At 37.9% G+C, this 115,343-nt stretch carries 103 protein-coding genes, 4 tRNA genes and 1 rRNA gene (1 of these 108 running past the window's edge); 70 read left to right on the forward strand and 38 right to left on the reverse strand.

The features are described 5' to 3' along the window. The 7 genes from AC1D0Y_RS17160 to dnaA form a co-directional block, all read right to left on the reverse strand. Positions 1–99, reverse strand: a 16S ribosomal RNA gene (locus AC1D0Y_RS17160); the annotation flags it as partial. Positions 100–360: 261 nt separating this feature from the next. Next, entirely contained in the window at positions 361–2,871 is a 2,511-nt protein-coding gene (gyrA, locus tag AC1D0Y_RS17165; protein ID WP_013054825.1) for a DNA gyrase subunit A, read from the reverse strand. Between the two features lie 126 nt (positions 2,872–2,997). Beyond that, on the reverse strand, positions 2,998–4,914 hold the full coding sequence (gyrB, locus tag AC1D0Y_RS17170; protein WP_028409771.1) for a DNA topoisomerase (ATP-hydrolyzing) subunit B: 1,917 nt from the start codon (positions 4,912–4,914) through the stop codon (positions 2,998–3,000). 240 nt (positions 4,915–5,154) lie between these two features. Next, positions 5,155–6,273 (reverse strand): DNA replication/repair protein RecF, encoded by a 1,119-nt coding sequence (gene recF, locus AC1D0Y_RS17175; RefSeq protein WP_028409770.1) that lies wholly within the window; start codon positions 6,271–6,273, stop codon positions 5,155–5,157. Positions 6,274–6,287: 14 nt separating this feature from the next. After that, a complete protein-coding gene (gene yaaA, locus AC1D0Y_RS17180; protein ID WP_013054822.1) occupies positions 6,288–6,503 on the reverse strand; it encodes a S4 domain-containing protein YaaA in 216 nt (71 codons plus the stop codon). 100 nt (positions 6,504–6,603) lie between these two features. After that, a complete protein-coding gene (gene dnaN / locus AC1D0Y_RS17185; RefSeq protein WP_028409769.1) occupies positions 6,604–7,740 on the reverse strand; it encodes a DNA polymerase III subunit beta in 1,137 nt (378 codons plus the stop codon). Positions 7,741–7,926: 186 nt separating this feature from the next. After that, positions 7,927–9,270: a chromosomal replication initiator protein DnaA gene (dnaA, locus tag AC1D0Y_RS17190; RefSeq protein WP_028409768.1), complete on the reverse strand. Its 1,344-nt coding sequence runs from the start codon at positions 9,268–9,270 to the stop codon at positions 7,927–7,929. Positions 9,271–10,024: 754 nt separating this feature from the next. On the opposite strand from dnaA, the gene rpmH reads away from it, so the two are divergent. From rpmH to AC1D0Y_RS17240, 10 genes are all read left to right on the forward strand, one after another. Next, positions 10,025–10,159, forward strand: coding sequence for a 50S ribosomal protein L34 (rpmH, locus tag AC1D0Y_RS17195; RefSeq protein ID WP_013059930.1), 135 nt, complete (start codon positions 10,025–10,027; stop codon positions 10,157–10,159). Positions 10,160–10,269: 110 nt separating this feature from the next. Beyond that, positions 10,270–10,623, forward strand: a complete 354-nt coding sequence (gene rnpA, locus AC1D0Y_RS17200; RefSeq protein ID WP_013059929.1) for a ribonuclease P protein component — start codon at positions 10,270–10,272, stop codon at positions 10,621–10,623. Positions 10,624–10,738: 115 nt separating this feature from the next. Beyond that, positions 10,739–11,503: a YidC family membrane integrase SpoIIIJ gene (gene spoIIIJ / locus AC1D0Y_RS17205; RefSeq protein WP_286127831.1), complete on the forward strand. Its 765-nt coding sequence runs from the start codon at positions 10,739–10,741 to the stop codon at positions 11,501–11,503. Continuing rightward, positions 11,500–12,129 (forward strand): RNA-binding cell elongation regulator Jag/EloR, encoded by a 630-nt coding sequence (gene jag, locus AC1D0Y_RS17210; RefSeq protein WP_050691086.1) that lies wholly within the window; start codon positions 11,500–11,502, stop codon positions 12,127–12,129. Before spoIIIJ ends, jag begins: the two co-directional genes overlap by 4 nt. A 305-nt stretch (positions 12,130–12,434) precedes the next feature. Next, positions 12,435–13,823: a tRNA uridine-5-carboxymethylaminomethyl(34) synthesis GTPase MnmE gene (mnmE, locus tag AC1D0Y_RS17215; protein WP_013085566.1), complete on the forward strand. Its 1,389-nt coding sequence runs from the start codon at positions 12,435–12,437 to the stop codon at positions 13,821–13,823. A gap of 22 nt (positions 13,824–13,845) precedes the next feature. Then, entirely contained in the window at positions 13,846–15,735 is a 1,890-nt protein-coding gene (gene mnmG, locus AC1D0Y_RS17220) for a tRNA uridine-5-carboxymethylaminomethyl(34) synthesis enzyme MnmG (protein ID WP_013059925.1), read from the forward strand. Positions 15,736–15,765: 30 nt separating this feature from the next. After that, positions 15,766–16,482 carry a 16S rRNA (guanine(527)-N(7))-methyltransferase RsmG gene (gene rsmG, locus AC1D0Y_RS17225; RefSeq protein WP_050691087.1) on the forward strand — a complete coding sequence of 239 codons (717 nt, stop codon included), beginning with the start codon at positions 15,766–15,768 and terminating at the stop codon, positions 16,480–16,482. A gap of 135 nt (positions 16,483–16,617) precedes the next feature. Continuing rightward, entirely contained in the window at positions 16,618–17,493 is an 876-nt protein-coding gene (gene noc / locus AC1D0Y_RS17230) for a nucleoid occlusion protein (RefSeq protein ID WP_013059923.1), read from the forward strand. Positions 17,494–17,610: 117 nt separating this feature from the next. Beyond that, positions 17,611–18,393 (forward strand): ParA family protein, encoded by a 783-nt coding sequence (locus AC1D0Y_RS17235; RefSeq protein ID WP_028409764.1) that lies wholly within the window; start codon positions 17,611–17,613, stop codon positions 18,391–18,393. After that, entirely contained in the window at positions 18,365–19,234 is an 870-nt protein-coding gene (locus tag AC1D0Y_RS17240; RefSeq protein WP_060747074.1) for a ParB/RepB/Spo0J family partition protein, read from the forward strand. The genes AC1D0Y_RS17235 and AC1D0Y_RS17240 overlap by 29 nt, the downstream gene beginning before the upstream one ends. A 32-nt stretch (positions 19,235–19,266) precedes the next feature. Here AC1D0Y_RS17240 and yyaC read toward each other — a convergent pair whose 3' ends face one another. Next, on the reverse strand, positions 19,267–19,887 hold the full coding sequence (yyaC, locus tag AC1D0Y_RS17245; protein WP_028409763.1) for a spore protease YyaC: 621 nt from the start codon (positions 19,885–19,887) through the stop codon (positions 19,267–19,269). An 86-nt stretch (positions 19,888–19,973) separates the two neighbouring features. On the opposite strand from yyaC, the gene AC1D0Y_RS17250 reads away from it, so the two are divergent. From AC1D0Y_RS17250 to rlmH, 24 genes are all read left to right on the forward strand, one after another. Next, positions 19,974–20,987, forward strand: coding sequence for a YkvI family membrane protein (locus AC1D0Y_RS17250; RefSeq protein WP_060747075.1), 1,014 nt, complete (start codon positions 19,974–19,976; stop codon positions 20,985–20,987). A 67-nt stretch (positions 20,988–21,054) separates the two neighbouring features. After that, the gene (locus tag AC1D0Y_RS17255; RefSeq protein ID WP_028409761.1) at positions 21,055–21,948 is read left to right on the forward strand and encodes a mechanosensitive ion channel family protein; all 894 of its coding nucleotides are present in this window, start codon (positions 21,055–21,057) and stop codon (positions 21,946–21,948) included. 14 nt (positions 21,949–21,962) lie between these two features. Beyond that, entirely contained in the window at positions 21,963–22,160 is a 198-nt protein-coding gene (locus tag AC1D0Y_RS17260) for a DUF951 domain-containing protein (RefSeq protein WP_013059917.1), read from the forward strand. A gap of 170 nt (positions 22,161–22,330) precedes the next feature. Beyond that, on the forward strand, positions 22,331–23,431 hold the full coding sequence (gene ychF, locus AC1D0Y_RS17265) for a redox-regulated ATPase YchF (RefSeq protein ID WP_028411917.1): 1,101 nt from the start codon (positions 22,331–22,333) through the stop codon (positions 23,429–23,431). A 189-nt stretch (positions 23,432–23,620) separates the two neighbouring features. After that, the gene (gene rpsF, locus AC1D0Y_RS17270) at positions 23,621–23,908 is read left to right on the forward strand and encodes a 30S ribosomal protein S6 (RefSeq protein ID WP_013059915.1); all 288 of its coding nucleotides are present in this window, start codon (positions 23,621–23,623) and stop codon (positions 23,906–23,908) included. Positions 23,909–23,956: 48 nt separating this feature from the next. Continuing rightward, entirely contained in the window at positions 23,957–24,457 is a 501-nt protein-coding gene (ssb, locus tag AC1D0Y_RS17275) for a single-stranded DNA-binding protein (protein ID WP_013059914.1), read from the forward strand. 66 nt (positions 24,458–24,523) lie between these two features. After that, positions 24,524–24,763, forward strand: a complete 240-nt coding sequence (gene rpsR / locus AC1D0Y_RS17280) for a 30S ribosomal protein S18 (protein ID WP_013059913.1) — start codon at positions 24,524–24,526, stop codon at positions 24,761–24,763. A 138-nt stretch (positions 24,764–24,901) separates the two neighbouring features. Continuing rightward, complete coding sequence (locus AC1D0Y_RS17285) at positions 24,902–25,846, forward strand: YybS family protein (RefSeq protein ID WP_028409760.1); 945 nt, start codon at positions 24,902–24,904, stop codon at positions 25,844–25,846. Between the two features lie 36 nt (positions 25,847–25,882). Further along, positions 25,883–27,856: a DHH family phosphoesterase gene (locus AC1D0Y_RS17290; protein ID WP_028409759.1), complete on the forward strand. Its 1,974-nt coding sequence runs from the start codon at positions 25,883–25,885 to the stop codon at positions 27,854–27,856. Beyond that, complete coding sequence (gene rplI, locus AC1D0Y_RS17295) at positions 27,853–28,302, forward strand: 50S ribosomal protein L9 (protein ID WP_013059910.1); 450 nt, start codon at positions 27,853–27,855, stop codon at positions 28,300–28,302. Before AC1D0Y_RS17290 ends, rplI begins: the two co-directional genes overlap by 4 nt. A 116-nt stretch (positions 28,303–28,418) precedes the next feature. Then, complete coding sequence (dnaB, locus tag AC1D0Y_RS17300; protein WP_045293917.1) at positions 28,419–29,783, forward strand: replicative DNA helicase; 1,365 nt, start codon at positions 28,419–28,421, stop codon at positions 29,781–29,783. A gap of 187 nt (positions 29,784–29,970) precedes the next feature. After that, positions 29,971–31,257 carry an adenylosuccinate synthase gene (locus AC1D0Y_RS17305; RefSeq protein WP_013085553.1) on the forward strand — a complete coding sequence of 429 codons (1,287 nt, stop codon included), beginning with the start codon at positions 29,971–29,973 and terminating at the stop codon, positions 31,255–31,257. Between the two features lie 168 nt (positions 31,258–31,425). Next, positions 31,426–31,498 (forward strand) — tRNA-Lys (locus AC1D0Y_RS17310). Positions 31,499–31,513: 15 nt separating this feature from the next. Then, positions 31,514–31,585: transfer RNA gene (locus AC1D0Y_RS17315), tRNA-Glu, on the forward strand. Between the two features lie 35 nt (positions 31,586–31,620). Then, positions 31,621–31,696: transfer RNA gene (locus tag AC1D0Y_RS17320), tRNA-Asp, on the forward strand. Positions 31,697–31,700: 4 nt separating this feature from the next. Further along, positions 31,701–31,773 (forward strand) — tRNA-Phe (locus tag AC1D0Y_RS17325). Between the two features lie 262 nt (positions 31,774–32,035). Next, a complete protein-coding gene (gene yycF, locus AC1D0Y_RS17330; RefSeq protein ID WP_013085552.1) occupies positions 32,036–32,743 on the forward strand; it encodes a response regulator YycF in 708 nt (235 codons plus the stop codon). Between the two features lie 6 nt (positions 32,744–32,749). Continuing rightward, the gene (gene walK / locus AC1D0Y_RS17335; protein ID WP_013059906.1) at positions 32,750–34,657 is read left to right on the forward strand and encodes a cell wall metabolism sensor histidine kinase WalK; all 1,908 of its coding nucleotides are present in this window, start codon (positions 32,750–32,752) and stop codon (positions 34,655–34,657) included. After that, positions 34,648–36,015, forward strand: a complete 1,368-nt coding sequence (locus tag AC1D0Y_RS17340) for a YycH family regulatory protein (RefSeq protein WP_028411920.1) — start codon at positions 34,648–34,650, stop codon at positions 36,013–36,015. The genes walK and AC1D0Y_RS17340 overlap by 10 nt, the downstream gene beginning before the upstream one ends. Next, entirely contained in the window at positions 36,002–36,781 is a 780-nt protein-coding gene (locus AC1D0Y_RS17345; protein ID WP_477707817.1) for a two-component system regulatory protein YycI, read from the forward strand. Before AC1D0Y_RS17340 ends, AC1D0Y_RS17345 begins: the two co-directional genes overlap by 14 nt. 18 nt (positions 36,782–36,799) lie before the next feature. Then, positions 36,800–37,594: an MBL fold metallo-hydrolase gene (locus AC1D0Y_RS17350; RefSeq protein WP_028409754.1), complete on the forward strand. Its 795-nt coding sequence runs from the start codon at positions 36,800–36,802 to the stop codon at positions 37,592–37,594. A gap of 57 nt (positions 37,595–37,651) precedes the next feature. Continuing rightward, positions 37,652–38,884, forward strand: coding sequence for a S1C family serine protease (locus tag AC1D0Y_RS17355; protein WP_035335787.1), 1,233 nt, complete (start codon positions 37,652–37,654; stop codon positions 38,882–38,884). Between the two features lie 72 nt (positions 38,885–38,956). Then, the gene (locus AC1D0Y_RS17360; RefSeq protein WP_063611556.1) at positions 38,957–39,115 is read left to right on the forward strand and encodes a CxxH/CxxC protein; all 159 of its coding nucleotides are present in this window, start codon (positions 38,957–38,959) and stop codon (positions 39,113–39,115) included. An 83-nt stretch (positions 39,116–39,198) separates the two neighbouring features. Beyond that, positions 39,199–39,678, forward strand: a complete 480-nt coding sequence (gene rlmH, locus AC1D0Y_RS17365; RefSeq protein WP_016765982.1) for a 23S rRNA (pseudouridine(1915)-N(3))-methyltransferase RlmH — start codon at positions 39,199–39,201, stop codon at positions 39,676–39,678. A gap of 169 nt (positions 39,679–39,847) precedes the next feature. Here the strand turns inward: rlmH and AC1D0Y_RS17370 are convergent, their stop codons facing one another. Together AC1D0Y_RS17370 and AC1D0Y_RS17375 are read right to left on the reverse strand one after the other, a co-directional pair. Then, on the reverse strand, positions 39,848–40,846 hold the full coding sequence (locus AC1D0Y_RS17370) for a tRNA dihydrouridine synthase (RefSeq protein WP_028409752.1): 999 nt from the start codon (positions 40,844–40,846) through the stop codon (positions 39,848–39,850). Between the two features lie 409 nt (positions 40,847–41,255). Further along, the gene (locus AC1D0Y_RS17375) at positions 41,256–43,154 is read right to left on the reverse strand and encodes a PhoX family protein (RefSeq protein WP_477707818.1); all 1,899 of its coding nucleotides are present in this window, start codon (positions 43,152–43,154) and stop codon (positions 41,256–41,258) included. 381 nt (positions 43,155–43,535) lie between these two features. On the opposite strand from AC1D0Y_RS17375, the gene AC1D0Y_RS17380 reads away from it, so the two are divergent. Beyond that, positions 43,536–44,378 carry a PepSY domain-containing protein gene (locus tag AC1D0Y_RS17380; RefSeq protein WP_060745908.1) on the forward strand — a complete coding sequence of 281 codons (843 nt, stop codon included), beginning with the start codon at positions 43,536–43,538 and terminating at the stop codon, positions 44,376–44,378. A 40-nt stretch (positions 44,379–44,418) separates the two neighbouring features. Here the strand turns inward: AC1D0Y_RS17380 and AC1D0Y_RS17385 are convergent, their stop codons facing one another. Together AC1D0Y_RS17385 and AC1D0Y_RS17390 are read right to left on the reverse strand one after the other, a co-directional pair. Further along, positions 44,419–45,867: a sensor histidine kinase gene (locus AC1D0Y_RS17385; protein ID WP_060745907.1), complete on the reverse strand. Its 1,449-nt coding sequence runs from the start codon at positions 45,865–45,867 to the stop codon at positions 44,419–44,421. After that, the gene (locus AC1D0Y_RS17390) at positions 45,864–46,547 is read right to left on the reverse strand and encodes a response regulator transcription factor (RefSeq protein WP_028409748.1); all 684 of its coding nucleotides are present in this window, start codon (positions 46,545–46,547) and stop codon (positions 45,864–45,866) included. Before AC1D0Y_RS17390 ends, AC1D0Y_RS17385 begins: the two co-directional genes overlap by 4 nt. Before the next feature lie 228 nt (positions 46,548–46,775). Here AC1D0Y_RS17390 and AC1D0Y_RS17395 point away from each other — a divergent pair, with 228 nt between their 5' ends. From AC1D0Y_RS17395 to AC1D0Y_RS17405, 3 genes are all read left to right on the forward strand, one after another. Then, a complete protein-coding gene (locus AC1D0Y_RS17395) occupies positions 46,776–47,813 on the forward strand; it encodes a PepSY domain-containing protein (protein ID WP_060745906.1) in 1,038 nt (345 codons plus the stop codon). A 192-nt stretch (positions 47,814–48,005) separates the two neighbouring features. Then, a complete protein-coding gene (locus AC1D0Y_RS17400; RefSeq protein ID WP_060745905.1) occupies positions 48,006–49,205 on the forward strand; it encodes a class I SAM-dependent rRNA methyltransferase in 1,200 nt (399 codons plus the stop codon). A gap of 275 nt (positions 49,206–49,480) precedes the next feature. Beyond that, positions 49,481–50,914 (forward strand): anion permease, encoded by a 1,434-nt coding sequence (locus AC1D0Y_RS17405; RefSeq protein WP_028411930.1) that lies wholly within the window; start codon positions 49,481–49,483, stop codon positions 50,912–50,914. Between the two features lie 28 nt (positions 50,915–50,942). Here AC1D0Y_RS17405 and AC1D0Y_RS17410 read toward each other — a convergent pair whose 3' ends face one another. After that, the gene (locus AC1D0Y_RS17410; protein ID WP_014457695.1) at positions 50,943–52,394 is read right to left on the reverse strand and encodes an alpha-amylase; all 1,452 of its coding nucleotides are present in this window, start codon (positions 52,392–52,394) and stop codon (positions 50,943–50,945) included. Between the two features lie 250 nt (positions 52,395–52,644). On the opposite strand from AC1D0Y_RS17410, the gene AC1D0Y_RS17415 reads away from it, so the two are divergent. Both AC1D0Y_RS17415 and AC1D0Y_RS17420 read left to right on the forward strand, forming a co-directional pair. After that, entirely contained in the window at positions 52,645–53,334 is a 690-nt protein-coding gene (locus tag AC1D0Y_RS17415; protein ID WP_028409744.1) for a response regulator transcription factor, read from the forward strand. Continuing rightward, positions 53,312–55,561, forward strand: coding sequence for a sensor histidine kinase (locus AC1D0Y_RS17420; protein WP_060745903.1), 2,250 nt, complete (start codon positions 53,312–53,314; stop codon positions 55,559–55,561). The genes AC1D0Y_RS17415 and AC1D0Y_RS17420 overlap by 23 nt, the downstream gene beginning before the upstream one ends. Before the next feature lie 327 nt (positions 55,562–55,888). On the opposite strand, the gene katA is transcribed toward AC1D0Y_RS17420, so the two are convergent. Both katA and cstA read right to left on the reverse strand, forming a co-directional pair. Beyond that, positions 55,889–57,349 carry a catalase KatA gene (gene katA, locus AC1D0Y_RS17425; RefSeq protein ID WP_013085535.1) on the reverse strand — a complete coding sequence of 487 codons (1,461 nt, stop codon included), beginning with the start codon at positions 57,347–57,349 and terminating at the stop codon, positions 55,889–55,891. Positions 57,350–57,622: 273 nt separating this feature from the next. Next, positions 57,623–59,431 carry a carbon starvation protein CstA gene (gene cstA / locus AC1D0Y_RS17430; RefSeq protein WP_221841156.1) on the reverse strand — a complete coding sequence of 603 codons (1,809 nt, stop codon included), beginning with the start codon at positions 59,429–59,431 and terminating at the stop codon, positions 57,623–57,625. Between the two features lie 244 nt (positions 59,432–59,675). Here cstA and proB point away from each other — a divergent pair, with 244 nt between their 5' ends. The 12 genes from proB to AC1D0Y_RS17490 all read left to right on the forward strand — a co-directional run bounded on the left by proB (position 59,676) and on the right by AC1D0Y_RS17490 (position 73,726). Further along, positions 59,676–60,509 carry a glutamate 5-kinase gene (gene proB / locus AC1D0Y_RS17435; RefSeq protein WP_014457700.1) on the forward strand — a complete coding sequence of 278 codons (834 nt, stop codon included), beginning with the start codon at positions 59,676–59,678 and terminating at the stop codon, positions 60,507–60,509. Then, complete coding sequence (locus AC1D0Y_RS17440) at positions 60,506–61,750, forward strand: glutamate-5-semialdehyde dehydrogenase (RefSeq protein ID WP_060745901.1); 1,245 nt, start codon at positions 60,506–60,508, stop codon at positions 61,748–61,750. The genes proB and AC1D0Y_RS17440 overlap by 4 nt, the downstream gene beginning before the upstream one ends. Positions 61,751–61,878: 128 nt before the next feature. Further along, positions 61,879–62,016, forward strand: coding sequence for a hypothetical protein (locus AC1D0Y_RS17445; RefSeq protein ID WP_201026586.1), 138 nt, complete (start codon positions 61,879–61,881; stop codon positions 62,014–62,016). Positions 62,017–62,273: 257 nt separating this feature from the next. Continuing rightward, positions 62,274–63,050, forward strand: a complete 777-nt coding sequence (locus AC1D0Y_RS17450) for an alpha/beta hydrolase (protein WP_477707819.1) — start codon at positions 62,274–62,276, stop codon at positions 63,048–63,050. A gap of 95 nt (positions 63,051–63,145) precedes the next feature. Beyond that, a complete protein-coding gene (locus AC1D0Y_RS17455; protein ID WP_477707820.1) occupies positions 63,146–64,156 on the forward strand; it encodes a LacI family DNA-binding transcriptional regulator in 1,011 nt (336 codons plus the stop codon). Positions 64,157–64,300: 144 nt separating this feature from the next. Further along, the gene (locus tag AC1D0Y_RS17460; protein ID WP_013085528.1) at positions 64,301–65,062 is read left to right on the forward strand and encodes a threonine/serine exporter family protein; all 762 of its coding nucleotides are present in this window, start codon (positions 64,301–64,303) and stop codon (positions 65,060–65,062) included. A 14-nt stretch (positions 65,063–65,076) separates the two neighbouring features. After that, on the forward strand, positions 65,077–65,532 hold the full coding sequence (locus tag AC1D0Y_RS17465) for a threonine/serine exporter family protein (protein WP_013059882.1): 456 nt from the start codon (positions 65,077–65,079) through the stop codon (positions 65,530–65,532). Between the two features lie 301 nt (positions 65,533–65,833). Then, complete coding sequence (locus AC1D0Y_RS17470; RefSeq protein ID WP_025752440.1) at positions 65,834–67,240, forward strand: cytochrome ubiquinol oxidase subunit I; 1,407 nt, start codon at positions 65,834–65,836, stop codon at positions 67,238–67,240. After that, complete coding sequence (cydB, locus tag AC1D0Y_RS17475; RefSeq protein ID WP_060745898.1) at positions 67,227–68,243, forward strand: cytochrome d ubiquinol oxidase subunit II; 1,017 nt, start codon at positions 67,227–67,229, stop codon at positions 68,241–68,243. Before AC1D0Y_RS17470 ends, cydB begins: the two co-directional genes overlap by 14 nt. Continuing rightward, on the forward strand, positions 68,243–69,955 hold the full coding sequence (gene cydD / locus AC1D0Y_RS17480) for a thiol reductant ABC exporter subunit CydD (RefSeq protein WP_221841152.1): 1,713 nt from the start codon (positions 68,243–68,245) through the stop codon (positions 69,953–69,955). The genes cydB and cydD overlap by 1 nt, the downstream gene beginning before the upstream one ends. After that, positions 69,952–71,700, forward strand: coding sequence for a thiol reductant ABC exporter subunit CydC (gene cydC / locus AC1D0Y_RS17485; RefSeq protein ID WP_060745896.1), 1,749 nt, complete (start codon positions 69,952–69,954; stop codon positions 71,698–71,700). The genes cydD and cydC overlap by 4 nt, the downstream gene beginning before the upstream one ends. A gap of 226 nt (positions 71,701–71,926) precedes the next feature. Continuing rightward, entirely contained in the window at positions 71,927–73,726 is a 1,800-nt protein-coding gene (locus tag AC1D0Y_RS17490; RefSeq protein WP_060745895.1) for a cation:proton antiporter, read from the forward strand. A gap of 29 nt (positions 73,727–73,755) precedes the next feature. Here AC1D0Y_RS17490 and AC1D0Y_RS17495 read toward each other — a convergent pair whose 3' ends face one another. The 9 genes from AC1D0Y_RS17495 to AC1D0Y_RS17535 all read right to left on the reverse strand — a co-directional run bounded on the left by AC1D0Y_RS17495 (position 73,756) and on the right by AC1D0Y_RS17535 (position 83,826). Beyond that, the gene (locus AC1D0Y_RS17495; RefSeq protein ID WP_060745894.1) at positions 73,756–75,132 is read right to left on the reverse strand and encodes an O-antigen ligase family protein; all 1,377 of its coding nucleotides are present in this window, start codon (positions 75,130–75,132) and stop codon (positions 73,756–73,758) included. 25 nt (positions 75,133–75,157) lie between these two features. Next, positions 75,158–76,660: a murein biosynthesis integral membrane protein MurJ gene (murJ, locus tag AC1D0Y_RS17500; RefSeq protein WP_060745893.1), complete on the reverse strand. Its 1,503-nt coding sequence runs from the start codon at positions 76,658–76,660 to the stop codon at positions 75,158–75,160. A 30-nt stretch (positions 76,661–76,690) separates the two neighbouring features. Continuing rightward, positions 76,691–77,023: an EamA family transporter gene (locus AC1D0Y_RS17505; protein WP_060745892.1), complete on the reverse strand. Its 333-nt coding sequence runs from the start codon at positions 77,021–77,023 to the stop codon at positions 76,691–76,693. Beyond that, complete coding sequence (locus AC1D0Y_RS17510; protein ID WP_252284511.1) at positions 77,016–77,351, reverse strand: DMT family transporter; 336 nt, start codon at positions 77,349–77,351, stop codon at positions 77,016–77,018. The genes AC1D0Y_RS17505 and AC1D0Y_RS17510 overlap by 8 nt, the downstream gene beginning before the upstream one ends. Beyond that, the gene (locus AC1D0Y_RS17515) at positions 77,351–79,069 is read right to left on the reverse strand and encodes a DUF6020 family protein (RefSeq protein ID WP_060745891.1); all 1,719 of its coding nucleotides are present in this window, start codon (positions 79,067–79,069) and stop codon (positions 77,351–77,353) included. The genes AC1D0Y_RS17510 and AC1D0Y_RS17515 overlap by 1 nt, the downstream gene beginning before the upstream one ends. A 2-nt stretch (positions 79,070–79,071) precedes the next feature. Next, positions 79,072–80,010, reverse strand: coding sequence for a glycosyltransferase family 2 protein (locus AC1D0Y_RS17520; RefSeq protein WP_013059871.1), 939 nt, complete (start codon positions 80,008–80,010; stop codon positions 79,072–79,074). Then, positions 80,007–81,107 (reverse strand): glycosyltransferase family 4 protein, encoded by a 1,101-nt coding sequence (locus tag AC1D0Y_RS17525; RefSeq protein ID WP_060745890.1) that lies wholly within the window; start codon positions 81,105–81,107, stop codon positions 80,007–80,009. The genes AC1D0Y_RS17520 and AC1D0Y_RS17525 overlap by 4 nt, the downstream gene beginning before the upstream one ends. A gap of 291 nt (positions 81,108–81,398) precedes the next feature. Then, entirely contained in the window at positions 81,399–82,184 is a 786-nt protein-coding gene (locus AC1D0Y_RS17530) for an endonuclease/exonuclease/phosphatase family protein (RefSeq protein WP_060745889.1), read from the reverse strand. Between the two features lie 4 nt (positions 82,185–82,188). Continuing rightward, entirely contained in the window at positions 82,189–83,826 is a 1,638-nt protein-coding gene (locus tag AC1D0Y_RS17535; RefSeq protein ID WP_060745888.1) for a PTS transporter subunit IIBC, read from the reverse strand. Positions 83,827–84,101: 275 nt separating this feature from the next. Here AC1D0Y_RS17535 and pgmB point away from each other — a divergent pair, with 275 nt between their 5' ends. Both pgmB and AC1D0Y_RS17545 read left to right on the forward strand, forming a co-directional pair. Beyond that, positions 84,102–84,809: a beta-phosphoglucomutase gene (gene pgmB / locus AC1D0Y_RS17540; RefSeq protein ID WP_060745887.1), complete on the forward strand. Its 708-nt coding sequence runs from the start codon at positions 84,102–84,104 to the stop codon at positions 84,807–84,809. Between the two features lie 88 nt (positions 84,810–84,897). Further along, positions 84,898–85,767, forward strand: a complete 870-nt coding sequence (locus AC1D0Y_RS17545) for a Cof-type HAD-IIB family hydrolase (protein WP_060745886.1) — start codon at positions 84,898–84,900, stop codon at positions 85,765–85,767. Positions 85,768–85,800: 33 nt separating this feature from the next. On the opposite strand, the gene pdxK is transcribed toward AC1D0Y_RS17545, so the two are convergent. Then, positions 85,801–86,625 carry a pyridoxine/pyridoxal/pyridoxamine kinase gene (gene pdxK / locus AC1D0Y_RS17550; protein ID WP_477707821.1) on the reverse strand — a complete coding sequence of 275 codons (825 nt, stop codon included), beginning with the start codon at positions 86,623–86,625 and terminating at the stop codon, positions 85,801–85,803. A 357-nt stretch (positions 86,626–86,982) separates the two neighbouring features. Between pdxK and AC1D0Y_RS17555 the strand changes: the two genes are divergently transcribed. Next, the gene (locus AC1D0Y_RS17555; protein ID WP_477707822.1) at positions 86,983–87,672 is read left to right on the forward strand and encodes a hypothetical protein; all 690 of its coding nucleotides are present in this window, start codon (positions 86,983–86,985) and stop codon (positions 87,670–87,672) included. 62 nt (positions 87,673–87,734) lie between these two features. On the opposite strand, the gene ald is transcribed toward AC1D0Y_RS17555, so the two are convergent. Both ald and AC1D0Y_RS17565 read right to left on the reverse strand, forming a co-directional pair. Continuing rightward, positions 87,735–88,868 carry an alanine dehydrogenase gene (gene ald, locus AC1D0Y_RS17560; RefSeq protein WP_013059863.1) on the reverse strand — a complete coding sequence of 378 codons (1,134 nt, stop codon included), beginning with the start codon at positions 88,866–88,868 and terminating at the stop codon, positions 87,735–87,737. Between the two features lie 252 nt (positions 88,869–89,120). Then, positions 89,121–90,356: a PucR family transcriptional regulator gene (locus tag AC1D0Y_RS17565; protein WP_477707823.1), complete on the reverse strand. Its 1,236-nt coding sequence runs from the start codon at positions 90,354–90,356 to the stop codon at positions 89,121–89,123. Between the two features lie 396 nt (positions 90,357–90,752). Here AC1D0Y_RS17565 and gndA point away from each other — a divergent pair, with 396 nt between their 5' ends. Beyond that, on the forward strand, positions 90,753–92,165 hold the full coding sequence (gene gndA, locus AC1D0Y_RS17570) for an NADP-dependent phosphogluconate dehydrogenase (RefSeq protein ID WP_060745885.1): 1,413 nt from the start codon (positions 90,753–90,755) through the stop codon (positions 92,163–92,165). Positions 92,166–92,207: 42 nt separating this feature from the next. Here the strand turns inward: gndA and zwf are convergent, their stop codons facing one another. Beyond that, positions 92,208–93,710, reverse strand: coding sequence for a glucose-6-phosphate dehydrogenase (gene zwf / locus AC1D0Y_RS17575; RefSeq protein ID WP_013059860.1), 1,503 nt, complete (start codon positions 93,708–93,710; stop codon positions 92,208–92,210). A gap of 305 nt (positions 93,711–94,015) precedes the next feature. Then, positions 94,016–94,462: a staygreen family protein gene (locus AC1D0Y_RS17580; protein ID WP_028409724.1), complete on the reverse strand. Its 447-nt coding sequence runs from the start codon at positions 94,460–94,462 to the stop codon at positions 94,016–94,018. Between the two features lie 177 nt (positions 94,463–94,639). Between AC1D0Y_RS17580 and AC1D0Y_RS17585 the strand changes: the two genes are divergently transcribed. The 3 genes from AC1D0Y_RS17585 to AC1D0Y_RS17595 all read left to right on the forward strand — a co-directional run bounded on the left by AC1D0Y_RS17585 (position 94,640) and on the right by AC1D0Y_RS17595 (position 96,122). Continuing rightward, on the forward strand, positions 94,640–95,314 hold the full coding sequence (locus AC1D0Y_RS17585) for a uracil-DNA glycosylase (RefSeq protein WP_028409723.1): 675 nt from the start codon (positions 94,640–94,642) through the stop codon (positions 95,312–95,314). A gap of 103 nt (positions 95,315–95,417) precedes the next feature. Beyond that, the gene (locus AC1D0Y_RS17590) at positions 95,418–95,735 is read left to right on the forward strand and encodes a YwdI family protein (RefSeq protein WP_028409722.1); all 318 of its coding nucleotides are present in this window, start codon (positions 95,418–95,420) and stop codon (positions 95,733–95,735) included. Between the two features lie 15 nt (positions 95,736–95,750). Next, entirely contained in the window at positions 95,751–96,122 is a 372-nt protein-coding gene (locus tag AC1D0Y_RS17595) for a DUF423 domain-containing protein (protein WP_013059856.1), read from the forward strand. Positions 96,123–96,146: 24 nt separating this feature from the next. Here the strand turns inward: AC1D0Y_RS17595 and gerQ are convergent, their stop codons facing one another. The 3 genes from gerQ to hemQ form a co-directional block, all read right to left on the reverse strand. Then, on the reverse strand, positions 96,147–96,626 hold the full coding sequence (gene gerQ, locus AC1D0Y_RS17600) for a spore coat protein GerQ (protein ID WP_013059855.1): 480 nt from the start codon (positions 96,624–96,626) through the stop codon (positions 96,147–96,149). Positions 96,627–96,652: 26 nt separating this feature from the next. Then, complete coding sequence (locus AC1D0Y_RS17605; RefSeq protein ID WP_016765947.1) at positions 96,653–97,075, reverse strand: cell wall hydrolase; 423 nt, start codon at positions 97,073–97,075, stop codon at positions 96,653–96,655. A 177-nt stretch (positions 97,076–97,252) separates the two neighbouring features. Further along, a complete protein-coding gene (gene hemQ / locus AC1D0Y_RS17610; protein ID WP_013059854.1) occupies positions 97,253–97,996 on the reverse strand; it encodes a hydrogen peroxide-dependent heme synthase in 744 nt (247 codons plus the stop codon). Between the two features lie 276 nt (positions 97,997–98,272). Here hemQ and pta point away from each other — a divergent pair, with 276 nt between their 5' ends. Further along, entirely contained in the window at positions 98,273–99,244 is a 972-nt protein-coding gene (pta, locus tag AC1D0Y_RS17615) for a phosphate acetyltransferase (RefSeq protein WP_013059853.1), read from the forward strand. Positions 99,245–99,276: 32 nt separating this feature from the next. Here the strand turns inward: pta and lipL are convergent, their stop codons facing one another. Together lipL and AC1D0Y_RS17625 are read right to left on the reverse strand one after the other, a co-directional pair. Continuing rightward, the gene (gene lipL / locus AC1D0Y_RS17620; RefSeq protein WP_028409720.1) at positions 99,277–100,128 is read right to left on the reverse strand and encodes an octanoyl-[GcvH]:protein N-octanoyltransferase; all 852 of its coding nucleotides are present in this window, start codon (positions 100,126–100,128) and stop codon (positions 99,277–99,279) included. Positions 100,129–100,255: 127 nt separating this feature from the next. Then, positions 100,256–100,930, reverse strand: coding sequence for an RsfA family transcriptional regulator (locus tag AC1D0Y_RS17625; protein WP_028409719.1), 675 nt, complete (start codon positions 100,928–100,930; stop codon positions 100,256–100,258). A gap of 201 nt (positions 100,931–101,131) precedes the next feature. On the opposite strand from AC1D0Y_RS17625, the gene AC1D0Y_RS17630 reads away from it, so the two are divergent. From AC1D0Y_RS17630 to AC1D0Y_RS17640, 3 genes are all read left to right on the forward strand, one after another. Beyond that, on the forward strand, positions 101,132–101,356 hold the full coding sequence (locus AC1D0Y_RS17630; RefSeq protein WP_013059850.1) for a YuzB family protein: 225 nt from the start codon (positions 101,132–101,134) through the stop codon (positions 101,354–101,356). Between the two features lie 193 nt (positions 101,357–101,549). Further along, positions 101,550–102,857: an HD domain-containing protein gene (locus tag AC1D0Y_RS17635; protein WP_195781542.1), complete on the forward strand. Its 1,308-nt coding sequence runs from the start codon at positions 101,550–101,552 to the stop codon at positions 102,855–102,857. A gap of 23 nt (positions 102,858–102,880) precedes the next feature. Then, positions 102,881–103,390, forward strand: coding sequence for a YwgA family protein (locus AC1D0Y_RS17640; RefSeq protein ID WP_013059848.1), 510 nt, complete (start codon positions 102,881–102,883; stop codon positions 103,388–103,390). A 46-nt stretch (positions 103,391–103,436) separates the two neighbouring features. Here AC1D0Y_RS17640 and AC1D0Y_RS17645 read toward each other — a convergent pair whose 3' ends face one another. Continuing rightward, positions 103,437–103,622 (reverse strand): 2-hydroxymuconate tautomerase, encoded by a 186-nt coding sequence (locus AC1D0Y_RS17645; RefSeq protein ID WP_477707824.1) that lies wholly within the window; start codon positions 103,620–103,622, stop codon positions 103,437–103,439. A 273-nt stretch (positions 103,623–103,895) separates the two neighbouring features. Between AC1D0Y_RS17645 and AC1D0Y_RS17650 the strand changes: the two genes are divergently transcribed. Then, entirely contained in the window at positions 103,896–104,540 is a 645-nt protein-coding gene (locus AC1D0Y_RS17650; protein WP_016765944.1) for a site-2 protease family protein, read from the forward strand. A 19-nt stretch (positions 104,541–104,559) separates the two neighbouring features. Continuing rightward, positions 104,560–105,072 (forward strand): YwhD family protein, encoded by a 513-nt coding sequence (locus tag AC1D0Y_RS17655; RefSeq protein ID WP_025752469.1) that lies wholly within the window; start codon positions 104,560–104,562, stop codon positions 105,070–105,072. A gap of 40 nt (positions 105,073–105,112) precedes the next feature. Here AC1D0Y_RS17655 and AC1D0Y_RS17660 read toward each other — a convergent pair whose 3' ends face one another. Next, positions 105,113–107,179 (reverse strand): transglycosylase domain-containing protein, encoded by a 2,067-nt coding sequence (locus tag AC1D0Y_RS17660; RefSeq protein WP_098332542.1) that lies wholly within the window; start codon positions 107,177–107,179, stop codon positions 105,113–105,115. A gap of 266 nt (positions 107,180–107,445) precedes the next feature. Between AC1D0Y_RS17660 and speE the strand changes: the two genes are divergently transcribed. From speE to argS, 4 genes are all read left to right on the forward strand, one after another. Next, entirely contained in the window at positions 107,446–108,273 is an 828-nt protein-coding gene (speE, locus tag AC1D0Y_RS17665; RefSeq protein ID WP_013059843.1) for a spermidine synthase, read from the forward strand. 75 nt (positions 108,274–108,348) lie between these two features. Next, entirely contained in the window at positions 108,349–109,227 is an 879-nt protein-coding gene (gene speB, locus AC1D0Y_RS17670) for an agmatinase (RefSeq protein ID WP_221841146.1), read from the forward strand. Between the two features lie 187 nt (positions 109,228–109,414). Further along, positions 109,415–109,855, forward strand: a complete 441-nt coding sequence (locus AC1D0Y_RS17675; protein ID WP_225049788.1) for a YwiB family protein — start codon at positions 109,415–109,417, stop codon at positions 109,853–109,855. Then, a complete protein-coding gene (gene argS, locus AC1D0Y_RS17680; protein ID WP_014457737.1) occupies positions 109,852–111,522 on the forward strand; it encodes an arginine--tRNA ligase in 1,671 nt (556 codons plus the stop codon). The genes AC1D0Y_RS17675 and argS overlap by 4 nt, the downstream gene beginning before the upstream one ends. Before the next feature lie 31 nt (positions 111,523–111,553). On the opposite strand, the gene uvsE is transcribed toward argS, so the two are convergent. After that, entirely contained in the window at positions 111,554–112,507 is a 954-nt protein-coding gene (uvsE, locus tag AC1D0Y_RS17685) for a UV DNA damage repair endonuclease UvsE (RefSeq protein WP_043977511.1), read from the reverse strand. Positions 112,508–112,531: 24 nt separating this feature from the next. After that, complete coding sequence (gene cls / locus AC1D0Y_RS17690) at positions 112,532–113,725, reverse strand: cardiolipin synthase (protein WP_051421112.1); 1,194 nt, start codon at positions 113,723–113,725, stop codon at positions 112,532–112,534. 198 nt (positions 113,726–113,923) lie between these two features. Here cls and AC1D0Y_RS17695 point away from each other — a divergent pair, with 198 nt between their 5' ends. Then, positions 113,924–115,343, forward strand: partial view of a (Fe-S)-binding protein gene (locus AC1D0Y_RS17695; protein ID WP_060745879.1) — the 5' portion only. 692 nt of this gene lie beyond the right edge of the window; only the first 1,420 of its 2,112 coding nucleotides appear in the window; the start codon lies at positions 113,924–113,926; its stop codon lies beyond the right edge, outside the window.

Below are 115,343 nucleotides of genomic sequence, written 5' to 3' on the forward strand. Positions count from 1 at the left end.
TAACGTCATAGAAGCAAGCTTCTAATCAGTTCGCTCGACTTGCATGTATTAGGCACGCCGCCAGCGTTCATCCTGAGCCAGGATCAAACTCTCCGAAGAAATGTTTGACTTGCTCATTTAAAAAATAAAAATTAACGTTGACGTTTACTGTTTCGTTCAGTTTTCAAAGAACTCTTGTCTTAAAGCGACTCCTATATAATAACACTTTATAAGAATCGTTGTCAACACTTTTATATAACTTTTTTAAAACTACTAAAAAACTCATATATGTTTTGCTGACTTTTTATATATTACCAAAATCAAAAGCCTATGGCAAGGTTTTTTACATAAAAAAAGCCCCTGCTTTTTCAGGGGCTTTTTTTATTCTTCTGTTTCTTCAGCTTCAATTATTATATCTGTCTCTTCATGTTCATCTAATTCGTCTAAAACTTCGTCTTCATCTTCTGAAGTTTGTACTTTTGCAACCGTTGAAACAAACTCTTCGTCTCCTAAACGGATGACTTTGACACCTTGTGTGTTACGGCCCATCTGTGAAATATCTGAAACAGAAACACGGATAAGAACGCCGCTTACTGTGATAAGCATAATATCTTCTTCTTGAGATACACATTTCAGTGCGACAACATCACCATTTTTATCAGTGATATTACATGTCCTTAAACCTTTACCGCCTCTTGTTTGTACACGATATTCTTCAATCGGCGTACGTTTTCCGTAACCATTTTTCGTAATGATCAAGACATCTGATTGTTCTTCGAGAATCTCCATACCGATTACTTCATCTTCTGAATCGAGAGTGATCCCTTTAACTCCAGTAGCTGTACGTCCCATTGAACGAACATCATTTTCATTAAAACGAATTAACATACCCTTTTTCGTTCCAATAACCATATCGCGCTTACCATCTGTCAATTTAACAGAAATCAATTCATCTTCTTCTCTTAAATTCAAGGCGATAAGTCCGCTATTTCGAATGTTTTCAAAAGAAGATAAAGGTGTACGCTTAGAAATTCCTTGTTTTGTAGTAAAGAATAGATACCAATCGTCTACAAATTCATCGACGCGAATGATGGCATTTACCCACTCACCTTTATCTACTTCTAACAAGTTAATAATAGGTATCCCTTTAGCCGTTCTTCCGTACTCTGGAATTTCGTATCCTTTTGTCCGATAGACTTTTCCCTTATTTGTAAAGAAGAGAATCGTATCATGAGTAGAAGTTGTTAGAAGATGTTCAACGAAATCATCTTCGTTTGTATTCATTCCTTGAATACCTCTTCCGCCTCTTCGCTGACTCTTATACGTAGAAACAGGCAAACGTTTAATATAGCCGTTGTGCGTTAAGCTAATAACAATATCTTGGCGAGGAATCAGATCCTCGTCTTCAATAATTTCCGCTCCTCCGCTTACGATTTCTGTTCGACGTCCGTCATTGAATCTTTCTTTTACTTCTATTAGTTCTTCTCTAATAATTTCTAATACTTTTTCTTCATCTGCTAAAATAGCTTTTAATTCAGCAATTAGCGCTAATAAAGATTGATATTCCGCTTCAATCTTCTCTCGCTCTAATCCTGTTAAACGCTGTAGGCGCATATCCAAAATAGCTTGCGCTTGTTTTTCAGATAACGAAAACTGAGTCATTAATCCTTCACGTGCAATATCTGTTGTTTGAGAACCTCTAATTAAAGCAATAACAGCATCTAAATTATCAAGAGCAATCTTTAAACCTTCTAAAATATGCGCACGTGCTTCTGCTTTTCGAAGCTCAAATTCAGTACGACGACGAATAACCACTACCTGATGGTCTAAGTAGTACTGTAGACATTGCTTCAAGTTCAATACTTTTGGCTGTCCATCTACTAATGCAAGGGTGTTAATACCAAAACTTGTTTGAAGAGATGTCTGCTTATATAAGTTGTTTAATAAAACATTTGCATTTGCATCACGTCTTACTTCAATAACAATACGCATACCCGAACGGTCAGACTCATCTCGTAAATCCGTAATCCCATCAATCTTCTTATCACGAGCTAGCTCGGCAATTTTTTCAATTAGCTTTGCTTTATTTACTTGGTATGGTAGTTCATGAACAATAATAGTTTGTTTGCCATTGCTCTGTTCTTCAATTTCTACTTTTGCGCGAACAATAATAGAACCTTTTCCAGTTTCATAAGCTTTACGAATTCCGCTGCGGCCAAGAATTTGTCCTGCAGTTGGGAAATCCGGTCCTGGAATAATCTCCATTAACTCTGCAATTGTGATATCAGGGTCTTGGCTTACTGCTAAAACGCCGTCAATGACTTCGCCTAACTGATGCGGTGGAATATTTGTCGCCATACCTACCGCAATTCCGGCTGAACCGTTTACAAGTAAATTGGGAAATCTAGCAGGTAATACAATTGGTTCACGTTCAGAACCGTCATAGTTATCTTGGTAATCAATTGTGTCTTTATTGATGTCACGTAACAGTTCCATCGAAACTTTTGACATTCTTGCTTCTGTATAACGCATAGCTGCTGCTGCATCTCCATCAACAGATCCAAAGTTTCCATGACCATCAATTAGCATATAGCGATAGCTAAAATCTTGTGCCATACGAACCATTGTTTCATATACAGCTGAGTCACCGTGTGGGTGATACTTACCAATTACTTCTCCTACGATACGAGCTGATTTTTTATATGGCTTATCCGATCCCATACCTAAATCATTCATTGCATATAAAATACGACGGTGCACAGGCTTAAGTCCGTCTCTTACATCTGGTAAAGCACGCGATACAATTACGCTCATTGCATAATCTAAAAAAGATGCGCGCATTTCTTGACTAATATTTACTTCTCTTATTTGAGAGTTTGGTTTATCTGACATCGATAAGAACCTCCTTCGCGAAGTTCAGTATAGTAATTCATATATATGTAAACGCAGGATAGAACCTATCTCTATCCTGACGTTTATATACCCTTTATAAAAAATATAAAGGGTATTACCGTTCATTTAAATATCGAGATTTTTTACGTACTGAGCATTTTCTTCAATGAAATTACGGCGTGGTTCTACTTTGTCGCCCATTAAAATTTCAAATGTCTCATCAGCTTCAATTGCATCTTGCAAGTTTACTTGAAGAAGGGTACGGAACTCTGGATCCATTGTTGTTTCCCATAATTGTTCAGGATTCATCTCTCCTAAACCTTTGTAACGCTGAAGGTTTGGTTTTGCGCCTTCAGGGAAAGAAGCTAATACCTCGTCTAATTGACGATCGTTGTACGCGTACTCCACTTTTTTACCTTGTGAAACTTTGTAAAGAGGCGGCTGGGCAATGTAGACATATCCATGCTCAATAATCTGTCTCATATAGCGATAGAAGAACGTTAGAAGAAGCGTACGAATATGCGCACCGTCTACGTCTGCATCTGTCATAATCACAATTTTATGGTAGCGTGCTTTCGAGATATCAAAATCGTCACCAATACCCGTTCCTAGAGCGGTAATGATTGTACGAATTTCATTATTAGATAAAATTTTATCTAAACGCGCTTTCTCTACGTTGATAATTTTACCACGTAAAGGCAAAATAGCTTGGAAATGACGGCTTCTTCCCTGCTTAGCTGAACCCCCGGCAGAGTCACCCTCTACTACATAGAGTTCGCTAATAGAAGGATCTTTTGATGAACAATCTGCTAATTTACCCGGTAAGTTTGAGATTTCAAGCGCGCTTTTACGTCTTGTAAGCTCACGAGCTTTTTTAGCTGCCATTCTTGCTCTTGCAGCCATTAAACCTTTTTCAATTACCTTTTTCGCCACAATAGGGTTCTCTAGCAAGTACGTTTCTAAGTGTTCTGCAAACACAGAGTCAGTAATTGTTCTTGCTTCACTATTTCCCAGCTTTGTTTTTGTTTGTCCTTCGAACTGCGGATCTGGGTGCTTAATAGAGATGATAGCTGTAATTCCTTCACGAACATCTTCACCCGTTAGATTGGCGTCACTGTCTTTAAATACGCTGTTTTTACGTGCATAGTCGTTAATTACACGCGTTAACGCTGTTTTAAATCCTGCTTCGTGTGTTCCACCTTCATATGTGTGAATATTGTTTGCAAAAGAATATAAATTACTTGTATAGCTATCGTTATATTGAATAGCAATCTCTACAGAAATGTTGTCTCGATTACCTTCAATATAGATCGGCTCTTCGTGAATCACTTCTTTTGCACGGTTTAAGTGCTCAACGTAAGACTTAATTCCGCCTTCATAGTGATATTCACGTCTTTTATCTTCTTCACGTTTGTCTTCAATCGTAATTTTAATGCCGCGATTTAAGAAAGCTAACTCACGCAGACGATTAGCTAACGTATCAAAATCGTATTCAAGCGTTTCTGTGAAAATTTCACCGTCTGGACGGAATTGAATAACAGTACCTGTTTTATCTGTTTCTCCAACTACTTTTAAGTCAGCAGCCGGTACACCTCGTTCATATTTTTGATAATGAACTTTACCGTCACGATGTACGTGTACTTCCAAAGAAGTAGAAAGTGCGTTAACAACTGAGGCACCTACACCGTGTAATCCACCAGATACTTTATAGCCGCCGCCGCCAAATTTACCTCCGGCATGAAGAACCGTTAAGATAACTTCAACGGCAGGTCTGCCCATTTTTTCTTGAATACCAACTGGAATTCCACGACCGTTATCTTTGACTGTAATACTATTATCCTTTTCGATAATAACATTAATTTCATCGCAATAGCCGGCCAGCGCTTCATCAATACTATTATCTACAATTTCCCATACAAGATGATGTAAACCCTTTGCGCTCGTCGATCCAATATACATCCCCGGACGTTTACGAACAGCTTCTAATCCTTCTAATACTTGTATCTGATCAGCTTCATATGCTTGTACTTCTTTTTGTTCCATCGTCAAATGTATCACCTACACTTTTTTTTAACAGCAAACTGCTGTATTTATCATTTTGTATTATGTTTTTCGAATATTATGTGGAAATAATACGGAGCCTTTAATGTATTTGCAATTTGTTTACTTATGCACAAAATTTTCATAATCGAGGGTACGAGTTGAACTATATAGACTTAAAACTATAATGATATCATATTTCAGTTAGATTGCCTTGCGAAAAGTTTTTAGACAGATCAATTGCTATTTGACCTTTTGAATTTGGCCAGCTTCTACGTGATATGTAGCGGCTTTTTCTAAGGTCTCGTGATGAATTCCTTCAATGCTCGTTGTCGTTACAAACGTCTGAACTTTTCCTTGAATGGTATTTAGCAAGTGTGATTGACGAAAATCATCTAATTCAGACAATACGTCGTCTAAAAGCAAGATTGGATATTCACCTACTTCTTGATGAATTAACTCAATTTCAGCAAGCTTTAACGATAAAGCAGTCGTCCGCTGTTGCCCTTGTGAACCAAATGTTTGAACGTCTTTTTCATTAACGTAGAAAAGAAGATCATCACGGTGTGGTCCTGCTAAGGTGACACCTCTATCAATTTCTCTACTTTTTATTTTATCAAACTTTTGATGATATGCTTCTAACATTTTCGACAAATCTGCATCTTCTGATACATCAATTGAATTCTTATACTCAATTTTTAATGTTTCTAAGCCTCGACTGATCCCTTTATGAATAGGCTCTGCCCACTGTTGGAGTAACTGTAAAAACTCAAAACGTTTTTTTAAGATTTTCGCCGCCATTTCACTTAACTGTAACGTAAGTACATCTAAAAGTGAAAGATCCGTTTGTTTTTTTGTCTGCAGCTGCTTCAAATATTGATTTCTTTGCTGCAAAATCTTTTGATACCTGCTTAAATCATGCATGTACACAGGCGAAACTTGACCAATTTCCATATCGATAAATTTGCGCCTTACTTGCGGACTCCCTTTAACTAGGTTCAAATCCTCCGGAGCAAACATGACAGTGTTAATTGATCCTATATATTGACTGAGTTTTTTCTGCTCAATGTGATTATATTTTGCTTTTTTCCCTTTTGTTGAGATGACTAAATCCAGCGTAACAGGCCCTCTATGCTTTTCTACAATGCCCGATAGCTTTGCATACTCACAGTCCCATTTAATTAATTCTTTATCGTTGGATGTACGATGAGATTTAGCCATAGATAATACGAAGATCGATTCCATCACGTTTGTTTTACCCTGTGCGTTTTCACCCAAAATGACGTTTACTTTATTTTCAAAAGGAATCGTTGTCTTCGTATAGTTTCGGTAATTTGTTAAAGTAATTTCTTTAATATACAAACGTTTCACCAACTTTAAGTAATAACAACAAATGATCCTGCAGCCGGTATATCCACTTCGTCATTTGCATATAATTTACGTCCGCGGCGCTCTTCTAGCTCCCCGTTCACATATACTTCGTGCTCACTTAAAAACCATTTTACCATTCCACCTGTTTGAATGACGTCTGCTAGTTTTAAAAACTGGCCAAGCGTAATGTATTCAGTTGAAATTTTAACTTCTGTTTTCATGCGACTCTCTCACTTTCTAATGATGTATCTCTATTTTACTAAATAATTCTCCTTGAGAAAAGAAAGCTACTAGTACGGCATGCTAGTAGCTTTCTGAGATTTAATATGTTCGCACTGGTAAAATCAGCTGCAGCATTGAATCATCCTCTAATGTTCGAATGACAAATGGACGCATCGCACCAGTGAAGTTAATTTTGATATCTGTTCCTTCGAGCGCTTTTAATGCGTCTAACATATATTTTGCGCTAAAAGAAATTTTTAATTCTTCTCCTGAGATAGACTGACTTTGTACCTCTTCAATTACTTTTCCGATTTCAGGAGAGTTAGAAGAAATTTCAACAATCCCTTCATCCAGCGTAGATAGTTTTACTACGTTGTTTCTTCCTTCACGAGCTAATAAAGAAGCGCGGTCAATCGATTGTAAGAATTCTTTTACGTTCAATATAACATCCGTTTTACTATCGGCTGGGATCAACCTTGAAGTATCAGGATAATTTCCGTCCAATAATCTTGAGAAGAACAGTAAGTGTTTTGTTTTGAATAATACTTGATTTTCCGTGATAACAATGTCTACTAATTCATGAGAATCATCAAGGATCTTACTGAATTCACTTAAACTTTTACCTGGAATAACCACATTATACGTTGCTTCATTTCCAGTTTCAATGGTCGCTTTTCGCAAAGCTAGACGGTGACTGTCAGTGGCAATACACGTTAATTCTTTGCCATCGACTTTCCAGTTTACACCTGTCAAGATAGGTCGTGTTTCTGAGGTGGACACTGCAAAGACAGTTTGTCGAATCATGTTTTTTAATAAGTCCGTCGGTAATCTAAACATGTTGTTTTCTTCGATCTGTGGCAAATGAGGATACTCTTCTGCATCTAAACCATTTAAGTTAAATTCAGCTTTTCCTGAACGAATGATTGTTAAAAAGTGACTTTGGACGTCTAATTCTACAATGTCTTTAGGAAGCTTTTTGACGATTTCACTAAAGAAACGAGCTGGGAGAACAACGCTTCCAGGTTTGTGGATATCAACAATCTCTTTTCCTTCTTCTTCGTTTGGAATAAACGATTCAATTGAAATATCCGAATCACTTCCGGTTAAGGTAACACCTTCTTCAGTCGCTACAATTTTAATCCCCGTTAAAATTGGAATTGTTGTTCTAGAAGATACAGCTTTCATAACATCTTGAACGCTTTGAACTAGATAGTCTTTCTGTATGATGAATTTCATAATAATTAATCCTCCTTAAAAGTAGGTTTAAAAGCTTATTATTTATTATATTTTAAGATAGTAGTAGTAATAGGGGCTGTGGAAATGTGGATAACCCCCAAAAACGTGAGAACACAGCCTATCCACATGTGGACAGACTGTGTACAATCCTAACTCACTTATACACAAAATACAAGTAAAAAAAGCCTATATTTTTAGTGATTCACTTATTTCTTTAATTTGTTTTTGTAGGTCAGTATCTGTTTGAACAAGTTTTGAGATTTTTTCATGAGCATGGATGACAGTAGTATGGTCTCGCCCGCCAAACTCTTCTCCAATTTTAGGCAGCGAAAAATCCGTTAATTCGCGAGAGAGGTACATGGCAATTTGTCTAGGAAACGCTACTGACTTTGTACGTTTCTTCGCTTTGAAATCATCTAATTTTATATTAAATTCTTGTCCAACAATCTGTTGGATGTCTTGAATCGTAATAACCCTAGGTTTTGAACTAGGAATGATATCTTTTAATGCTTCTGCTGCTAAATCAGCGTTTATATCTTTATTAATTAGTGAAGAATAAGCTACTACACGAATAAGTGCTCCTTCTAATTCTCTAATATTCGAATCAATCTGATTGGCGATATAAAGCATAACTTCATTTGGAATAACTAAGCCGTCCGCTTTGGCTTTTTTTCGTAAAATAGCAATTCGTGTTTCCAAATCTGGTGGCGTGATGTCTGTAATAAGGCCCCATTCAAAGCGAGAGCGAAGTCGGTCTTCAAGTGTAGGAATTTCTTTCGGCGGTCGGTCACTTGAGATGACAATCTGCTTGCTTTCTTCGTGAAGCGTATTAAACGTATGGAAAAATTCTTCTTGTGTTTGCTCTTTACCTGCTAAGAATTGAATATCATCAATTAGTAAAACATCTACATTACGGTATTTGTTACGGAATTCTACTGCTTTATTATCACGAATAGAGTTAATAAACTCATTTGTGAATTTTTCAGATGATAAGTACACGACTTTAGCGGCAGGATTATGATCTAACACATAGTGGCCTATGGCGTGCATTAAGTGTGTTTTGCCTAATCCTACTCCCCCGTAAATAAAAAGCGGATTATAGGCTTTAGCCGGCGCTTCTGCTACTGCTAAAGAAGCTGCATGCGCAAATCGATTTCCAGATCCGATAACAAATGTATCAAAGGTATACTTCGAATTTAGCATGCTTTGAGGAAATTCTGATCCTTCGTCTTTATTGACTTTCTTTTTAGGAGTTTGAATATCAAATTCTTCCTCGGCCTGGTTAGGAGGAATAATAAATTTCACATCTAACTCTTCCCCCGTAAGATCGTAAAGTGTTTCAGCAATTAAATTAGAATACCTAGATTCTAACCAGTCCCGTGCAAAATCATTAGGCGCAGTAATAATGAGCGTGTCTCCTTGTAAAGCATGAGCTTTTGTCGATTTGAGCCAGGTTTCAAAACTAGGTTTGCTTAATTTTTTTTCAATTTGATCTAAAGCTCTATTCCATAAATCATGAATGTTTTCCAACGAGCAATCCCTCCTTTTTCTAGCTTTTATGCGTTTTGTACAACTCTTGTACAACCTGTACAAAACCTTATGCATAAAAAATTTATATTTATACAATTGCTATTATGTGGGTAAATATATATTATAGAAGAAAGCCGACTATTCGACAGATTCCACATGGTGTGGATAACTTTATACAGTGATAGTGGAAATGATGTCCACAAGTTGTCCACAGTTTGTGGATAAGAACCAACTGTGGAAAAGTAATTAAGAGTGAAAACAAAAATATAATATCAAAGAATTCGGCATGATGCAATGAATTTTCGAAACTTATCCACAATCACTACACCTTGTGGAGAAAAGTTTTCCACAACACAAGATAGTGTGCATGAGTTGTCGATAAGGAATGGAAAAGTAGAAAAATGTCGAAAAAACTTATCCACAAAGGTTTAAGAGCAGAATTTGAATAAAAAAGAGGCTTTTTATAACATTTATTGTTGTAGTTTTGTTCAGTAACGATGCGATCGCAGCTGCTAGAGAAAGAAAAAGTGATGAAAAGGAAAAATTTTTTCTTTAATAAATCAATGAATTTTATTGATTAGGTATAGACAATTGGGTTATAAAGATATTAGAATGAAGAAGATTGAGTAAAACAGATAATGAAACCAAGAGATTGAAAATTTTATTTTTTAAATAACATTGACATCTTCTTAGTCTTTTCATTATAATTGCAAGGACTGTCTTTTTCAGTTATTCCTCGAGGAGGTGTTTATAGATGAAAAGAACTTACCAACCAAACAAACGTAAGCACAGTAAAGTACACGGTTTCCGCGCTCGTATGAGCTCAGCGAATGGACGTAAAGTTTTAGCTCGTCGTCGTCGTAAAGGAAGAAAAGTATTATCAGCATAATAGACCACTGACGCCAGTGGTCTTTTTTCGCTTTATAAGACTAAAATCACCTCTGTTCCTGTAGGGACTACATAAGAGCATGACCTGAAAAAGGGCAGGAGTTGTTAAAAATGAAAAAAAGATACCGTATAAAAAAGAATGATGAATTTCAAACAGTTTTTAAAAAGGGCAAGTCCGTAGCGAATCGCCAATTTGTCTTGTATGTTCTAGATAAACCGGATCAAGAACATTTCCGCGTAGGATTCTCTGTGGGCAAAAAGATTGGAAATGCCGTGACTCGTAATCGAGTTAAGCGCCTTGCTAAACAAATTATGTTTGAATTCACACCGTATTTAAAGCAAGACAAAGATTATATTGTAATTGCAAGGCAGCCTGCTGCAACAATGAGCTATGAAGAAATTAAAAGCAGCTTGCAGCATGTCTTTAAGCGTGGCAAATTACTTACACATAGACAAAACGATTAATAAACAATAGAAGAAAACCCTTTAATAGCTGTTGTTTTTCTACCGCATCCTTATATAATGGATTTTGACGCACTTTCAGAATTGAAAGGTGAACATGTAGAAGGAGGAAAAACAGGTGAAGAAGAAGTTGTTTTTAGGAATAACGCTTATCTTTCTATTAACTGTTTTAGCGGGTTGTACGGAAATTAACCAACCTATTACAGATGATAGTAAAGGTTTTTGGAATGAGTATGTTGTGTATCCGCTGTCATTAGTCATTAGGTATCTGGCGGAGGTATTTAAAAGCTATGGAGTTGCGATTATCGTTGTCACAATCCTGATTCGCTTACTTATTCTACCGCTTATGATTAAACAGATGAGAAACACGAAAGCAATGCAGACGCTTCAGCCCGAAATGCAGAAGTTAAAGGAGAAGTACAGTTCAAAAGATGCCCAGACGCAGCAGCAATTGCAGAAAGAAACGATGGCATTATTTCAAACTTACGGAGTAAATCCTTTAGCTGGGTGCTTTCCAATTCTAATTCAAATGCCCATTCTTATTGGGATTTTCCACGCGATTACACGAACGTCGGAAATCGCAAACAACAGCTTTTTATGGTTTGATTTAGGTGCGCGTGACCCGCTATTTATCTTACCAATTGTCGCAGGAATCACAACGTTTATTCAGCAAAAGATGATGATGGCCGGGAATGCAAGTCAAAATCCTCAAATGGCTATGATGCTTTGGGTTATGCCGATCATGATTGTAGTTTTTGCAATCAATTTTCCAGCCGCCTTATCTCTTTATTGGGTAGTGGGAAATCTATTTATGATTATTCAAACCTACTTCATTAAAGGGCCAGACTTAAAACAAGCGAATATTGAAGGGGTTAAAAAATGAACGAAATCACAATTACGGCCCAGACGATTGAAGCTGCTGTTCAAGAAGCATTAGATGCTTTAGAAGTAGAGCGAAATCAAACAAATGTAGAAATAATTGAACCAGGCAAAAAAGGATTTTTAGGAATCTTTAAGGGAAAACCTGCAGTTGTAAAAGTTACAAAAATAGTTGACCCTGTAGAGGAAGCGGTTCATTTTATTACAAATGTTAGCCGTGAAATGGGGATTTCGATTCATACGAACGTCAAAAAAACCTCGAGAAACTGCATAATTGAGATTAGTAGCGATTCTGCGGGAATGTTGATTGGAAAACATGGACAAACCCTTAATGCGCTCCAGCTTCTCACACAACTGGTAGCTAATCGATACAGTCAGCAATTTTTAAATGTTGTATTAAACCCAGAAGGCTACCGAGAAAAACGAAAAGAAATGGTCGAAAAACTGGCATTAAAAATAGCGAATCAGGCGATTAAAACGAATCGATCTGTTCAACTAGAACCTATGCCTTCGCATGAAAGAAAAATGATTCACCAAGTGTTAGCTAAAAATTCTTTAGTTGAGACACACTCTGTCGGAAAAGAACCGAAAAGAAGTATTTTGGTTCAGCCCGTCGGAAAAAAGCACTAGCAAAATGCGCTAGTGCTTTTTTATGTTTACTTTTATCAAGCTAGCGTTCAAAAAATCAAGTTACATACGTTGTTATTCACATGTGGATAAGTTAAAATAGTACATACTGCCTGTTTTCCTTACTGTGTATAACAGAAGAACGTTAGAGATGTTCCAAATCGGTGAATTGTGGTATTCTATTTATTTGGTTCATACAAATTACGGGCTTTAAAATAGATGTTTTTGTTCGTGGAAAATTGTTAACGATGATAGTATATAACATCGTTTAAAATAAAAGGTTTATAAAATGAAATGAGGTGAAGTTGGTGTTAGATTTTGATACAATTGCGGCCATTTCTACACCAATGGGAGAGGGAGCTATTGCCATCGTCCGCCTGAGTGGTGAAGAAGCCATTACGATTGCAGATCGTATCTTTAAAAGCGTTTCGAACAAACGATTAACAGACGTAGCTTCTCATACTATTCACTACGGTCATATCGTAGATCCCAAGACAGAGCAAGTCGTCGAAGAAGTGATGCTTTCCATTATGAAAGGTCCCAAGACATTTACTAGAGAAGACATTATTGAAATTAACTGTCACGGAGGAATCGTATCCGTTAATCGTGTGCTGCAGTTAGTTATTGCAAATGGTGCCCGTTTAGCTGAGCCGGGTGAGTTTACAAAACGAGCATTTTTAAATGGTCGAGTAGACTTATCACAAGCAGAAGCTGTCATGGATTTAATTCGTGCCAAAACAGATAAAGCGATGAATATGGCGATTGGCCAAATGGAAGGGCGTTTGTCCAAACTAGTACGTCATTTACGACAGGAAATTCTGGAAACACTTGCCCACGTAGAAGTAAACATTGACTACCCAGAATATGACGATGTAGAGGAAATGACTCACCAAGTATTGATTGAAAAAGCTTCAAATGTACGCCAAGAAATTGATAAGCTTCTTCAAACCTCTCATCAAGGGAAAATTTTAAGAGAAGGATTGGCTACGGTTATTATTGGACGTCCTAATGTAGGGAAATCTTCTCTTCTAAATAGTTTAGTGCAAGATGCAAAGGCCATTGTCACAGACATTCCCGGAACGACGCGAGATGTAATCGAAGAGTACGTCAATGTGCGAGGAGTTCCTCTGCGATTAGTTGATACAGCTGGAATTCGTGAAACAGAAGATATTGTAGAACGAATTGGTGTGGAACGCTCTCGTCAGTATTTGAAAGAAGCAGATTTAATTTTGCTTGTGTTGAATTTTAATGAAGAACTAACGGACGAAGATAAAAAGCTATTTGAAGCTGTAAAAGGCATGGACGTTATCGTGATTGTGAATAAAACAGATCTTGAGCAAAAAATTAATCTAGAGGAAGTGCAGCAATTTGCTGGTGATCATCCAATAGTGACGACTTCGCTTCTTCAAGAACAAGGAGTAGATCAGCTTGAAGAAGCAATCGCAGCTCTTTTCTTTGGAGGGACAATTGAATCTCAAGATTTAACATATTTATCTAATACGAGACATATTGCGCTTTTAACGCAAGCAAGAGGAGCTATCGATGAGGCCATCACAGGCATTGAAAGTGGTGTTCCAATCGATATCGTCCAAATTGATTTAACAAGAACGTGGGAACTATTAGGTGAAATTATTGGTGATGCTGTTCACGAAAGCTTAATTGATCAGTTGTTCTCTCAATTCTGTTTAGGAAAATAGATTATTAAAGGAGGCTACTATTATGCAATATGAAGGTGGACAATATGATGTTATTGTCATTGGAGCAGGTCATGCAGGTTGTGAAGCGGCACTTGCTTCTGCGCGTATGGGTGCTAAAACGTTAACCTTGACCATTAACTTAGACATGGTGGCGTTTATGCCCTGCAACCCTTCTGTAGGCGGTCCTGCAAAAGGTATTGTAGTACGTGAAATTGATGCTCTTGGCGGAGAAATGGGTAGAAATATCGATAAAACTCATATTCAAATGAGAATGTTAAACACAGGAAAAGGTCCAGCCGTTCGAGCACTTAGAGCTCAAGCAGATAAATTTGCTTATCAGCATGAAATGAAAAAAACATTAGAAAATGAAGAAAATCTAACGCTTATGCAAGGCATGGTAGAACAGTTAATCGTAGAAGACGGTGTATGTACGGGCGTTGTCACTCAAACGGGAGCTGTGTATAAAGCTAAAACAGTTGTTATTACGACAGGGACATTCTTACGCGGGGAAATTATTTTAGGTGAACTAAAATATTCAAGCGGTCCTAATAATCAACAACCAGCTATTAAGCTTTCTGAACACTTAGAGGAGTTAGGACTGGATATGGTCCGTTTTAAAACAGGAACTCCACCTCGTGTTAATAGCTCAACTATTGATTACAGCAAAACGGAGATTCAGCCTGGGGATGATGTGCCCCGTGCTTTCTCATACGAAACAACACAGTACATTACAGATCAACTGCCTTGCTGGTTAACATATACAAGTGAACAAACTCATCAAATTATTGATGACAACCTCCACTTATCTCCTATGTATTCTGGGATGATCAAAGGTACTGGACCACGCTACTGTCCATCTATTGAAGATAAGGTTGTGCGATTTAATGATAAACCGCGTCACCAAATTTTCTTAGAGCCAGAAGGACGAAATACGCAAGAAGTATATGTTCAAGGACTATCAACGAGTCTTCCTGAGCATGTACAGCGTCAAATGCTTGCGACAATTCCTGGTCTTGAAAAAGTCCAAATGATGCGTGCGGGCTATGCTATTGAATATGATGCAATTGTTCCGACTCAGTTATGGCCAACGCTTGAAACGAAAAAAATTAAAAATCTTTATACGGCTGGACAAATTAACGGAACATCTGGTTATGAAGAAGCTGCAGGCCAAGGTCTTCTTGCTGGAATTAACGCGGGAAGAAGAGCGCTGGAACAAGAAGAAGTCATCTTAGGACGTTCTGATGCTTATATCGGTGTATTGGTGGATGATTTAGTAACAAAAGGAACAAATGAACCGTATCGTCTACTAACGTCTCGTGCAGAATATCGTTTATTGCTTCGTCACGATAACGCTGATTTACGCCTTACTGAAATTGGTCGTGAACTAGGATTAATCAGCGATGAGCGCTATGCTAAATTTGAACAAAAGAAAGCGGAAATCGAGCAAGAGAAAAAACGTCTTTTCTCCTTTATTATTAAACCGAATGAAGCTGTTCAACAACTGATTAAAGAAGCTGGCGGAAGTGAATTAAAAGATGGCATTCGTGCGACAGATTTACTTCGCCGCCCTGAAATGACATATACTCATATTCATCAATTAGCACCAGCTGACGAGACGGTAGATCCTGAAGTAGCTGAACAAGTAGAAATTCAGGTGAAATACGAAGGATATATTCAGAAATCACTTCAGCAAGTTGAACGCTTGAAGAAGTTAGAAAACAAAAAGATTCCTGATTATATCGATTATGATGCAATTAACGGTTTAGCTACAGAAGCACGTCAAAAATTAAACCAAGTGCGTCCACTAACGGTAGCGCAAGCTTCACGTATTTCTGGAGTCAACCCAGCTGATATTTCAATCTTGCTTGTTTATATTGAACAAGGGCGCATCGCTAAAGTATCAAATGATTAAAACTCTTAGGCGCGAAGAAAGGGAAACTCAATGAATATTCAACAGTTTCAACAGCTATTAGAAGAAAAGGGAATTTCTCTTTCTTCTAAACAGCTGAATCAATTTGAAAAGTATTATCAAGTTTTAGTGGAATGGAACGAAAAAATGAATTTAACTGCTATCACTGATCACGGTGAAGTGTATGAAAAGCATTTTTACGATTCTATTTCAGCTGCTTTTTTTCAAGACTTTACAGAAATTGAATCCATGTGTGATGTAGGTGCAGGAGCAGGATTTCCAAGTATTCCGATCAAAATTTGCTTCCCGCATTTGCATGTAACAATCGTTGATTCGTTACAAAAGCGTATTACGTTTTTAACGCATCTTGTAAATGAGCTTGAACTAGACAATGTCACACTATGTCATGATCGAGCTGAAACATTTGGTAAAAAAGAAAGTATTCGCGAGTCATTCGATCTTGTAACGGCAAGAGCCGTGGCACGTATTTCGGTTCTTAATGAATTTTGCTTGCCGCTTGTTAAAGAACAAGGACGCTTTTTAGCAATGAAAGGTGCTTCTGCCCCTGAAGAATTAAAAAATGGAGAAAAATCATTCCAAGTATTAGGTGGAAAAGTGAAGTCGATTGAACATTTCCAATTGCCTTTGGAGCAAAGTGAACGTTACATTATTTTAATAGACAAAATAAAGAAAACGCCTAAAAAATATCCTAGAAAACCTGGTACCCCAGTTAAGCTTCCACTAGAGTAGGGATTAAATAGATAGAGAAGAAAATGTTTCATATGAAACATTTTCTTCTCTATATTTTCTGTTTAGAAAGCAGGATATGATTAAAAAACATCGAATTAGTTTAAGGCGGGATTTTCCTGAAGGTGGTGTGGGACTATGAAATCTGCTTTTTCACGTTTCTTTAATTTAAAAGAAAAAGATGAGGATATTCATGTAGAGATTGAAACTGTCCAAGATGAAAATGTCGAAAAAGTTTTAAGAGATGAAGTAAAACAAATTAGGGTTTCAAGTATTATTCCGAATCGTTATCAGCCGCGTACTGTGTTTAATGAAGCAAAAATTGAAGAGCTAGCTCTTACTATTCATACACACGGTATTATTCAACCTATTGTGGTTCGACCGACTGAGGGCGAAGAATACGAATTAATTGCTGGAGAACGCCGGTGGAGAGCTGTACAAAGCTTAGGATGGGATACGGTTCCTGCAATTGTGAAACATTTTAACGATACAGAAACGGCCTCTGTGGCTTTAATAGAAAACTTACAACGTGAAGAGCTAACGGCTGTCGAAGAAGCACTAGCCTACGCAAAGTTAATTGAGTTACATAATCTTACCCAAGAGGCATTAGCTCAACGTTTAGGAAAAGGCCAATCCACAATTGCAAACAAGCTTCGTTTGTTAAAGCTTCCTGTTGAAATACAAGAAGCAATCAAACAAAAATTGATTACAGAGCGACATGCAAGAGCGCTCATTCCCCTCAAAAATCAAGAAAAACAACTTCAAGTATTAGCTGAGATTATTGAAAAACAATTAAATGTAAAACAAACGGAAGATCGAGTAGTTAAATTGTTAGAAACGCAGGTTAAAAAGCCAAAAGCAAAAAGAAAAGCGTTTAGTAAAGATACGCGTATCGCAATGAATACAATTCGTCAATCCTTGACAATGGTTAGTGACAGCGGTATTTCATTAAACACGGAAGAAGAAGAGTTTGATGAATATTTTCAGTTTACTATTAAGATTCCGAAAAAATAAAGAAATAGCCCTCATCTTTTTTTGATGAGGCTTTTTTATCAAAGTTTTTCGTCAGAAAATTCAATGAACAATTAAACTGTCTGGACAAATGGGATGGAAATGAAAGTAGGTGACAACATGGGGAAAATTGTGGCAGTTGCGAATCAAAAAGGCGGAGTTGGAAAAACAACAACCGCTGTTAATTTAGGAGCTTGTTTAGCTGAACAAGGAAAAAAGGTTCTACTTGTAGACGGAGACCCCCAGGGTAACGCTACGAGTGGAGTTGGCATAGATAAAGCAGATGTAGATGAATGTATTTATAACGTAATCGTGGAAGATATGGAAGCTAAGAACGTTGTTCGTTCAACAGCCGTCGAAAATTTATCAATCATTCCTGCGACCATTCAATTAGCTGGTGCAGAAATTGAATTAGTGTCGACTATTTCACGTGAAGTTCGACTTAAGAGAGCTTTAGAAACGGTGAAAGATCACTTTGATTATGTTATTATTGATTGTCCCCCTTCTCTTGGTTTACTGACATTAAATGCGTTAACGGCGGCTGATTCTGTTTTAATACCTGTACAGTGTGAATATTATGCGCTTGAAGGATTAAGTCAATTGCTAAATACCGTTAGATTAGTCCAAAAACATTTGAATAATCAACTGCGTATCGAGGGTGTATTGCTGACTATGCTTGACGCACGCACAAATTTAGGACTGCAGGTAACAGCAGAAGTGAAGAAGTACTTTCAGGATCGCGTTTATCAAACGATTATTCCTCGAAATGTTCGTTTGAGCGAAGCACCTAGTCATGGTGAACCAATTATCTTATATGATGCAAGATCTAGAGGGGCCGCAGTTTATACGGAACTTGCAAAGGAAGTGATTTATAATGGCGAAAGGATTAGGGAAAGGAATTAATGCCTTATTTTCAGGCTTAGATGCACAGGCTGATGATTCAATTCAGGAAGTTGCTATTCACGAACTCAGACCCAACCCCTATCAACCACGTAAAACGTTTAATAAAGAAGCAATTAATGAGTTAAAGCAGTCCATTTTACATCATGGCATCTTACAGCCTATTGTAGCTCGCAAAAGCATTAAAGGCTATGAAATCTTAGCGGGTGAAAGACGATTTAGAGCTGCTAAAGAAGCCGACCTTGCTACTGTTCCTGTCATTATAAAAGACTTTTCAGAAAAGCAAATGATGGAACTAGCTTTGTTAGAGAATTTACAGCGTGAAGATTTGACGCCAATTGAAGAAGCAACTGCTTATCAATTGCTTATGGATAAGCTCGATATGACACAGGAGCAACTTGCTACACGACTGGGAAAAAGCCGACCTCATATTGCTAACTATGTTCGCCTCTTGCAACTGCCTGAGGAAATTCAAACCCTCATTTCTACTAATGAATTGTCTATGGGCCATGGGCGTACGCTAGTCGGTTTGAAAAATAAAACGCTTCTACCTAAAGTCGTTGAAAAAATACGCAAGGAACAATTAAATGTCAGACAGTTAGAGGCTTATATTGCCCACTTAAATAAAGCCGTTCCACGTGAAACATCAAAAACTAAAAAAGATAAAGATTTATTTATAAAACAAAGTGAAACACAGCTTCGTGAACGTTTTGGTACCTCCGTTCACATTACACAAAGTAAGAAAAAAGGAAAAATTGAAATCGAATTTTTCTCTAAAGAAGATTTAAACCGTCTTCTTGAATTATTTAACGATCTTTCTCAGACTAATAAATCTTCTGTATAAAAAAGGTTGTCCTAGTTTTAGGACAACCTTTTTTATTGTTTATATTGTCTTACCGTTTGGTAAACCGAAGAATTATTAAACTCTTTCTCTCGTTCATTGTGCGCAGTCTCAATACTTTTCGCAATTAAATCGGCAATGCACATAACGAGGTGAAGCCTCGTATTTTGCAAGACGAAAAATTCCATAAATCCGCTCACGTTGACAACCCCTGTTATATGAATATCTCCGACTGGCGGCAATTCTTTATTAACACCTGCTCCAGGCTTGACGGGCCCAACGCCAAGTGATGCAGAGCCTACACTTTTCATACGGCCTAAGCAAGCATCAATTCCAATAATAAAAGGATTTGGAAAAAGCTTTTGAATATGTTTTAACGTTTCTTTCAAATTAACCGCATGAACAGGCTCTTCTAACGTTCCAAAAATATGAAAAGATGAAACCTTTTTTTCATTCAGTTTTGTTCCGACTAATGGACCCAATGAGTCCCCAGTTGAACGGTCCGTTCCAATACATACAAAAACAATTGGTCTGTCTTTCTGTGCTGGAAGTAAAGATAGTAACTGTGTACTCAGCTTCTTTGTAGCAGATTCCTCATCATGAAATACGCGGGTTGAATGTTGTGTCTTCTCAAAGAAGGGAGATTTTAAATTCATAGGGTCCACTCCTTATACATAATAGTAACAGTATACGAAGATTTTGAAGATTCTATACATATATTTCGTGGATTGGGGGAAAATCGATGTGGAGAGCCGGGTGTAAATGGATATTCTTAATTATGGGAACGATGATAGGTGCTGGGTATGCTTCTGGAAGAGAACTATGGCAGTTCTTTGGTGAAGAAAGCGGACTTGCTATTTTTCTATTTTCTATTATTTTTGCGATTTCTTGCAATGTGATTATGCAAATCAGCTATCGCTATCGAACCAATCAATTTTACCCAGTACTAATTGAATTAATAGGAAAGAGATGGGCTGCAGCCTACGACGTTTTAATCGTTTTTTATTTGTTTACGACGACGGTGATTATGATCGCGGGCGGCGGGGCGACATTGGAAATGTGGCATGTTCCTTACTGGTGGGGAATTGGTGGTCTTAGTGTGTTTATCGTCTTTGTTTTTTCAAGAGGATTAAGTGGACTGCTTTCTATCAATTCTTTCGTTATGCCAATCTTAATGATTGGACTAGCTGGTGTACTTCTTACATTTGTTTTACGTCATCCTGGAGTAACTAATTGGCATCTTCAGCATAATTGGCCTGCTGCTTTTACCTTTACGGCTTTAAATATTCTTCCTCTTGTCGCGGTATTATCTACAATTGGAAAGGAAATTAAAAGCAAAAAAGAGATTTATATTGCAAGTGTTGGCAGTGGTTTTTTATTAGGAGGCCTCTCTTTTATTTATAATGAATCACTTATTCAAGTTTCAGGGCTTCTTTCCTCTTATGAAATTCCATTATTCGCTATTCTTAAAGATTTTCCTTATATGATGACGTTTTTAATGAGCATTGTTTTGCTTATCGCAATTTATACGACAGCCGTTTCGGGAATTTTAGGATTGACCGCTCGTTTTCATACTGAAAAGGTGCAATCTCTTTGGAAACTGGCAGCCTGCTGGCTACTTTTAATGATTCCCTTTACAAAGGTAGGGTTTTCTACTTTAATTGCCGTTTTGTATCCAATGTATGGAATCGTCAATTTATTTCTAGTAACAGCCGTTTTGTTGTATCCATTTCGAAATCGCTACAAAAGTTCGTAGAAACTTGCTACAATAGGTTAAAACTTTCTCGTATGCAGATTATGTTACGTTAGGAGCTACATGTAGTATGAATTCGTTGAAGTCAGTTTTTAAGAACGTGTTTGAGCCATTTTTTCAAGAAGAAACGTGGGCACATATTGGAGAGGGATTTATAAAAATTCTGTTGATTCTACTTATTTCCATGTTTTTAATTCGAATTGGAAAGAAAGCGTTAAATAAATTCGTAGAGGTTCGCACAAATAGCCCTCTGCGTATTTCTGAGCGACGAGAAGCTACGATGGTCCGTTTGCTTCAAAATATTTTTTCTTATGCCATTTATTTCGTTGCGGGAGTTATGATTTTAGAAACGTTATCGGTAGATGTCCGTGGATTGCTAGCGGGGGCTGGAATCGTAGGGCTCGCGGTAGGGTTTGGTGCTCAAAACTTAGTGAAAGACATCATCACGGGGTTTTTTATTATCTTTGAAGATCAGTTCTCCGTTGGGGATTATGTTCGAGTAGGAACATTTGAGGGAACTGTAGAGGAAATTGGTTTGAGAACTACAAAGATTAAGAGTTGGACAGGTGAAATTAATATTTTGCCCAATGGCAGTATTGTGGAGGTCACTAATTTTTCGTTACATAACAGCGTAGCTTTCGTTGATGTAAGCATTTCTTATGAAGAAAACATACAAAAAGCAGAACAAGTGATTTTAGACCTGTTAGAAGAATTGCCAAGTCGCTATGAAGATATGGTTAAAACGCCTGAATTGCTGGGGGTTCAAAATATCCATGCAACTGAAGTCACAATGAGGATTACAAGTGAAGTAAAACCAATGAGACATTTCCATATTTCTCGTATGATTCGTAAAGAAGTGCGTACAAGGCTAAATGAACATGGTATTGAAGTTCCATTTCCTCGTATGGTTATGTATAATCGTACAGAAGAAGCACAGCATTCGTCGACGTTGAAAGGGACATAAGGAGGAGAGAGCTGATGACGGAAAAAGAATTTGGTTTAAATGACGTTGTGGAAATGAAAAAACCTCATCCTTGCGGTACAAATGAATGGAAAATCATTCGAATGGGAATGGATATCCGTATCAAATGTGAAGGCTGCGGCCATAGCGTAATGATTCCAAGACGTGATTTTGCACGTAAAATGAAAAAAATTCTTGTAAAGCATGAGGAATAACCTCATGCATTTTCTATGTTTATGCCTTATACTGTAAGGTGGGACAAAATGAAGCACCTTAACCCCATGCGGCTAAAGGTTCTTTATCAAACTTGTATTTCAAAAGTTGACTCACTATAATTGTGACAGGTTAACTTGTTTCGGATATATAAAGAGGAGTGAATAAATATATGGCTTTAACAGCTGGAATTGTTGGTCTTCCTAACGTTGGAAAATCAACATTATTTAATGCAATTACACAAGCGGGCGCAGAATCTGCGAACTACCCTTTCTGTACGATTGATCCTAACGTAGGTATTGTAGAAGTACCTGATCACCGTCTTCAAAAACTTACAGAGCTTGTAAAACCTAAAAAAACAATTCCAACAGCATTTGAATTCACAGATATCGCTGGAATCGTAAAAGGTGCTAGTAAAGGTGAAGGATTGGGAAATAAATTCTTATCTCATATTCGAGAAGTAGATGCGATTTGTCACGTTGTGCGTTGTTTTGAAGATGAAAACATCACGCACGTTTCAGGAAAAGTAGATCCTATCTCAGATATTGAAACAATTAATTTAGAGTTAATTTTAGCAGATTTAGAAACGGTAGAGAAACGTATTGGCCGTGTTCAAAAAATGGCTAAACAAAAAGACAAAGAAGCAATGTATGAATACGAAATTCTAGAGAAACTAAAGAACGCATTTGAAAGTGATCAGCCAGCTCGTGCTGTATCGTTTACAGAAGAACAAATGAAATTAGTAAAACAATTTCACTTGCTAACGATTAAACCTATTCTTTATGTAGCAAACGTTGCTGAAGATGAAGTAGCCGATGCATCTGCTAACGAATATGTAGCAAAAGTGCGCGAGTATGCGGCAAGTGAAGGTGCAGAAGTAATTGTTGTTTGCGCACGCATTGAATCTGAAATTGCTGAACTTGAAGGAGAAGAAAAAGCAATGTTCCTTGAAGAACTAGGCATTGAACAGTCAGGTCTAGATCAGCTTGTACGTGCAGCGTACGATTTACTTGGATTAGCTACGTACTTTACAGCGGGTGAGCAAGAAGTACGCGCGTGGACGTTTACACAAGGTATGAAAGCTCCTGAGTGTGCAGGTATTATTCATACAGATTTTGAACGCGGATTTATTCGTGCAGAAACGGTGTCATACGAGGATTTATTGGCTGCCAAAACAATGGGAGCAGCTCGTGAAGCTGGAAAAGTACGTTTAGAAGGAAAAGAATACATCGTAAAAGACGGAGACGTTATGCATTTCCGCTTTAACGTATAAGTTTAAAAGCCGAAAGAAGATATCTTCTTTCGGCTTTTGTCGTTGGCGAAAATATTAGCATATATTTACGAAACAGCCCGCAATGCGTATTGCTTTGCCTATGGTAGTGTGCTATAATTTTAATTCGTGAGTAATATTTTATTGCTCCTTGCCCGTTTCGGGCCGTTAGACCAAAAGGAGGTGACAGTGATGAGAAAGTATGAAGTAATGTACATCATCCGTCCAAGCATTGATGACGAAGCAAAGAAAGCATTAGTTGAGCGCTTCAACGGCGTATTAACTGATAATGGTGCTGAAATCGCAAATGTTAAAGAATGGGGTAAACGTCGTTTAGCATACGAAATCAATGATTTCCGTGACGGTTACTACATGATTCTTGACGTGGCGGCTACTTCAGAAGCAGTTTCTGAATTTGATCGTCTTGCGAAAATCAACGAAGACATTATCCGTCATATCGTTGTTAAACAAGAAGCATAATTAAACGTTTAAATAAATTGGGTTTTATTTCCTTAAGGAGTGGTTCTGATGATGAATCGCGTAATTCTCGTAGGACGCTTAACCAAAGATCCTGAATTACGTTATACCCCGAGTGGAGCAGCGGTTGCAACATTCACTTTAGCGGTAAACCGCACATTTACAAATCAGCAAGGTGAACGTGAAGCTGACTTCATCAACTGTGTTGTATGGCGTCGTCAGGCTGAAAATGCAGCCAATTTCCTTAAAAAAGGAAGTTTAGCTGGTGTTGATGGTCGACTACAATCTCGCAGTTACGAAGGACAAGACGGTCGTCGCGTATACGTAACGGAAGTTGTAGCGGAAAGTGTGCAATTTTTAGAGCCGAAAAGTGGCGGTGGGGATACGCAACGCAGTAACTTTGCTAACACTGGAGGATCTGGACAAGGCTCTCCATTTGGAGATAATCAGAACCGTAACTCAGGTAATCAAGGTTATACTCGCGTTGATGATGATCCATTTGCAAATAATGGCGAGACAATTGACATTTCAGATGACGATTTACCGTTTTAATTCGCAGTAGATTATCCGGAGTATAAAATTTTATAGAAACTTTTAAGCGGAAGGAGGCGTATCAAAATGGCAGGTGGACGTAAAGGTGGACGCAACAGACGTCGTAAAGTTTGTTTCTTCACAGCAAACGGCATCACTCACATCGATTACAAAGATGTAGATATGCTTAAAAAATTCGTTTCAGAGCGTGGTAAAATTTTACCTCGTCGTGTAACTGGAACAAGCGCTAAATACCAACGTAAATTAACGATCGCTATCAAACGCGCTCGTCAAATGGCATTATTACCATATGTTTCTGGTGAATAATGAACGGTATAAAAAGAGGCAGTAAGGATTCCCTTACTGCCTCTTTTTACATTACATAAGTGCTCTTTTGTCAAATAGTTGCTTCTTATGAATTGAATCGATAAAATAAATAATAGTCTATATCAACGAGGTGAAGTTGTGAAAGGAATTCGATATATTACAGAAGGAGCAGCTCTTTTAGCGCTTTTTGTGGCGCTGTTGCTTTTTTCACTATACATACCTGTTGTGGGAACCATTTTTCAACTAGCGCTTGCTGTTCCATTTATTGTGTATACCGTTCGTCATGGGTGGAAAAAGGCAATATTATTTTTAGTAGTAGGGTTGTTATTGACTTTGTTATTTGGAAATGTGTTGACTCTTCCTTTTACATTTGTATTTGGTATTGGTGGATTAGCAATAGGAATGCTTTACCGACAAAAACAAAAAAGGTATACCATTTTACTAGGCGGAACGGTTGCATTTAGTTTAGGTTTACTTTTATTGTTTGTAGGAGCAAATGTCATTTTTAATGTTAATTTAATGGAGCAAATAAATAATGCTTTAGATCAATCAATTAATCAAAGTATTGAAATGATGAAAAGTTTAGGACAAGACGTTAAGGAATCTCAAATTGACCAAATGAGAGATGCATTTGATATGTTTAAAAATCTATTGCCTCTATTAATTGTTATAGGTGGAGTTATTCTGGCCTTTTTCTCTCAGCTTATTGCTACGCCTATTCTTAAAAGAACAGGTTATGAGGTGGAAGCATTCCCGCCTTTTCGTGAATTCAAACTTCCTAAAAGTATTCTATGGTATTATTTGATTGCATTAATCTTATCCTTCCCATCTTTTAATATTGAACAAGGTACATTTATGTACGTAGCCATTATCAATATCGTGATGGGACTGCAAATGCTAGTAGTGTTACAAGGGATTTCTTTTATTTTCTATTTTTCACATCAAAAAGGGTATGCGAAAGCAATTCCAATTGTTGTAACAATTTTAGCATTAATTATTCCAATTATCCTTCAAATTGTGCGCATCTTAGGTATAATTGATTTAGGATTTAATTTAAGAAAACAATTAGACACAAAAAAGTAGATATTGTGGAACTTAAAAAAGTAGGAGCTGAAATGGATGCCTGTCTTTACAAAAAAGAACGTTATTCGCTATCCATTTTACTCATTGTATAGTATAGCTCTGATTTTAGTAGGTATCGTGACCTATCATAATTGGATCATAGGAATGATAGGCTTTATATTACTATTAGCCTGTCTTTTTCTATACATGAGAATGGAGCGAATGCTGTCCGATGAGTTTGAAACCTATATTTCAATGCTGTCTCATCGGCTGAAAAAAGTAGGCGAAGAGGCATTAATGGAAATGCCGATTGGGATTATGCTGTTTAATGATGAATATCAAATTGAATGGACCAATCCTTTTCTAGCATCTTGTCTCGGTGAAGACACACTAGTGGGAAGATCATTATACGATGTAGCCGAAAGTATTATTCCACTGATCAAACAAGAAGTGGAAACAGAAGTTGTCACGTTGCATGATCGGAAATTTAAAGTGGTGATTAAACGAGACGAGCGCTTACTGTACTTCTTTGATATTACAGAGCAAATAGAAATCGAAAAATTGTATGAAGAAGAACGAACAAGTTTAGGTATTATCTTTTTAGATAATTATGATGAACTAACGCAAGGAATGGATGATCAAGTTAAAAGTAACTTGAATAGCCAAGTAACCTCTATGTTAAATAGTTGGGCTCAAGAATACGGTATTTTTATTAAACGTACGTCTTCCGAGAAATTTATTGCGATTATGAATGAACAAATCTTAATTCATTTAGAGCGAAGCAAATTTTCTATCTTAGACCAAGTTCGAGAAGAGACGTCTAAACAAAATATACCGCTTACATTGAGCATTGGTATCGGTGCTGGTGCTGCTGATTTACCTGAGCTGGGTGCCTTAGCTCAATCTAGCTTGGATTTGGCCTTAGGTCGAGGCGGAGATCAAGTAGCGATTAAACAGCCGAATGGAAAAGTGAAATTCTTTGGGGGCAAGACAAACCCAATGGAAAAACGGACGCGCGTGCGTGCAAGAGTTATTTCTCACGCGTTAAAAGAGCTCATTACAGAGAGTGGAAAAGTGATTATCATGGGTCATAAGTATCCGGATATGGATGCTGTAGGAGCTGCTATTGGGATATTAAAAGTAGCCCAAGTAAATCAGAAAGACGGTTTTATCGTATTAGATCCTGATCATATCGATACAGGTGTTCAGCGAATGCTAGAAGAGATTAAAAAGAAAGAAGGCCTGTGGGAGCGATTTATTACGCCTGAAGAAGCCTTAAATCTTGTAAGTGATGATACTCTTTTAGTAGTAGTAGATACGCACAAGCCATCGATGGTTATTGAAGAAAGATTATTACATCGTATTGAAAATGTCGTGGTCATTGATCACCATAGACGTGGAGAAGACTTTATTGAAGATCCTCTTCTTGTCTATATGGAGCCATATGCTTCCTCGACAGCAGAGCTCGTTACTGAGCTTCTTGAATACCAGCCAAAACGATTTAAAATTGATATGCTAGAAGCAACGGCACTTTTAGCTGGTATTATTGTCGATACAAAAAGCTTTACATTACGCACGGGATCTCGTACGTTTGATGCAGCGTCCTTTTTACGTTCTCAAGGCGCAGATACGGTTCTTGTTCAAAAGTTTTTAAAAGAAGATATCACGCAATATGTACAGCGAGCACGCTTTATTGAACATGCAGAGATTTATACAGCAGGTATTGCTATTTCACGAGCTGAACCAAACAAAATGTATGATCAAGTGTTAATTGCGCAAGCTGCAGATACGCTGCTTTCAATCAGCGGAGTGGTTGCTTCGTTTGTTATTTCTAAGCGGCGGGATAATCTAATTGGCATTAGTGCTAGATCGCTTGGAGATATCAATGTACAAGTTATTATGGAAAGTCTCCAAGGCGGAGGCCACTTAACGAATGCTGCTACTCAGCTCCAAGACATTAGTTTGGATGAAGCTGAAGAACGGCTTAAACAAGCAATTGATGAGTACTTAGATGGAGGTAAAAAATCATGAAAGTAATTTTCTTAAAAGATGTAAAAGGAAAAGGCAAAAAAGGTGAAGTGAAAAATGTTTCAGATGGCTACGCACATAACTTCTTATTAAAAAATGGTTATGCTGTTGAAGCTACAGGCGGTAATGTGAAGGTATTAGAAGCACAAAAAAATAGAGAGCAAAAAGATGCAGCTGCAGAACTTCAAGCAAACAAAGAGTTAAAAGCAACTCTTGAAGAACTAACAGTGGAATTAACAGCAAAATCTGGTGAAGGCGGCCGTTTATTCGGTTCTATCACAAGCAAACAAATTGCTGAAGAATTAAAGAAAAAGCACAAAATTAAAGTAGATAAGCGTAAAATTGAATTAAATGATGCAATTCGCGCATTAGGCTACACAAATGTACCGGTTAAATTACATCCGGAAGTAACGGCTACGGTAAAGGTACACGTGACTGAACAAAAATAAACGTACGATTGAAAAATAGGTAAATAATATAAAGGGTTGGCGCGGACTTGTATTTGTTCGCGCCAACATTTATGATGAAAGAAAATACTGAAAGAATATAAGAGGGGCATAGAAATATGAGTGATCTTTTTGCTGATCGTCTTCCGCCTCAGAATATTGAAGCAGAGCAAGCGCTATTAGGGGCCATTTTCTTAGAGCCTTCTTCTTTAACCTTAGCATCTGAACTGCTAATACCTGAAGATTTTTACCGGGCATCGCACCAGAAAATCTTTACATGTATGCTGAAACTTTCTGACCAAGGTGAACCGGTTGATTTGGTAACGGTAACGTCTGAATTAGCTGACCAAAAAATCCTAGAAGAAGTTGGCGGCGTATCGTATTTAAGTGATTTAGCTAACTCTGTTCCAACGGCCGCAAACGTAGAGTATTACGGTAAAATCGTAGAAGAAAAGTCGATTTTACGCCGTTTAATTCGTACTGCAACGCATATTGCTTCAGAAGGATATGCAAGGGAAGACGAAGTAGAAGTTTTATTAAATGAAGCGGAAAAAAACATTTTAGAAGTAGCACAGCGTAAAAACAGCGGTGTGTTTCAAAATATTAAAGATGTACTTGTACAAACGTACGATGATATCGAAGTTCTTCACAATCGAAAAGGTGACATTACAGGTATTCCAACCGGGTTTAGTGATTTAGATAGAATGACAGCGGGATTTCAGCGAAATGATTTAATTATTGTAGCGGCCCGACCATCAGTAGGTAAAACGGCTTTTGCCTTAAATATTGCGCAAAACGTTGCAACGAAAACGGATGAGAACGTAGCCATTTTCAGTTTAGAGATGGGTGCTCAGCAGCTTGTTATGAGGATGCTTTGTGCGGAAGGAAATATTGATGCACAAAGGCTGCGTACAGGTTCGCTTACAGCTGATGACTGGGGAAAGCTCACTATGGCAATGGGATCTTTGTCCAATGCAGGGATTTATATCGATGATACACCGGGTATTCGTGTAGGTGAAATTCGTTCTAAGTGCCGTCGCTTGAAACAAGAAGGCGGGCTTGGGATGATTTTAATTGACTACTTACAGCTCATTCAAGGAAATGGACGAAGCGGAGAAAACCGACAGCAGGAAGTATCTGAAATTTCTCGTGCGTTAAAAGGTTTAGCTCGTGAATTAGAAGTGCCTGTTATCGCCTTATCACAGCTTTCCCGTGGAGTAGAGCAGAGACAAGATAAGCGACCGATGATGTCTGATATCCGTGAATCCGGAAGTATTGAGCAGGATGCCGATATCGTAGCTTTCTTATATCGTGAAGACTATTATGAAAAAGATACAGAAAATCAAAATATTATCGAGATTATTATAGCCAAGCAGCGTAACGGTCCGGTTGGAACCGTACAGCTTGCCTTCGTAAAAGAGTACAATAAATTCGTTAATCTCGAGCGGCGCTTCGATGACGCAGGAGTGCCGCCTGGTGCATAAAACCTCTCATATTGAGAGGTTTTATTTTATTGTTATCGCATTCGTTCCGCAAAATACGATATATTTGTAATAACTTTTGTTAAATCGTTCGGATTTAATTGACTTTAGCACGATAAATTGATACACTTATCCATGGTTAAATTATGTCGTAGTGAGCTGTTGCTTACTAAGCGGAGGTGCTTAAGATATGTCTTCAGTCGTTGTAGTAGGAACACAATGGGGAGATGAAGGAAAAGGGAAGATTACAGACTTCCTATCAGAAAATGCAGAAGTGATTGCACGTTACCAAGGTGGGAACAATGCAGGTCACACAATTAAGTTTAATGGTGAAACTTATAAGTTACATTTAATTCCTTCAGGTATTTTTTATAATGACAAAACGTGTGTAATTGGAAACGGTATGGTTGTCGATCCAAAAGCGCTTGTTCAAGAATTAAAATACTTACATGATCGCGGTGTAACAACAGAAAACTTACGTATTAGTAACCGAGCTCATGTGATTCTTCCATATCATTTAAAATTAGATGAAGTTGAAGAAGAACGTAAAGGTGAAAATAAGATTGGTACAACGAAAAAAGGTATTGGACCAGCTTATATGGATAAAGCAGCACGTGTTGGTATTCGAATTGCCGATTTACTAGACCGTGAAGTATTTGAAGCAAAATTAACACAAAACTTAGCTGAAAAGAACCGCCTTCTTGAAAAAATGTATGAAGTAGAAGGCTTTACATTAGAAGAAATTTTAGATGAGTACTATGAGTATGGTCAACAAGTTGCAAAATACGTTGTTGATACATCAGTAGTATTAAATGATGCGTTAGACGAAGGACGTCGTGTACTATTTGAAGGCGCACAAGGTGTTATGTTAGATATCGACCAAGGAACATATCCATTTGTTACATCTTCAAACCCAGTAGCGGGTGGAGTAACAATTGGCTCTGGTGTAGGTCCATCTAAAATCAAACACGTTGTAGGTGTATCAAAAGCGTATACAACTCGTGTTGGTGACGGTCCTTTTCCAACTGAATTAACAAACGAAATCGGTGATCAAATCCGTGAAGTAGGACGTGAGTATGGTACAACAACTGGTCGTCCTCGCCGTGTAGGTTGGTTCGACAGTGTAGTTGTACGTCATGCTCGTCGCGTTAGCGGAATCACAGATTTATCTTTAAACTCAATTGATGTATTAACGGGAATTGAGACATTAAAGATTTGTGTAGCTTACCGTTATAAAGGGGAAGTTATGGAAGAATTCCCTGCTAGCTTAAAAACACTTGCAGAATGTGAACCTGTATACGAAGAGCTTCCAGGTTGGACAGAAGATATTACGGGTGTGAAAACATTAGATGAGTTACCTGATAACGCTCGCCACTACTTAGAGCGCGTGTCTCAATTAACAGGTATTCCTTTATCTATTTTCTCTGTAGGTCCAGATCGTACACAAACAAATGTATTACGTGGTGTATATAGCTAAATAAAAAAGGTTAGCTCCTTGTGAGCTAACCTTTTTTATTGATAATTGGTGCTTTGTTAACAAGATTTTTAAAAAAAGCTCAATAATAAAAAGAAAGTTTTAAAAAAACTATTGCATTTATATGAAATATCATGTTATTATAATAAGCGTCGCTAAGAGATATAACATGAGCCATTAGCTCAGTTGGTAGAGCATCTGACTTTTAATCAGAGGGTCGAAGGTTCGAGTCCTTCATGGCTCACTTTTGTTACAACGTGGCCCGTTGGTCAAGCGGTTAAGACACCGCCCTTTCACGGCGGTAACACGGGTTCGAATCCCGTACGGGTCATTTTTAATATTTTTAATACACAGCATATAGACTGAGGTCCCGTGGTGTAGCGGTTAACATGCCTGCCTGTCACGCAGGAGATCGCGGGTTCGATTCCCGTCGGGACCGCCATTTTGGCTCGGTAGCTCAGTTGGTAGAGCAAAGGACTGAAAATCCTTGTGTCGGCGGTTCGATTCCGTCCCGAGCCATCAAAAAGCATGACTTTATTTAAAGTCATGCTTTTTTCTTTTATTTACATTTAAAAGAAAGCGTTATTTGCTTTGTATCTCTTTTGTGGTAATATATTACTTTTGTATTTAGAGATGGTTGAAAATCATATATCTTCATGTATAGTAGAGGATGAACTTGTGACGTTTCAAGGGTTATCAAGTATAATAAAACTACGGTATTCAAACAGTATGAATACTATCTTTTATATTTTGCTTCAACTAATAAAGGAGAACGATGATCATGGATAAACGTATTTTAGTCGTAGATGACGAAAAGCCGATTGCAGATATTTTAAAGTTTAATTTGCAAAAAGAAGGTTACGAAGTATTTTGTGCTTATGATGGCGTAGAAGCACTTGAAAAAGTGGAAGAAGTACAGCCTGAAATGATTTTATTAGATATTATGCTTCCTCAGAAAGATGGAATGGAAGTTTGCCGAGAAGTGCGCAAAAAATATGATATGCCAATTATCATGTTAACAGCAAAAGACTCTGAAATTGACAAAGTTTTAGGTCTAGAATTAGGTGCAGATGATTATGTAACTAAGCCATTTAGTACGCGTGAATTATTAGCACGTGTAAAAGCTAATTTACGTAGACATCAACAGGTAGCTGTTCCAACGGAAGAAAGCGAAACGAATGAAATTACGATTGGAGCACTTGTTATTCACCCAGATGCTTATATCGTGTCTAAGCGCGGAGAAACGATCGAACTGACTCACCGTGAATTTGAGCTGCTGCATTATTTAGCGAAGCACATTGGACAAGTCATGACGCGTGAACACTTGCTTCAAACTGTATGGGGTTATGACTATTTTGGTGATGTGCGTACGGTAGATGTAACAGTTCGAAGATTACGTGAAAAAATTGAAGATAATCCAAGCCATCCAATGTGGATTGTAACAAGACGTGGAGTAGGCTATTATTTACGCAGCCCAGAGCAGGAGTAATTTTAGATGAAGAAAGTAAGGCTCCTGCAATCTATTCATTTAAAGTTTGTATTGATTTATGTGCTGCTTATTTTAATTGCGATGCAAATTATTGGGGTCTATTTTGCACGACAATTAGAAAAAGAATTAGTTAACAACTTTCGAACGTCTCTTCAAGAGCGGACAGACTTGCTGACGTATAACATTGGACAAGAAATGGTGAAAAATCGTGATGATGATTCACCCACTCTTGAGGAAGACTTAAAGACTATTTTACGAGATTTTGCTTCAAGACCCAATTTAGCTTCAAATGATATGAATGACATCTCTGAAGTAAGAGTCATTGACCAAAATAGAAGAATCATTGCTACATCGAACTCAAATCCTCAACAGATCATAGGTAAAAAGACTAATGATTTAGCGATTACAAATGCGTTGTTAGCAGGAACGAACTCTGATAATGTATTTGTTGATCAAAGCGGACAGCGAATTAGAGTTATGATACAGCCTATTCGTTTACAGGATAAAGTAGGTGCCAGTCAATCAAATTCAACTAATAAAAATGGAAAAGTTCAGTCTAGCGAAGAAATCTTAGGTGCTATTTACTTAACAGCTTCCATGGAGCCTGTTTACGATCAAATGAGTAATATCAATCAGATCTTTAAGGCAGGTACAGTGATTGCTCTTTTTATTACAGCTATTTTAGGCGTGTTTTTAGCTCAGACGATTACTCGTCCAATGTCTGAAATGAGAAAACAAGCACTTGAGATGGCCAAAGGGAATTTTACGAGAAAAGCTAAAGTATACGGGTATGATGAGATTGGTCAGCTAGCTCTCACATTCAACAACTTAACAAGAAAGCTTCAAGAAGCACAGGCAACTACAGAAGGGGAGCGCCGTAAGCTTAGCTCGGTATTAGCTCATATGACGGACGGCGTTATTGCGACGGATCGAAAAGGAAGAGTAATTTTAATTAATGATCCAGCTGCAGCTATGCTAAATGTTTCACGTGAAACGGTTTTGTCTGACCCAGTTGTTTCCCTATTAGATCTTGAAGAAACGCATACGTTTGAAAGCTTGCTCGCTAATCAAGAGTCATTAATTTTAGACTTTAGTACAAAATCGGATCCCTTTATTTTAAGAGCTACCATTTCCGCTATTCAAAAAGAGACCGGTTTTATTAACGGGATTATCATTGTCTTGCATGATATTACAGAGCAGGAGAAAATTGATCAAGATCGCCGAGAATTTGTAGCGAATGTTTCACATGAATTGCGTACGCCGTTAACAACGATGCGCAGTTATTTAGATGCGCTTGCAGAAGGAGCATGGCAAGATAAGGACTTAGCTCCAACATTTTTAAATGTAACGCAAACGGAAACAGAACGAATGATTCGTCTCGTTAACGACTTGCTTCAATTATCTAAGCTAGATAGTCAAGACTACCGATTTAGTCGTGACCCAATCAATTTTGTGAAGTTCTATCATTACATCATTGATCGCTTTGAAATGACAATTGAACAAGGTATTTCGTTCGTGCGCGACTTGCCAAATGAAGCAATCTATGTCGCTATCGATCAAGATAAAATTACACAAGTATTAGATAACATTATTTCCAATGCAATAAAATATTCACCTGAAGGCGGAACCATTACGTTTTCAATTGCTCAGCATACGCATGAAATTGTTGTGAGCATTAAAGACCAAGGTATGGGAATTCCAAAATCAAATTTAGCTAAAATTTTCGAACGCTTCTATCGTGTAGATAAAGCACGAACGCGTAAATTAGGCGGAACAGGATTAGGGCTTGCTATTGCCAAGGAAATTATTGAAGCACATGATGGACGCATTTGGGCAGATAGTCAGGAAGGAAAAGGAACAACGATTTACTTTACTCTTCCGATTGAAAGTGAGAATGATGACGAATGGGAATGAGATATGAACATATCAAAACGGCCATCTTAGTTGTTCTCGTCGCTTCCAGTTTAATTATGACGTATCATATATGGACGTATCAGCCTTCTTATAAGGTCATTTCAAAAAATCAACATTTGCAGGAAGTTGAAGTTAGTTCAAAAAGTAAAATAGAAGATCATATTCTTCCAACAGAAGTTCTCTATCATCGAAACGATAATCACTACATGTCTCACGATGAAGATGATGTAAACAAATGGGTAAATGAAATGAAAAAGTGGAAATTTTCGAATGTGACGGACGTTTCGGATGCTATTTCACCTGATGGATTTTTAAATTATGTCCATGGAAGTAATTCTATTGAAGTGCTGTATCCAGACGCGCTACCTTTGAAAACATTTCAACAGCTTTTTTCATTTTCTCAAACGTCTTTGCCTAATCAAACATTTGACCGTGTACTCATTAAAATTAAGCGTACACCTTCCTTTTTCGTGAGCGTGTATCTTGTGAATTATGAGCAAAAAAAGATTTATTCGGTTACAGTCAAGAATTTGGCCAAAGATGATATCAAAGAATTAGAAGATAAAATGAAGCGTACGTATGCCCCGAGCCTTGTATATAAAGAAAACAAAAATCGATATATCTTCCTTCCGGAAAATAATATTACGATGAATAGTGAAGTCTACTATACGAGCATGAGGCATTTAGATATTGAAAAATATAAAGAAGCGCTTTTTAACAACCCAGACTATGCACGGAAAGAAACGTCTACAAACCGAGATGTCTACACTGAAGGTACAAAAGTGATCAATGTCAATACGAAGACAGATGTGATGGAATATGTGAATCTTGTAAATTCCACGACCGAGGTAATGGAAGATTATAATTTAATAAATCGCAGCTTTAGCTTCGTTAATGACCACGGCGGCTGGACAGAATCTAATTACAGGTTCAACAGCTGGAATCGCATTACAAAAGAAATTAGCTATCGTTATTATAAAGATAACTATCCAGTGTACAGCAATCAGGGAATGACTGAAATATATCAGAGATGGGGAAATGCGGAGATTTTAAATTACCGTCGTCCTCTTTATCGTTTTGTAAGAGTACAGGACTCGAGTGTAGAAAAGCTGCAGTCATCTCAAAAGGTGATTCAATTAATTGAAAAACATCAAAACTTTGACCCGAATCTGTTAAAAGATATTTCAATAGGCTATCAGCTAGAAGAAGTGTCACAGCAGCCGAAAACCGGCGAAAAGACGGTTGAGTTTAATTCTAATTCTGTCAAACTCGTTCCTTCTTGGTTCTATTATTATAATAGCAAATGGTATCGAATTGCACCGCCGACCGAAGGAGGCGATAACGATGGATTGGAATAGAACAAAAACCATCTTTATTTTCACTTTCTTGATTCTTAATATTTACTTAGGCTATCAGATTTTTAAAACTCATCAAGAAGATCAGTACTCTCTATTTGTAGAGTCGAGCGTTGAAGAACAATTGACGAGTGAAGGCATTGAATATAAACATTTATCTACAGATGTGAAGGAAGCTTCGTCGTTAAATGCCAAAAGCAAACTGTTTAAAGATGAAGATTTAAAAAAGTTAAAAGAACAAAAAGCAACGCTGCTTGAGGAAAAAACAATTCGAAGCGTATTAGACAAACCTTTTTCAGTACCTGAAAAAAGTCCCGAAGCAAAGCTAAGTCAATTTCTAAAACGGTATGTGATCTCAGGTAAGGATTATGAGCTATGGAATGTTAACAAAGAGAAAAAAACAGTTACATTCTTTCAAAAATATAAGAAGCATAAAATCTTTGATAATGAAAATGGCATGATTGTTGCTCATTTAAATGATAAAGGTGAAATTATTTCTTATGAACAAACGACGCTAGGTTCTGTAAAAACGTTAGATGATGAGCAGGATGTTTTAACGCCTTTAAAAGCATTGGAAAATTTGTTTTTGAAGGGTGAATTGAAAAAGAAAGATTCTGTAACAAAAGTAGAGTTTGGGTACTATACGTTTGATCTGCCGCTACTAAATTCTCAAGTTTTAGCACCAACTTGGCATGTTATTGTAAATGGAGATACGAGTTATTTTGTAAATGCCTTTGAAGGGCAGATTATTAAAAAAGGAAATAAATAAGTATTTGGAGTGAGATAAATGAGCCTGCATTTCAGCGTGCTAGCGAGTGGGAGCACAGGAAATGCGATTTTAGTAAGTGATGGAGAACATTCCTTACTAGTTGATGCAGGGCTGAGCGGAAAACAAATGGAAGCTCTATTTCAACAAGTAAATCGCAATATCCCGGATTTATCAGGAATTTTAGTGACTCACGAACATAGTGACCATATTAAAGGACTAGGTGTTCTGGCACGTAAATATAAGCTCCCTATTTTCGCAAATGAAAAAACGTGGAACGCAATGGATGGCTTGATCGGCAACATTGATACGGAACAGAAGTTTCACTTTGAAATTGGCCAAACGAAATCGTTTGGTCAATTGGAAGTGGAGTCTTTTGGCGTTTCGCATGATGCTGCAGAGCCTATGTTTTATGTCTTTCATCAAGGGTCTAAAAAATTAACCCTTATTACGGATACCGGCTATGTAAGTGACCGCATGAAAGGTACGATTAAAAATAGCGATATGTACGTATTTGAAAGCAATCATGATGTCGAAATGCTGAGAATGGGGCGCTACCCTTGGAGCATTAAAAGACGAATTCTAAGCGACGTGGGACATGTATCAAATGAAGACGCGGCGCTTGCAATGGCAGATGTGATTGGAGATCAAACTAAACGCATTTACTTAGCGCATTTGAGTCAAGACAATAACATGAAGGAAATTGCCCGCATGTCTGTTGCGCAAGTGTTACAACAGAAAGACATCAGTGTAGAGGACAATATTCTTCTATGTGATACAGATCCAAAAAGACCAACTGATATTGTTTATGTATAGTCTCTAGAAAGGAAGCGAAAAATAACTTCATTTAGTACGTGAATGCAGACATTCACGATGATAAATGAAGGGTTCGGTGATAGTGTGGAACATTATGATGAAGGCCAAGAGCCAAATAGTCGGCCGCCTAAACGCCGCAGAGGATATTTCGCTTCTGCTCTGATTGGAGCTATTATAGGTGCACTTATTGTACTGCTTCTTATGCCAGCCTTGGTGAGGAACGGGATTTTGCCATACGGATGGATGGATGATGAAAATGGAGATGAACAAACAGGGTCTACCATTCAAAAATCAGTATCTCTTGACGTCACCACGGCCGTCACAAAAGCTGTTTCTGAAGCCAATGCAGCAGTTGTAGGAGTTGTAAACATCCAGAACTCTGAAAGCTTTTGGAATGATGAACGAACTGATGCCGGGACGGGCTCAGGTGTTATTTACAAAAAGCAAGGCAACAAAGCTTATATTGTGACAAACTATCATGTCATTAAAGGCGCTAACGAAATTGAAGTGAGCTTCAGTAACGGTACAAGGGTATCGGCTAAAATTCTTGGCAGTGATGATTTAATGGACTTGGCAGTTCTTGAAATTGACGCAGGCCACGTGACAAAAGTGGCTACCTTCGGAAATTCTGATAAGCTTAAAGCTGGTGAACCAGTGATTGCAATCGGAAACCCGCTAGGCCTTCAATTTTCTGGCTCCGTTACACAAGGAGTGGTCTCAGGGGTTAACCGTGTCATTCCTCAAGATTTGAATGGCGATGGAAATCCTGATTGGCAATCAGAAGTTATTCAAACAGATGCCGCCATTAACCCTGGTAATAGCGGGGGTGCTCTTGTTAATATTGATGGTGAATTAATCGGTATTAATTCCATGAAAATTGCTCAAGAAGCAGTAGAAGGCATTGGTCTTGCGATTCCAATCAACATGGCTAGGCCCATTATTAATGACTTAGAACGATATGGTGAAGTCAGACGTCCGTATCTTGGAGTTAGTACACTATCATTAAGTGAGGTATCAGGGTATCATTTAAAAGAAACCCTTAAGTTACCGCATGATGTAGTAAACGGAGTCGCTGTTCTAAAAGTTGAGCCAGGTTCGCCAGCCGCTAAAGCCGGATTAAAGGAATATGATGTGATTGTTGAGTTAGATCACAGCAAAGTAAGGGACATTGCGACACTTCGCAAACACCTCTACATTGAAAAAGAAATTGGCGATAAAATGAACGTAACGTTCTATCGCGATGGCAAAAAGAAATCCACAGAAGTAAAATTAACGCGTCAAATGAAGTAAAATAAAGTTATCCACAGGGGATAAACTCCTGTGGTTTTTTAATGAAAAGAATAGAGAAAGGAAGATAAATACATGAAGATATATTGCTGTTTAGAACATACAGAACTAGCGCTGGATGTAATGGTAGATGAGATTGAGCTAGCGCCGGTTTTTGAAAAAATAGAAAATTCCACTGACAAAAAAAGCTGTGAATATTGTGAAAATGAAGCTGTATATGTAGTAGGGAACTAATATTCTTATACAAAATGTGGATATAACATGTGGATATGTGGATAATATCTGTGGATAAGAGATAAAGGAGAGGAGAATAGCCTGTGAATATCTCTATTATAACCATTGGAAAGCTAAAAGAAAAATACTTAAAACAAGGTATTCAAGAATATTTAAAGCGTTTATCAAGCTATGCAAAAGTGGAAATTATTGAACTTGCAGATGAAAAAGCGCCAGAAAACTTAAGTGAATCTGAAATGGAACAGGTAAAACAAAAAGAAGGAGAGCGCATCTTAGCGAAAATCTCAGACGATACTTATGTGATCGCATTAGCTATTAACGGAAAACAAAAGTCTTCCGAGGAACTCGCAAAAGAAATTGATTCATTAGCTACCTACGGAAAAAGCAAAATAGCGTTTGTCATTGGCGGGTCGCTTGGTTTAAGCAGCGAAGTAATGAAACGCTCAAACGCAGCCCTTTCTTTTTCAAAGATGACGTTTCCTCATCAGCTTATGCGCCTAGTATTAGTAGAACAGATTTACCGAGCTTTTCGTATTATTCGAAATGAACCTTATCATAAATAGATCGTGTGGATATTTTTTCATTAAAAGCTGAGGCAGAAGGAAATGTAAAACCTTCTGCCTCAGCTTTTATCATATGTGGATAAATAGCATACGTCTATAAAAAAGAACAAGAGGTTCTTCTCTCCGATAAAATGTTAGAACAATTGAGTTTAAGCAAACGAGATCTTATTTAAGAAACAGAAAAACCTTCGTCTTCTTTCACTCCAGCTCTGTCTTTAAACTCATCAAGCAACGCACGCACTTCGTCAGTTGTTTCCGTGCTCATGAGTAGATTTCTTAATTCACTTGCACCGCGGAATCCGCGAACGTAAATTTTGAAAAAGCGTCGAAGCGGTTTGAAAGGGCGCGGCTCTAATTCTTCAGAATACTTATCATGAAGATCTAGCTGCAGGCGAAGAAGTTCTAATAGCTCTTCGCTTGTGTGCTCTTTCTTTTCTTTTTCAAACGCAAAGGGATTATGGAAAATTCCGCGTCCAATCATGATTCCATCAATGCCGTACTTCTCCGCAAGTTCAAGACCTTTCTGGCGGTCAGGAATATCACCGTTAATTGTTAGTAGCGTATGAGGCGCAATTTCGTCACGAAGCTTCTTGATCTCCGGAATTAACTCCCAGTGCGCGTCAACATCGCTCATTTCTTTTTTTGTACGAAGGTGAATAGAAAGGTTCACGATATCCTGCTCTAAAATGTGCTTCAGCCAGTCGTACCACTCATCAACTTGCGTATAGCCAAGACGAGTCTTTACGCTTACTGGAAGTCCTCCAGCTTTAGCTGCCTGGATAATCTCAGCCGCAGTATCTGGACGGCGAATCAGACCAGAACCTTTTCCGTTTCCTGCAACATTCTGTACAGGACAGCCCATATTAATATCAATGCCGCGAAAGCCCATTTCGGCCATGCCGATACTCATTTGACGGAAGTATTCAGGCTTGTCTCCCCAAATGTGCGCAACGATTGGCTGTTCATCATCTGTAAACGTCAAACGTCCTTTTACGCTATCTTTTCCTTTCGGATGGCAGTAGCTTTCCGTATTTGTAAACTCTGTAAAAAATACGTCAGGTCGTGCTGCTTCGGTCACGACATGGCGAAAAACGACATCCGTCACAGCTTCCATCGGTGCCAAAATAAAAAACGGACGCGGCAACTCATGCCAAAAATTATCTTTCATCTTATATCTAAACCCTTTCTTTTAGGGAAAACATATTCCCAAAATTAAAAAGTGTAATTTCTTTTATCAGGTTGAATGTCAGTATAAACTTCAACCAATATATACTTTAATGGTATGGAACGAAAAGTGCAAGGGAACGAGTGGTTTTGTTTTGCTGGAAATACCTATTGAAACAAATTTTATATCTAATATTAGTGGAGTGTAAGCAATTAAAAGGGAGCCTGAAGGCATGTAACGGATATCTGCGAATAAATATCCTAAAGCATTTGGTTTGTGTGTAGGCACTTTCTCCAAGGGTATTATAAAGTATTCACCATAATTATGATTACGATAAACGATTTTATAAATAACTTCGACTATATAAAAAACCACGTCTGTCATTGCACAACAGACGTGGCTTCATTACGTATTAATGCTTTTTGTAAGGTGCGCCGTCCTTAGAAGGCAGTCCAGAAATGTATCCTACACCACCTGTTTCTTGAATGCCAATGCTTTCTTTCATTGCATTAGCTAGCTCTTCTTTATCAACAGCGGTAATATTTTTGTCGCTGATGTCCTCGCCCGGGTGCTGATAGTTGCTTAATACGTAGCGAGAGTTTTTAATGTTTTCTACTGCACGAAGTCCTGTTGCTTCTGCTCCCACTGGAACTGAAAGGATGCGTGATAATTTTTTAGTTTTTACATTATAAGCCCATACGAAGTTGTTTGTATGCAGTGAGCTGTCTTCTCCGATAAACAGTGTATTTAAGTCATTTGAATACGTAAGGTTATCAGGGTTGGCAATTTTATTTGGGTCGGCTGTATTACCGTATGCATCTGCTTTTTCTAGGTCTTGTCCAATCAGTAGCCCTTCCATGCTTGCGGGAACGTAGCGACTGTTAATCTTGCCGTTTGCTTGGTCTTTTTGATGCGATCCTAAGTTCAGCTGGTAGGTCACACCAGACTCTAATTTTGGAAGCTGGATATCATCTTGTACAGCACCAGATTCTTTTAGCATGGCACTATTTTGGTAAGAAATAGCCATGTACGCTTTTTTGTCTTTTTTGTTAACCGTTAGTCCTTCCATCTTGTTGAATTCAGATGTTGCACCTAAAATTGCACCGTATCGGCGTGATTCTAAAAAGGCAGCTGCTTTTTCCATGCCAGGCTTTACTTTTAAATATTCAACTTTTTTACTTGCAGCGGTTTTCACAGCTGTAAATCCTTTTGTAGGCTGGTCAGCTGTTTCAAAAATATCACTAAATTTTGTTTCTTTGTCGATTATTGTTTTCACTTCATTGTCTGTTGCATGGCCAAGCTTAATCCACTGAAGGTCGCCTTTACCTCCATTTTCTGTGCTCGTTTGTTTAAACTTTGTCGCATAAAGAGTTCCTGCTGAGAAGTCTTTCTCCTTATCGGCTACATACATAAACATCATGGTATTAGACCCATCGTCTCCAAAAAGAGCGGTTTTGTTATCTGGAAGTACCTGCATCATTTCGTGTGAAAAACGGCCTGTGCTGTAATGTTTTACGACGGATGCATTGCCGCTTTCATCCACTGAAATTTCTGGAATCCAGCCGTAGTAGTAAGGATTTGCTTTTGACGTGTCGCCGAAATAAAGCTTAGCGAAGTTCGTGACGTCTTTATAAGAGCTGGATGAAGGATCTTCAAAAGCACGTGCATCAGGCTCGTATTCTTCTGACCCAAGGTGAGTACCCCAATCCGTTGTAGAGCCATTACACGGCGTCCACAAACCATCTACATTAGAAAAATCAATTTTTTTAGCATGGTTGACGGTTAGTTTTCCTGTTTTATCATCTCGGTCAACTTGTGTAAGCGTCATTGAAGCAGGAAGACCGGAAATCTCTTTTCCAGCATTATTAACAGATTCATATTCATAATGTGAAATAATATAAGACTTACCGTTGATGGTGATAAAGCTGTTTGAATCCGGTGCATCTGATACGTACGGTGATGGCTTATCAGGAACACTTCGGTCAATAATCGGATCCCCGTTTGCATCGATCGGTGTACCTGCGGCGATTAATTCTCCTTTATTATCGACAATTTTATCTTTTGAAAGAAAGAGCTGGTTATAGTTAAGCGGCGTTTCTTCAACGCTTCCATCTTTATACGTTACTTTTACAGATGCCTCTGTATACGTTTTAATCATATTTTCAATCGTAGTAGGTGCTTTCATTGGCTGAAACTCGACGTTTTTGATTTGTTTTGGATGTTGAACTGGATGATGCTCTGCTGCAAAAGCAGAAGCCGCGCTAGAAGCTAAGAGAGTGAGAGATAGTCCAAGAGATACTCGTTTTTTCATGGTTGATAACCTCCAAATCGTATTCATACACTTATTAAATCATTTGATTGTTGAGGAAATATAAAGAGAAGCGCTGGATTTGTTGAGCTGTTGTTAAGAACGTTGAACATTTATATGACAAGTTTAACTAGAAGTTATTCAGCTATCTTTCAGAATTTGTTCAGATAGCATTCAGCTGGGCTTCACAGTGAATTCATGTTCCGCTCTTACAATAAACACATAGCTAAAGGCGACAAAAAGCGCTTTGGCTCGTACAGCAAAAGTGAAAGGTATTTTAGCAGAAAAAAACGTTACTCCAATAGCGCTATTTTGATAAATGACCGCTGCTAAAACATTTGACTCGTGCTGTAAATACATTAGAAATTACGCGGAGGTATAATCATGATTGGAAAAGTATTAGCAGGAAAAGCAGTAGTGGCAAAAGCCGTGGGAGGTGCCACAATTGGAACAGCTATCGCTCTCGGTTCAATGACAAGTGCATTTGCTTCAGACGGTCAGCACATTACTTCAACAAAAGCGTCGGCTCATACTGAAGCGGCCACATATACACAAGCTCAAGCAAAAACAATTGCCTTAAAGAACTGCGGAGGAACGGTTCAATCGGTTTCTTTTGAAAATAACGCCTATACGTTTTTAATTCACGGAAAAGATAATCAAGACCATCATGTGAAAGTAAATGCACACAGCGGAAAAGTGGTAAAGGTTGAAAAACTATCTTTTTCTCAAAGTGAGGCACAAGCAGTAGCAGTGAAAAACTGTGGAGGAACGGTTAAGTCGGTAGGCTTCAACGATGGAGTGTATACGTTCTTAATTCATGGAAACGATAGCCGTGATCACCACGTAAAAGTCAATGCACAAAGTGGAAAAGTGATTCAAATTCAAAGCGCTGCATTTACAAAAGCACAGGTTCAATCAATTGCATTAAAAAATTGCAGTGGAACGATTCAATCGAGTTCATATGTAAATGATGTATACACATTTTTAATTCACGGAAAAGATAACAAAGATCACCATGTGAAAATAAACGCTGAAACAGGAAAAGTAATCAAAGTCGAAGCGGTAAAGTTTACGCAGGAACAAGCTAAACAAGCTGCTCTTCAACAGCACAAAGGAACGGTTCAATCTGTTTCATTAAGTGAACAAGCGTACACGTTTGTCATTAAAGGAACAGACAACGTACAACATATTGTAAAAATCAGTTCTCAAACAGGAAAAGTGTGCTGATTTGATACAAAAGACGATTGCTTCACGGCAATCGTCTTTTTTACGTCAAGGGCAATACGATTTCAAAAGCAGTTCCTGCATTCAATTTGCTTTCTACACGTATTTTCCCCCCGTGCAGCTCTATAATAGATGCGCTAATGGCCAAGCCTAAGCCTGCTCCTCCATATGCCCGAGAGCGTGAAGCATCAGCTTTGTAAAATCGCTCAAATAAATGAGGAAGGTGTTCTTGAGGAATACCATGACCGTTATCTTGTATTATTAACGAAAGTTCTTTCTCATTTATTTTTCCTATCACTTGAATAACTCCCGTAGTTGGATTTGTATGCTGTACGGCGTTGGAAAATAAGTTTAAAACAACTTGTTTAAATTGATCTTTGTTAATGTCTGATGGTAAACGGCTTGGAAAGTCGAATAAAACCTTTCTGTTCCCCGCCAATAGTATGAGTTGAGGTTTCATATCTAAAATCAACTCATCTACAAAACAGTATTCTTTTTGAAACGGTGGAAGTTGATCAAGCTGAGCAAGAAGCAGAAGATCCTGAATAAGTTTGTGCAGTCTTTTGGACTCTCCATACATGCTTTTTAATGCGTCGTTTAATTGTTCTGGATTACTGCTAGCCCCTCTTAATAAAACTTCTAAAAAGCCGTGAATAGATGTAAGCGGCGTTCGCAGTTCATGCGAAGCATCCGCAACAAAACGCCGCATTTGTTCTTTGGCTTCTGTTTCTGCTTTAAATGCTTTTTCAAGACGTTCAAGCATTTCATTAATAGAAAGAGAAAGGCGATCCATTTCGATTTGTCCTTGATTAACAGGCAAGCGGTCATGTAAGCTTCCGGCATTAATATGCTCTACTTTTTTAGTAGTAGTAAACAAGGGGACTAACGTCTGTTTTAAAACAGAAGAAAAAACAAAAAAAGCAATGGTCATTGCGGTAAGTGAAAGCATTAAAAAGATGAGCATTTGTCTGATTAAGAGGTCTCTTAATGATTCTGTGGGAGTATTAATTTGAATAACTCCCTGTATTTCTCCATCAAAGATAATGGGTTTTAAAACAATGACTTGCTCTTGATGACCATCCATTTTTTTTATGAGGCTCGTCGTATTGTCCGGCTGGTTGCTGTTTTTCATTACTTGTTTGTATGCAGATGCAGAAAGCTTAGGGAAGTAAGAATGATGTGGATCCTTAGCCAGCCGTAAAAAGGTGCTTTTTTGATTGATAAAGGTAATATTAACGCCCGGGAAATAAACCATTGGTCTTGATGATTGTTTTACGTTCTGGCTTGTTTCAATATCGTGCTTCCAGACATCATCGGGAATCAAGTGAATTTGGTCTTCGATGCTTCTAATTTTATTTGTATAAATAAATTGCTTCATAAATACGTATTGAAAAACGCCTATCAGCATCAGTAAACTCAAAATAACGAGTAAACTTCTAGATAAAAGCTGAAGGCGAAGAGAGTTCAAATGAAAGAAACGTTCGTGCTTCATGAAATATCAATCCGGTAACCTACACCGCGAAGCGTTCGAATAACGGTTCGGCTATGGTCCTGTAATTTTTCTCTCAGTGATCGAATGTATACTTCAACAATGTTTTCTTCTCCTCCAAAATCATATCCCCACACTCGATCTAAAATGGTGGATTTACTTAGTACGAGACCGTGATTAATAACTAAGAATTTTAAGAGTGCATATTCAGTAGGGGATAAATCAAGTATGTGATTAAGGTATTTAATTTCTTTGCGGCGGTCATCAATTTTAAATGGACCGATGGATACTTCGTCTAATAAGTTGGGAAATTGATTACGGATTCTAGCTTGAATGCGCGCAAGAAGTTCTTCAAAACTGAAAGGTTTGACCATATAATCATCTGCTCCAATAGTCAGTCCCTTTACTCGATCGTCCACTTGATCTTTTGCTGTTAGCATGATGACAGCTATATTCCCCATTTTCTTTAACAAGCGGCATACTTCAAACCCATCCATTCCCGGAAGCATAACATCTACAATAGCAATATGAGGCTTGAATTCTTTGGCTATATTAATTCCTTCCATTCCGTCTTGAGCAGCTTTGATATCAAATCCTTCATTCGTTAAACCTAAAGATAAAAACTGTAAAATAGTTGGTTCGTCATCTATAAGCAAGACTTTAATTCCTTTTAGTTGATCCATCATGGTGAAAACTCCTTTGCTCCTCTACTTTCTATTATGCTTTTTTATCTGAAACAGCCCTGAATAAAAGCTGAAAGCAAGCTGAAAAATAGTAGCTATTCTTATATCTTCAGCTAACTTTAAGCTTCTATTCGTCTTATTCTCAGAAATCTTTTGCATAATGAACGGCGTACTAGATAAAACGCCATAGACGGAAAGTCTAATGGTGAAGGAGGAGGAAATGTAAGGATGATTAAATGGGCAAAAGTATTGTCTACATCTGCTTTAGGAGCTGCAGTTGCATTTAGCTCTATTACAACGAGTCACGCTGCAGAGATGAAGACAGCGAAAGCAGAGACAACTGAACATGTGAGTATCTCGCAAGCTCAGGCAAATGGTATTGCTCTGCAAGATTGTAAAGGGACGGTCACATCTACGGAATTTAAGCAAGAATCAAGGGTGTATGTGATTACAATTGCAACGAATAACCTTGAGCAAAGAATCGTAGAAGTAAGCGCAAGGACTGGAAAAGTAGTGAAGAAACAAGAAGTGAAGTTATGGACACAAAATCAAGTGAAAGAATCCATTTCTAAGCAGTATACAGGAGCGATTCAATCTATTACATTTAACAAAGAAACGAATGAATATACGTTAACTGTAGTAGATGGCAAAGTAGAATATACGCTAACCGTGGATGGTCTAACGGGGAAAGTCATTCATGAGAATAAAAAAGAGCTGCAGCTAATATCAGAGCAAAAAATAAAAGAAACAATTGTTAAACAATATAGTGGTTACGTATATAGTCTAGAGTTTAAAGAATCTGCTAGTCAGTATGTCGCAGTGATTCTTAAAGATAGCACTCAATATACGGTAACGTTAGATGCTTTCACAGGAAAAGTAGTTAATACTTCTCAGCAAGCAGTGAAGCTATTAACGAGACAAGATGCAAAAGATCTTGCATTGGCTACATATGCAGGTAAGGTGAAAATGGTAGAATATGATCAAAACGCAGCGATTTTCACAGTAAAAATAATCAAAGATAATACGGAATACACCGTTACAATCGATGCGGTTTCGGGTGAAATCACACATGTAAAACATGATAAGCTTCAGCCGTTAACGGAGACCGCTGTAAAAGTTCTTGCTTTAAAACATCAAGAAGGAAAAGTAGAGCATATTGAGCTTATAACAGAAAACTCAATAACTGTATACGTGGTGACTTTAGTGAGCGGAAGCAAGCAGCAGACGCTTAAGTTCGATGCTTATACGGGACAAGAGTGCTCATAATTTTTTATCTTAAAACATCAAACATACATTTCATTTTTCATTCATATCAAGCAGAGGGTGCTTCAAGGCATCTTCTGCTTTTCTATTTATAACTAGAAACGGGGCTGTTTATCTATGTTAAGATAAATGTAGATTATTGTTGTAAAATGGATAGAACTAGAATGAAATAAATTAAATAGATAGGGTGTACACATGAGAAAAGAAGTACAAGTTATAGCCAAAGAAGCTTTTATTAAAAAAGTGAACAAGGGTTATCCACTCATTGAAAAAGATGCGCTTGTTGATGGTCATAAACTGCAAGAAGAAGGCGTTATTATTAACTTAGTCACTCCCAAGAATCAATTTTTAGCCAAAGGCTATTATGGAAAACAAAACAAAGGCTACGGATGGATTCTTTCGAAAAAGAAAAATGAGCAAATTGACGCGGCGTTTTTTGCTAGAAAAATTCAGCAAGCTATTTCATCACGTCATGATTTTTATGCGTCTGAAGACACAACTGCTTTTCGCGTATTTAATAGTGAAGGTGACGGAATCGGCGGCTTAATTATTGATTATTATGACGGATATTACGTCATGAGTTGGTATAGTGAAGGAATTTATCGATTTAAAGAATACGTCATTGAAGCCTTAAAGTCTGCGCCTAATTTTAAAGGGCTGTACCAGAAAAAACGTTTTAACGTAAAAGGTCAGTATATTGAAGAAGATGATTTTGTAGCAGGGGATAAAGGTGAGTTCCCTCTTATTGTAAAAGAAAATGGTATTCGTTTTGCCGTTTACTTAAATGACGGAGCGATGGTTGGGGTCTTTTTAGATCAGCGAGACGTCCGTAAAACGATTCGAGATAAATATGCAAAAGGAAAGACCGTGCTAAATATGTTTTCGTATACAGGCGCATTTTCAGTGGCGGCCGCTCTTGGAGGAGCTGCGAAAACAACAAGTGTTGATTTAGCCAATCGCAGCTTGGCAAAAACAATTGAGCAATTTAGTGTAAATGGAATTGATCACGAAGCACAGGACATTATTGTAGAAGATGTTTTCAAGTATTTTAAATATGCGGTCAAGAAGAACATGACGTTTGATCTTGTGGTGCTAGATCCGCCGAGCTTTGCTAAGTCGAAAAAGCATACGTTCAGTGCAGCAAAAGACTACAAAGATTTATTAAAAGAAGCCATTGCTCTTACAAAGCCAAATGGTGTCATCGTAGCATCTACGAATGCAAGTAACTTTGATATGAAAAAATTCCATTCGTTTATTGAAAAAGCTTTTAATGAAAAAGGGGAACGCTACAAAATGATGGAGCAGTTCTCTCTTCCAGCTGATTTTAAAACAATAAAAGAATTTAAGTCAGGTGATTATCTCAAAGTCGTGTTTATTCAAAAAATAAATCGCTAAATACAAGGCTGCATGATGAACTCATGCAGCTTATTTATTGTGATGAAATAACGCTTACAAGCTATTTTGAAGGGAATAAAATGAAGGGAAAAGATAAATATTGTCAGTATGTATGATAAAATAATAAAGGAATTATGCTCAACACTTCACAAATTTACAATATCATCCTTACGAAACGTATTTTTACAATTATTTTATTTTAAATGGGATAAGTATTGGGTGTGAAGTAGAAAGAGCATACTACTATTATTAAAAAACATGAAAGGAGAAAGATTATGGCTGAAACAACAAAAAAGCCTGCCGGCGAAGTGAAATTTATTCCTTTATTAATTTGTCTGGCAATCGGACTTGTTTTATGGTTTATTACACCTCCGTCCGGACTTGATGTGAAGGCTTGGCACTTATTCGCTATTTTTGTGGCTACTATCGTAGGGCTTATCATTAAACCATTGCCATTGGGCAGTGTAGCTATTTTATCTTTAACCATTATTGTATTAACTAATACATTAACACTTGAACAATCGCTCAGCGGTTTTCAAAATACGACGATTTGGTTAATCGTTATTGCATTCTTTATTTCTAGAGGTTTTATTAAGACTGGTCTAGGAACAAGGGTTGCCTATATCTTCGTTCGTTTGTTCGGTAAAAAGACGTTGGGATTATCGTATTCTCTTATCGTAAGTGACTTGCTTTTATCACCTGCAATGCCGTCTAATACAGCACGAGCTGGAGGAATTATTCTTCCAATCATTCGTTCTTTATCCGAAACATACGGATCGAGAACTGGAGACGGTACGGAGCGCAGAGTCGGCGCTTTCTTAACAAAAGTATCGTTTCAAGGAGATATGATCACATCCGCTATGTTCGTAACAGCAATGGCGGCCAATCCTCTTGCGGTTAAAATGACGGAACAAATTACAGGCAAGACTATTTCATGGGTTGGCTGGGCAGCGGCTGCAATCGTACCTGGAATTATTAGTTTAATTGTTATTCCGCTTGTTATTTATAAGCTGTATCCGCCAGAATTAAAAGAAACGCCGGAAGCATCTGAAATTGCAGCAAAAAAATTAAATGAAATGGGTCCGCTAAAGAAAGAAGAATGGTACATGATTGGCGTATTTTTACTTCTTCTTGTGCTATGGATTTTTGGAGCTAATTTAAATATTAATGCAACAACAACTGCTTTTATTGGTCTATGTGCGCTGCTTTTAACGCAAGTGTTAAGCTGGTCAGACATCAAAAAAGAACAGGGAGCATGGGATACATTAGTCTGGTTTGCTGTTTTGGTTATGATGGCAACTTTCTTAAATGATCTAGGCATGATTCCTTGGTTCAGTGATCTGATGAAAGGCACTGTTAGCCATATGTCTTGGATGACGGCCTTGATTGTACTAGCTATTGCGTATTTTTATTCTCACTACTTTTTTGCAAGTAACACGGCTCACGTCAGCGCTATGTACGCAGCATTTTTATCTGTCATCGTGGCCGCTGGTGCGCCTCCGTTACTGTCAGCATTAATTTTAGCGTTCTTTAGCAATTTATTTGGCTGTTTAACTCACTACGGCAGTGGACCGGCCCCGGTGTTCTTCGGTAGTGGATATGTAACGCAGCAAAAATGGTGGTCGCTCGGCTTTTTAATTTCAATTATTCATATTATCATTTGGATTGGAATTGGCGGCTTGTGGTGGAAACTGCTAGGTCTATGGTAAAAAAACAGTGGCGCAGGCCACTGTTTTTTTATGCTTCAGCCCAAACGGATACAGAGCCGCCATTTACAGGGAACTGTCCGTAGCCATCTTCTTCAATCACAACTTGGTCCTCTCGGTTGTTTGTGAAGTCAATCCACGTTTGTCCACTTCGGTGTTCGCCGACGAACATTCTCTTTTCGCCATCTTCGCCGTTTGACATCACCACAGCGCATCCAGACTTCTCAAATTCCTCTACACCATGCCTTACCCATCCAATGGTATTCGGGTGATCAAAATAATCGTCTTGCTGGCCGTACGCTTTGTCATAGCGTACATGCAAGAGAGCGGAAATATCTTTTTCTTTTCCTTCAATTGGGTGCTCTCCGCCTATCCCAAAATAGTCTCCGTAAAACACACAAGGATAACCGTCTTCACGAAGTAAAATTAGAGCGTAAGCACTCTGTTTGAACCAATCTTCTACCCAAGATTCTAAAGATTCATTTGGCTGAGAGTCATGGTTATCTACAAATGTGACAACATTCAAAGGGTGAGTCTTGACTAATGTATCATCAAAAATCGTGGTTAAATCAAAATCTCTTCCTTGCTGAGAGGCTTCATGCAGTTTATAGTGCAGCGATACGTCAAACAAATCGATTTGATAATCAATCACGTCTAGGAATTCCTGACAGGCTGTTAACTCTGGATTCCAAAACTCTCCCACAAAATAAAAGGGCTTTTCTTGAGAAGAGGACAATTCGTGGGCAAACTCTTTAATAAAATCGTGGTTAATATGTTTAATGGCGTCTAATCGATAACCGTCGCACTGCAGAGTGTCTGCTAACCATTTTCCCCATTTGATCATTTCTTCTCGAACTTCAGGATGATCGTAATCAATATTAGCAAACATTAAATAATCGTAGTTGCCAAACTCTTGATCCACATTTTCGTTCCAGCTTTTGTTTTCTCCAGCAATACGAAAAACGCCTTCTTTTCCATTTTTATCATCGTAATCAGTGCCGTTAAAATGATTAAAGTTCCATTTGAAAGAAGAATATTGATCGCCGCGCCCTTCAAATGTAAACTTTGTCCACCCTTCAATTTCAAAAGGTTCAGAAATTTCTTCTGTTCGGTTCATGGGGTCCACTTCAATGACGTGGAACGTTTCTTTTTCATCTGCTGCAGCTTTATGGTTCATTACAATATCCACATAGACATTAATTCCATGATTATGACAGGCATCAATCGCTTCATGCAGCTCTTGCTTGGTTCCATACTTTGTACGAACGGTTCCTTTTTGATCAAATTCGCCAAGATCGTATAAGTCGTAAACGCCGTAGCCATTATCCTCTGATGAAACACCTTTTGTAACCGGGGGAATCCACACGGAATCAATTCCTTGTTCTTTTAGTTGAGGAGCGAGCTCTTTAAGGCGTTGCCAATGCTCGCCATCAGCTGGCACATGCCATTCGAAAAATTGCATAATTGTATGATTCCGTTCCAAGTTAAATCATCCTCCTTTTAAATAAAAAGATATAATCGCTCACGGATAGTTCTTTAGAATCAAATGAGGAATTGATTATATTTTTTCTTTTAACGTTCCTGTTATCCCTATTCTTTAAACCTTTTTCAACATATGAAGCTTAAGAAAATCTTAAGATTTCCCCTTCCTTTTTCTTAAGAAATGCAGTTTACAATAAAATCCATAGACGAAATGACCCATGATATACTTTTGAAAGGAGTGTGAGAAATCAATGAACGAATATGTGGTTTTAGTCGTAGACGATGAGCAAGAAATCCGTAATGGCATTGCTATTTATTTGAAAAATGAAGGCATTAAAGTCTTTACGGCCAAAGATGGAATCGAAGCCATAGAGATACTAAATAAAGAAAAAGTTCACTTAATTATTCTTGATATTATGATGCCAAGGCAAGACGGCATTTCAACGACGTTTAAAATCCGAGAACAAAAAAATATCCCGATTATTATGCTGAGCGCTAAAAGCGAAGATGCAGATAAAGTGCTCGGTCTGCAGGTAGGAGCAGATGATTATGTAACAAAACCTTTTAATCCATTAGAACTGATAGCTAGAGTTAAATCACAGTTAAGAAGATATGTAACATTAGGTACATATGAGGAAACAAAGACGATCCATATTCGAGGTCTTGTACTTGATATTGAGGCTAAGTCCGTCACTCTTGACGGGGTGTTCATTAAGCTGACTCCCATTGAGTATAAAATTGTAGAGTTATTAATGAAAAATGCAGGGAGAGTTTTTTCCATACATGATATTTATGAACGCGTATGGAATGAACCAGGCTACAACGCAGAAAATACAGTAGCGGTGCACATTCGAAAAATAAGAGAAAAAATCGAGATTGAACCGAAAAATCCGAGATATGTAAAGGTTGTGTGGGGACTTGGATATAAAATGGAAAAGTAGCGTCATTTCAGCTATAGGTATTATCTTGTTTTTATTTGGTTTAGGAGCAACTATTTCTTCTATTGGCAGCATGCATAATCTAGTAAAAGCAAACTACTTACAAAAAAGTACCTATGTAAAATCAGAAGACTTTCGAAAAGAAATAGATCGTTTTACAAATGATCTTTACCTTTTAGAATTGACATCCAAAAACAAGAATACCGTTCATGCAAATACGATAACAGAAGAAGAAATTGAGTCGTATCGATATGCAGAAGGAAACTTAACGGAACAAATACAAAACGTACAAGATAAATATGAAGAAAAAATAGAAGACGCTAAGCAGGCAAAGAGCAAAAACGTTGAAGCTGTCTATGTAAAGCAGCAGGATCTAGAAGTTAAAAATATTCAAAAAAAGTTTCAAGATGATCAATTCGTTCGAGAAGAAATAATGAAAAACAAAAAACTCGAAATGAAGAAACTATATGATGAAGCTTTTAATCGACAAAAAATATTATCTCAATATAAAAAAGACATCATGTATTATTTAAAAGACAGGAACACAAACAAAATATATACGAACATCCAAAACGCAGGCAAAGAAGATGTTAATCAATTAGTAAAACAGAAACATATATTGTATAAACATACTTATTCAGCTCAATCACCGCTGGTGTTCCAAGCAGATGAATATAAAAATTCATCGTTAAGCAGTGAGGTAGACTCAGAGATCCCAACCCGGTATTTAAAGCAGAAGTTTACGGGTATAATTGCTGTTCCTGAAAAAGAAACCTTCATTAGTCCTTTATTTGATGAATATAACTATTATCATCATCAAAATGTAGCGTTTCTCGTGTATGCATTTTCAGGGATACTAGCTCTGTTAATAGGTTACTTTATTTATAAAAAAACAATAACCGGACATTTAAAAGAAATAACAAGACAAACTGCAGTACAGAGGGTTTATAAAAAAATACCTTTAGATATTTGTATAATTGTTTTTCTTTTATACTCATTTTTTACATTAAGTCTAGTTCTGAACGGCTATCCTGCTTCTTTATTAGAATCATATAAGCATGTTGCTACGTTCTTCTTTTATATGATAGCAATATCTATAGCTATTTCCCTATGGGCACTTCAAGTATTTCTACTGTTTCAGCGTATGCGCACAATAGATGATATAAAAGAAGAATATAAAAGAGCGTGTGTTTACCAAGTAATTTATTTTCTTCAATCTATTTTTATTATCAGACATATTGGCATGCATATAATGGTTGTAGTACTGCTTTTAGTGTTTGCCGTGTTTGCTGTTGCAACTCTATTGACTAGTGGATCTATGTTTGCAGAACAAGTATCCATACTGTACTTAGCTATAGGCAGTGTTGTAGGAGTGGTTACTTTGATACTGCTTATGCTACGAGTTAATTATTTAAATAAAATTATTATTTCAATTGATCAAATCGCCGCAGCTGAGTGGACAGAGCTGTTACCTATCAAAGGAAAATCAGCTTTGACTCAAGCAGCGATAAATATAAATCATATCCAGCAGCAGATTCAAACATCTCAGCATGTTCAAGTTAAAAGTGAACGCTTGAAAACAGAGTTAATTACCAACGTCAGTCACGATTTAAGAACACCATTGACTTCTATTATGACATATACAGCGTTGCTAAAGTCGCAAGATCTTACTGCGGACGAACAACATGCTTACGTTGAAATTATTGACCGTAAATCAAAACGTTTACAGACACTTATTGATGATTTATTTGAAGTGTCAAAAATGGCAAGTGGAAATGTAGAATTGCATAAAGACAAAATTGATATTAACCAGCTTCTTCATCAGGCTTTAGCTGAATATAATGAAGCAATGGAAGATTCAACTCTGCAATTTCGTATTCAATCTCTCGAAAAGCCGATATTTGCTACTGTAGATGGTCAAAAATTATGGAGAGTATTTGACAATTTGATAGAGAATATATTGAAATATTCACTTGAACAAACGCGTGTCTATATTTCTGTTCAAGAAATAAACGAACAAGTGAAACTAACATTTAAAAATGTAAGTAAATATGAATTAAATGAGCAGGCAGATGAGCTGTTTGAACGATTTAAAAGAGGGGATACCTCAAGACAAACCGATGGCTCCGGACTTGGGTTAGCTATTGCTAAGTCAATTATTGATTTGCACGGAGGAGAACTGAATATTGAAATTGACGGAGATTTATTTAAAGTAACGATTATTCTTTAATGTGAGTGAATATAAACAGCATATCTAGTAAAAAAAGAGAAGCAACCTCATTATGCTGGTTGCTTCTCTTTTTTTAGCGTTCGTAATTTTATTCCGCAACCGCAAAGCGTACTGTGCTTTAGTACTTTTATTTCTCTATCACACTGATTACATCTTATTTCTTGTCCAATCATTTCTTCATCCCTTCCTCTTTTTACAAGAATTTAAATAAGTATCCATAAAATATGGATACTTATTTAGTGATAAAATGTTAAACTAATTGAGAATAAATGAGAATCTGAAATGAGAAAAATACCTTTATTTTTTCATTTAGAAAGACTAATAAATTTATTTTACTTGCTGCGGAACAGATAATCCTAAACCATCTGCAACGCGTGTTCCATACTCTGGATCCGCTTTGTAGAAGTGCTGAATTTGACGCAGTTTAATCTCTTCTTTTTCTACAGGCTTCATAGCTTCAACGATGTTTGCAACGAGTCGCGTACGCTCGTCTTCGCTTAGAAGGCGGTACAAGTCACCTGCTTGCGTGTAATGGTCGTTATGATCATATGCAACACTATCGGCAACGCCTGAAACAGGGTATGCCGCTTGTTTGTTTTCCTGTGATTCTGTTGGGCCGCCAAAGCTGTTTGGCTCATAATAAACAGAACGGCCGCCGTTATCGTCAAAGCGCATTTGGCCGTCACGCTGATAGTTATTTACTTCGCTGCGCGGACGGTTAATCGGTAGCGCTTGATGGTTAGCACCCACGCGGTAGCGATGTGCATCGCTGTATGCGAATAGTCGACCTTGCAGCATTTTATCAGGTGATACGTCAATTCCCGGCACAAGCGTTCCAGGTGAGAATGTAGCTTGCTCCACTTCGGCAAAATAATTTTCTGGATTGCGGTCTAAGACCATGCGACCTACTTCAATTAACGGGTAGTCTTTTTGTGACCAAACCTTTGTTACGTCAAACGGATCAAAGCGATACGTATCAGCATCTTCTAATGGCATAATCTGAACGTACAGCTTCCATGAAGGAAAATCGCCTTTTTCAATGGCATTAAATAAATCTTCAGTATGATAATCTGGATTTTCACCAGCTAGCTTTGCAGCTACGTCTGGAGACAGATTTTTTACGCCTTGCTCTGTTTTGAAGTGATATTTTACCCAAACGCCATCTCCTTCGGCATTAACCCATTTAAATGTGTGGCTGCCAAATCCATGCATATGGCGTAAAGTTGCGGGGATACCGCGGTCAGACATTAAAATAGAAACTTGATGCAAAGATTCAGGAGATAAAGACCAGAAATCCCAAACGGCCGTCGGGTTTTTTAAATGTGTGCGTGGATCGCGTTTTTGTGTATGAATAAAGTCAGGAAATTTAATCGCATCTCGGATGAAAAATACAGGTGTATTATTTCCGACTAAGTCGTAGTTTCCTTCTTCTGTATAAAATTTAACAGCAAATCCGCGAGGATCGCGAACGGTATCTGCTGAGCCGTTTTCACCAGCTACTGTTGAAAAGCGAGCAAATAGAGGTGTTCGTTTTCCTACTTCAGAAAGGAAAGCTGCTTTTGTATAGGATGAAACATCATTTGTCACTTCAAAATAGCCGTGGGCACCGGCGCCTTTTGCGTGTACGACGCGTTCAGGAACTCGCTCTCGGTTAAAATGGGCTAATTTCTCTAAAAGGTGAACATCTTGAATTAAAGTAGGTCCGCGTGAACCAGCGGTCATTGAATTTTGATTATCTCCAACCGGAGCTCCCCAACTAGTCGTTAGGTTATTCTTGTTTGTTGTCATCTTAGAACCACCTCTTATTTGAATTTTATTATGTTAGAAATAATAATAACATTTTTAAATAAAAAATCAATACTAAATTATAATTATTATAATTTAAAGTGTTAATTTTGAGATGTAGTCAGTGGGGATACGCATGTGGAATGTACGAACTATTTTAAAAATTTTCTGTATAGTATATTTAGTTTAATAATAAAAATGCCTGGTGTGCAATTATTTTGACCGGCTATTACTACGTTAAAAACACGCTTGCTTCTATAAGCAAGCGTGTTCGTTTTATATATTTTGTGATAAGTTTGCTTTTGTTGCCAGTTCAGCCTGAGGCGTGCGCCAAAGCTGCGTCCATTTTTGAATCGCAGCAATCATAATAATGAGACCGAGTATAAGCATGATGATTGAAAGAGTCGCATTTAATATGCTGTAACCTGCCGCAGCTTCATTTAAATAGACATTCTTAACCATCCAATAACCTGCGTAGTTAACTGTTACGTAAAGGTAGGCTAGTGGAATAAGGCAAGTAAGCATATAGGAGCGTTTATCTGCAATTCTAAGAATAACGGTTGCTCCAATAATTAAACCAATAGAGGCCATTAACTGATTGGATACGCCGAACAGCGCCCAAACTGAGCCAATATCTCCTGAGAACAATAAGTACCCCCACATAAAACAGGCTAGGGCGCTTGCAAAAATGGAACCGGGAAGCCAGTCTACTCGCTTTAATGGCTTATAAAATTCACCGAAAAAGTCTTGAATTAAATAGCGAGAAACGCGTGTACCCGCGTCGATAGCAGTTAAAATAAACACTGCTTCAAACATAATGACGAATTGGAAAAAGTAAGAAGACAGGTGGCTGAACCAAGGAATTTCTGTGAAGATATATGTCATTCCTACAGCCAGTGTAACAGCGCCACCTGTACGGCCTTCTAAGTTTAGACCAATCTCTTGGCTAAGCTGAGGAAGAGCTGTCACGTTCATGCCGAGCGTTTTAAACACTTCAGGTGTAGAGTTGATTGCAAAATAGTCTCCAGGATGTAAAGCTGTTGCGGCAATTAATGCCATAATTCCTACCAAGCATTCGACTAACATCGCCCCGAAGCCTACAACTTTAATGTCACTCCAACGGTCGAGCATCTTAGGGGTTGTCCCTGAACCAACAAATGCATGGAAGCCGGAAATAGCACCGCAGGCGATCGTAATGGAAATGAACGGCCACACGGGTCCTGCTAAAATAGGGCCGCCTCCGTGAATAAATTCAGTAACTGCAGGAAATGGAATTGCTGGGTTTACGAAAAACACGCCTACGATCAGCGCGATAAAGACACCAATTTTCATAAAGCTGCTTAAATAATCTCGAGGTGCTAGAAGCAGCCAAACGGGCAAGGCCGCTGCGAAAAATGCATAAACGGGAAGAATAATTGAAAGTGTTTTAATATCTAGCGTTAAAAAATCTCCTAAAGCTGTTCCTTGAATATAAGGACCGCTAAATACGGCGATTAAAATTAAAATGAAGCCGACGGTAGAAGCCGCTTTTAAATTACCGGTTTTTTTGTGATAAATACCTACCCCCATTGCGATCGGAATCGTAATTCCAACAGCGAATGTACCCCAAGGGTTTTTCTCAAGTGCGTGTAGCACGACCATAGATAAACCGGCCATTGTGATGGTAATGATAAAAAGCATAGCTAAACCTGTACAAAAACCAGCGACGGGTCCTAGCTCTTTTTTAGCCACTTCGGAAAGCGACTGGCCTTTTTGGCGCATAGATGCAAATAACACAACTGCATCGTGAACGGCTCCTCCGATTACAGCTCCGATCAAAAGCCAGAGCAGTCCGGGCAAATAGCCAAATTGAGCTGCTAAAATAGGTCCTACAAGCGGACCAGCAGCTGCAATAGCTGCAAAGTGATGACCAAATGTTACCCATCGGTTGGTTGGCACATAATCTTTCCCATCTTCAAACTCATGTGCTGGCGTTTTTTGCGAATCGTTTAGTTTCAAGACCTTAACAGCCATGAATGTTCCGTATAGCCGATACGCAATCATTAAAATACAGATAGATCCAATAACAATCGTAACCGCATTCATTACAAATCCCCCTATCCCTTAGTTGTCTGATGTTTGTACTACTACACAACGTTATGTAATTGTGTGTTCCCCTTACAACTTTCATTATAAAAGAAGAAAGCGCTTTTATCACCAGTTTTTCCCTTAATTATTTAAAAAATTAGAAAGTTCAAATTCCCTTTGAAAAACTATAAGACTTTTCGCATAATCTCTGCTATAATTTTTAAAAAAATTAGTACGCATTTAGGTGTTTTTAGTTAGGGAGATGAAAAGAGTGAACCATCGTCAAGAGTTACAAAATAGCAAGCGTATCGTAGTCAAAGTAGGGACATCTACGTTGACCTATGATAACGGAGATATTAACTTAGCACGCATTGAAAAACTAGCGCGTGTGTTATCTGATTTAATGAATGCAGGAAAAGAAGTTGTGCTTGTTACATCAGGTGCTGTTCAAGTAGGAGTAAAAAAACTAAAGTTAAAAGAAAAGCCAACTTCTATTCGAGAAAAACAAGCAGCAGCCTCTGTTGGGCAGTGTGAGCTTATGCATATCTATAGCAAATTCTTTGGTGAGTACAGCCACATCGTTGGTCAAGTACTGTTAACGAAGGATGTAATCGAAGATGAACATGTGCGCAATAACGTTGTAAACACGTTTGAAAAATTAATTGAAGATAAAGTGATTCCTATTGTGAATGAAAACGATACGGTTGCCATCGATGAGATTGAAAACATCGTGCGCTTCGGCGATAACGATAATTTATCTGCCATTGTTTCGGTTTTGATTCACGCAGACTTACTCGTTATTTTATCTGACATTGACGGTTTCTTTGATTCAGACCCCACAAAAAACCCTAACTCTAAGTTAATGAAAGTAATAGATGGCATTACACCGGAACTTGAAAATTTTGCTGGAGATAGTGGAACTGACGTTGGAACAGGCGGAATGGTCACAAAGCTTACCGCTGCTAAAACAGCTACAAGTGCAGGCGTGAGCTTAATCCTAGCAAATGGTAAAGAACCAAGTATTTTGCGAGATATTATTGAAGGCCAAGAAATTGGAACCTTATTCTTAAAACAAGCTGAAGGAGTAATGAAATGAGTGAATTGCAGCTTAAAGGAAAGCAGGCAAAAGAAGCCTCTTATTTCTTAGGAAATTTAACGAGCGAACAAAAACAGCAGGCACTTTATAAAATGGCGGCTGCTCTATTGAGTCAACAAGAGGCGATTTTAAAAGCAAATAAATTAGACGTAGAAAAAGCCGTTCAAAAAGGCACGTCAAAAGCGATGTTAGATCGCCTATCTTTAAATGAAGAGCGGATTCACGGAATGGCAGACGGCCTGCGCCAAGTAGCTGCGCTTGCAGATCCAGTCGGAGAAGTGCTGTCTATGACGAAGCGACCAAATGGTTTACAAATTGGGCAGCAGCGTGTACCTATTGGTGTCATAGGAATTATTTATGAAGCGCGTCCAAACGTTACGTGTGATGCAGCAGGCTTATGCTTAAAAGCAGGAAATGCAGTTATCTTGCGCGGAGGCAGCGAGGCGTTTTATTCGAATCAAGCGATTGTTTCTGTATTATCTCAAGCTGCGGCAAGTGCAGGGTTGCCTGAGCATAGCGTACAGCTTATTGAAGATACGTCGAGAGAAACAGCACTGGAGTTAATGAAGTTAAATGAATATATCGATGTATTAATTCCTCGAGGCGGTGCTGGTTTAATTGAAGCAGTGGTAAAAAATGCAACGGTTCCCGTTATTGAGACAGGAACTGGGAACTGCCACATTTATGTCGATGAAGAATATGACGGTGACATGGCGGCCAATATTATTATTAATGCAAAAACATCTCGTCCAGCGGTGTGTAACTCAGCCGAAAAGCTGATTATCCATAAACGAGCGGCTCATGAATTTTTGCCGATTATTGTTCAAGCGCTACGAGAGAAAGATGTAGAAGTACGCGGTGATGAACGTGCGGTAACAATCGTTCCAGATCTTGTTCCCGCAGGGGATGAGGATTGGAAAAAAGAGTATATGGATTTTATCATGGCGGTTAAAATCGTAGATGATATCGATGAAGCGATTTCTCATATTAATGTTCATAGTTCACATCACTCTGAAGCGATTGTAACAACAAATTATGCTCATGCTCAGCGTTTTTTACAGCGCATTAATTCAGCCGCTGTTTATGTGAATGCTTCAACGAGATTTACGGACGGAGAAGAGTTTGGTTTCGGGGCAGAAATCGGAATTAGTACACAAAAGCTTCATGCGCGTGGACCGATGGGATTAAAGGAATTAACAACGCTAAAATATATTATTTACGGAGATGGACAAATTCGATAAAAAGAAGAGGCTGGGACGAAAGTATTTTAGACAAAGTAAAAACGAACCACTGATCAAAATTTTTAATCAGTGGTTCGTTTTTTTGTTGGGGTGAACATAGTTTTCCTCTGTTTAAATTCTTCTAGTAGTTGATTGGAGGGCGAGACCAAGAATCCTGGGGGAAAAGCGGAACAGATGAGACCCCGCAGGAGCGCAAGCGACGAGGAGGCTCAGCGGCCGCCCGCGAAAAGCGAAGTCTTGCACGGAAATCAACTACGGTGTCATAAGCCGTTTAGCTCATGAATCCCATTTGTTCGTCTTTAGATGGGATTCATTTAGTATATCCTAAACTCGTCCCTTCATTTTCATTGAATCAGGTTCACTATTTCAATTTGAAAAACGTTATACGTAAAACGTTTTCATAAAAGATGTTTTTATGTTAAATTAAAAATTGTAAATAATCAAACTATTTTTTAACTTTTATATGAATTATGTACGTTTTGTTATCAACCAATAGGGAAGAAAAAATAGGGGGAAGAGAAATATGGCGTTTATGCAATGTGATTTTTTTTCAGAAGTATTGCAAATAAGTACTTCAATGAACGTTTTGATACCGCAGCAAACAAAATCTCAAATTGGTTTACAAACCAATACAAGAAGTGAGAAACACCCTACGCTCTATTTATTACACGGTCTTTCTGATGATCATACGATATGGATGAGAAGAACTTCGATTGAACGCTACGCATCAGAATTAGGACTTGCAGTTGTAATGCCAAATGTAGATCGTAGCTTTTATAGAGATATGGCTTATGGAAAGAAGTATTGGACGTTTGTAACAGAAGAACTTCCTCAATTGGCTAGATCATTCTTTCCGTTATCGGAAAAAAGAGAAGATAATTTTGTAGCTGGTCTTTCTATGGGAGGGTACGGCGCTTTAAAATGGGCGTTTCGCAAACCATATCAATTTTCTGCAGCTGCCAGTTTATCAGGAGTGATGGACGTTGAAGGGCTTGGAGGGCGAGGAGAAGTTCAGTTCTTAGATTATCCTTTGATTTTTGGCATGCCGCCTGTTATTAGACCTGAGGATGATCTTTTCTGGCTGCTTGGAAATCGCCGGCGCTATGGAGAAGTGACTCCGCGTATTTATCAATGCTGTGGAACAGAAGATTTTTTATATCAGGAAAATAAACGTTTTTCCGAGCGATGTAAGCAAGAGCCTATTTGTTTTACATATGAAGAAGGAAAAGGAAGTCACGACTGGGCATATTGGGATCAAAAAATTCAAGATGTGTTAAAGTGGCTGTTTAGTGAAAAGTAGGGAAGGTAGGTTTCGGTGGTTACGACTTCTAGTAGTATAATAAAGAAAAATGTTTACTTGGTCGATAGACTAAAAGGAAATAGGAGTCGGTACGAATGGGGAGAAAAAAAGTCACGATTACAGAAGTAGCGAAAGAAGCGGGTGTTTCATTAGCTACGGTATCAAGAATCTTCAATAATAAAGACGGTAAAATTAAAATCAGTGAAAAAACCAAACAAAAAGTACTAAAAGCAGCAGCTCATTTAGGGTATCAGACGAATCCATTTGCGGCAGCTCTGCGGGCCCAAAAAACAGGGATTATCGGGATATTAATTAGAGATTTAAAAGATCCGTTTTTAATTGAACTATTAAAAAAGGTACAGCAACAAGTCCAAAGTCGAGGGATGGATGTTCTTATTGGACATACGGATTACCAAGAAACAACGGCTGAGCGTCAATTAAATGTTATGATGAACCATTGGTTTGATGGAGTCATTTTATTAGATTATGTAGCCGCTCAGAATCCTTTTGTAGACGTATTAAAAGAATATCAAACGCCCTACGTTTCTCTTACAGGAGACGGTTCTTCTGCACTTTGGCCGATTGTACATGTAGATGATGCGGTGGGAATACAATTAGCTGTTGCTCACTTAACGGACCTTGGTCATAAGAATATCGGGTTCGTTGGAAAAGCTGTAAGCGGAGTCGAGCACCGTCTGTCTCTTTTTCATCAGTATGTACCGTCAGCAAACGCAAAGTTTGTAAAAGAAGATATGAATAACTCAGATGAACTATATCAGTTTATAAATGAGCTAGCTCATCATCCAGAGCCCCCAACTGCGCTTATTTGTGCTACGGATTACATTGCTCTGAAAGTGATACACTGTGCGTGGCAAAACGGGCTTCACGTTCCAGCAGATTTGTCTGTTATAGGGTTTGATGATATTACAGAAGCTAGTGAAGCGCATCCTCCGCTAACAACCATCCGTCAACCGATGGAGAAAATGGCTGAAAAAGCAGTAAACCTCTTACTTCAGCAAATTCAGAATCAGCAAGAAATAGATCAAGTACAGTATAAAATGGCACCTGTATTAGTAGAGCGTGAGACCACAAAACGTATGAATTGATAAGGAATGTATATACTATTCCTGAAAGTGTGAGACAAAAAGTCCACACTTTTTTGCATTAACCATTGCGTCTACTTCCCTCTTTCTTATACACTGTATGCTGTAGGGGAAAAAACCAAGCTTTAATATGTTTGGAGCGATTTGATGACACAACAAAAATTAGATAAATATGAAATTATGGACGTTAGCTTACTAGCAGGTAAAATTATGTTAGAAAGCGGAGCAGAAACGTATCGAGTAGAAGACACAATGATGCGGATTGCAGCGTCTTACGGTATAAAAAAATCCCACAGCTATGTGACGCCAACAGGGATTATGTTTTCACTTGAAACGAAAGAACCGACGAAAACGAAGTTAATTCGTATTTCCGAACGAACGACAGATTTAAAAAAAGTAACCATGGTAAATAGCGTCTCAAGAACAATCAGTCAAGGAAACATTTCCTTGGAGGAAGCGTATGAAATGCTACAAGAAATTGAAGCAACCAACGTAGCTTTTCCACTATGGGTTCAACTTGCAGCTGCATCCATTTCTAGCGGATGCTTTTTAATCATGTTTCAAGGTTTATGGACGGACTTTATTCCAGCTATGTTTTCAGGAGGTCTCGGATTTTTAACCGTGGTGTATTTCCACCGTCTTATTCCGATTCGCTTTTTTGCTGAGTTTACCGCTTCGTTAGTTATTGGACTTTTATCAGCTCTTTTAGTCGCTTCAGGACTAGGCACGCAAATTGATAAAATTATTATTGGGTCCGTTATGCCACTCGTTCCTGGCTTATCCATTACCAATGCAGTGCGAGATTTAATGGCGGGACATTTACTGTCTGGATTATCAAAAGGAGCGGAAGCGTTTCTGACGGCATTCGCTATCGGTGCAGGTATTGCCATTGTATTTACGCTTCTATAGAAGGGAGGCATCATATGCATATCGTAGAGCAGATAATTACAAGTTTTATTGCTTCAGCAGCATTTGGGATCATCTTTAATGTTCCACGTGAATCATTATTAAAAAGTGGCTTTGTCGGAATGATTGGCTGGCTCATTTACTATTTGCTAACGTTCTATGGCGTAGATGAAATTCCAAGCACAGTTGCATCGGCCTTCTTTATTGCTATTATTAGTCAAATTTACGCAAAAATTTATCGAACGCCGATTATTATTTTTACCGTAGCAGGTATTATTCCGCTAGTTCCGGGAGGAACAGCATACGATGCCATGCGTAACTTTGTAGAAAATAACTATAATGAAGCGATTAGTCTTGCAGCAAAAGCCTTTATGATTTCAGGTTCAATTGCCATTGGTATTGTGTTTTCTGAAGTCATCAACCAAATCATTCGTCAGTCTAAATTAAATGCCAAAGCAAAATATCGACCGTAGAGAAGCAAGCTCAAATCAGAGCGTGCTTTTTTTATGAGAAAAATAAAGAGATCCTTCACTTTTTTGTCACAAGAAAGTCACGTTTTAGTCTAAAAACGTTCAAAAAATGTACGTGCATAGCTAAAAAAATAGACTATACTATGTAAATAGAAAGAGAGATATTACATATGTATGTGAAACATTGAGCATATCTCTCGAATTATTATGCTCAATGTTTCACAATGTAAGTAAAAGATGCTCAGAAATGAGCAAAGTATCTATGGAAATGATGAATGTTCTTATATATGAAAGGAGAAAGAAGATGGATACAGTTATACTATCACGTATTCAATTTGCATCAACGACGCTGTTTCATTTTATCTTTGTACCGCTATCTATCGGTCTTGTCTTTTTAGTAGCGATCATGGAAACGATGTACGTAGTAAAAAAAGATGAACAGTATAAAAAGATGGCAAAGTTTTGGGGGCACTTATTCCTGATTAACTTTGCTGTCGGAGTCGTAACAGGTATTTTACAAGAATTTCAGTTTGGCATGAACTGGTCAGAGTACTCAAGGTTTGTAGGAGATGTATTCGGTGCGCCGCTTGCTATTGAAGCACTGCTCGCGTTTTTTATGGAGTCCACTTTCCTTGGACTGTGGATTTTCGGGTGGGATCGTTTGCCTAAATGGCTGCACTGTCTATGTATTTGGCTTGTTAGTCTAGGTACTATTTTTTCGGCGTTCTTTATTTTAACGGCTAATTCTTTTATGCAGCATCCGGTTGGAATGGAGCTAAATAATGGCCGTTTAGAAATGAATGACTTCTTTAAATTGTTAACAAACGGTCAGCTGTGGGTTGAATTCCCTCATACCATTTTAGGTTCGTTTGCAACAGGCGCCTTTTTTATCACGGGTGTCAGTGCTATTATGCTCTTGAAGAAAAAACATTTGGCTTTTGCCAAAAAATCATTTCAAGTTGCCATTATTGTAGGGTTAGTTTCAGGTGTAGGAATTGCGTTATCTGGTCATGAACAGGCTGGATACTTAGTTAAAACACAGCCCATGAAAATGGCCGCAAGTGAAGGATTATGGGAAAACAGCGGAAGTCCAGGCGCTTGGACGGTAACAGCAAATATTCACCCCGATGAAAAGAAAAATACGGGAGAAATCAAAATACCTTATTTATTAAGCTTCTTATCATACGGGAAATTTTCAGGTTCCGTTCCTGGGATGAACGAGCTGCAGGAGCAGTATACGGCGAAATATGGAGCAGGAAATTATATTCCACCCGTTCGGACAACATTTTGGAGTTTCCGCATTATGGCTGGTCTAGGTGGCGTATTATGTGCATTAGGCATTTGGGGCACGTACTTGCTTTCTCGTAAAAAACTTCAGGAGAGCAAACTATTTTTACGTATTATGACGATTGCCATTGCCTTTCCGTTCCTTGGAAGCTCAGCAGGTTGGATTATGACAGAGATTGGTCGTCAGCCTTGGGTTGTATTTGGCTATATGAAAACGGAAGATGCCGTGTCTCCTGGTGTAACAGCAGGTGAATTGCTGTTTTCTATTATCTCGTTTTCATTCTTTTATTTAATTTTAGCTGTGATTATGGTGTTCTTGTTTGTTAAAGAAATTAAAAAAGGTCCAGATCACGATCACGAAGCACATACAAAAGTAGTATCAACTGATCCGTTTACCAAGGAGGGATACAATGTTTTCTCTTAATGAATTCTGGTATTTACTAGTATCCATTCTGTTTGTTGGTTTTATCTTTTTAGAAGGCTTTGATTTTGGGATTGGAATGGTGTCTCGTTTTTTAGGAAGAAACGACTTAGAGCGACGAGTTTTTATTAATACAATCGGTCCTTTTTGGGATGCAAATGAAGTTTGGCTAATTTCAGCAATCGGTGCTATGTTTGCCGCTTTTCCAAACTGGTATGCAACGCTATTAAGCGGGTCATATGTTCTTTTTGTTCTTCTTTTGCTTTCGCTTATTGGCCGCGGTGTAGCATTTGAATTTCGAGGGAAAGTTGAAAAACAAGCGTGGAAAAATGCATGGGATTGGGTTATCTTCTTTGGAAGTCTTTTTCCACCGCTCATTTTTGGTATCTTATTTTCAGCGCTAATGAAAGGACTGCCTGTTGAGCGCAACATGCAAATGAATGCGGGCTTTTCGGATATTGTTAATCTATATACCATCACAGGCGGCGTTACGTTAACAATGCTTTGCTTATGGCACGGACTTATTTTTGCCACGATCCGTACGATGGACGATATTAGAGATCGTTCACGGAAAGTCGCTATGAAGCTTTTGCCTGTAAATGCCTTATTACTTCTTATCTTTTCAGGCATGACGTTTTTTGAAACAGATATATTCAGTAATCATAGCCGCTTGATGCTATATACATTTTTCATCGGTATTTTCGTGTATTTACTAGCAGGATTTTTCCTTACACGTAAAAAAGATGGATGGGCATTTGCTATGTCTGGCTTAATTTTAATTTTATCAATTTCCTCTATATTTGCAGGATTGTTTCCAACCGTTTTGGTTAGTTCAATCAATGAAAGCTATAGTTTAACGATTCATAATGCAGCATCAGGGAATTATTCCTTAAAAATTATGTCTTACGCTGCTATTGGATTACTGCCTTTTGTGTTAGGTTATCAAATTTGGAGCTACTACGTTTTCAGAAAACGTGTAGATCATAAGGAGCATATGGAGTATTAATGGGTAGAAATTTAATGGTTTACAACGGAATAAAAATGGTTCTTGCCATGTTAATAGGGCTTATTACTATTCAAAGTGTAGCCATTATTTTTCAAGCTAAGTGGCTCGCCGAAGTAATTACTGCTCTTTTTCATGGTGAAAGTTTAACTTCGCAGACAAAAGCAATCGGATTGTTTTTGTCTGCCTTTATGATTCGTCAGATCGTAGGTTTTATAATAAAAAAAACAGCATATCAATTTGGAGTCAAAACGACGCAGGAACTTCGTTTGATAGTCATGCAAAGCATTTTTTCATTAGGACCGCGTTTTACCAAAGATGAAGGAACAGGAAACTTGGTGACGCTCATCACCACAGGCCTACAGAAGCTTCGCGCTTATCTCGAGCTGTTTTTGCCTAAATTGGCCGCCATTAGCGTTACACCTTGGCTAGTGCTTGCTTTCGTCTGGTACCATGATCGGCTTTCAGGCATTATTTTACTTGTGACCATGCCAATTTTAATTTTATTTATGATTTTGCTTGGATTGGCTGCACAAAAAAAAATAGATAGCCAATGGGAGACATATCACGTGTTGTCCAACCACTTTGTAGATTCGCTTCGAGGGTTAGAAACTTTAACATTTCTCGGGAAAAGTAAGGAACATGCTGAAACGATTGAAAGAGTCAGTGACCGTTATCGAAAAGCGACAATGGGAACGCTCCGAATTGCTTTTTTATCTACGTTTGCTCTAGATTTCTTTACGATGTTATCTGTAGCCATCGTGGCTGTTATGCTTGGTTTGCGGCTGGTGAACGGGTCTATGACATTAGAACCTGCACTTATGATTTTATTGCTGGCACCTGAATATTTCCTGCCGATACGAGAAGTCGGAAACGATTACCATGCAACATTAGACGGAAAAGAATCCGGAGATGCATTACTTAAGATTGTGAAGCGGGCCGAAAAACCGTCCGCTAAAAAAGAAGCTGTTCCTAGTTGGACTGAAAGCAGTGAACTTCAATTAAGGCATATCACTGTAAAATATGACGAAGAGCATCCACCTTCTCTTGAAGATGTGTCACTGCATGTTAAAGGAATGAAGAAAATTGGAATCATCGGAAAAAGCGGAGCTGGAAAATCGACGCTTATTAATATACTAAGCGGCTTTGTACAATCTACAGAAGGCTCTGCCGAAGTAAACGGCGTGCCAATTGATTTACGCTCAGATGCTTGGCAAAAGCAGATTACGTATATCCCTCAGCACCCATTTATTTTTAATGGAACAGTAAAAGAAAATATTGAATTTTATCAAGACAGAGGCGGCTCATATGATTATGAAGATGCTTTAACGAAAGCAGGACTTTTATCAACGGTTCAACAGATGCCTAAGAAGGAAAATGAAATGATAGGGGATGGGGGACGGCAGCTTAGCGGCGGCCAAGCTCAAAGGATTGCTCTAGCAAGGGCATTTCTAAGCGACCGTCCTATTATTATGCTTGATGAACCAACGGCACAAGTCGATATTGAAACGGAATATGAATTAAAGCAAGATATTTTAACGATGTTCCAAGATAAGTTATTTATTTTAGCTACGCACCGTCTGCATTGGATGAAAGACATGGATCTCATTGTTGTAATAGAGGACGGAAAGGTTGCAGAAATCGGTAATCATCAAGAACTGATTCAAAAAAAAGGAGCTTACTATCAATTTTTACATGAAGAGGAGGAGATATGATGAAATATAAAAGTTGGATATGGCCCTACTTTAAAACATATAAATATCGTATCTTTTCTATCTTATTACTAAGCATGTTAACGATTGGTTCTGCTTGCGCGCTAATGTTCACGTCAGGTTATTTGATTTCAGCTTCTTCCTTACGGCCAGAAACGATTTTATTGGTGTATGTTCCAATTGTACTTGTGCGTACATTTGGTTTAAGCCGAGCCGCTTTCCGTTATGCGGAGCGTCTTGTCAGTCACGATTTTATTCTTCGCATTTTAGCTAAAATGCGTACACGTCTTTATCATTTGATTGAACCGTTAATTGCTACATCTCGCTATCAAACAGGAGATGTTTTAGGCGTTCTCGCAGAAGATATTGAAAGTTTACAAGACTTGTTCTTGCGTACCATTCTTCCAACAATTTCAGCTGTTATTTTATACGTTATTTCGATTGTAGCTTTAGGATTCTTTAGCCTAAAGTTTGCATGTTTGATTGCCATCTATTTATTTTTATTAGTAGTAGTGATGCCGCTTTTTTCCCTTTGGCATATGAAGGCAGCCAATCAGCGATATAAATCAAGCAAAGCACAGTTATATGCCAAGGTCACAGACGGCTTTTTAGGAGTGGCTGATTGGGTGTTAAGCGGTCAGCAGCAATCATTTTTTCATTCGTATAACAAAACAGAAAATGAGTTAGACGGCATGGATCGCAAGCTTAAACTATGGACGTATTACCGAGAATTGTTTGGACAACTTATTGTGGCAGGTTTAATTGTCACAATGATTTGGTTTGGGGCTTCTCTTTTTGCAGATAAAGAGCTTGCAGGTGTGTTTATTGCTGCTTTTATTTTAGTAGTATTTCCTTTATCTGAAGCGCTGCTGCCAGTATCTAATGCGGTAGAAAAGATTCCTCAGTTTGAAGAATCATTAAATAGAGTACAGACAATGGAAAAGAACTGGGAAGCTGTGAAGGAAAAGAAAAAACATACTCTTTCTCTACCTTATGAAGGTTCATGGAATTCGGTTAGATTAAAAGTTGAGCATGTAAGCTTTCGCTATAGTAATGAGGAGGAGTCAGTCATTCATGATCTTTCATTTCAAGTCGAGCAAGGGAAAAAAATTGCGATTCTTGGCAAGAGTGGAGCTGGAAAATCGACTCTATTAAAGTTGCTGCAAGGCTCCTTAGCACCTACAGAAGGCACAGTTCAACTAAACGGTCAGTCTGTTGCTGAAGTTCGTGAAGATGTACCAAAACTCATCTCTGTATTAAATCAAAATCCTTATTTATTTAATACAAGCGTAGCCAACAATTTATTACTAGCTAATGAAGAGGCCACAAAAGAAGAAGTAATTGAGGTCATGAAGCAAGTGAATATGCACTCCCTTGTGGAAGGTTTGCACCAAGGATATCAAACGCCGATGCTCGAAACAGGTCAGCGCTTCTCGGGAGGAGAACGTCAGCGGATTGCGTTAGCACGCGTTCTGCTTCAGCATACGCCAATTGTTATGCTAGATGAGCCAACTGCAGGGTTGGATGCTATGACTGAAAAGCGTCTGTTATCCACTATCTTTGAAACTCTTCAAGATAAAACCTTAATTTGGGTTACGCACAATTTAGTTGGGATGGAAAAAATGGATGAAATCTTATTTTTGCAAGATGGTAAGATAGCCATTCGAGGAACGCATGATGAATTACTGGCGACGAACAGTCACTATCAAAAGCTATATAAATTGGATCATCCGGCAAAAAGCCTTTAGCAGAAGCTAAAGGCTTTTTATTATTTGATCATAAAGTGAAATTCGACAAATACGAGTAAAATATGTGTCGAATGAAAGAAAACGGCTTGGATTCAAAGAAAAGAGTATGCGTTTAGCATTTTTGAAAAAGTGGTAAAACAAGGTAGTGTTTGTTTCTTCCTGTATAACATCGGTTTATTTTAGGGAAAATATATACACATTATGCGAACGAGAGAAGGAAGATACAATGGAACCTATGCTTATACATATCACGCTCGTAGTGGGACTAGGAGTTCTATCTCAGTGGCTGGCTTGGAGATTTAAGTTACCAGCAATTGTCGTGATGTCAATTATCGGACTGCTAACAGGCCCTATTTTAGGTTTAATTGATCCTAAAGCACAGTTTGCTCAGCTTTTTGATCCTTTTGTATCGATTGCTGTAGCTGTTATTTTATTTGAAGGCAGCTTGAACTTAGACATGAGAGAGGTAAGGGGAATCGAAAAGCCCGTGTTTCGCATTGTGACGCTCGGAGCCATGCTAGCTTGGATTTTAGGCTCTTTAGCTGCTCATTATATAGCAGATTTATCATGGGCGGTGGCAATTGTTATCGGAGGGCTTTTTATTGTGACGGGTCCAACCGTGATTTTACCTCTTTTACGACAAGCTAAATTAAAACCAAAACCAGCAGCGATTTTAAAATGGGAAGGTATTATTGTTGATCCATTTGGTGCACTGCTGGCCGTTTTTTCGTTTGAAATTGTTCAATTTTTAGTGCTGAGAGAAGTGAGTGGAAAAACAATTCTCTTTTTCTTTGCAGCTTCTATTATTGCTGTTTTAATAGGATGGCTTCTTGGCCGCGGAATAGGGTGGATGTTTCAAAAGGGGCATATTCCAGAGTATTTAAAATCTCCGGTCGTATTTATTGTTGTTATTGCCTGCTTTACGATAGCTGATGAAATTAAGCATGAAACAGGTCTTCTAGCAGTGACAGCGATGGGGATTACCCTTGCTAATATGCATATTTCATCTATTAGTGATATGCGACATTTTAAAGAGAACATTTCGGTTCTATTGACTTCTACTATTTTTATCATGTTAACGGCTGGACTGACGATGAAGACCATTACTGAAATTTTTCATTGGAATATTATTTTGTTTGTTTTACTTATGCTGTTTATTGTAAGACCTGTCTCCATCTTTTTATCAACGGTAGGGACAGATTTATCTATAAAAGAAAAAATACTGATTGGCTGGATTGCCCCGCGCGGCATTGTGGCGTTAACGGTCTCAAGCTACTTTGCGAAAGTACTAATCGATGAAGGATTTAAAGATGCTTCCATCCTAACAACACTGACATTTGCTTTAGTGTTTGCTACGGTTTGTGCACACGGTTTTTCCCTTTCATGGCTAGCTAAGAAGCTTGATTTATCAATTGGAGAAGAACCTGGTATTTTGCTTGTAGGAAGCAATGATTTTACGGTTGCCTTTGCTTCTAAGTTAGAGCAGCTGGGCTATCCAGTGTTAGTTGCTGATTCTTCGTGGGAGCGGTTAAGAGTTGCGCGCAGAGCGGAAGTAGATGTGTATCACGGAGAAGTTCTAGCTGAGCAAACGGAATATCATCTAGATTTAACTCCTTATGAATACGTGATTGCTGCAACTGAGTTAGATGCATATAATGCACTTGTTTGTACTGCTTTTCTTCAAGATATGGGACGGAACAATGTTTTTCAATTGAGTATTCGTGATCAAGAAGATTCAAGAGAAGATGTCGATGAAATTATGCACACTGTAAGAGGACGCATGCTCTTTAAGAAAGGAATTACGTGGGAGTTTCTGCATCATAAAATGGAGCACGGATATACGATTTACAATACAAAAATTACGGATGAATATACGTATGAAACATATCTTGAGGAGAAAAGCGATGATTCTCTTTTACTAGCAGTAAGCAAGCAAGGAAAGGCATTGAGTTTTTTTGCTCATGATCAAGAAATAAACGTTAATGCGGGTGATACGGTGTTAAGCCTTCAGCCATTAAAAAGATAAAAAAACAGGCCTTCAATGGCCTGTTTTTTTTATGCTTGTCTTTGTTTAAAATGAATGACGAACAGATAAGCAGCAACTGCTGCAAAATAGATGGTAACGGCTGGTGCGGTGAAGACATGCCCAGCTACAAAAGCAATTCCAAGAGCTAATACAATTGCTGTACTATACATCATAAAGCTTTCATCAAGAAGCTGTGACGGGTCTTTAAATAATCGAACCAATACAGTTAAACCAACTACTAGAAGTGGAAGAACCCATAGTAAAAATCCGATGATACCTAAAGAGAAAAACAGATCATAAAAATCCATTTCAATCATCTTTGGCGGAAGCTGTTTTGTATAGTCACCAGAAAAGCCCATACCTATCATTTTTCTTGCAATAGGTGCTTTTGCATACTCTTCCTTATGATGAGCTAAAAATTGCTCACGGCTGCTTAGAATCAGATTTTGAATATCTTTGTCATCTAAATTTGATTCCTTTTGCTTTTTCTTTTTAGCCGGCTTTTCTTTTTCTTTCTTTTCCGGCTTTTCTTGTTTTGTTTTCTCTTTTTTAGCCTCTAACATATCGATGTGCGTATATGTGTTTTTATAAGCTGGAGAAATCGGAGTGGTTGCTCCTGTTACAATTAAAAGCAGAATTGAGATTACTAAGTTGGCTTTAATTAAGCTGCGTTTATTCGTAAATAATTTTGCAAATAAGACAACTGTTGCTACAACTAAAGAAAGAATAACGGCACCTAAGCCTACTTTCGTTCCAAGCATGATGGACGAAACGGCTAACAAGATAAAAGGAATCCAGTAATAAGCTTTTGAAAACGAACGTACTTTATCTAAAGCTAAAAGCAGTGTGAGAGGAAGCAAAATAGCAATGGTTGCTCCTAGCTCATTCGCTGCATAAAACCAGCCTTTGAATCCAATTTTATTATACTGATAACTCTCTAGTGCTGTACCTGTTAGCATTGTACCAATAAAAACAATACTGATGATGAGTGAAGCAGTCAATAAGTTTTTGCTCAGTATTCTTTTTACATCCACAGACGATCGATAATGTGAAAACATCACAATCATTCCAAGTAAGGTAACGTTCATATAAACAACCTTATTGAAAAATTTAATTTCTTGCCCAATATAATAAGGATCTTTCCATTGATGATTTAAGTAGATATTGAGTCCAAGAAAGAGTGCAAAAACAATAAGGTAGATAATCGAATATCTAGCCCATTTTGATTGTTTGGCAAACACTAAAAGTAGGACACCCGCAAAAATCATATATAGAAAGCGAATAACAACCCCAATTGAGAGACCACTATCCATGTTCAAAACCATGTACGTCGTTAGCATATCAATAATTGGCTGAATTGAAATAAAACCAACGAACAGAAAAAATAACCAGTATGTGTTCTTCATATAGTACTCTCCTGTTTTACGTGAATTAACGTTTTCTTTTAACTAAAAGCATAACACCTTCTACTCTGCATAATAGCGTCGACATTAAGTATACTAAACCACCTGCAAGACAGACAATACCAAATCGTAAGATAACATGTAATGAATTCAAAAATGCGATGTCCTTCAAGAAGAACATGAGGATAGCAACAGGTACGGAAGCTAAAAGAATTTTTCCTGTTTCTTTCACTAGATATCCGTAATGGAAGTGATTGACTTGTTTTGCCAGCATAACGAATACGATGGCCGTGTAGAAAAAGGCAACCACTGACATGGAAAGTGCTAATCCTTGGTATCCCATAAATTTAGTAAAAATCATGTTAAAGATGATATTTAACACAATAGATAATAAGCCTGCTCTCATAATAAGATAACCTTTTTGAAGAGAATAAAATCCTTTTGCAAGAACAGCTTGCAGCGAATAGAAAAACACTGAACCTAGGTAATAATAAGATACATCCGTTGTTTTTAAAGTTGAATTTGCGTCAAATGCACCGCGCTGATAAGCAATCATTACAATGTCTTTCATATAAAAGATCATAATAACAATCGTTGGAATCAGCAGCATCAGCATAAACGTAATCCCTTTTTCAATTCCTGATTTAAAGCGTTCTTCATCTTTTTCAGAAATGGCTCTTGCAATCAGTGGATAAATAATGGTTGCGACCGTCACCCCGAATATTGCCTGGGGAATACTTACAAGTCTGAAGGCGTAATTTAAGTATGAAATAACACCTTCACCAAAGGAGCCAGCAAAGAAGAAGTTTACAGTTAAATTAATTTGACCGACCATAATGGTCACACCGACAGGGATGAATACTTTATAAAAAGCCACTACTTCATCACGGTCAATTTTTTGCTTCCATAACAGCAGATGCTGCGGTTTAAAATAGACAACTTTAATTAAGAAAGAAGCAATTGTTCCTACAAAATAGCCAAGAGCAATTGCATAGCCGCCCATGATTGAATGTAATAGGATTGTACTTAAAATCGTAAATAGTACAACAACCGTCTGAGAAAACACGGAGAAAGAATATTGGCTTCGTGCATCAAATACACCTTCGTATACGGCATTCACTCCAACTAGTGAAAGAGATAAAAAGTACATAACGCCCGTATAAATTCCTAGTTCAATTGCTGCTTTGGAAAAATTAGAGTACGAAGCGGGAAAGTAAAAGAAAGCAGCAATTGATCCGAGAACCGAAATAATGAAACAAATAAGAAAGGTTGATTTAACAATATTAGTCAAATGAACCTTTCCTTTATTTTCTTTTTCATAGCGTAAATAACTAGGAATAAATGCATCCTTCATCCCCGTTAACATAAATAAAATAAAAGCGTTTGGAATAATCATTGCTGCGTTGTATGAATCGACGATATAACTTGTACCGAAATAGTTAGCAATAACTAAATCACGAATCATACTAGAAAATTTCAAAAATAATGTTGATATGAGCAGTAAAATGCTCGCGAATTTTAAGTTTTTCATGCGAAACTCCTACCTTTTCAAGTTATCTCATCAACTATTAGCAATAAAGAAGCATCCGACAATTAAAAGAATACAGCCGATAACTTGTTTTGTTGTAACTTTTTCTTTAATTAAAAAGTAACCGAATGTTAATGTCCAAATATACGTAATAGACGTGAGCGGAAATACAATAGAATAAGGTAACAGCGTTAAAACATACACATTAAGCAGAGCTGCCGCCCCGTAAAAAAGGCCGCCACCCACAAAGCAAATAACCGCTAGCTTTATCTTTTTTTCATTTAAATACGTAGAAATATACTTGAAAAAGACAGCTCCAACTGAACCTAAAAGGGTCATAATAAGTAAAAGCGGGATACTATTCATCTTGGCCACCTACTAAAATTACACCTACGATAATAATAAGAGTACCGACCAGCTTCATAGGGCTAATGGTTTCATTTAATAGAAAGAAACCATTAGCAATGCTGATTACGTATCCTAGGCTTAAAAATGGATGAAGTAAGGAAACTCTTTCAAATTTAAAAGCGGCAATCATAAAAACGGCTCCTAATCCATAAAGAAAAAAACCAATAATTAAATTTAAGTTAAATGAAGCTTCGGACAACTTCCAAAAAAGTTGTCCAACAGCTGTAAACAGGGAAGCCACGATAATGAGTGTGATTCCTAGCTTTTTGTTGTAATTGCTCTCCATCAGGGGGTCACATCCTTTTCTTTCTGATCAAATCGGATAAAAGGAAGACCAATAAAGAAGAAAGACACAAATACGCTTGCTAATAAATATCGAAAATCTTGAGCCGGCAATGCCGCAAGAACAGAAAGCGTGTTAAGAGCCCAAGGAATGACGATAATAAGTGACGTAATTCCTCTTCGAATCACTAGCATTAATGAAAATAATAAAATGACACAGTGATAAAAAGCTGGTTTCCATAAGAATGTAAAAACAGGGTGCTTAAAAATAGCTAAGTAAGCATTGGCAGTATGCGTAATAAACGGCTCAATTACTTTATTTTTAAGACCTAAATCATTGCCGTAATAAATGTTGGTTACATACGTATCTGTGTAGCCATCTTTAAAAGGATTGATTTGCCATACTAAAGCTGTTTGTTTGAGAAAGCCTTCCGTTGCTAGATAAGGATTTTTGATAACAATGCTAGCATAATTCTTAAAGTAAAGACCTAAATCATTAAAAATAAACTTGCGGTCGTAGTATTTCCAAGTGAATTTAATAGGATCGCTTTTATATGGATTGTACTTTTCTTTCCACAATTCAATAGGGAGCACTTTATTAAAATATTCACGCTCTTCTTTTGACATCTGCCCATCATTTGAAATGATGTTTGCAATTTGTTGAGTTGGAATAGACAAAGCTTCATTTGGATCCGAAGGCTGTACATCAAGCCACGTGAACACAGGGCCTGTAACAATCTTTTGTAAAATAAAAACAACTAAGAAAATCGTGACAAGAGGTTTCCAATTTTTTCTGAATAAGACGATCATTAAAAGGAAAGTCAAAATAAATACAGGAAAACCATTATGTCTAAAGAAAGCTACTCCAAATGCGGAAAGTAAAAGTAAGAAAAAGCTTGCTTTGCTTTTAATCCAAGCACCTTTTGATAAATAGATTTTTGCAATATTCACTGTAAAAAACAGCAGAAAAGCACTGTATAAAATATCTTTCCAAATAATAATTGAAAAGATTAAAAAGCTTGGAATAATGACAATAATAGCTGTTAAAAGTCCAATCATAACAGGATGTGCTTTGCGTTTAATGAAAAAGTCAAACGTATAGGCGTATATGCTTACTACAACAACAATTTGCGTGAACGCTACAATTCCTGGGTTATCCCATATTTTTGTCAGCAGCATAATCAGCCACGTAATCATAATAGGGTGCCAATCGTTAAATTCTCCGTTATGTGCCTGTCTCCACTGTGCTAATGAATCGGGAGTCATGGCCGCTGGGAAAAAGGCGAACCAGTAATATAGACTAACAGCTAAAATAAGAATCGTAACAATTCCTAGGTAACGCTTTGGGTGTGCAAATGTATAGTGAAAATCGTTTATTTGCTTGATAGCGCTGAGTACAGCGGCCGTCAGCAGCATTGCTAATAGAGTACGACTGATGGCATATAAAACGAGTAAGAAAATAGTTGAGCTCGTCATATGTAAGTTATCTAAAAGTGAAAACTGTACGATAAACGAAAAAACAATCAGCAATAGCCATTCTAGCGGTTTAAATGAAGCATAAGCTCTATTTTTATAAATAAAAATAGAGCTTATGATGGTAAATACAAGTGCAGCAAAAAGGGAAAGATAGTGAACACCGTCTGGATTACCAATACTTAAACCGATAAGAATAATTAAAGCTGTTACTGTAAGCAGTAAAATACTTTTTTTATTCTTCATCATTGTTATTCTCCTACTTGTTCAATCTGTTCAATTTTTTTATTTAGTTCTAATTCATATTGCTTGCGGTTTAATGAAGCGATTGTATCTAGAATTAATCCACAGACGAAAGATAAAACACCTAACACCATCAATCCAGTTGCTAAGATAGATGACGGTACTTTGGTAATGAAGCCTGTATCAAAAAATTCATAAAGTACCGGAGCACCAACAGCTAATCCTGCGACAATAAACAACACTGTCCAAATGGAGAAGAACTGAAGCGGCTTGTACTCTTTAAATAACGTAAAAATCATTCGTAACACTTTAAATCCATCAGAGAACGTATTAAGTTTCGATTCGCTGCCTTCAGGTCGATCGCGATAATCGATCGCGATTTCTTTGAGACGGAAGCGTTTATCTAACGCGTGAAGACTCATCTCTGTTTCAATTTCAAATCCCGGGCTCATCACAGGTATTGATTTTACAAATAATTTATCGTACGCACGATAACCTGTCATGATATCTTTAATGTTACTTTTGTACAGGCCATTAATTAAAGAACGTACCAAGTTGTTACCAAAATTATGGAAAGCACGTTTGTTTTCTTCGAGATACGTTCCGTTTGATAAACGATCTCCAATGACCATGTTAGCTTCTCGATTTCTAATAGGCTCAATTAATTGATGAACGAATTCTGCAGGATACGTGTCATCTCCATCTACCATGACATAACAATCTGCATCAATTTCTTGAAACATCGAACGTACAACATTTCCTTTTCCTTGCTTGAATTCTTTTTTGACGATTGCCCCGTGTTCAAGTGCAATTTCACTTGTGCGATCTTTTGAATTGTTATCGTACACATAAATATCTGCACTAGGCAGTTCGCGTTTGAAATCGTCAATTACTTTTCCAATTGTTACTTCCTCGTTATAACAAGGAATTAAAACTGCGACTTTCATTTTTCCACCTCATCAAAAAAAATTGTTGGGAGTTGTTCAGCAATTACATCTACTGTGTAGCGGTTTGCTGTTTGTAACGCCTGTTGAGACATTTGCTGTTTCACATCTTCAGGAAGATTAATAAAAGCCTGTAGCTGTGAAGCTAGTTCCTCTACATTTTTAGGCTCAAAGAATAGACCATTCTTTCCGTCTATAATGTAATCTTTTAGACCACCAATCTGACTCCCAATTACGGGTGCTCCGCAAGCCATAGCTTCGAGGCCGACTAAGCCCAAACTTTCTCCTTTTCTTACGGTCGGAAACACGAATGCTTCAATCGCATTATATACGTAAGCAAGAGAGGACTGAGGAAGGAGAGGGAAATGGATGACTTTTTCCTCTAGACCTAGAGTCTTGATCATTTCCTTAAAGGCCGCTTCATCTTTTCCGCTTCCAACGTATAGGTATTTGTAAGAAGTGGGCATTTGTTGTTCAGCTTTTGCAATTGCTTGCAGGTAGTATTCCCATCCTTTACCCACATCAATGCGGCTTACACATCCAAGATAACGGATAGTAGGGTCCAAGTTTAGTTCTTGATAAGCTTTGCTTTTATCTGCATAAGGGTGAAACAGATCTTTATTCACTCCTCCGCTTGGAAAAATATAAATTGGGTTATGAACCTTATATTTCTCTTCAACGAGCCCTTTATAATAAGGAGAAGGAGTAATAATTTTAGTGGAATGTTGCAATAAGTCATTTACTCTTGGCTGATACTTTTCCTGTGAAGGTACTTCAGGTACAACGTCTGAACCATGAACGTTTGTCACAATCCTCACATTCTTCTTTAGCTTTTTAAGAATCAGCAGCGGAAGAGCATTATGAGATGCATAATGTACGTAAAGGTAGTCGTAGTTTTTTGTCAAGCCCGTCAAGACGACATTAGCATAATGAGAAGCATAGCTAAAAAGCTTGCTTAATTTACTTGTCTTTTTTTGCATGACAATTTTATCAACTTGAATACCATGTTGAACTAAAATTTTTTCAGTGTTTTGAACAAATACACCATAGCTCGGGAATTGTTCCGAAGGATACATATTTGAAATCAACAAAATTTTCATGATTGTTTCACACCTATTTTTCTTTATTAGTTTATGATAATGACAACGGGTGTTCATTTAAATAGAGCTTACATGTATCGTCTTACTATTAAGTTGAGCGATTTCATTGATAAACATGCAAAAATGGGTTGCATATCGCCAACATCACAATATTATAGCACACCTACTTTTTAAAATGCGAAAGTTTATCGGACACTTCTAAAACGATAGATAAAGCAGTAAAGAAGATGATTTTCACATCATCATAATCACACGAAAAAAAGCGAACGCTATTGGTTCGCTTTATGTTACTTATTTCACTTCAACGCTTACCCCAAAATGGTCGGAAACAACGGGATAATGTATGCCGTTAAACACCACAGTTGATGAATGAATATCCTGCGCATGACTCGATAGAATTAGATCAAGGCGCAGTGCCCGTTCATTATCATCCCATCCAGCAATGTTACCTTTAACTGTAATACCGCTGTCTTTTTTGTTCGATAGATTATACGTATCATAGAGGCCTTGGCTCAACAGGTAGTCGTAACCTTCATTTCGTCTATGAGCGTCATTATTAAAGTCTCCGAGTAGGAAAAATGGGTTATCTTTGTGTACATGAGCTAGCAGCGTATCAACTTGCTGCTTGAACGGCTCTTCCTCGTCATCCCACCAGCCAAGATGACAAGAATAAAACGTAAGAAGTTCTTTTTCATATTCGATTGTGGCTCCAACAATTCTTCTCGTTTTCCAATAGTCAATATTTGACGTTTGTGAAACAAAAAATGAATGCTCTTCAATAATCGGGTGTTTCGTTAAAATGGCAATTCCTTCTTCATACACTTCATAGCCTATATGAGATAAATCCCATACCAATTGATAGTCTTCACCTTGCTTACCCAGTTCTTTTGCTAAAAGCCAAGCGTAATTATCGCTGCGAATGTAGTCATATACATAAGGTGCGTCTACTTTTTGGCTTACTTCCTGTAAAGCAATGACATCATATTTTTCTTTTTTAATTACTTCAGCTAGACAAGATAACTTGTCTAGCTGATTTTCCTCTTGCCAAGAGTGGCAATTTAACGTTAATAGCTTCATTATGTTAAGCTCCTAACAAATCTTGAATGTCGGATTTCAAAACATCCGCTTTAGGTCCATAAATAGCTTGTACCCCTTTATCTTTCAAGATTAAACCAAGGGCTCCGTTTTGTTTCCACTCACTTTCTCCTGCAACGGCATGTATATCTTTTACCGTTACACGTAAGCGAGTCATACAAGCATCAACATCTTCAATATTGTTTTCTCCGCCAAGCAGTCCAATAATGACTGGTGCAAGCGAATCATTTTTTACCTTCTTGCTGCTTGTTGCAGTTGTTTCTTCATCAATATAGTTTCCGTTACGTCCCGGCGTTGGGAAGTTAAAACGTTTAATTAAGAAGTTTGCCACTCCAAAATTTAAGCCAAAGAATACAAGGCAGGCGATGACAAAGTTCATTAAGTCAGCCCATAGTCCGGCTTTGATAATCATTGGTGTACGTGTTAATAGTTCAATTACGCCAAATGAGTGTACGCGAACATGAACAATATCAACAATGGCAAAAGCCAGTCCCGTCATAATTGCATATACGACATATAAAAGAGGTGCTGCGAACATGAACATAAATTCGATCGGTTCTGTTACGCCTGTTAAGAAAACAGCTAGTCCAGCTGAAAGGAACATTGAACGATATTTTGAACGTTTGTCAGGATCTACGTTACGATACATTGCTAAAGCGATTCCAATTAGCGACGCACAAGACAAAATCATCTGTCCTACTTTAAAGCGTGCAGGTGTAACGTCATGTAATAACTGCTTGTAGCTTTCCATATCTCCTGCAGCGCGGAAGTTATTTAAATCTGCAATCCAAGCAAGCCATAAAGGATCTTGACCGGCCACCGTGGAACCTGCTCCAGAACCTGTTAAAATTTTGTACGTTCCGCCTAGCTCCGTGTAGTTCATAGGAACTGTCAGCATATGATGAAGACCAAATGGAAGAAGCAGACGTTCTAATGCTCCGAAAATAAATGGTGCTAGAATAGGAGCTGTATCTCTAGATGTTGCAATCCACTGTCCGAAGCTGTTTAATGAACCTTGGATAAACGGCCATACAATGGATAAAAGCAGTGCCGTTACAACTGAACCACCGATGACCACAAATGGTACGAAGCGCTTGCCGTTAAAAAACGAAAGGGCTTCAGGCAATTTATCATAGTTATAATATTTATTGAATAAATTTGCGCCTAAAAAACCAGCGATAATTCCTACGAATACTCCCATGTTAAGAGCGGGAGATCCTAAAATAGATGTGAAGTAGTCTTTTACTACTAACTCTTGTCCAAACAGTGATTGAACCGTTGCTTTTGGATCTGAAAGCATTTCTGCTTGAACTCCGAAAATAGCTCCTGTAATTCGGTTAATAAGAACGAATGCAATAAGTGCAGCAAATGCACCTCCAGCACGTTCTTTAGCCCAAGACCCCCCGATAGCAACAGCGAACAAGATGTGAAGATTTGTAATGATACCCCAGCCTATATCTTCCATCACGCGTGCAATTGTTTGTACAGCAGTGATGTCTCCCCCAGTCATTGCAACTAGCTTTCCAAGTGAAATCATAATACCAGCTGCGGGCATAACCGCTACTACTACTAATAAAGCCTTACCAAATTTCTGCCAAAAATCAAATGAAAAGAACTTTTTCATAGTTTTTCCCCTTCCCCTATGTATGGGTTTTCATTTTATTTTTTGATAAACTATATTTCTAAGATAGTGCAACCGTTTGCATAACCTTATTGTAATAAAAGGGCTTTCATAATGCAAGACTGTAATTTCTCTTTTTTTGAAAAATTTATTCATAAATCATAAATGATGAAAAAAAATTTATGATAAAGTGAACGATATCAACGGTATTTTAACATGATGGAATGTAATCAAAGCATTCAATTAATGGCATAAAGACAAGTGCAGAGGAGGATAATATGAAAAAAGAAGGGTTACAAGCGATTATTTTTGATTTAGACGGTGTTATTGCAGATACGGTACATTTATATTATAAAGCAAATAAAAAAGTAGCAGATCAACTTAACGTTTCATTTTCTGAAGAACTGAATCAGCAGCTGCAAGGGATCAGCCGAGTGAAAACTGTAGAGCTCATTGCTGCACAAGGCAACGTATGTCTCACAGTGGAAAAAAAAGAACAGCTTGCTGATGAAAAGAATAAGCATTATCAAGCATTAATAAAGGAAATGACAAAGAGTCACTTACTTCCAGGAATACAATTGTTGTTAGAGGATTGTAAAAAACAAGGTATTAAAATGGCGATTGCTTCTTCTAGTTCAAATGCAAATACTGTAATAGATTCGCTAGGAATACGTTCTTTTTTTGATTGCATTGTGAATGTGAGAAAAATAAAGAAGGGAAAACCAGATCCAGAAATATTTTTGACAGCTGCCGATCAATTACAAGTAAAACCCTATGCATGTGTGGCGATAGAAGACGGAGAGGCCGGTATAAAAGCTATTAATCAAACAGATATGGTTTCTATCGGCGTTGGTAAGCATCTGAAGGAAGAGGATGTGAATTTTCACGTATATTCAACAGCTGATTTGCATTTAAAGACGATCAAAGAGGTTTTCGAAAAAGCAAGAAAAGGAACAGATTATAACAGCGCGTATACAAAAAATTAGTAAATCTTTTACATGCAAGTAGCAAAGCGCAAAAAAACATATGCTAGAATAAAGTAAGAGAGCAAAGATACATAGGAAGGGGTACATCATGATTAAATGTATTGCGATCGATATGGATGGAACGTTAGTAAATAGTGAACAAGTTGTAAGTAAAGAAAATGCCCAAGCGATTAAGACAGCTCAAAAGGCAGGGGTGGAAGTTGTTGTTGCTACGGGACGTTCTTATGAAGAGGCCCGCTATGTTTTAGAAGAAGCAGGACTTCATACATATTTAATTTGTGCAAACGGAGCAGAGCTTCGGAATCCACAAGGGGAAAAACAATATTCAGTAGGCATGACGATGGAATCTATTCGCGAAGTAGAGGATATTTTTAAGAAGTTTCAGCTGTACTTTGAAGTCTATACAAGTGAAGGCACGTATTCAAATGACTATGAAAAAGCTTTGTCGGTATTAATGGATATTTATTTAAGCGCTAGCTTAAAAGATCATTATGAAAAATCGTTAGAAGCGGCAAAAGAGCGTTTCAATAGCGGCAGAGTAAAGCTTATTGAAGAGTATGAAGCGTTGTTTCAAGATCCAAACAAGGACATTTATAAGCTGCTGGCTTTCTCTTTTGACGAAGAAAAGTTAGAACAGGCAAAAATAGAACTTGTGAAGTTAGATTCGATTGCAGTCAGTGCATCTGGTAAAGAAAATATTGAAATAAATGATGAAAATGCTCAAAAAGGAATTGCAGTTACATCATTTGTTCAAGAACGCCATATTTCTTTAGAAGAAACGATGGCCATTGGAGATAATTATAATGATGTATCAATGTTTCAGAGAGTTGGACGTGCTGTAGCGATGGGAAATGCACCTCAAGAAATTAAAGAGTTTGCCCATATCGTAACAGGAACAAATGACGAGCACGGCGTAGCTCAAGCTATTTTAAATGCGCTTGAAACAGTTAAACAATAAGCAAACTAAAAAGCATGCCTTTAGGCATGCTTTTTAGTTTGTTACTTTTTCTTTTTTACGACGGTACGCACTGTGATTTGTTGGTCCAACGTATTGATTTAAAGCAAACGAATGACGAATTGCTTCTGTAATAAATTCTTTTGCTGTATAAATAGCTTGTTTAACGTCACTGCCTTTTGCCAATTCAGCAGCAATCGCAGCTGAGTATGTGCATCCAGCACCGTGTGTAAATGTCGTTTCAATACGTTCAGACTCTAAGATTTCAAACGTCTTTCCATCATAAAGTAAATCGATTGCTTTTTCGTGCTCTAATTTACTTCCGCCTTTAATCAATACATATTCGGCACCAAGTTCAGAAATTTTCACGGCCGCTTCTTTCATTTTATCGACCGTTTTGATAGGACCAAGTCCGCTTAATTGACTAGCTTCAAATAAATTAGGCGTTACCACTGTTGCTTTTGGAACTAGTACATCACGCAAGCTGACAGTTGTTTCAGGGTGAAGCGCTTCGTCTTCTCCTTTACATACCATCACAGGATCTACTACGACATTTTTTAGATCATATTCTTCAATTGTTTTTGCCGCTAGTTCAATAATTTCCACTGAGCCAAGCATACCTGTTTTGAGAGCTTGTACGCCTACGCCTTTTACAATTGTTTTCAACTGTTGTTCAACAGTTGAAACTTCTTGTGGAAATACGTTATGAGACCAGCTGTTATCGGGATCCATTGTTACAATTGTTGTTAAAGCTGTCATTCCGTAAACACCAAGTTCTTGGAATGTTTTTAAATCTGCTTGAATGCCAGCTCCGCCGCTGCTGTCAGAACCAGCAATGGTTAATGCTTTGTTCATTGTCATAAAAAATCCTCCCGTATTTTAAGTTCATAGAGAAAATAGAGTAAAACTTCCACCGGTCGGGTTTTAGCTGCCCAATGTGTTTTAGATAAATTTCTTCCATTCACTTTTTCTTATATTTTATCGCTTTTAATGTAGATATTCAATTTCTAAAAACTGTATGAATCGTAAGTGTATACTTTTGTCTTAGCCTCTTTTACCTTATGGTACAAGCACTCTTTCTTTTCATGAATAAAATAAAGAGAAACTTAAGAAAGGGTGGTTCACATAAAAAAACATTCTAATCATGACAGTTATAAAGACGATTCGTATTCTTTCAATAAATCACAACCTCGCAAAAAAAACCACAAAGATTATTATATGAATTCAAATTTAACAAACGATCACTTCAGAACTGTTAAGGCAGGCACTTTAAATGTTTGTATAATTGTATTACCAGGAGCTAAAGTTGATCGAAACTCCAAAGATAATCAGTCTATAGTTCCCAATCGTGTAAAAAGAGACATAGCGGCTGCTAATAAAATATGGAAACAATATGAGAAAAACCGATTAATCCAAGGTGTTACATTTACTATTACACGTTCAGTTGTTTTTTTGGAAAACATCAGTGGCATTGTTAGTAATGCGGAAAATTTTCCAGTTGGAGGGGCTAGTCATCTTACAATGGTACAAGCAATGCTTAAAACTGGCCGAAAGGTTTGTCAAAATGCTGATGTGTATGTATTTTACATGAATGGAAATAGATTTGGGCCTGTTAATTTTGACTATTCATCTACTCTCGCTGTAACTTATAACTCTTTTCCGCTTATTATTATGACAAATGCAAGTACAGATGAGTATCTTCTCGCACATGAATTGGGTCATTTTATGTTTATTACGAATCGATTTAACGAGACGGATGATCCAGAACCTTTTCATGAACTAGATGGAAATCATAATAAAACGCCTAGTAACCTTATGTTTCCTACTCCTGAATTCTGGCCAATAGTACCGGAGATTACCAGTGAACAGATACAAAAAGCTTTAAATAGTCGTGTTTTTTATAGCTAATTGTTGTTCATGCAAAATAAAAACGCCCTTAACAGCGGGTTAAGGACGTTTTTCACTTTTTATTAGATAGAAGCTAATTCTTTTTCAAGAGCTACGTCTACTGATACATAATCATAACCTAAATCATGTGCAACTGCTTCGTACGTAATGGCTCCGTTTGCAACGTTCACTCCTAATTTTAACGCTTCGTTTTGAGCGATTGCTTTGTGAACACCTTTAGAAGCAATTTGAAGTGCGTAAGGTACCGTTACATTTGTTAGAGCAATCGTTGATGTGCGAGGAACTGCTCCCGGCATGTTTGCAACTGCATAGTGTACAACGCCGTGCTTTTCATAAGTCGGCTGATCGTGTGTTGTAATGTGGTCGATTGTTTCAACAATACCACCTTGGTCGATTGCTACGTCAACAATAACAGAACCTGGCTTCATTGTTTTCACCATTTCTTCTGTTACTAGTTTTGGAGCTTTTGCACCTGGGATTAATACTGCGCCAATCACTAAATCTGACTCCGCTACTGCATCCGCAATATTATAAGGGTTTGACACTAGCGTATTGATTTGGTTGCCAAAGATATCGTCTAATTGACGTAAGCGTTCAGGACTTAAATCAATAATTGTTACATCAGCACCGAGACCGATTGCGATTTTTGCAGCATTTGTACCAACACCGCCGCCTCCGATAATCGTTACTTTTCCGCGGCTAACTCCAGGAACACCCGCTAGTAAAATTCCTTTTCCACCGTTTGATTTTTGAAGGAATTGTGCACCGATTTGAGCAGCCATACGTCCTGCTACTTCGCTCATAGGCGTTAATAGAGGCAATGTACGATTTACTGCTACTGTTTCATAAGCAATGGCTGTTACGCCGCTATCTTTTAATGCTTTTGCTAGTGCTGGTTCAGCTGCTAAGTGAAGGTATGTGAATAAGATAAGACCTGGTCTAAAATAGCCGTATTCACTTGCTAGTGGTTCTTTTACTTTCATAACCATTTCGGCTTGTGCCCAAACGTCAGCTGCTGTCTCAACAATTTCAGCTCCAGCTTTTACATAATCTTCGTTTGTGAAGTTACTTCCAATACCCGCTTCATTTTCAATTAATACACGATGACCTGTACCAACAAATGATGCTACGCCTGCTGGTGTAATCGCTACTCGGTTTTCGTTGTTTTTGATTTCTTTTGGTACGCCAATAATCATGATTAATTTCCCCCTTGGTCGTTTGTGTACCTTTAGTATAAAGAAAGTTTTGTGAAATTTCTTTGTCTAGAAAGAAGAATCGAAGAAGTGGTTTTTGTTTAAACACACAAATGTAAACGCTTACTTATCAGAATTTTTAATTTTTATGTAAGGTAATCTAACATCATAAAGAAATAAAAAGTGAAAAAAAGAGCTATTCGTTTATTAGAAAATAAATGAATAGCTCGATGTTAAAAAAAGTCACATTATTTGTTATTTTTTATATTTCATTAACTTAATATCAATATAAAGAGTCATTTTTTGATTAACGTCCTTTAAGTTAATATCACCAATCTCTGAAATTCGCTTTAATCGATAGCTAAGGGTATTCATATGCACATTTAATTCTTTTGCTGCTTCGTTAATGTTATTATCATTATTTAAAAATACTTCGAGAGTCTCCACCAAGTTGCTATTATGACGAAGATCGTAATCAGTTAGCTTCTTTAAAGAATGGTTTTCAAATTGATCTTGCACGCGCTTTTCTAAAATAACATCAAGAAATTGATAAATACCTAATTCCTGATAGTTAATAATCTCTTTCGTTTCTTCTGGAAACTTACTTTTCATATCTAATACGTTCAAGGCTTCTTTATAACTTTTTTCGATATGATCGTGCGATGAATAAATACTGCTGCAGCTGGCTTTAATCTGAGTAACATCAAAGCGTTCATACATGTTGCCTCTAAAATAGTCTACAAAATCTCGCTGTTCATCAAGAGGGTTTTCAACCGCATCCAAAGAAAGCAGTAAGATTAAGTCATTGCAATCAATCGTATAAAGAACGATTTTTAAGCGATGCATCGTTTTTAGCATATACGAGATTTGACGTTCAGCTTCAGACGTAATATCTTCTTGGAAGCGGAAGATAGCAATGGAAAACGTTGATGGAGCTGTAATTTGAGCTTCATAAAACGCTTCTGAAATTTCTTGGCGAGACTTAATGTGACCAGTTAATAATTTCCAGAAAAATTCCTGTGAACGTTCTTCTCGTTTATATTTTCGAATTTGAAGCTGTAGCAATTTATTTTTTAATACATTCGCAGCTTTTTTTAATAGCTCTACTTCTTCGTCGCCTAAGGCTTTCTCAATTTCAACAGCCCAGATGAATCCTAGAACTTCTTCATTTTTCCAGATGGAAATAGCTATACGATCTCCAAGCCCAATTTCATTTATATTTTTCACACGCACAGGTTCATTTGTCTCAAGCAGTTTAGGAATAATGCCTTCTTTCCATAAGTTGTTGATGACTTTTTCCGGAACTCTTCTTCCAATAATTGTGGCAATACGCGCCTGGTCCGTTCTTTCGTCATGGGTGCTATAAGCTAATAAGCGATGATTAGCATCTTCAATGGTAATAGGACAGTTCAATACTTCGCTAATGCGATCAGCGAATTCTTCAAGCGTATCAAAATTTTCCTTGAACGGATCTTTGATTGGTTTCGTCATATATAAAATCCCTCTTCATAAAACAAAATAAGTACTAGTACAGCTTTTTTAGCTGCAATAAATATAGTAAAACGGTAACAACCGTGTTGATTGTCAATTCATTGAAATGATTAACTGCTTAATATTTTAACAAAAGTAATTGTTTAAGAAAATGTTAAAATGCGTCTAAAGGTAGTTAAGAATGTACGTATGATTCGTAACTGCGTTCATTTCACTTATTTTATCGAAATTTTCTTCAAAATAATCAATGTTCGGTGAGCATGATTCTTTTCAAGTGTGTATAATAAAACGTATGATTATGGTTATATCAAACTTGAATCTGTAACTTTCTTTATGATATGTTCAGTTACGATTAGGTTGACCAATTCATATTACACATGAAGGGAAGAATTTAACATGGCAAAACAACAAATCGGTGTTATCGGTTTAGCGGTTATGGGGAAAAACTTGGCGCTAAACATTGAGAGCAGAGGCTATTCTGTTTCAGTTTATAACCGCTCTCCTGAAAAGACAGAAGAGTTCCTAAAAACAGAAGCAGAAGGTAAAAATTTTGCAGGTACATACAGTGTGGAAGAGTTTATTAATTCTCTTGAAAAACCGCGTAAAATTTTATTAATGGTTAAAGCTGGTGCTGCTACAGATGCAACAATTGATTCGTTAAAACCATACTTAGAAAAAGGCGACATTTTAATCGATGGCGGAAATACATTCTTCCAGGATACAATTCGTCGTAACAAAGAGCTAGAAGAATTAGGTATCCATTTCATCGGTACAGGCGTATCCGGCGGAGAAGAAGGCGCATTAAAAGGACCTTCAATCATGCCTGGCGGACAAAAAGAAGCATATGAACTTGTAAAACCAATCTTAACAGCTATTTCAGCAAAAGTTGAAGGCGATGATTGCTGCACATACATTGGACCAAATGGTGCAGGTCACTACGTAAAAATGGTTCATAACGGCATCGAGTATGGGGATATGCAGTTAATTTGTGAAGCATACTTCATTATGAAAAACGTATTAGGTTTAGAAACAGATGAACTACATGAAGTATTTGCTGAATGGAATAAAGGCGAGCTAGATAGCTACTTAATTGAAATCACAGCGGATATCTTTACGAAAAAAGATGAAGAAACAGGTAAAGCACTTGTAGACGTTATTTTAGACACTGCAGGTCAAAAGGGTACAGGTAAATGGACAAGCCAAAGTGCGCTTGATTTAGGTGTACCACTACCAATCATTACGGAATCTGTATTTGCGCGCTTTATTTCAGCTATGAAAGAAGAACGTGTAAAAGCAAGCAAAGTATTGAGCGGTCCAAATGCAGGTGCATTTGAAGGTGACAAAGCCGAATTAGTAGAAGCAATCCGTAAAGCATTGTACATGAGTAAAATTTGTTCATATGCGCAAGGGTTTGCTCAAATGAAAGCAGCTTCTGAAGAATATGACTGGAATTTACAGTACGGTGATATTGCAATGATCTTCCGTGGTGGTTGTATCATCCGTGCACAATTCTTACAAAAAATTAAAGAAGCTTATGATCGCGATGCAGATCTAACAAACTTATTATTAGACCCATACTTCAAGGATATCGTAGAAGGCTATCAGTCGGCTCTTCGTGAAGTTATTTCAATTGCGGTTAAACAAGGTATTCCTGTACCAAGTTTCTCAAGTGCATTAGCTTACTATGACAGCTACCGTACAGAAACGTTACCAGCGAACCTTTTACAAGCGCAACGTGACTACTTCGGAGCTCACACATATCAACGTGTTGATAAAGAGGGCGTATTCCATACTGAGTGGTTAAAATAAAAAACAAGAAAAGCAGCTGTATACTACAGCTGCTTTTTTTATTTACTCTTTAGGGGAGAAGTTGTCTTCTCCGACTGGCCACCAGTGAAAACCGTCTTCAGCAAGCAATGCGTCTGATTCTTTTGGCCCCATTGAACCTGACTCGTAGTTCGGGAAGTTTTGTGCTTTTGTGCTTTCCCATGCTTCTGAAATGGTATCAACAAACTTCCAAGAAAGGGCTACTTCATCCCAGTGAGTAAAGTTCGTTGCATCTCCAAGCATGCAATCATAAATAAGGCGCTCATAAGCTTCCGGTGTATTCATTTTATCTCCACAGTTATTGCAATAGTTCAAGTTAATTGGTGTGGACGATGTTGCACCCGGAGTTTTACGCGCGTTTAAGTGAAGCGTAATACCTTCTTCCGGTTGGATATGAATGACAAGCAAGTTTGGATGAATTTCTTTATCTTTATTGAAGTACAGGTTCATTGGTAAGTCTTTGAACTGTACAACAATTGTCGTTGCTTTTTCTTTCATGCGTTTACCTGTACGGATATAAATTGGTACGCCAGCCCATCTGAAGTTATCAATCATAAGCTTACCAGATACAAATGTAGCGGTATTAGACTCAGGATCAACCGAATTTCCTTCGCGGTAGCCGATCACTTCTTCTCCTTCAAGTACACCTTTGCCGTATTGGCCTCGTACAAAATAATCATCTACTTCATCTACTGATAAAGAGCGAAGAGCACGCAATACTTTTACTTTTTCACTGCGAATTTCTTCCGGTGTTAATTTAATTGGCGGTTCCATGGCAAGCAATGCCACCATTTGAAGCATATGGTTTTGTACCATGTCTCGAAGGGCACCTGAAGACTCATAGTAACGGCCACGGTCTTCTACACCAAGCGTCTCGCTAGACGTAATTTGGATGTTTGAAATGTATTGATTGTTCCACATTGGTTCAAATAGAGCATTTGCAAATCGAATAACTTCGATATTTTGCACCATTTCTTTACCGAGGTAGTGGTCGATACGATAAATTTGATCTTCCTTAAATGCATGGCGAATTTGTTCATTTAGTTCTTTAGCAGAAGGATAATCATGGCCAAACGGCTTTTCAATGACTAGGCGACTCCAACCGTCTGTTTGTGTTAAACCTTCATTTTTTAAATTTGAAGCAATTGTTCCGAAAAATTCAGGTGCCATTGCTAGATAGAAAATACGATTTCCAGGCACGTTGTATTGCTCATCAAGGCTTTCTGTTAGGCTTTTTAATTCTTGATAAGAAGCGACATCTGTTACGTCAAACGGTTGGTAATAAAAATGTGAAGCAAACTTTTCAATGTCAGCGTCACTGTTTTTGAAACTGCTCACTGATTTTTTTACATTTTCGCGTAATTCGTCATTAGTCCAAGGTCTTCTTGCGACACCAACAACAGCGAAATCTTCCGATAGTTTGTTCGCTTTATATAAGCGGAAAATAGAGGGGAATAACTTACGTTTTGCTAAATCACCTGTAGCGCCAAAAATTACGATAATGGATTTTGGTTGTACATTTGTCATTACTTCTAGGACCTCACTTTGTCGTAGTTACGTTCAATTTTTTTCCGCTTTAACAGACAACACTTAAATGAAATCTGGGGATTCATTGCCCGTTAAACTCGGCCTTTATAAACAAACGAATGATTGCTTGTTTACCTTTTCCTTTATGTATAGAACTACTAATAAATTGTAACGATTTTAAAGGGTTAACGCAAATAGATTAAAACAATTTGTAGTTATTATTCCATGTTTTTAACAAGTTTAAAAGTATTTTGTTTCGAATACGGAGAAAAAGCTACCGTTATTTTAACAGTAGCTTTTCTCATTTATTTATATTGATACAGGGAACCGATAGATTTTTTTGTTAAAAATGGCAAGTCAGGGCTATCGGCAATGATAAAAATAGGACAGTGCATTAAAAGTGGATATTTTTCGAAAAAAGAAGCATCAGCGTGATAGATGGACGATAGAATAACAGGGAGCTGTTCTAAAAAGTGAAGGTAGCGTGTAATGGTTTCATCTGTTGATGTATGCGCACCGATGTAATAATACATAGTAAGGGAATAAAAGCCTTTATCAAAGACGAAGGATGCTAAATATTCGTTCCGCTCTTTTTGCATATGATCGTAGGCAAATTCAATGCCGATTTGAATGGAAGGAACAGAAGTGTGTTGACCTGGGAAAACGGTGTATTTTCTTGGTATCATCGGTTCAACGGGTGTAACACCCAGGCTGTAGGTTACATCTATTTGGTGGGGATTGCTAATGATCATATGGAATCCCTCCTTTAATATAAAAATACACTCTTTATAAGTGTATACAAAGTTTCATTGAACATGACAATATTAAAATATGCCCAGGCTCTCAGCATATTTAAAGCAGGCAACGTTTGAGCAGGAGGCAGAGTTTACGATAAAATAACAAAAAAGATTATTATGAGGTGATAAGCGATGAGTATTTTAAAAAATGACTGGGCTCCTTTATTAGAAGAAGAATTTCAAAAAGACTATTACATACAGCTTCGAGAATTTTTAGTGGATGAATATAATCACCACACCATTTACCCTGATAAATATGATATTTTTAATGCTTTACACTATACGGATTATAAAAATGTAAAAGTGGTCATATTGGGACAAGATCCTTATCATGGACCAAATCAAGCGCATGGACTGAGCTTCTCTGTTCAACCAGGAGTAAAAACACCGCCTTCTTTAGTGAATATTTACAAAGAGCTGAAAAATGAAATGGATTATCATATTCCGAATAACGGTTATTTAGTCAAATGGGCAGAACAAGGTGTTCTTTTGCTTAACACTGTTTTAACAGTTAGAAGAGGAGAAGCGAATTCTCACAAAGGAAAAGGGTGGGAACAGCTGACGGACCGCATTATTGAATTAGTGGCACAAAAAGAGGAGCCAGTCGTGTTTTTGCTGTGGGGCAAGCATGCACAAGCTAAAAAAGAGCTTATTCATCATTCGCACCATTTAATTTTGGAAAGCCCGCACCCTAGCCCATTTTCGGCTAATCGAGGCTTTTTTGGTAATAATCACTTTCAACGAGCAAATGAGTTTTTGCTTCAACAAGGACGTCAATCTATTGATTGGCAAATTGACGATGTGTAAAAGTGAGCATTTCATGAAGATTAGCTTCAGACATAGCCTCCTATTTCATCTTTTGATAAAATAGCTGTATAAAGTCATATTGAATGTAAGATGAGGTGTCTACATGGATATAAAAATGGCGCAGCTCCTTGATAAAATTAGTGCAGAAGTACAAAAAGCAAAGCACCATTCGAATAGTGCGAACGTTCGAGATCAATTGGTTGCCATAAAAGCACTATGTGAGCTTGCATTAGATCAAAATGGAGAGGTTTCACTATCGAAACCTGTCTCGGTTTCAAAACCTGTTGTAATGTCTTCACCGGAAATTGTGCAATCGCCTGAGATTATGCAGCAACAGATTATTCAGTCATCCAAACCTAATTTTGAAGGAACGAAATTGAAATCAGATGATGCAAACGGCGATAGTCTGTTTGATTTCTAAAGTGAGGAGAAAAACATGAAACTATTTTTAATAATCGGTGCAATCAATGCAATGTTAGCGGTTGCTCTTGGTGCTTTTGGAGCGCATGGGTTAGAAGGGAAAATCTCAGAGAAGTATTTAGAGGTATGGAAAACGGGAGTGCAGTACCAAATGTTCCATGCAATGGGGCTGTTTGTCATTGCGTTTCTATTAAGCAAATTTCCTCAATCTTCTTTGTTAACAGCTTCGGGCTGGATTATGTTCGCGGGGATTGTGCTGTTTTCGGGCAGTCTCTACGTATTAAGTACGTCCGGTATTAAAGTTCTCGGCGCGATTACGCCACTAGGTGGAGTTGCATTTATTGTGGCTTGGATTTTAATTGTTGTTGCAGCTGTAAAATGGCTATAAAAAAACCCCTGAAAAGGGGTTTTTTTAACGCGGAGAATAATTGCTCAACTGCTGGCCTCCACCGCTAAACGGATAGTTATATTTGATTGGACCCTCAAAAGTGATGTAATCGAGATAAACCATAAGTAGTAAATAACGAGTGCCAGTTTGTGGATCACTTAAAATGATATGATCGCGTCCGGCTGCTTCAATTTCCCCTCTAAAGACCTTAGCGTTCCACTGCGTGTTATTTTCAAACGTCATATATACAGTCGCTATTTTTCCTCGATTCAAACGTAAAATATTTTCAATATATGATTCTTCAATGGGCAGTTGATTCGGGTCTTGCGGGGCACCGCTGCCTCCAGAAGAGGTAGGGGGCGGACCTCCTTGACTTTGCCCTTGAACCTGCTGGCCGCCTGGCTGGGGCTGCTGCGGCTGAGGCATATAATAAGGGTAGTTTGGACTCATATACGGATTTTGCATATATTGCTGTTGCGGTTGATTTGACTTTGGTTTTTTCATAGGAACCTCCTTCAAACAAAAAGAAATTAGTAAACTCCTGGACAATCAGCTTGAGTTGGTGCGAAGAAACAGTGAGATTTAAATCGTCCTGTGTTATTTTGGTTATACCATTGAGCAGGACAGTCGCCGCTGGGCTTGAAAAACCACAGTGAGTTTTCCGCGGGGTTAAAACGTTCCCCTCTTAATACACGTCGTGCAAGTGTAATTTCAGACTGGCGAGCACGCTGATAAAAGTAGCCTTTTTGAGTTGCTTCAAATCCGCCTGGGTTTTGAAACACCATCTGACGAATGGTTCTTATATTTCTAAAATCTAAACAGGGAGCTTTAGCGCGGTTCACGCCTACATTTCCTACCAGTAACATCCCTTGTTTTCCTTCACTTTCGGCTTCAGCTCGAATGAGTCTGGCTAGGAGCTTAACATCTTCTTCGTTGTGTGCAACGACTGCCATTATCCCACCTCGCTTACTTGTGACACTGTTGTATATATATGGTCCTGTAAGTGCGAATATGCCATGGCTAGAAAATAAAAAACCTGTTTCCACGTGGAAACAGGTTTTTTAGATAAAGCTCATTGATATTTATTGCTCTAGGCGTTACAAAAGCGATGAGCGCTTTTGCGGCTTAGTTTAAACGTGTAAAAAGCGTGCAATAGCTTCTTCTTTTAATAAATTTCCGACAAAGAAGCTACCAAATTCCCCGTAGCGAGCACTTACTTCGTCAAAACGCATTTCGTATACTAATTTTTTAAATTGAAGTACGTCATCTGCAAAAAGAGTAACGCCCCACTCGTAATCATCAAAACCAACAGAACCCGTAATGATTTGCTTTACTTTTCCAGCGTATTGACGTCCAATCATTCCATGACTGCGCATTAAGCTGCGTCGCTCTTCCATAGGAAGCATGTACCAATTGTCATTTCCTTGACGACGTTTATCCATTGGATAAAAGCAAACATGACTAGCTTTTGGTAAAGTTGGATATAGTCTAGCTTGGATTTGAGGATTTTCATAAGGATCCTCCCCAGCAGGTAAGTAGTTGCTTAATTCAACTACTGATACGTATGAATAAGTAGGAATGGTAAACTCAGCAAGCTTTGTTTTATTAAATTCTGTTTCAATTTCATTTAGTTCTTCCATAGTAGGACGAACAAGCATTAGCATAAAGTCCGCTTTTTGGCCGACAATGGTATATAAAGCATGACTGCCTTGCTTCTCAGCTTCAGTTCCTTTCCATTTCTCAATCAATCCTAAAAATTCATGGATAGCCGCTTGGCGATCGTCGCTTGATAACTGCTTCCAAGCGCCCCAATCGATTGAACGGAAATCATGAAGTGCATACCAACCGTCTAATGTTTGTGCTGCTTCTGCCATTTCGTTTCACTCCTATTGTCCGATTATGATAAATTCCAATTCTACTATATCATAGTTTGTCCGAAGAACTGGAATGAAAAACCTGTGATTTTGTGACTAAACTTTAAACAATTGTCGCAAAGTAAAAACAGGTTTCATTTTAGGTGTTAGTGGAAAATTAAGAATTAAAAGACTTTTTCGTAATCATGGATTCTTGAAGGACATGCCTTTGATTTTTAAAAAAAGTGGAGTATCCTATTATGAGAAAAGTTTTTTACATATCGAGGAGGATTTACTTTGAGTGATTTATTTACAGGTTTAAAACAAAAAGTATCAGCTAGCGATGTATCAATCGTATTCCCAGAGGGATTAGATGAGCGCGTATTAGGCGCTGTTTCTCGTTTAGCTGCCGACAATATCTTAAAGCCTATCGTTGTTGGAAACAAAGACGCTGTAGCATCAAAAGCAGCAGAACTAAACGTAAAACTAGACGGTGTTGAGGTTCTAGATCCTCAAAGCTACTCTGAATTTGATGAAATGGTAGCAGCGTTTGTTGAGCGTCGTAAAGGTAAGGCAACAGAAGAAGATGCTCGCAAAATTTTATTAGATGAAAACTATTTTGGCACAATGCTTGTTCATATGAACAAAGCTGACGGTCTTGTAAGCGGAGCTGCTCATTCTACAGCAGACACAGTACGTCCGGCTCTACAAATTATCAAAACAAGACAAGGTGTTAAGAAAACATCTGGCGTATTTATTATGGTTCGCGGCGATCAAAAATACGTATTTGCTGACTGTGCAATCAACATCTCACCTGACAGCCAAGATTTAGCTGAAATTGCTATCGAAAGTGCTCGTACAGCTGAAATGTTCGATATCGATCCTCGTGTTGCTATGCTAAGCTTCTCAACAAAAGGATCAGCAAAATCTCCGGAAACAGAAAAGGTAGCAAACGCAGTAGAAATTGCAAAAGAATTAGCACCAAGCGTAACATTAGACGGCGAATTCCAATTCGACGCAGCATTTGTTCCTTCTGTAGCTGAAAAGAAAGCACCAGGTTCAGTGATTAAAGGAGATGCAAATGTATTTGTATTCCCAAGCCTTGAAGCAGGTAACATTGGTTACAAAATTGCACAGCGCCTAGGAAACTTCGAAGCAGTAGGTCCAATCTTACAAGGTCTAAACAAACCGGTAAACGATCTATCTCGCGGTTGTAACGAAGAAGATGTGTACAAGCTTGCTTTAATCACAGCAGCTCAAGCGTTGTAATAAAAAAACTCCGTCCTAGGGCGGAGTTTTTTTTATTCGGCTAATGAACCTAATGCTTTTTCGTTGCGGTCATACATGCGCTGCAGCTGCGTCTCAAACAGCTCTTGTTCGGTAGCATTTAAAGGCATATTCACAAGAGAAGAGCTCATACTATTCAGTGTTTGCAATAAAAGCAGCATGACATCAGAAACGGTTAAATCAATCTGTAATAGTTCAGATAGCGAAGCCATTGTGTGAGGCTCGATATCTGGGTATGAAAATTTAGTTTCCGTGTTTTGGAGACCTTTTTTGTAAAACTCTTGAATGAGAGAAGCACGTTTAGAACCGCTTCCTTTAACGCATAAGTAAATTTGTACAGCCACTCCGCTGCGAACGCGTCGCTGTGAAATGCCTGCAAATTTTTGATTGCGAATGCTTAAATCAAAGCTGCCGGGACAATAAGAGCCTACGATTTCCTTCGCTTCAATTGCTGTCCCGTAAGATGCAAACATGATCTTAATCAAATCAAACATGGCTTCATATCCACGATCAATATCAATTCCTTTTTCTGCATCAGGAAAAATTAAAGAAATGTTTAGAACATCCTGATCAAGTACGACAGCGAGGCCGCCTGAATTGCGGACGATTGTTTTATATCCTTGTTCGTGTAAATAAGCTGCACCTTCAGCTAAATGAGGTAGCTTTGTATCTTGGATGCCTAATACAATCGTATCGTGATGCACCCATGAGCGCATGACAGCTGGAGATTCACCTCTTCCAACGGTTGTACAAAGCGTGTCATCGATGGCAAAAGAATGACGGGCATCAAAATGAGGACCTAGACTGGATTGATCAATAATACGCCAAGCGGGCTGTGCTAAAAGCTTCAAACTATTCTGCTGCATATCTCAAACCCCTTTATAAACAGTAAACGAACATATTATAGCATAAAGGCGTCGTGTCATTGACTGTAAAATAGAAAAAGAAGAAAGAAGAGCCAAGTTTGACATCCTCTTTCTTCGTTCATGTAGCTTATTCAGCCATTTTCTCAAGATTTCCGTTGCGATCCATTTTAAATGTAGTAGAAGAACGTTCTTCTTCATCGAATAGAGCTAACTTTCGCGCACGGTTCATGATTTGCATTAATGTTTCATAGTCTTCTTGAATAGTAGTAGCATTTGCCTCGAGATGTTTGATTTGTTTTTCCAACTCTGTGTTTTTCTTAGCTAGCTCTGCATTTTCTTGCATCAAGCGTTTATTTTCGCTTTGCAATGCTTGTAAACTGCTCGCTTGATTTGGCATTGTTTGCAAAAAGCGAATAACATCAGCCATTGAAAGCTCCTCGCTGCTGCTTTTTTCTACTTGTGTTTCAGATAAGCTATATGTTGCTGTAGGTGCGGACATCATTTGTTCCACATGCTCTACAGATGCTGGTGGTGTATATAATAATTTCTTTTTGCCTTGCTCTTGTCCAAGTGCACGCATGCGCTGTTTTCGCTGTTTTTTTGCTAGCTGAAGTGCTTTTTCATACTGATGGCGTACCACAGCATTCCATCTGAATCCACATGCTGCTGAAGTGCGATTTAATTCATCTCCAACTTCTTCAAACGCATTCAGCTGCGTACTTCCTTCGCGGACATGGCGCAATACTGTTTCAGCTAATAATAAGTCGTTTTCTTCTGTCCAAGCATCTTGTCTATCTTTCACTTTGTTCACTCCTCTATTTTCCATGACTCATAGTAATCATGTTTTGTAGTATCATCATGTACAAAAAATCCATACTTTATACCATTTCTTCTAGGAGTATGATAGATTTTGCTTCCTTCTTTAACTTGCATCGGACTTCAAATAGGGGTAAAATACCCCTTAGACAAAATGATGAACCAATTTTGAAAGGATTGTGTCAACATGGCAAATGAATTTAGAATTTGTGATGATTGTCAGGCAACAAACGTCAAAACGTTGTTACCTCGACTTAAAAAAATAGATGAACAAGCTGAAGTACAAATCGGCTGCCAGTCTTACTGTGGACCCGGACGTAAAAAGTCATTTGCATTTGTAAACAATCGTCCTGTAGCAGCGCCAACAGAGGATGAATTAATCGAGAAGATTGAGAAAAAAGTAAAAAAATAGATAGTGAAACAATAAATAGCTGCTTTTCTGCTACTTATTTGTCGAACGAGCTTCTTACAAACAGAATCGCCTTGTTTGTTAAGTAAATCACCTTGGTTGCTTGACAAGGTGATTTTTTATTCTGAATAGGAAAATAGGAAGTGAATGTCGAAAAATTATAGCAACAACAAAGTGAAGATAGAGAGGTATGTAAATGACATATCCTAATGAAAAACTCAGTGAAGAAAAAGTATTTAAAGATCCTGTTCACCGCTATATCCATGTAAGAGATCGTGTTATTTGGGAGCTAATTGGGACAGCCGAATTTCAAAGGCTGCGTCGTATTAGACAGCTAGGAACGACATACTTAACGTTTCATGGGGCTGAGCACAGCCGTTTTAGTCATTCCCTAGGTGTTTATGAAATTGTGCGCCGTATTATTGATGACGGTTTTCAAGGACGCCCTGAATGGAATGAAGATGAGCGTATTCTTTGTCTTTGTGCTGCTTTACTGCACGATTTAGGTCACGGTCCGTTTTCACATTCGTTTGAGAAGGTTTTCCACTTAGACCATGAAGAATTTACACAAGCCATTATCGTAGGTGACACAGAGGTAAATCAAGTGTTGACGAAAGTAGGAAAGGATTTTCCTAAAAAAGTGGCTGAAGTAATCGCGAAAACATATGAAAATAAGCTTGTCGTTAGTTTGATTTCCAGTCAAATTGATGCAGATCGCATGGATTATTTGCAGCGTGATGCGTATTACACAGGAGTAAGCTACGGTCACTTTGATATGGAACGAATTCTGCGCGTTATGCGTCCGAGGGAAGACCAAGCCGTGATTAAACATAGCGGTATGCATGCGGTTGAAGATTATATTATGAGCCGCTATCAAATGTACTGGCAGGTGTATTTTCATCCTGTTACGAGAAGTGCTGAAGTAATTTTGACAAAAATTTTACATCGTGCAAAAGAGCTCCATCATCATTACTATGAGTTTAAGCAGGAGCCAACTCATTTTTATTCGATTTTTGAAGAAGAAATATCGCTAAAAGAGTATTTGAAATTAGATGAATCTGTGATTTTATTTTATTTTCAAGCGTGGGAAGAAGAAGAGGATGAAATTTTATCTGATCTATGCCGAAGATTTATGAATCGTCAGCTTTTTAAATACATTGAGTTTAATCCGAATTCACAAATGAAGATGTGGATGGAGCTTACAACATTATTTAAAAAAGCGGGTATTAATCCAGATTATTATTTAGTCGTCGATTCTTCAAGCGACTTACCATACGATTTTTATCGACCGGGTGAAGAGGAAGAACGTTTGCCGATTCATCTGTTGATGCCAAATAATGAAGTGCGTGAATTATCACGTCAGTCGGAGATTGTTGAAGCAATTTCAGGGAAAAAGAGAACCGATCATAAATTATATTTTCCACAAGATCTCATTGATCAATTGTCGTCTAAGCGAAAAGTTAAAGATCAGATTATAAACTTACTAAAAGGAGATCAGAGTTAAATAGTATAGGAGTTGAAGGGGCTGTGTTAAACGATCACGCAAAGATTGTGAAAGTATTTTCCGCGGCGGGAGAAGTTGTTGGCAGAAAAAAGTTACAAAAGATGATATTTATCGGAAAAAAGCTGAAGTTTCCTTTTTATGAAAAGTATAATTTTCACTTTTTTGGACCTTATTCTGAGGAATTAACGCTTCGAATTGAAGAGCTGTGCAACTTAGGCTTTTTAAGTGAAATTAAAGAGAAAAAAGGCGGGTATATGCAGTATCGCTACGTATTAACAGAAGCGGGGGAAGGATTTCTAAGCCACTATGATTTAGAACTTCCTCACTTGCAGGAATGTATGAAGGATATGAATGAACAAAGCTCGAAATTTTTGGAGCTTGTCTCCACGATTTTATATTTCGATAATTTACCGAAAGAAGAAGTAAAAGAAAAAGTGTTTACGCTAAAGCGTAAGCAAAACTATACAGAAGAAGACATTTCAGAAGCATACAAATATATTGAAAAACTTCAGGCAACGCTGTCTGTCCATTAAAAAGATGCCATAGGTTCATTCCTATGGCATCTTTTTTATGTAGGCGTTATTGATCGCTCATGCGCTTGCCCGCTACAGCGTAATGGTTTTTAGACATTTCTTCAATGATAATAGATACTTTTCCAGGTGCTGCACCTGTTGTTTCCACAATAGCATCCGTTACTTTTTCAACAAGAGCTCTTTTTTGATCATCTGTACGGCCCTCAAGCATTTTAACAGTTACAACTGGCATAATGTGTACACTCCTTTTTGGTCATTATATGATTAGTGTACCCGTTTTCTGAATAAAATGACAGTATGAGATAGTGATGGAGGCCATAATCTGTAGTATACTTTTATAATAACATCGATATAAAAAACAGCTGTGTCCAAAGGAATCTCATCGCTGGTCTTTGAGAATTTTTAGGGCATATTTGAAGAAGCCTTGTATCTTTCTTACAGCAAAAAAAGATTCATCTAGTAGATGTGATAGGTAGAAATTATTTTAAAATAAAGGAGATAAAGAGTGGAACATTTTTTAGCTTTTTCATTGCAAGACCTTCCTTACGTGGTAATGACGCTTATTGTTGCATTCACGCTGCATGAGTTTGCACATGCGTATGTAGCTTATTTATTTGGAGACCACACGGCTAAAAAGCAAGGAAGGCTAACGCTTTCTCCGCTGGCTCATTTAGATCCATTTGGAACGCTTTTGTTAATTATCGCAGGTTTTGGGTGGGCGAAGCCGGTTCCTGTTAATCGCTATTTCTTTAAAAAGCCTCGTTTAGCTGGTATTCTAGTATCGATAGCGGGACCGTTTAGCAACTTGGTGTTGGCATTTATCGGCTTGCTTATTTACTATTTGATGAATAACGCCGCAGTGGACAACGATGCGCTTTATCGTTTTGTTACATTATTTATTCAAATAAACCTAACACTAGGTGTATTTAACTTGTTGCCTTTTCCACCTTTAGACGGCTACCGCGTGATTGAAGACCTCGTTCCGCCGTCTACGCGAGCCAAGATGACGCAGTATGAGTCTTGGGGCATTTTTGTATTTTTGATTCTTGTGATTACACCTCTGGATCGCATTGTGATCTGGCCGCTTCTAAACGGAGCAGCAACATTTGTTATGAATATCTTTCAGCAGATATTAGCACCACTGATTTAATGAATAGAGGAGGCTTACTATGACTCAGCCAAAAAAGAAAAGTATAGGATTTAATATCATAAAAGACGATTCAACCGACGGCCACGGCGGTTACGGGGTTGGAGCGTTAAGTTTAGAAAACATTTCACCTGTTTTTGTTTGTCCGAGCGACGAAGAAGTATTTGTGGATATCGGTGCGATGCATGCAAGAAGTGTAGTGGAAAAAGGAATTAAGTTCTTACCGAATAAAGACGAGGTGCCAAACGGCAAGTTATATTGGCTTGTGTGGGTAACGATTGATCGCAAGCAAGAAGGACCTTACTACGCAGGTATGACAGCATGTGAAATGACCGTTGATCGTGAAATTCGCCGTGGCTATAAGTCACTTCCTGAACACGTAAATAAAATGGATAAATCTTTAAAACGACGCATTATGGTAGAAGAAATGGATAACAAGTCTAAGGATTTGCTTCGTGAGTTTTTGAAGTCTCATAATGAAGAAGTTTGGACGTTATCTAATGATGACTTAAAAGAAGCGCTTCAAACATCGTAATGCTAAAAAAAGCTTAAGGCCTTGGCCTTAAGCTTTTTTTTTAATCAAACCATTTGGGTAACCAGTGAAACTTTTTATCTTCTGTTTCACGCTCTTTTTTCTTCGTTTTTGCTGCATGATCGATGTGATCAGTACAATATGTTTTTGGCTGTGTTCCAGTTAAATAATAAGCTTTATATTGAACAGGGCATGATTTGGATGCTAACTTTCCATTTTGAGGATTAATGTTTACGCTCATTAATCCGTTTGGTGCTTTAAACTTTTCTTTTTTCTTCCCTTGTAAAGCATCTTCCATAAATAATGCCCACATTTTTTTTGCGTATCCTTTTTCAGCTACATCATCCATTGTCCTTCCTTGATCATATCCAACCCAAACGCCTGAAACGAGCTGAGGAGAGTAGCCAATCATCCAGCTGTCCGTGGAGGTTGTGCCGGATTTTCCTGCATAAGGACGAGATACATATTTAGAAATAGGCTTTCCTGTGACGGTTGTATAGCCATTTAGCTTTTGATTAAACATGCCTGTCATTAAATGAGTAGTAAGAAAAGCATAGCGCTTATCAATAACTTGTTTCCGTTCCGAAGGAGCTTGATAAACAACTTCTCCTTCATGGGTTTCAATTCGTTTAATAAATGTTGGACGAATTTCTTTTCCGCCATTAGCAAAGATGCCGTACGCATTAACCATATCAATGACTTTGACAGGTGAAGTTCCAAGAGCTAAAGATGGAACTTTCTTTAAAGGTGATGATATTCCAAGTGTTTTAGCGGTTTCAATCAAGCGGTTTTCCCCAATAAACAAATGCGTTTTTACGGCATAAATATTGTCTGAAAGTGCGATGGCTTGAGCCATTGTAATAGGAGCATCTGCATAATAATTGTGATAGTTACTAGGCGTGTATGTCGAAACGCCATCTTCCAATTTGAACGTCGTTTCTTCACTTTTCATTGGAGTAGATTCAGTAAAACCATCTTTTAACGCCGCATAGTATAAAAATGGCTTCATCGTTGAGCCAGGCTGTCTTATTGCTTGAGTCGCGCGATTAAACGGGCTCTTTTCATAATCTCTTCCACCAATAAGAGCTTTTACTTGTCCATTTTTAGGATTCATCGCAACAAATGCACTTTGTACGTCTGAAGAGCTGCTGATAACATCCTTCATTTTTTCTTCGGCCGTTCGCTGCATCTTTTCATCCAGCGTTGTATAAACGCGAAGTCCATTTGTATAAATCATGGTTTCATCAATGCCTAAATCTTGCTTTAATTCTGCTAGCGCTGCATCCATAAAGTAAGAAGCATCTTCTTTATTAGGATCTTTTTCAGCAGGCTTTGCGAATGCTAGAGGTGTTACAAGCGCTTTTGTTGCTTGCTTAGCTGTAATAATTCCATCCTCTTTCATGAGAGATAAAATGATATTTTGTCGTTTTTTTGCATTTTCTTGATGAATAAGAGGAGAGTAGTAGCTAGGGCCTTTTGGAATACCTGCTAACATACTCGCTTCACTTAACGTCAAATTTTTGGCATGCTTATCAAAATACAACCTAGCTGCCGCTTCAATTCCATAAGCTCCATGGCCGTAGTAAATCGTATTCATGTAGCCTTCTAGAATTTCATCTTTGCTATAATTCATTTCTAACCGAATTGTATACAGAGCTTCTTGAAGCTTTCGAGTCCACGTTTTGTCGTGCTCTAGAAACAAGTTTCGTGCATACTGCTGAGTAATGGTACTCGCACCCTGTACTTTTCCCATAGCTTTTATATCAGCTACAATTGCTCCGGCGATTCGATGCATATCAAAGCCGTGATGCTCATAGAAGCGCTTATCTTCAACGGCTAAAGTCGCATCTTTTACGTAAGGTGAAATTTGATTAAGTGAAACCCAGTAGCGCTTTTGTCCATTGTGAACTTCATCAAGAACTTTACCGTTTGCTGAGTAGAAAACAGCTGTTTGAGAAACGTTTAGCGGAGGGGGGCCAGAGATTTTGGCGTAGAGAAAGATGCTTATGTAGGCAAACAACAATAAAGCCCCCGCTAATATACCAAGGACGAGAAGAATTCGGAAGATGCGTCTTGCCTTTTTTAAATGTTCGGTTAATACCGTTTCCATTTCTATTCACCACCAATATGTGTCACTATGCACCATGCATGTTGTTTTCAATACAACAAAATTCTATTAAAAGAGCGGTGCAAGTAGATTCTAAAGCTTGTATCTATCATCAGTATGAAATAGAAAAGGAGGTTTTAAACCTCCATTGCTAAAAATTTTACTTGCTTTTTTGCTGAATTCATCTATACTTTTTTCATGTTTGTATAAATTATGTTAGGGTAATCTATGCATAGGTTAATTCTCAAAATAGAAGGGAAGAGTTTGAAATGGAATTATGGTTCACAGAAAAGCAAACAAAGAACTTTGGTATTACAGCTAAAATTAATCGCACTTTACATACAGAGCAAACGGAGTTTCAAAAATTAGACATGGTTGAAACAGAAGAGTTTGGTAACATGCTCCTACTTGACGGTATGGTTATGACAACGGAAAAAGATGAGTTCGTTTATCATGAAATGGTTGCGCATGTACCGTTATTTACGCATCCAAATCCAGAAAACGTACTAGTTGTAGGTGGAGGAGACGGAGGCGTAATCCGTGAAATCTTAAAACACCCAAGCGTAAAAAAAGCGACGTTAGTTGATATCGATGGAAAAGTTATTGAGTACTCAAAAAAATTCTTACCTTCAATTGCGGGCAAACTAGAAGATCCTCGTGTTGATGTACAAGTAGATGACGGATTTATGCACATCGCTAAAAGCGAGAACGAATACGATGTCATTTTAGTGGATTCAACAGAGCCAGTAGGTCCAGCTGTGAATTTATTTACAAAAGGATTCTATGCAGGTATCTCAAAAGCACTTAAAGAAGATGGTATCTTTGTTGCTCAATCGGACAACCCTTGGTTTACGCCAGAACTTATCTCAAATGTTCAGCGTGACGTAAGAGAAATCTTCCCGATTACACGTCTATACGTAGCAAATATTCCGACGTACCCAAGCGGTTTATGGACATTTACAATGGGTTCAAAGAAACATGATCCATTAGAAGTAAGTGAAGATCGTTTCTTCGATATTGATACAAAGTATTACACAAAAGAATTGCACAAAGCCGCATTTGCTTTACCTAAATTTGTGCAAGATCTTATTAAATAAGTTATCACATACAAGTGAGGTGCCAGAGATTTAAGACTGGCATCTTTTCTATGAATAATGAAGGAGGAACAAAATATGCGTTTTGATGAAGCTTATTCAGGTAATGTATTTATCGGCAGTCACCCTGTTTTTGCAGAAAGTGAAGCGGTTCTTTATGGAATGCCAATGGACTGGACAGTTAGCTATCGTCCAGGTTCACGATTTGGCCCAACTCGTATTCGTGAAGTATCAATTGGATTAGAAGAATACAGCCCGTATTTAGATCGAGAGCTAGAGGAAGTAAAATATTTTGATGCAGGAGATATTCCACTTCCATTTGGGAATCCTCAGCGCAGCTTAAATATGATTGAAGAGTATATCGACCAGCTTTTAGCAGCAGACAAGTTCCCATTAGGTATGGGCGGAGAGCATTTGGTTTCTTGGCCTGTTATGAAAGCTATGTATAAAAAATACCCAGATTTGGCCATTATCCATATGGATGCTCATACAGACCTTCGTGAAGAGTATGAAGGAGAACCACTTTCTCATTCCACTCCGATTCGTAAAGTTGCAGAACTAATCGGACCGGAGAATGTTTATTCATTTGGTATTCGTTCAGGAATGAAAGAAGAATTTCAATGGGCAAAAGAAAACGGCATGCACATTTCAAAATTTGAAGTTCTAGAGCCGTTAAAAGAGATTCTACCAACACTTGCAGGTCGTCCTGTTTATGTAACAATTGATATCGATGTATTAGATCCAGCGCACGCTCCTGGTACAGGAACAGTAGATGCAGGCGGTATCACATCAAAAGAGCTTTTAGCTTCTATTCACGCAATTGCTAAATCAGATCTTCGCATTGTCGGAGGAGATTTAGTAGAAGTAGCTCCAATTTATGATCCGTCTGAACAAACCGCTAATACAGCAAGCAAGCTTATTCGCGAAATGATCTTAGGCTGGGTGCAAAAGAAATAAATAAAGTAAAAGGCGGCCGCTGTGGCTGCCTTTTTTATTTGGAATATGTGAATGCGTCACGTACTGTAAAAAGGTGAATTCTCGGCGTATCTATCATATTTCCTTTGAAGTATTATTGAATTCTTTCTTTAGAATGTTTATACTATTTAAGTTATAACGTATTCATTTTAATAAGGAAGTGTCTTTTGTGAGTAACGCTTCAGAAGTCAAGAAACCCATTGAAGTTAAAATTGTGACGGATATCCGCGATGGTCACCGAAAAGAGACAACATCGGTAAATGCAAAAGGTATGTATTATGAAAAAGGATCGAAAATTTATCTTACATACACAGAGCGCCAAGAGGAAATCGGAGATATTAGAACAATGGTGAAAATTAGCGAAGATGAAGTATCAATTAATCGAACCGGTGCTGTTCAAATGAAGCAATCGTTTCGTAAAAAGGTACAGATCGAAGGAACTTATATAAGCCCTTATGGACGTATGGATTTACTAACATTCGCTCATAACATTGAATATAAACAAATGACTCAAAAGGGTCGATTATTTTTAACGTATGATCTAGAAGTACAGGGTCAGCCTACCGGGAACTATGCGTTAACCATTACATTCAAGGAGGAGAAAAAATGAACATCGTCGAACAAGTGCAGCAAAAATTAAAAGCTGAAATTCAAGATGCTGTGGTCAAAGCAGGACTTGCTGAAAAAGCAGAACTTCCAGAAGTTCTATTAGAAACCCCAAAAGATAAAACACATGGTGATTATTCTACCAATATGGCTATGCAGCTAGCTCGTATTGCGAAAAAAGCACCGCGTGTTATCGCTGAAGAGCTTGTAGCAAACTTCGATAAATCAAAAGCATCTATCGAGAAAATTGACATTGCAGGCCCTGGATTCATCAACTTTTATATGAATAACTCTTATTTAACAGAGCTTATTCCAACGATTGTAAAAGCTGGTGAAGCGTATGGCCAAACAAACGTAGGGAACGGACAAAAAGTACAGGTTGAGTTTGTTTCAGCTAATCCGACAGGGGATTTACATTTAGGACATGCCCGAGGTGCTGCAGTTGGAGACTCATTATGTAATGTTCTTGAAAAAGCAGGTTACGATGTGTCACGTGAATACTATATCAATGATGCTGGTAACCAAATTAATAACCTGGCTTATTCAGTAGAAGCACGCTACATGCAGGCTCTTGGTTTAGAGAAAGAAATGCCTGCAGACGGCTATCATGGTGCTGACATTATAAACATCGGAAAAGAGCTAGCAAAAGAGCACGGAGACAAGTATGTAAATGCCTCTGAAGAAGAGCGTTTTGAATTCTTCCGTCAATACGGGTTAGATTACGAGTTAGCTAAATTAAAGCGTGATCTTGAACAGTTCCGTGTGAAATTTGACGTATGGTATTCTGAAACGTCTCTTTATAAAAATGATAAAATCTCAGTTGCACTTGAAACGCTGAAAAAACAAGGCCATGTATATGAAGAAGAAGGTGCTACGTGGTTCCGTTCTACGACATTTGGTGATGATAAAGACCGTGTGTTAATTAAAAATGATGGTTCATTTACGTACTTAACACCAGATATTGCGTATCACCAAGACAAAATTCAACGTGGATTTGATAAGCTAATTAACATTTGGGGAGCCGACCACCATGGATATATTCCTCGTATGAAAGCGGCGATTCAAGCGCTTGGTTATGAAAAAGATACGCTTGAAGTAGAAATCATTCAAATGGTTCAACTGTATCAAAATGGCGAAAAAATGAAGATGAGCAAACGTACAGGTAAAGCAGTAACAATGCGTGATCTAGTAGAAGAGGTAGGCCTTGATGCAACTCGCTATTTCTTTGCGATGAGAAGTGCGGATACACATTTAGACTTTGATTTAGATTTAGCTGTTTCTCAATCTAATGAAAATCCTGTATACTACGCGCAATATGCTCATGCCCGTATTTGCAGTATTCTTCGTCAAGGTGAAGAGATGGGGATTCAATCAACATCTGGCGCTGACCTTTCATTAATTAGTGCAGAAAAAGAAATGGAACTACTGAAGAAAATCGGAGAGTTCCCTCAGGCCGTAGCGGAAGCAGCAACAAAACGTATTCCGCACCGCATTACAAACTATGTATTTGATCTTGCTTCTACGTTCCATAGCTTCTATAATGCAGAAAAAGTATTAGACAGCGATAATGTAGAAACAAGTAAAGCGCGTATTGAACTAGTGAAAGCTGTTCAAGTAACGCTTCAAAACTCCTTAAAACTAATTGGTGTTTCAGCACCTGAAAAAATGTAACAAAAAAAAGAGCCTCTTGGCTCTTTTTTATTTAAAAAACAAGCGTGGCACCTCCTGTACGCTTTACTCCTCTCATTGATGCTAAATCTTCCACTAATTTTAGCAGCGCTTTATCTTTTAATTTTGCTTCTATCATTACGTCAAAATCTTGTCCAATATCTTTAGCCATTTGCAAAAAAGGTGCGATAAAATCAGTTGAGACATAATCAGAGTGACTTCTAAATTCTTTTTCAGATTTAGGAGAAGAGATATGTACTTTTGGTTTTAACCCGATATGTTTCCACGTGTCAAAGATACGAGGGAGCAATAATGCAAGAGGTTCTTCTCCTTCATTTGCTTTGTGGTGGTGATAATCAAAGAGGAGAGGGACTTTCTCTTTTTCGCATACAGCTAATGTTTCTTCAGTTGTGTATGTTTTATCATCATTTTCAAGAGTCATGCGCTTTTTAATGACAGGTGGCAGCGTTTGAATGTTTTCATGAAATCGACCGATCGCTTTTTCTTTATTGCCATAGGCTCCACCTACGTGAATATTAATAAGAGCTTGATCGGCCACTCCCATCGCTTCAAGCATTCTATAGTGATAATTCATATCTTTTACCGCATTTTCTGTAATATGTTTTTTGTCGCTTGTAAATAATGTGAACTGATTGGGGTGAAAACTCACGCGCAGCTGATGATTCCGAATCAATTCTCCTATCTCTGACCAATCGTCTTGGAACGCATCAATGTAATTCCAATCTACTTCAGGATGAGTAGCTAAAGGGACAAGAGAAGATGATAATCGATACAGCATAATTTCATGGGCAATATTAAAATGTAAAGCGCGCTTAGTATGATTTAAATTTTGTTTTGTGACGTAATGAAGCTTATCCAGCCTCTCATCTTTTTTCATTTTTTCCCATCTGGTAAACGTGAGGGTTTTCGCAGGTGAGCAGTCCCAAAGCGACAGGGCATGTGATACATAGCCAAATCTAATTTTCATTATAAATTTTCCTCTTTTCGTTCATTAAAGCAACGGAGAAATAAAGGTTGCAAATCCTTGCTTTAGTTTTTCACTCCATTTTCGGTTTTTGACATCTTCTAAAGACAAAATGGGGCATTCCCCCATACAAGCTTTAAAGCTGTTCTTTACCTCTTCAATGTATATGGCATCGTAGATTAAACAGTTGATTTCAGCGTTTAAGAACAAGCTTCTTTTATCAAAATTAGCCGTTCCTACATCGCAGATAACATTGTCTGCAATTAATACTTTTGCGTGGTAAAAACCGTAATAATATTGATAAATCATGCAGCCTGCTTGAAGTAATGTAGGAAGATAGGCAAATGCAGCATGATGAACAAGCGGTTGATCTGCACGCATTGGAATCAAAATATGAACTTGTACTCCCCGTGCGCGAGCTTGCAGTAGCGCATTCATCAAAGGTTCACTTGGAATAAAATAAGGAGTACCTATGTACAATTCCCTATTGGCTTGGTTGATAATCGATAAAAAGCTTTCTTCAAGTGAAAAACCTTCAGTCGACTGTAGCTGAATAACATAGTCTCCTTCAGAGGCTGCTGGAAAGTATCTTTCCACTTTACGCAGGTCTATGCCCGTAGCAGCATACCAGTCGCTCAACAGCTGCATTTGAAGATCTTGGATACCTTCACCTTCCATACGCAGGTGGTAATCTTTCCACACCCCAAGCTTGGCGTCGAGTCCTAAATATTCTCTGCCGATATTAAAGCCGCCAATGTAGCCAACTTTCCCATCAATAACGGCCATTTTACGGTGATTGCGTGCATTGAGTGTATAAAACAAATAAGGCCACCGTAGCGTTCGACTGTAAGCAAAATGAACGCCTTGTTTCTTTAAGAATGCAATTTTGTTTTTCTTGATTTTATAGCTTCCCACACGGTCTACCAATAACCGGACTTCAATATTTTGCTGTGCTTTTTGGACTAGTAAATCTAAAAAATCTTGGCTAATTTCATCATTTTGTACGATGTAAAACGATAAATGGATAAATGAAGAGGCATTTTCTATTTCATGAAATAAATCTTTATACAAGACATTCCCGTCTGCGAACAAAAAAAGAGAAGCACGGCGCTTTGGAAATGTATTTTCAGCCTGAGAAAATACTTTCTTTCCAACGCCAAGGTCAATTGCAAGCCAAGCAATAAAAATAATAAAAAGTAAAATTACAACCATGCCGCTCATCACGTCACCTCTTTTCCCGATGTAAATACATTTTATGTTGTTCTTAGTGTCACCTTGTTTAAATAGAATATGAACAAAAGAACGAAAAGATATTGACTGAATGCTCATTCATTATATACAATGAAAGCAGATATATTATCAGAAAATTTAGTCGTCAGGAGGAAAAAAAGGTAACAAATTATTCAAGGAGGGGACGAGATGACAGGGTTGCTGTGGGTGAATTTTCTCTTTTTTATTATTGTAACCGCTTACGCTGTTTCTTTGTTTGTATATTTGATTCGCACACGCATTCAGTATATTCAATTAGGGAAAAAAGTAGAATTTGATCAGCGGTTAAAAGAAAGACTGCAAAAAATTTGGGTGAACGTGTTTGGACAAAAGAAGCTGTTAAAAGATAAAAAAAGTGGAATTATGCACGTCATGTTTTTTTATGGGTTTATTTTAGTTCAGTTTGGTGCGTTAGACTTTATTATAAAAGGTTTGCTTCCAGGTAAACATTTGCCGCTTGGACCTTTATATCCCGGCTTTACATTTTTTCAAGAAATGGTGACGCTTTTGATTTTAGTAGCAGTGGTCTGGGCTTTTCACCGCCGCTACGTCGAAAAGCTTGTGCGTTTAAAAAGAGGGTTTAAATCTGGTTTAGTACTGATTTTTATTGGAGCACTTATGCTGTCAGTGCTTGTCGGAAACGGTATGTCAATCATCTGGCATAATCATGAACCGTCATGGACAGAACCGGTTGCGTCATCGATTGCGATCTTGTTTAAGGGAATCAATGATATTGCCGCTATCTCCATTTTTTATGTTTCATGGTGGATCCACTTAGCCGTGTTATTGACGTTTTTAGTATATGTTCCTCAATCAAAACATGCTCATTTACTGGCTGGACCGGCTAATGTATTTTTTAACCGTGTTTCTAAGCCAGGTAAGCTTGAAAAGATTGATTTTGAAGACGAGACCCAGGAGACGTTTGGGGTTGGAAAGATTGAAGAATTCACGCAGCATCAGCTTATTGATTTATATGCCTGTGTGGAATGCGGTCGATGTACGAATATGTGTCCGGCAACGGGTACAGGGAAAATTTTATCTCCAATGGATTTAATTTTAAAGATGCGCGATCACTTAACAGAAAAAGGAGCGGTTGTGACATCTAAGGCTCCTTGGGTTCCTACGTATGCATTCTCCAAAACAAAAGGAAATCAGCTGGCGATGATGGCGGCCAGCCAAGGCGGAGAAGAAGCCGCAGCAACAGCGGAATATAATCCCGCTTTAATTGGAGATGTCATTACGGAAGAAGAAATTTGGGCATGTACAACGTGCCGAAACTGTGAAGATCAATGTCCCGTAATGAACGAGCACGTAGATAAAATCATAGATTTACGACGTTTTTTAGTATTAACTGAAGGAAAGATGGACGCGGATGCTCAGCGTGCCATGACGAATATTGAGCGTCAAGGAAACCCTTGGGGATTAAACCGAAAAGAGCGTGAAGAATGGCGGCACGTAAGAGAAGATGTTCACATTCCTACTGTTAAAGAAGTAAGTAAAGCCGGTGAAACGTTTGAGTATTTGTTCTGGGTAGGTTCGATGGGATCTTATGATAACCGCAGTCAAAAAA

It is taken from the genome of Priestia sp. P1_B12_1 (assembly GCF_056406695.1).

Coding starts and splice junctions, on each gene's coding strand:
- AC1D0Y_RS17630 (WP_013059850.1), top strand. CDS start 101,132: ATGGCAAATGAATTTAGAATTTGTGATGATTGTCAGGCAACAAACGTC.
- AC1D0Y_RS17505 (WP_060745892.1), bottom strand. CDS start 77,023: ATGAATAGTATCCCGCTTTTACTTATTATGACCCTTTTAGGTTCAGTT.
- cydC (WP_060745896.1), top strand. CDS start 69,952: ATGATGAAATATAAAAGTTGGATATGGCCCTACTTTAAAACATATAAA.
- cstA (WP_221841156.1), bottom strand. CDS start 59,431: ATGAATGCGGTTACGATTGTTATTGGATCTATCTGTATTTTAATGATT.
- AC1D0Y_RS17385 (WP_060745907.1), bottom strand. CDS start 45,867: ATGAAGCACGAACGTTTCTTTCATTTGAACTCTCTTCGCCTTCAGCTT.
- gyrA (WP_013054825.1), bottom strand. CDS start 2,871: ATGTCAGATAAACCAAACTCTCAAATAAGAGAAGTAAATATTAGTCAA.
- AC1D0Y_RS17240 (WP_060747074.1), top strand. CDS start 18,365: ATGGCGAAAGGATTAGGGAAAGGAATTAATGCCTTATTTTCAGGCTTA.
- AC1D0Y_RS17355 (WP_035335787.1), top strand. CDS start 37,652: ATGATAAATGAAGGGTTCGGTGATAGTGTGGAACATTATGATGAAGGC.
- AC1D0Y_RS17405 (WP_028411930.1), top strand. CDS start 49,481: ATGGCTGAAACAACAAAAAAGCCTGCCGGCGAAGTGAAATTTATTCCT.
- AC1D0Y_RS17460 (WP_013085528.1), top strand. CDS start 64,301: ATGACACAACAAAAATTAGATAAATATGAAATTATGGACGTTAGCTTA.
- yaaA (WP_013054822.1), bottom strand. CDS start 6,503: ATGAAAACAGAAGTTAAAATTTCAACTGAATACATTACGCTTGGCCAG.
- AC1D0Y_RS17400 (WP_060745905.1), top strand. CDS start 48,006: ATGAGAAAAGAAGTACAAGTTATAGCCAAAGAAGCTTTTATTAAAAAA.
- AC1D0Y_RS17305 (WP_013085553.1), top strand. CDS start 29,971: ATGTCTTCAGTCGTTGTAGTAGGAACACAATGGGGAGATGAAGGAAAA.
- gerQ (WP_013059855.1), bottom strand. CDS start 96,626: ATGAAAAAACCAAAGTCAAATCAACCGCAACAGCAATATATGCAAAAT.
- AC1D0Y_RS17495 (WP_060745894.1), bottom strand. CDS start 75,132: ATGAAGAACACATACTGGTTATTTTTTCTGTTCGTTGGTTTTATTTCA.
- AC1D0Y_RS17380 (WP_060745908.1), top strand. CDS start 43,536: ATGATTGGAAAAGTATTAGCAGGAAAAGCAGTAGTGGCAAAAGCCGTG.
- AC1D0Y_RS17450 (WP_477707819.1), top strand. CDS start 62,274: ATGGCGTTTATGCAATGTGATTTTTTTTCAGAAGTATTGCAAATAAGT.
- rpmH (WP_013059930.1), top strand. CDS start 10,025: ATGAAAAGAACTTACCAACCAAACAAACGTAAGCACAGTAAAGTACAC.
- AC1D0Y_RS17235 (WP_028409764.1), top strand. CDS start 17,611: ATGGGGAAAATTGTGGCAGTTGCGAATCAAAAAGGCGGAGTTGGAAAA.
- AC1D0Y_RS17530 (WP_060745889.1), bottom strand. CDS start 82,184: ATGAAGCTATTAACGTTAAATTGCCACTCTTGGCAAGAGGAAAATCAG.
- dnaN (WP_028409769.1), bottom strand. CDS start 7,740: ATGAAATTCATCATACAGAAAGACTATCTAGTTCAAAGCGTTCAAGAT.
- AC1D0Y_RS17635 (WP_195781542.1), top strand. CDS start 101,550: ATGACATATCCTAATGAAAAACTCAGTGAAGAAAAAGTATTTAAAGAT.
- AC1D0Y_RS17520 (WP_013059871.1), bottom strand. CDS start 80,010: ATGAAAGTCGCAGTTTTAATTCCTTGTTATAACGAGGAAGTAACAATT.
- AC1D0Y_RS17350 (WP_028409754.1), top strand. CDS start 36,800: ATGAGCCTGCATTTCAGCGTGCTAGCGAGTGGGAGCACAGGAAATGCG.
- murJ (WP_060745893.1), bottom strand. CDS start 76,660: ATGAAAAACTTAAAATTCGCGAGCATTTTACTGCTCATATCAACATTA.
- gyrB (WP_028409771.1), bottom strand. CDS start 4,914: ATGGAACAAAAAGAAGTACAAGCATATGAAGCTGATCAGATACAAGTA.
- AC1D0Y_RS17470 (WP_025752440.1), top strand. CDS start 65,834: ATGGATACAGTTATACTATCACGTATTCAATTTGCATCAACGACGCTG.
- AC1D0Y_RS17590 (WP_028409722.1), top strand. CDS start 95,418: ATGGATATAAAAATGGCGCAGCTCCTTGATAAAATTAGTGCAGAAGTA.
- yyaC (WP_028409763.1), bottom strand. CDS start 19,887: ATGAATTTAAAATCTCCCTTCTTTGAGAAGACACAACATTCAACCCGC.
- AC1D0Y_RS17510 (WP_252284511.1), bottom strand. CDS start 77,351: ATGGAGAGCAATTACAACAAAAAGCTAGGAATCACACTCATTATCGTG.
- AC1D0Y_RS17260 (WP_013059917.1), top strand. CDS start 21,963: ATGACGGAAAAAGAATTTGGTTTAAATGACGTTGTGGAAATGAAAAAA.
- AC1D0Y_RS17375 (WP_477707818.1), bottom strand. CDS start 43,154: ATGAAAAAACGAGTATCTCTTGGACTATCTCTCACTCTCTTAGCTTCT.
- AC1D0Y_RS17360 (WP_063611556.1), top strand. CDS start 38,957: ATGAAGATATATTGCTGTTTAGAACATACAGAACTAGCGCTGGATGTA.
- lipL (WP_028409720.1), bottom strand. CDS start 100,128: ATGCAGCAGAATAGTTTGAAGCTTTTAGCACAGCCCGCTTGGCGTATT.
- speE (WP_013059843.1), top strand. CDS start 107,446: ATGGAATTATGGTTCACAGAAAAGCAAACAAAGAACTTTGGTATTACA.
- argS (WP_014457737.1), top strand. CDS start 109,852: ATGAACATCGTCGAACAAGTGCAGCAAAAATTAAAAGCTGAAATTCAA.
- AC1D0Y_RS17565 (WP_477707823.1), bottom strand. CDS start 90,356: ATGACGAAACCAATCAAAGATCCGTTCAAGGAAAATTTTGATACGCTT.
- rsmG (WP_050691087.1), top strand. CDS start 15,766: ATGAATATTCAACAGTTTCAACAGCTATTAGAAGAAAAGGGAATTTCT.
- AC1D0Y_RS17255 (WP_028409761.1), top strand. CDS start 21,055: ATGAATTCGTTGAAGTCAGTTTTTAAGAACGTGTTTGAGCCATTTTTT.
- ssb (WP_013059914.1), top strand. CDS start 23,957: ATGATGAATCGCGTAATTCTCGTAGGACGCTTAACCAAAGATCCTGAA.
- proB (WP_014457700.1), top strand. CDS start 59,676: ATGAAAAGAGTGAACCATCGTCAAGAGTTACAAAATAGCAAGCGTATC.
- hemQ (WP_013059854.1), bottom strand. CDS start 97,996: ATGGCAGAAGCAGCACAAACATTAGACGGTTGGTATGCACTTCATGAT.
- AC1D0Y_RS17585 (WP_028409723.1), top strand. CDS start 94,640: ATGAGTATTTTAAAAAATGACTGGGCTCCTTTATTAGAAGAAGAATTT.
- AC1D0Y_RS17345 (WP_477707817.1), top strand. CDS start 36,002: ATGGATTGGAATAGAACAAAAACCATCTTTATTTTCACTTTCTTGATT.
- AC1D0Y_RS17490 (WP_060745895.1), top strand. CDS start 71,927: ATGGAACCTATGCTTATACATATCACGCTCGTAGTGGGACTAGGAGTT.
- rnpA (WP_013059929.1), top strand. CDS start 10,270: ATGAAAAAAAGATACCGTATAAAAAAGAATGATGAATTTCAAACAGTT.
- AC1D0Y_RS17645 (WP_477707824.1), bottom strand. CDS start 103,622: ATGCCAGTTGTAACTGTTAAAATGCTTGAGGGCCGTACAGATGATCAA.
- AC1D0Y_RS17370 (WP_028409752.1), bottom strand. CDS start 40,846: ATGAAAGATAATTTTTGGCATGAGTTGCCGCGTCCGTTTTTTATTTTG.
- rpsF (WP_013059915.1), top strand. CDS start 23,621: ATGAGAAAGTATGAAGTAATGTACATCATCCGTCCAAGCATTGATGAC.
- dnaB (WP_045293917.1), top strand. CDS start 28,419: ATGAGTGATCTTTTTGCTGATCGTCTTCCGCCTCAGAATATTGAAGCA.
- AC1D0Y_RS17525 (WP_060745890.1), bottom strand. CDS start 81,107: ATGAAAATTTTGTTGATTTCAAATATGTATCCTTCGGAACAATTCCCG.
- AC1D0Y_RS17340 (WP_028411920.1), top strand. CDS start 34,648: ATGGGAATGAGATATGAACATATCAAAACGGCCATCTTAGTTGTTCTC.
- yycF (WP_013085552.1), top strand. CDS start 32,036: ATGGATAAACGTATTTTAGTCGTAGATGACGAAAAGCCGATTGCAGAT.
- AC1D0Y_RS17395 (WP_060745906.1), top strand. CDS start 46,776: ATGATTAAATGGGCAAAAGTATTGTCTACATCTGCTTTAGGAGCTGCA.
- cydD (WP_221841152.1), top strand. CDS start 68,243: ATGGGTAGAAATTTAATGGTTTACAACGGAATAAAAATGGTTCTTGCC.
- AC1D0Y_RS17515 (WP_060745891.1), bottom strand. CDS start 79,069: ATGATGAAGAATAAAAAAAGTATTTTACTGCTTACAGTAACAGCTTTA.
- noc (WP_013059923.1), top strand. CDS start 16,618: ATGAAATCTGCTTTTTCACGTTTCTTTAATTTAAAAGAAAAAGATGAG.
- AC1D0Y_RS17390 (WP_028409748.1), bottom strand. CDS start 46,547: ATGGATCAACTAAAAGGAATTAAAGTCTTGCTTATAGATGACGAACCA.
- mnmG (WP_013059925.1), top strand. CDS start 13,846: ATGCAATATGAAGGTGGACAATATGATGTTATTGTCATTGGAGCAGGT.
- ychF (WP_028411917.1), top strand. CDS start 22,331: ATGGCTTTAACAGCTGGAATTGTTGGTCTTCCTAACGTTGGAAAATCA.
- AC1D0Y_RS17595 (WP_013059856.1), top strand. CDS start 95,751: ATGAAACTATTTTTAATAATCGGTGCAATCAATGCAATGTTAGCGGTT.
- cydB (WP_060745898.1), top strand. CDS start 67,227: ATGTTTTCTCTTAATGAATTCTGGTATTTACTAGTATCCATTCTGTTT.
- AC1D0Y_RS17605 (WP_016765947.1), bottom strand. CDS start 97,075: ATGGCAGTCGTTGCACACAACGAAGAAGATGTTAAGCTCCTAGCCAGA.
- AC1D0Y_RS17415 (WP_028409744.1), top strand. CDS start 52,645: ATGAACGAATATGTGGTTTTAGTCGTAGACGATGAGCAAGAAATCCGT.
- pdxK (WP_477707821.1), bottom strand. CDS start 86,625: ATGACAATGAACAAAGCATTAACCATTGCTGGTTCTGACAGCAGCGGC.
- walK (WP_013059906.1), top strand. CDS start 32,750: ATGAAGAAAGTAAGGCTCCTGCAATCTATTCATTTAAAGTTTGTATTG.
- pgmB (WP_060745887.1), top strand. CDS start 84,102: ATGAAAAAAGAAGGGTTACAAGCGATTATTTTTGATTTAGACGGTGTT.
- rpsR (WP_013059913.1), top strand. CDS start 24,524: ATGGCAGGTGGACGTAAAGGTGGACGCAACAGACGTCGTAAAGTTTGT.
- AC1D0Y_RS17465 (WP_013059882.1), top strand. CDS start 65,077: ATGCATATCGTAGAGCAGATAATTACAAGTTTTATTGCTTCAGCAGCA.
- AC1D0Y_RS17555 (WP_477707822.1), top strand. CDS start 86,983: ATGAATTCAAATTTAACAAACGATCACTTCAGAACTGTTAAGGCAGGC.
- jag (WP_050691086.1), top strand. CDS start 11,500: ATGAACGAAATCACAATTACGGCCCAGACGATTGAAGCTGCTGTTCAA.
- katA (WP_013085535.1), bottom strand. CDS start 57,349: ATGACAACAAACAAGAATAACCTAACGACTAGTTGGGGAGCTCCGGTT.
- AC1D0Y_RS17580 (WP_028409724.1), bottom strand. CDS start 94,462: ATGATCATTAGCAATCCCCACCAAATAGATGTAACCTACAGCCTGGGT.
- rplI (WP_013059910.1), top strand. CDS start 27,853: ATGAAAGTAATTTTCTTAAAAGATGTAAAAGGAAAAGGCAAAAAAGGT.
- speB (WP_221841146.1), top strand. CDS start 108,349: ATGCGTTTTGATGAAGCTTATTCAGGTAATGTATTTATCGGCAGTCAC.
- AC1D0Y_RS17440 (WP_060745901.1), top strand. CDS start 60,506: ATGAGTGAATTGCAGCTTAAAGGAAAGCAGGCAAAAGAAGCCTCTTAT.
- ald (WP_013059863.1), bottom strand. CDS start 88,868: ATGATTATTGGCGTACCAAAAGAAATCAAAAACAACGAAAACCGAGTA.
- uvsE (WP_043977511.1), bottom strand. CDS start 112,507: ATGAAAATTAGATTTGGCTATGTATCACATGCCCTGTCGCTTTGGGAC.
- AC1D0Y_RS17545 (WP_060745886.1), top strand. CDS start 84,898: ATGATTAAATGTATTGCGATCGATATGGATGGAACGTTAGTAAATAGT.
- cls (WP_051421112.1), bottom strand. CDS start 113,725: ATGAGCGGCATGGTTGTAATTTTACTTTTTATTATTTTTATTGCTTGG.
- AC1D0Y_RS17455 (WP_477707820.1), top strand. CDS start 63,146: ATGGGGAGAAAAAAAGTCACGATTACAGAAGTAGCGAAAGAAGCGGGT.
- AC1D0Y_RS17660 (WP_098332542.1), bottom strand. CDS start 107,179: ATGGAAACGGTATTAACCGAACATTTAAAAAAGGCAAGACGCATCTTC.
- AC1D0Y_RS17290 (WP_028409759.1), top strand. CDS start 25,883: ATGCCTGTCTTTACAAAAAAGAACGTTATTCGCTATCCATTTTACTCA.
- AC1D0Y_RS17535 (WP_060745888.1), bottom strand. CDS start 83,826: ATGAAAAAGTTCTTTTCATTTGATTTTTGGCAGAAATTTGGTAAGGCT.
- zwf (WP_013059860.1), bottom strand. CDS start 93,710: ATGACAAATGTACAACCAAAATCCATTATCGTAATTTTTGGCGCTACA.
- AC1D0Y_RS17655 (WP_025752469.1), top strand. CDS start 104,560: ATGACTCAGCCAAAAAAGAAAAGTATAGGATTTAATATCATAAAAGAC.
- gndA (WP_060745885.1), top strand. CDS start 90,753: ATGGCAAAACAACAAATCGGTGTTATCGGTTTAGCGGTTATGGGGAAA.
- AC1D0Y_RS17250 (WP_060747075.1), top strand. CDS start 19,974: ATGTGGAGAGCCGGGTGTAAATGGATATTCTTAATTATGGGAACGATG.